This window comes from Kribbella monticola (assembly GCF_003261635.1).
GTDB lineage: Bacteria > Actinomycetota > Actinomycetes > Propionibacteriales > Kribbellaceae > Kribbella > Kribbella monticola.
The window spans coordinates 1-92,535 of record NZ_QFXK01000090.1 but is presented as its reverse complement, the minus strand read 5'-3'; the positions used below and the strand labels follow the sequence as shown (position 1 = coordinate 92,535).

The window sequence follows — 92,535 nt, the reverse complement described above, 5'->3', positions numbered from 1 at the left end:
CCTCCTGGGTACCGGGACCGAGCCTTGGCCGGTCCGCCCCACTTTCTGGGAGCGCTCACAGTCTCGGCGTGCGATATATCCCTGTCAATACTCCGAAAGCTCCGACCTGGCCGTGTCATGATGTGTGCTGTTTCTGTTCGCGCTCCCAGATTGGGCGTCCGCCGATGAGCATCGTTGTACCGGTCCACCCGGAATCGGCCGGCCGGGCCGAGCCCGTCCTGCCGCAGCTGAGCGGTATCGCCTTCGGCGGTGACTACTACCCCGAGCAGTGGCCCGAGCACAGCTGGCCCGCGGACGTCGCGCTGATGCGCGAGGCGGGCGTCAACCTCGTCAACCTCGGGATCTTCGCCTGGGCCCTGCTGGAACCGACCCCCGGGAGCTTCGACTTCGGCTGGCTGGACCGGGTGATCGACCTGCTGCACGACGCCGGCATCGCCGTCGACCTGGCCACCCCGACCGCGGCCCCGCCACCCTGGTTCTTCCACCGGAACCCGGCGGCCCGCATCGTCGACCGCGACGGCCGCGTCCTCGGCACGGGCGGCCGGCAGGCCTTCTGCCCGAACTCGCTCGCCTATCGGCAGGCCGCCACCGCCGTCACTGAACGACTCGCCACCCACTACGCGGGCCACCCGGCGGTGACGATGTGGCATATCCACAACGAGTACGGCGGAGCGAACACCCACTGCTACTGCGAGACCTCGGCGACCGCCTTCCGGGCCTGGCTACGCCGCCGCTACGGCCGGCTCGCCGATCTCAACGAGGCCTGGGGAACGATCTTCTGGGGACAGGTCTACAGCGACTGGGCCGAGATCGAACCGCCGCTCGCGGCGCCGATGGCTGTCAACCCGGCCCACCAACTGGACTTCTTCCGGTTCAGCTCCGACGCCCACCTTGACAACTTCGTTGCCGAGCGCAACATCGTGCACCGGCTCGCCCCCGGCGTACCGGTGACGACCAACTTCATGATCAACAACTGCAAGTGGATCGACTACCGCCGCTGGGCCGCTGAGGTCGATGTCGTTGCCAACGACCACTACCTGTACGCCGACCGGCCCGACGGCCACATCGAGCTCGCGATGTCGGCCGACCTGACCCGCTCGGTCGCCGGCGGCCGTGGCTGGATGCTGATGGAACACTCGACCAGTGCGGTGAACTGGCAACCGCGCAACGTCGCGAAGCGCCCCGGAGAACTGCGCCGCAACAGCCTCGGCCATCTCGCCCGCGGCGCCGAGTCCGCCCTCTTCTTCCAGTGGCGGGCCTCCCGCTTCGGCGGCGAGAAGTTCCACTCGGCGATGGTGCCTCATGGCGGCACGCGGACCCGCGTCTGGCAGGAGGTCTGTGAGCTCGGCGAGGACCTGGCCAGACTCGAAGAGCTGCGCGGCACCCGGGTCGTCGCCGACGTCGGCGTGGTCTGGGACTGGGCCTCCTGGTGGGCCCTCGAACTTGAATGGCGGCCGTCGGTCGATCTGTCCTACCTGGAGCGGGTTGGGGCGTTCTACGAAGCGACCTGGCGCAGCCACCTCACCACCGACTTCGTGGACCCCGAAGGAGACTTTTCGCAGTACGGAACGCTCCTGGTCCCGAGTCTCTACCTGACGACGGCCGAGGCGGCGGAGAATCTCGCCGCCTATGTCCGCAACGGCGGGACGCTCGTGGTCTCGTACTTTTCCGGCATCGTCGATCAGTACGACGCGGTGCATCCGGGCGGTCATCCAGGTGCCCTCCGTGACGTGCTGGGATTGACGGTCGAGGAGTTTCTGCCGCTGCGCTCAGAGGACAAGGTGACGCTCGACGACGGCGCCATCGGGGACGTCTGGGCTGAGCACGTCGTACTCGATGGCGCCGAGGCGGTCCGCGAGTACGTCGACGGCCCCGCGGCCGGCGGTCCCGCGGTGACCCGCCACCGCTATGGGAAGGGAGTGGCCTGGTATGTCTCGACCCGGCTCGCCGCGCACGACCTGAGCGCAGTACTGCGGGAGGCGGGCCTGCCTCCGGCGCCTCGATGCGGCGGGCTGCCCGACAACGTCGAGGTGGTGCGCCGCCTCGGACCGGAGTACGAGTACCTGGTCGCGATCAACCATGGCGACCACGAAGTCGCGTTGCCCGGCTACGGCGACGAACTGCTCACCGGAGCGCGGACGGTGGGGCAACTCGTCGTACCGGCGGGTGGGGTGCGGGTCCTGCGGTCACCGCGACGCAGAATGTGACCATGAGTTCCTCCACTGGGCCCCGGCGCCCGACCATGGAAGACGTCGCCGAAGTGGCCGGCGTCTCCCGCGGCACGGTGTCCCGAGTGCTCAACGGCGGCCACTACGTCTCCCCCGACGCGCTGACCGCCGTCCAGCGGGCGATCCGCAAGACCGGGTACGTCGTGAACCAGCACGCCCGGAGCCTGGTCACCCAGCGGTCCGACTCGATCGCGTTCATCCTGTCCGATCCGCAGGACCGGCTGTTCGAGGACCCCAACTTCGCGATCCTGCTCAAGGGCTGCACCCAGGCGCTGGCCGAGCGCGACATCACCCTGCTGCTCACCGTGGCGGGCACCCAGGAAGACCGCAAACGGGTCGGTCGCTGGGTCACCGCCGGCCACGTCGACGGCGTGTTGCTGGTGTCCGAACACGCCGGCAGTCCGCTGATCAACGAACTGCGGACCCGTGGCCTGCCGATCGTGGCAGCCGGCCGGCCCATCGGGCACGAACGCGAGATCTCGTATGTCGCCGCCGACGACCGCGACGGGGCGCGGCAACTCGTGGAGCACCTACGCTCGCGCGGTCGTCGCCGGATCGCCATCATCACCGGCCCGATCGACACACCGGGCGGCGTCGACCGGCTGGCCGGCTACCAGGACGTGCTGGGCGAACCGGACCCACGACTGGTCGCCAACGGGGATTACACGCAGGACTCCGGCGCCCGCGCGATGGAGGAGTTGTTGCATCGGGCACCGGATCTCGACGCGGTCTTCGTCTGCTCCGACCTGATGGCGCTGGGCGCAGTCGCCGTCCTCCAGCGGGCCGGCAAGCGGATCCCCGAGGACGTCGCGGTCGGCGGCTTCGACGACTCCAAGGCCGCGGTCAGCGCCACTCCCCAGCTGACCACGATCCGGCAGGACTTCGCCCGGGTCAGCGTCGAGATGGTCCGCCTCCTCCAGGACAGCATCACCTCCGGCGGCCGCTCCGCTGTCATCCTGCCCACCGAGCTGGTCGTCCGCGACTCGACCTGACCTTCGCCGGTCCTGGGTGTTGTGGGTTGTCAGGCGGAGTCGCGGACGACCAGCTCGGTGGGCAGGATGACGCTGGCCGGGCCGTCGCCTTCGATCTGGGCCAGCAACTGGCGCACCATCATGTCGCTGATCCGCTGCCACGGCTGCCGCATCGTCGTCAACGGCGGGTTGGTGGCCGTGGCAACCGGTGAGTCGTCGAAGCTGCCCACGGCGATGTCGCCCGGGACACTCAGCCCCGCCCGCTCGATCGCGCTCAACGCACCCTCGGCCATCAGGTCCGACGCGACGAACACCGCGTCCAGATCCGGCACCCGGGCCAGCAGCTCCCGCATGCAGGACTCGCCGCTCGCCCGGCTGTAGTCTCCGGTCGCCACCAGCGCCTTGTTGTAGCGGATACCGTGCTCGGCGAGCACCTCGCGGTACCCGTGCAGGCGCTCGGCTCCGCCAGGACCGTCGGCGGGGCCGGCGATGGTCGCGATCCGCCGGCGGCCGGAGTCGATCAGGTGGCGCATCATCGTCCGGGCGCCCTCGCGGTCGTCGGCGACCACGTAGGACACCGCACCGGTCTGGTCGTGCGGCTTGCCGCAGCACACGAACGGCAACTGGGCCCGCTGGAGCAGCTCGATCATCGGCGTACCGCGGTGCGAGGTAAACAGCAGGACGCCGTCGACCTGATGGGCGGCCAGATAAGGAGCGATTCGCCGGCGTTCCGCTTCGGTGCCTGCCGCGATCAGGACGAGCGGGATGTCGTGCGCGGCGAGGGCGGTCGTGCAGCCGCGCAGGAGGGTGGCCAGGTTGGGATCCTGGAACAACCTCTCGTGCGTCTCCGACAGCAGGAACGCGACGGACCCGGCGCGCCTGGTCACCAGGCTCCGGGCCGCGCGGTTCACCACATACCCCAGCTTGCGGATGGCGGCGTCGACCGCCTGATGGCTGGCCGGGCTGACATTGTGGCCGCCCTGCAGGACGCGCGAAACCGTCCCGCGGGAGACGCCCGCTTGGGCCGCGACGTCGTGGATGGTGGGCGGCCGTTTCTGCCGTGGCGCTGTGTCGGTCATTGATCCTCAACTGCAACAGATGGTGACCGAACTCTACCGCCCGCACGGCAGAGGGGTCCGTCAGCGCGCGCTGACGGACCCCTTTGGCACGGTCGCCGTCAGCCGGTCTTCACCAGGCTGAAGTCGTCCACGTTCACCCAGTTGCCGGCGTTGGCGTCGGACTGTACTCCGACCTGGATCGACCCGTCCGTCACGGTGATCCCGGCGATGGTGACCTTCGTCCAGCCACTGATCGACCGGTTGATCGAAGAGCTCAACTCACTCGCGCCGAAGTTCCGGGCGAACACGGTCGCCTTTCGCTGCCCGCCGCTGCTCTTGACCCAGGCCGACAAGGCGTAGGTCCCGTTCGGCACCGAGATGTTCTGGTAGCGGCTGGCGCTGTACGCCGAGGACGAACTCTGCGCGATCGCCCAGCGGCCGGTGTGGCCACCGAGCTTGTTGCTGTTGACCGCGCCACCGACGGTTGTCCACCCGGCCAGGTTGCTTTGCGCGACCCGGTCGGCCTCGGCGCTCGGGTTCAGCACGTAGTTGTTGGCGCTGCCGACCGACCAGGTTCCGGCGGCGGCGTCGACGTTCCACTGGTTCAGCGAGTGGAAGACTGGAGTCGTCCCGTTGAAGGTGACCGGCACCCAGTCGTTGTAGCCGAGGCCGTTGCCGGCGAAGTCGCTCCACCGGTCGCCGCCGAACATGACGAACGATCCCGCCGAACCGGTCACCGAGAACGCCAGGCCGGTCTGCGTCACGTGCGAGAAGTCGGCGTCGGTGCCCTGCATCACGAACTCCGAGGAATACGGGCCCATGATGTTCTTCGAGGTGATGCAGTACGTGTGCGAGGCGTTCCAGCCGTGCAGGTCGGACGAACAGAAGTAGTACGTCCCGGCGTTCTTGAACATGATGTTGCCTTCACGACCGCCCGACGAGCTGTTGTAGATGTTCTTCGCGGCTTCGACATGCAGGAAGTCGGACGTTCGGAGCGGGGACACGTACAGGTGGGACCGGCCGGACTTGTTGCTGAAGATCACGTACGCCCGGCCGTCGTCGTCTGTGAAGATCGACTGGTCGCCGGACATGCCGGTGGAGACGTTCGTGATGCTCGACTGGGTGCCGGCCTTGGCGAAGTGGCCGTTCGGCGTACTGCTGGTGGCGAACACGAGCCCACTGTCGAGTTGGGAGACCAGCACGTACTTGCCGGTGGTGGGGTTGCGCGAAACTCCCACCCGGCCGATCCAGCCGCCGTTCACGTCGGCGGTCGTCATCGCGTTGCCCTCGAACTTCCAGTTCGCCAGGTCGGTGGACGAATAGATGGTGATCGCGTTGAAGGAGGTGTTGCTGTTCTTCCCGCCGGCCGGGTTGTTGTAGTAGCTGACCGCGCCGCCGTACTTCACGCCGTACCAGTAGTAGGTACTGCCGACCTTCAGCACACCGCCGCCTTGGGAATAGATCGGGTTCCCGGCGGTGTCCTTCCAGAACACGTCATTCTGAATGGTGGCGGTTGCCTGGACGCGGGGCGCCGCGGTGGCAGCGGCGCCGCCGGCCGACGCCAAGGTCACCGCAAGGGGTAACGCCATCGCGGCGATGGCTCGTCTGGAAATTCTTCTCAGCATTGCAGATCCTCCGTTGTGGACGGTGTTCTGGGGCGGGTCGTCCGATCAGGATTCGAAAGCACCGAGGTCCGGTGCTTGTCCCTTGTAAGGCAGACCGACGCTGGTGCCCTTGTCGATCAGACTGCTGTTGGCGGCGAGACGGAGATTCGGCCGGACCGGCAAGCTGCCGTCGGCCTGGCGAGGCGCGTCCCAACCGGACGTGGAGACACTCTGGAACTGCGCGTCGGACAGTCCGACGTTCAGATTCCAGGAGTTGTACGCCGCGTTCGTGCCGGACATGTTGGACAGCAGGGTGCCCGCGTAGGCGAGGTTGTTGCGCAGGTTGCCCCTGCCTGTCGCCGCGCCGCTCGACGTGATGCCGAGCATGTTGAAGTCGGGATGGTTGCTGTAGCTGGTGTTGTCGAAGTAGTCGTTGGCCAGGGTGTGGTGGTTCGCGTAGAACCCCGCCGTACGGTTGTTGAACGCCACCGAGAAGCGGACGGTGTGCATGGCTCCGTTGCTCACGTACTTGCCGCCGTAGCCGCCCATCTTGAAGCCGTTCCCGTTGCCGGACGCCGTCGTGGTGCCCGGCAGGTAGCCGTTGCGCCAGGCCCACGAGTTCTCGATCGTGACCGAGGAGAAGGCGTTGATCAGGTCGAAGCCGTCGTCGGAGTTCCACCACGCGCGGCAGCCGCGGAAGACGTTCCCGGGATGGTCGGCCGAGATGTGCGCACCGAAGCCGTCGGCGCTTTCACCTGCTCCGTTGGAGGTCCGCGGGTCGTAGCTGTCGTGCGAGTCGGAGTTCAGGACCAGGTTGCCGCCGCCGTCCTGGATGAACAGCCCTGGTCCCATGTTGTGGTGGGCGTTGATCAGCTCGAAGACGTTGTTGCTGCCCGAGATCCAGATACCCCACGACTCGTGGTTCAGGTTGTTGTTCTGCGGCACGCCCTTGACCTCGAGGCCTTTGAGGTGGATCCAGTTGCCGGTGACATCGAATCCCTTGATCCGGCAGTTGTCGCTCACCCTGGAGAAGTCGAAGACGGGCGTCTCCCCCGGCGCTGCCCAGTAGCGGATCGGGTTACCGGAGCTACCGCTCTTGTTCAGGGTGATCGCGTCCACCCGGTCGGTCCCGCTGCTGCACCCACGGTTCGCCCGCGTGTAGGTATAGGTGCCGCCGCGGAGGTAGACGGTGTCCCCCGGCTGGGCCACGGTCTGCGCGTGAGCGATCGAGGCCCAGGGGGCGGTCTGGGTCCCGGTCGCGCTGTCGCTGCCGGTCGGGGCAACGTAGTACACCTTGCCGGCCGCGGCGCTCCCCGCGGCCGGCGCGCTGCCGAGGACGGCGACAGCCGTCACTGCGACCGCCGAAGCCACCAGAGCGCGCACCAGAATCATGGGTGTCATGTCCTCACTCCAAGTCTTCATGTGAACGTACACAGGCGGCTACTCAGCGTTCTAGCTAAGGATGGAAGCGCATGTCGAAGGCGATTGCAAGATCGCGTCGGCAGCTTTCTGGGAGCGTGCACAGGCCATTGCCTTCGGATCTGATCGACTCTGAACGTTTGCGATCGCAGCATTGACAGCGGACCGTGCCACCGGCTGCGATGGTGAGTCACACTCCACCCGGGGACGGCGTCGACACTGTGGCGCGTCCCCGCGGCGCTGTGCCCGCCCCCTTTCAGCGAGGAGACCGCCCCATGGACTCACCAGCAAAGATCCACCGTCGAACCCTGCTCGCCGCGGCCGGCGTCGCAGCCGCGAGCGGCGTACTCACTACCGGCCCAGCACAAGCGGACGCGACCGTGCGCGTCGACCCCGCCGCCGACCAGGGCAGCTGGGAAGGCTGGGGTACGTCGCTGGCCTGGTGGGCGAATGTGTTCGGCGACCGCGACGACTTCGCCGACCTGTTCTTCACCACCAAGACGGTCAGCTACAACGGGACCTCGCTGCCCGGTCTCGGCCTGAACATCGCCCGCTACAACCTCGGCGCGAGCAGCTGGAACCAGGTCGACGGTGCGAGCATGGTTGCCTCACCCAACATCCCGCGGTTCAAGCAGATCGAGGGTTTCTGGCAGGACTGGCGCAACGAGGACCCGGCGTCCTCGGCCTGGAACTGGAACGCCGACGCCAAGCAGCGCGCGATGCTGGTCAAGGCTACCCAGCGCGGCGCCATCAGCGAACTGTTCGCCAACTCGCCGATGTGGTGGATGTGCTCGAACCACAACCCGTCCGGCGCGGCGGACGGCGGCAACAACCTCCAGACCTGGAACTACCGCCAGCACGCGCTGCACCTGGCCACCACCGCCCGCCACGCCCGTGACCAGTGGGGCGTCACCTTCCGGACGGTGGACGCGTTCAACGAGCCGTCGTCGAGCTGGTGGAAGGCGGACGGCACGCAGGAAGGCTGCCACATCGACGCCACGACCCAGCGCAGCGTGATCGCCAACCTCCGCACCGAACTGGACCGGCTCGGCCTGACGGGCACAGCGATCTCGGCATCCGACGAGACGAACTACGACCTCGCCCGGACCACCTGGAACAGCTTCGACTCGACGACCAAAGGCTTGGTCGGCCGGGTCAACGTGCACGGCTACCAGGGCTTGAGCGGTCGTCGCGATCTGCTCGGTGACGATGTCCGTGCCGCAGGCAAGGGTTTGTGGAACTCCGAGCACGGCGACAACGACGGCAGCGGCATGATGACGGCCCGTTGCCTGCTGATGGACTTCCGCTGGCTGAAGCAGACGGCGTGGTGCTACTGGCAGGTGATGGACCCCAGCGCAGGCTGGGGCACCATCCGGTACGACGGTAGCTCAGGCCAGCCGGGCGCCGTGGAGACGAAGCTGTACGTCGTGGCCCAGTTCACCCGGCACATCCGGTCCGGGATGCGCATCATCAACACCGGCGTGGACTACGCGGTCGCGGCGCACGACCCGGCCGCTCGGCAACTGGTAATCGTTGCCGCCAACAACGGCGCGGCGCAGACCTTGACGTTCGACCTCTCGCCGTTCGGCACGGTTCCGAACGGCACGGCCACTCGCTGGTCCACGCTCACCTCAGGATCCGGAGATCGCTACACCCGCCGACAAGACATCACCGTGAGCGGCGAACTTCTCCGAGTGCCGTTCGCGGCAGGCGCAGTACAGACGATCCAGGTGGACGGAGTGGTCCGGTAAGCCGCTGATCAGCCGGAGCTGTTGAGGTCTTGTCAGCGGGACACGGGCCTGCTTAAGATCCGGGCCAACCCGATCGGCTCTTCCAGCACTATCCGCCCCCACTGGTCGAAGCGCTTCGACGCTTCCACCACTGCCCCAGGAAGTGAGCACTCGCATGGGTTCGAGAACAGCAAAGATCAGAGTCGCCGTCCTTGCCGCCGTCCTGGCGACCGCCGTAGCGGTGCCTGCGTTGACGGACAAGGCAGCCGCCGGCACCAGCGCACAGACGTCGAGCGCTTCGCAGATCGTCGCCGATCTGGGCGCCGGCTGGAACCTCGGCAATCAACTGGAGGCCAACTCCAACGGCTATCCCAGTGAAACGGCCTGGGGTAATCCGACCGTGACGCAGGCGTTGATCGACAAGGTGCAGGCGGCCGGTTTCAAGTCGATCCGGATCCCGGTCTCCTATCTGAAGAACATCGGTGCCGGCCCGAACTACGCGATCAACTCAGCCTGGCTGAACAGGGTCCAGCAAGTCGTCAACTACGCCTACTACCGTGGCATGCACGTCATGATCAACTTGCACGGCGACGGGTACAAGTCCGTCACCGGGTCGTGGTTGATCTGCGACGCCGCCGATCAGACGACGATCAAGGCCAAATACACGAAGGTGTGGCAACAGATCGCGTACCGGTTCCAGGGCTACGATCAGCGCTTGATCTTCGAGTCGATGAACGAGGAATTCGACGGCCAGTACGGCAACCCGACCCAGCCGTGCTACTCCAACATCAATGCCTACAACCAGCTCTTCGTCGACACCGTCCGGAAAACCGGCGGCAACAACAATGCGAGATGGCTGCTGGTCCCGGGCTGGAACACCAACATCGACTACACCGCGGGGAACTACGGCTTCAAGCTGCCGACCGATCAGTATCGGTCTTCCAGCATCCCCAGCACCGAGCAGCGCATCATGATCTCCGTGCATTACTACGCGCCCTGGGACTTCGCCGGCGAAGAAAGCGGCAACATCACCCAATGGGGCCGCAACGCCACCAACCCGGCCAAGAGGTCGACCTGGGGGCAGGAAGACTACCTCGACGCGCAATTGAAGGCGATGTACGACAAGTTCGGCAGCCACGGGTATCCGGTGGTCGTCGGCGAATACGGCGCGATCGACAAAACGTCGTACGACGGATCAAACAACCGGTACCGCGCGGACTTCGCGCGAGCCATCACCGCTACCGCGAAGAAGTACGGCGCGGCCACCGTCTACTGGGACAACGGCGCGAACGGGCAGTACGGGTTCGGCCTGTTCAACCGCACCTCGAACACAGTCACCCAGCAGGGCATCATCGACGCCATCAGAAGCGGATCGGGTAGCTAGCACCCCAGCACGAACCTGAACGAGCCCCGCCTGCTGTTGCAGGCGGGGCTCGTTGATTTCAGCCTTGCGTAAACCCTATTTCAGGTAAGCGGAGAGCGGAATCTGCTGGTCTCGCAGGGCTTTGGCGACGACACCGGCGATCTGCCGCGCACCTGCCGCCTCGAAGTGGGTGTGGTCGTTGCAGAAGAACGCACCCACCGGCCCCGACCTGTAGTCGCCGTTGTTCGGGCAGAAGTGCAGCGCGTTGTAGAGCGTGTAGCTGAGCCTGTGCAGGTCAATGACCGGCACCTGATTGGCACTGGCGGCGGAGTTCGTCTCACTGATGAATCCGCGGTTGCCCACCGCCGTACTGCCGGAGCAGGTGATCGCGGCGACCGGGGTGAGCAGGATCGGATGTGCACCGCGGGCCTTGGCAGCGGCTGCCATCACGCCGAGCAGTTCCCGGTAGCGCGCCGAACCCACATGCCGTGGGCAGTTGGGGTCCCCGTCGTTGATTCCGAACTGGATGACCAGGTAGTCGCCGGCCTTCATGCCGTTCGTCGCATCCAGCATGGACCGCCAGCGGGACGAGTAGGTGGCCGGACTGACCACACACTCCCCGGCCGAGTTCTTCCTGGTGGTGACATTCGGGTCGTACAACCAGGTCTGGATGCTGCGGCCGGCGACGGCGTTGTTCTTGATGGTGACGTTGGTGTTGAAGTACTGGGCGAACTGGCTCCCCCACCCGACCGGACAGACCGCGCCTCCCGCGGGTGCTGCCATGGTGGAGTCGCCGGCCATCCACACGGTGACCGGTGCTTGCGCTGTCGTCGCCGCGGTGGCTGTCGTCGATGGAGCGCACTGCGCCTGATCGAGTTTGAGATAGCCGGCCAGAATCGGGGTCAGCCGCTGTGAGATCTTCACGTGACCGGCTTCGGTGGGATGGACGTTGTCACTGGTGTCGGTGGCCGGATTGATCCACCCCGTGGTGTCGACGAAGTCGACCTTGGAGTCGCCGGCCGCGACACGGGTCGCGACGGCATTGCGGGTCTCGGGCACGTAGCGGTTGCGGAAGGTGCCCATGGCAAAGATCTGCGCGCTGGGATAGGCGCGCCGGACCCGTTCGAGCATGACGACGTAGCTCTGGTTGAACTTCGTCGTCGAGACGCCGTGCCCGACGTCGTTGGTGCCGAGGTTGATCACGACCGCGGACGCCTGATAGGTGGAGAAGTTCCAGTCGTCGGAGCTCACCCAGGCCGAGGACCGGCGGAACCAGTCCATCATTCCGTAGCAGTCCTGGCTGACCAGGCAGGCGCCACCTTGCGCCACCTGGGTGTGGCCCGCCTTCAGCGCCTCCCCGGTGAGCCATGGGTATGCGGTGAATGGCCGGTTGGCATTCGGCTGACCGACGGTGATCGAGTCGCCGATGAACTCGACGAGTTTCGGCGGCCTGCTGATCGGTACGGTCTGTCCGCCGCCGGCCAGCACGAGTCCACCGAAGACCGGGTCGCCGGTGTAGGAGCCGGCCCGCTCTCGATAGCCGATCCGGATCGTGTGCGAGGTTCCCGCCAGGCCGGTGGCGAGGGTGATCGTGCCGGAGACGTTGCGCCGCCACTGCAGCGGCTTGTGGTCGATGGAGTAGTACAGGTCGATCGTGTTGCGTTGCCGTACTCCGATGGAGCTGCCGGTGAAGCCAGTCTCGACATACCCGCCGGCCCAGCCCATCGAGTACCAGGACGTATTCGACTTGTTCCAGCGCCCGTAGTACTGCAGGTTCGAGTCATCCGGCCGCCCGTTGCCTGCCGCAACGGTTTCGGCCGCCGCCGGGTTCGCCGTCGACTGCGCTGCTGCGGGCGGCATGATGCCCATTCCGGTGATCAGGGTGACGGCGACGAAGGCCGTTCTGAGTTTCATCGGTGCTCTCCCTTGACGATGTCGACGACGGCGGTCACCGGTCCGTGGTCGGTCACACCGGAGACCGTCACCTGGCCCGGAGCATCGGTGGCGCCGGGTGGCAACGCCTGCCAGCGCACGGCGACGTCGGTGAGCAAGCTGTCGGCGATGGTGAGAACCCGCACGGTGGCAGGCAGCGCCGGCGGGGCGCCGACGACGGTGGTGGCGTATACGGTGTCTTCGAGAACGTGCGTGGCTCGGCTCGCGTTGTACACGTTGATCGACGCGTACGGTTCCCAGGTGTTCGGCAGGCCGGGCACCGCGCGGAACATGGCCTGGTAGCTCGCGGGCTCCCAGGTCAGGACGCCGCTCCCCCGGTTCCCGACGACGTCGTTGGCCGCCTGGAAGACCCGCTGGATCGCGTCCGCCTGGCCCTGGACGGTCTGCGGGAACGGTGAGTTCGGCTGTGGCGTGTCGCCGCCCGACGCGGGGTAGGCGGTCTCGGCGACCTCGAGCTCGTACTGCGGGTAGGTGGTCGCCATCGTATGCAGATTCACCTCGAGGTCCTCGAGCGTGCCGTGCCACTGCGGGTAGTAGGAGATCGCCAGGACGTCGGGGTGCTGGCCCTTCACCTTCACGCGAGTCAGGAACTGGTGCCAGAACTCCATCGTCTTGGCCAGCCGCCCCTTGTCGACGACGACATGGATCTCCACCTTGCTCCGCGGCGACGCGTCCCGGACGGCTTTGATCCCGGAGGCCGCCAGCGTGGTGAACCGGTCCCAGGACTCGTTGTAAAGCCGCTGCTCGGTGGGATCAGTCGACCCCCAGTACTGCCAGAGCAGACCACCGCCGGGCTTCGACTGGTAGATCGCGGCCTGGTCGACGAAGTACGGCGGACTCGTCGTACCTATGGTGGCGGCTTCGCTCCCGTACAGGAAGCCGTTGATGATCTCGTTGCCAACAGCAACCTTATCGGGGGCGGTGCCCTGCTTCACCAGCCGGCGCAGGTAGCCGGCCGTGAAGTCGTAGACGGAACGATTGAGGTCGTTGAAGTCCAGCTGGGCCCAGGCTCGTGGTTTGGGCTGCTTACTCGGGTCAGCCCAGGAGTCGGCGTAGTGGAAGTCGATACCGAGCCCCATCCCCCGCTGCTTGACCCACCGAGCTGATTCCAGCGAACGATCCGGGCCCTGGCGCGGGACCGCGGTCGGTTGGCCGGTGCTCTCGGCCCGCGGTTCGTTCCAGATCCGGAGCCGGGCGAACTGCATGCCGCGATCCTTGGCGACGTCGAGGAGTCGCGGACCGGCGCCACGGTCGGCGCCGAGCGGGTCGACCCAGTAGTCCCGGGTCTGGAAGTCGTCCACCGAGGACAGGTCGGCGCCGAGAACGAGATCGTCGCGCAGGTAGTTGAAGACCTGGAGTTCGCTGACACCGACCTTCGCGCCACCGGGCAGCGGGTCGACCGCGAGCCGGACGAAGCGGGTGCGTGGCCGGGTGAACAGCTCCACGGCTCCCCGCGACCGGACGCGGCTGTGCGACCGGTCGGCGATCCGGGTCCACCGGCGGCCGTCGGACGACGCCTCGACGACGTACCGGTGGACGCCTGGGTCAGCGAAGACGACGCGCACCTTGCGCAGGTTGTCGTAGGCGCCGCCGAGGTCGACGGTCACACGTTGCGGGCCCGGTGCGTCGGCGAACCAGGAGGTGGCTGGATCGCCGTCGACGGCCTGCCTGGCCGTGGACGAGTTGCTGGTCGCGGTGGCCGAGGCCCAGAACTTCGCCGCGACATTGCTCTCGATCGGATGGATGTCCGCGGTACCGGCGACGGCCTGCGCTGGGCAGGCAGGCATCTGCGTCGCACCCAGCACGATGGCGAATCCGGTCACGGCCGCCGCGGCCTTCTGTCTGCTACCCATGTCAGCGGCCCATCGCGAAGCTCGGGTGCGGGGGCTGGTTGTAGCCGGTGTTCTGCCAGGCGACGGCCAGGCGGTACTGACGGTCCTGCATCAGCGACGGGTGACTGATGCTCGTGCTGTCGGTGGTGGAGTAGATCCGCAGTGCGCGGTTGTCCGACGTACGCCAGATCACTTCCTCCCGCCAGTCGCCGAACAGGTCGGCCGACAGCGCGGGCGTCGACTTCGTGCCGTTGTTGGCGACGACGTCGGAGCCGGTGAGCAGCCGGGTGTCGCCACCCGTGCCGTACTTGTCGATGTGGGTGCCGTCGAGCAGTTCGCGCTGGGCGTCGCCGTCCCACCAGATGACGAAGTTGGTGGAGCCCGGCTTGCGGGCCGCGACCTGGCTTCCGTTGGTGGCACTGCGCAGGCCGCCGACCGCGGCGGACCAGGCTTCCGCGCCCGGGTTGCCCGCCCAGATGTCCTCGGCCACGGCGCGCCCGTTGTCGCAACCACACGACGGAGCACTCCACAGGATCTGGCCGGTGCGGGCGTCACCCATCCAGTGCGCCACCTCGCTGGTCGTCTCCGAAGGCTTGAAAACCTCCAGCCCCGGACGGGACGGGATGAAGTCGCCGACGTGGTACGCGTCGCCGTGATGGGTGTTGTTCTGCCACAGTCCCTTGCCGTTGTCATCGATCGCCATCGAGCCGTACAGCACTTCGTCGCGGCCGTCGGAATCCACGTCGGCGATGGACAGGTTGTGATTGCCCTTGCCGGTCCACTGACTGCCCGCGGTGTTGGAGTCGAAGATCCAGCGCTGGGTCAGCGCGCCGTTGCGGAAGTCCCAGGCGGTGATGACGGAACGGGTGTAGTAACCGCGGGCCATGATGATGCTGGGTCGCGAGCCGTCGAGGTAGGCGGTGGCTGCCAGGAAGCGGTCGACCCGGTTGCCATAGCTGTCGCCCCACGCCGACACGGTCCCACGCGGCGGCTGGTAGTTCGCGGTCGCGAGCACTGCACCGTCCGTACCGCGGAAGACCGACAAGAACTCCGGTCCGCTGAGGATGTAGCCGGACGAGTTGCGGTGGTCAGCGCTTGCATTGCCGATCACCTGCCCAGTACCGGACTTCGTGCCGTCGCCGGTCTTCACGGCGACCTCAGCGCGGCCGTCGCCGTCGTAGTCGTAGACCTGGAACTGGGTGTAGTGCGCACCGGCCCGGATGTTGCGGCCGAGGTCGATCCGCCACAGCCGCGTCCCGTTCAGCTTGTACGCGTCCAAGTAAACGTTGCCGGTGTAGCCGGCCTGCGAGTTGTCGTGGGCATTGGTCGGGTCCCACTTCACAACGATCTCGTATTCGCCGTCACCATCCAGGTCGCCGACGCTCGTGTCGTTGGCGGTGTAGGTGTAGCTCTCGCCGGACGGTGTTGTGCCGCCGGCCGGGATCTGCAACGGCACGTCCCGGCTGCTGGCAGTAGCACCGGCAACGCTGTTCAGGGTCAGCGAATCGTCACCAGCAGACTTCGCCTGCCGCTCGACGCCACCAACCACCGCCCGTACGGCGTACTTCGCGTCCGCGGCGCCGGCCGCGTCCTGGTAGCTGGTCGGACCGGTGACCGGTGTCTTGGTCAGCAAGACGCCATCGCGGTAGACGTTGAAAGCGACACCGGCCGGGTCGTCGGCGAGCAGCCGCCAGCTCACCCGGTTCCCCTTCGCCGTGTGCACGTTGATCACACCGCGATTCAGCTTCTCCAGTTGAGGTTTCGCCGGTTGAGCAGTGACCGCAGGTGCGGTCGCGAGGGCGTTCGGGCGCAGGTAGCCGACCAGCGAGAGGTTGAGTTCGCGGACGCTTTGGACGACGAGGCCGGCGATCTGCGTTGCGCCGTTCACGGAGAAGTGGGTGTTGTCGCCCGCTTCTCTGGTGAGGTACAGCTGCTGGGATGCTGTCGGGCCCAGTGATTCGACGAGCGTCTTGGTCTTCGCGGTCAGGTCGATCACCGGGACGTTCGCGGCCTTGCCGAGCGCCCGGATCACCGCGGGCAGGTCCACGCCGCGACTGTTGACGTGCAACGCGGTAGAGGTCAGCTTGGTGCCGCTGAACAACCGGCGTACCGGCGGTGTCACCAGCACCGGCGACCCGCCGCGCTCGCGGACGCCGTTGACCATCTTGGTGAGGTTGTCCCGGAAGGTGGTCGCGGTGGTGTCCTTGTCGTTGTGCCCGAACTGGATCAGGACCAGGTCCTTGCTCTTGATAAGCGGCTTCAGCTTCGGGAACAGCGCACTGTTGGCCAGGAAGCTGCCCGAGCTCTCGCCGGAGTCGGCGTAGTTCGCGACCACGGCGCCGTTGCGAATGCTGGTCGGCAGACGCTGACCCCAGCCGGTGTACGGCGCGGTCGGCTGATCACAGACGGTCGAGTCGCCGGCAAGGTACACGACCAGTGGAGAAACGGCCGGCTTCACTGTCAGCGAGCCGATCGCGGGCGCCGTGCCGTCGAAGGTGATGCTCAAGCCCGACGTGCCGGTTCCACCCTGACCGGTGGGCTGACCTTCAGGGTTTCGAACGTTGACTGTCGACGTACTGCGGACCACCTGGCCCGCATTGGTCGAGACCGCCGTCAGCACCTGCCGGCGCGCCTCCACCCACATGGCGGTGTTGGCCGCCCGGGTCGAGGAACCGAGATCGACGGTGACGTCGTAGTTGCCGGGGGCAACATCGTAGTGACAGCGGATCGGCGCTGTTCCCGAACACCCCGCCGGCAGCGCTGCCGGTGCCGTCTGAGCTGTCGGTGCGGCCACGCCCGGCAGCGGACCGAGGGCGGCCGTCGTCAGCGCCGAGGTGAGGATCATGATGCGAGTGAGTTTCATGGCTTCTCCCGGCTAGACGTTCAGGAATCCGTCGAGGGCAGCGGTCGGCCGTCTGGTGCTGGAGCTCCAGGCGGTCATGTTGTAGCCGGTGAAGGGCGAGTAGCCCTCGGGCTCCCAGTAGAAGGTGCCCAGACCGCCGAAGCCCTTGATGCCGGTGGCGAACTGATGCAGCGCGTCCCGGGTCTGGGTCGCCCTGTCCACGGGTCCACCGAACTCGACCTGCATGATCGGTTTGCCGTAGGTGGACTGGATGGTCCGCATGTTGCCCAGGATCGGCGCCACGTTGCTGCCCGCGGCGTACGACGAAAGGCCGGTGATGTCCCACTTGCCCCCGTTGCCGCGGTAGGCGTTCATGAACGTCTGGATGCTGTCCATCTTCTGTGGCTGGGCCAGATGGATCATCACCGGCGTGCTGGGGAAGATCTGCTTGGACGCGTCGTAGGCCGCGTTCAGCAGGCCGGTCATCTGGCCGGGCTTGCTGACGCTGCCGACCGGATGACAGATCCCGGTGTTCTGCTCGTTGCCGATCTTCACCCAGCCCGGCGTCACGCCGGCTGACTTGATGACGTTCAGCGAGGTGGAGACGTAGCTGCGCAGGGCAGTGAGCATCTGGCTGTAGGTCATGTTCGCCCACGCCTTGGGTGGGTTCTGTACGCCGACCGAGTTCCAGGTGTCGCCGAAGTGGAACCCGAGCAGGACCTGCAGCCCGGCATCCCGGCACCGCGCGGCCATCTTGGCGGTCTCCTGGATGCTGCAGTGCCCGTTGGCCGGATCGCTGGACGGATTCACCCACGTGCGCAGGCTGATCGCGCCGATCCCGTAGCTCTTCAGGATCGTGAACAGATCCTTTCGCTGCCCGGACTTGTCGTTCCAGTAGTAGCCGTGCGCCTCCATCTGCGGAGTCCAGCTGATGTCGGCGCCCTTGACGAAGGTGGCGTCCGTGGTCGCTTCGGCCAGGCTGCCGACTCCGAGTGCAAGGGCACCGGCGCCGGCGGCCGCACCGGCCAGCAAGGTGCGTCGCGAGATCCCTGGCGGGGCGGTGACGGGTTGGGCTGGTTCGTGCTCAGTTCTGGACATGGGGCGGTACCTCTTCCTTGGGGGCGGAGGGAAGAGCGGTAGCGAGATCGGGCTTTGCTGGTGCCTGTGAACGCGCACACGCTCCGCAATCGCATAATCACCACGATGAAAGCGCAAGTTCACCGGACTGGCAAGCCTTTACCGCAGCAAATCTGTGCACGTGCACAGGTTCTTGCGGGATGCTCTGATTCGCGCTAATTTGTTTGGCTTGCAGCCCAACTAAACCGTCTTGAGTCGCTGTTACCCGGCAGTGAAGAGGCCGGTCATGACACCCGGGACCGCGCCGTCGGCGCCGTCCCGACTCCCTGCCGGGACACTAGACTCGCCAGGGTGGAGCTCAGCGGTGGCCGCAGGCGGCCCACCATCAAGGACGTGGCGGCTGTCGCCGGGGTTTCGCGGGGCACGGTCTCGCGGGTGCTCAACGGCGGCCACTGGGTCTCACCGGAAGCGCTGACCGCGGTCCAGGCCGCGATCAAGTCAACCGGGTACGCCGCCAACCGGCATGCCAGAAGCCTCGTCACGGGCCGCGCGAACTCGGTGGCGTTCCTGCTCACCGAACCACAGCAACTCCTCTTCGAGGACCCGAACTTCTCGGTGCTGCTGCGTGGCGCGGCCGACGCCCTGGCCAAGCGGGACATACCGCTGCTGTTGATGGTCGCCGGGACACCGGCGGAACGCCGGCACGTCACCGACTACATCACGGCCGGCCACGTCGACGGCGTACTGGTGATTTCGTCCCACGCCGACGACCCGGTGATCGCTTCGCTGCTGCGCGAACACATCCCCGTGGTGGCCTGCGGTGTTCCGCTCGGGTACGAAGGCAAGGTCGGCTACGTCGCCGCCGACGATGTGACCGGCGCCCGGGAAATGGTGAGGTATCTGCGTGACTCGGGTCGCGGGCACATCGCCACCATCACCGGGCCGCTCGACACCCCCGGTGGCGTCCTGCGCCTCAAGGGCTACCGGGAAGAGCTGGGCAAGGCGTACGACAAGGGATTGGTTGCCCACGGCGACTATTCGCGACTGGGCGGTCAGCGGGCGATGGCCGACCTGCTCGCCGCCCGGCCCGAGATCGACGCGGTCTTCGTCGCGTCCGATCTAATGGCCGCGGGCGCCCTGACCACCCTGGCGGCCCACGGCAAGCGAGTCCCTGAGGACATCGCGGTCGGCGGATTCGACGACTCCTGGCTGGCGGCCACCCTGTCCCCCACCCTGACGACGATGCGGCAACCCTTCGAGCGGATCAGCAGCGAGATGGTCCGCCTCCTCACCGAGATCATCGGCGGCGAGCAACCGGCCGCCCTCATCCTGGCCACCAGTCTCGTACGCCGCGAATCCGCCTGACTCGACGGCTCGGCCCCGGCTGCCGCCGCGGCGTCCCAACACCTCCCCGATACCCGCTGAGTTAACATTGGTGGGAGCGTTCACACAGCTATCCGGGGCGCGTCCGCGTTGCTACAAAGCACATCGACCTCTTGACATCCTCTCGGGCGGCTTCAAGACTGTGCACGTTCACAGGATCCGAAAGCCGCCCCTGAAATCACTCAGGCTCTCCGCCCCGTCTCTGCCTGTTTGGAGTTCACATGACCATGCGACGTCGTACGTTCCTCAGCATGACTGCCGCCGGTGCCGGCCTGACACTGCTCGGTGCAGGCGAGGCGCTCGGCACTCTCCTTCCCCAGGCCGCCGCGCCAAGCACGCCGTTCGCGGTCGGCGTACGCAAGTACAACTGGACCCGTGGCAGCCGCCCGTGCACCACCTACGTCTACTACCCCGCCACCGGCACCCCCGGCGGCAGCCCGGTGACCGATGCCCCGGTCGCCGCCGGTGTCTTCCCGATCTACAACTTCACCCACGGCTTCGGAAGCAGCCCACAGAACTCACTGTTCATCATCCGGGCGCTGGCCGCGGCCGGCTTCGTCGTCCCCGCCCCGTACTTCAACCACAACTTCACCGACGTCAACAACGGCAACACCTCCAAGGACGTCTCGCAGATCCTCACCAACACCCTCGCGCTCAACACCAGCGGACCGCTGACCGGGCACATCAACACCGGCATCGGCGTCGGCATCTCCGGTCACTCCCTCGGCGGCATGGTCACCCACGGCCTGCTCACGCGCTGGCCCGACCACCGTGTCGTCTCCGCCAACCCACAGTCCTGCGTCGACATGGGAAACCCGTCCAGCACGGTCACGGCCAAAGTCTTGTTCGTCCACGGCGACCACGACACGACCTGCGCCTACTCCTCAGCCCGCCAGGCCTACAACGAGATCACCTGGCCGAAGGCGTTCCTCACCTTCATCGGCGGCACCCACACCAGCTTCTGGAGCGACGCCCGCTTCCCGCGAACTGTTGTCGACTGGGCCCGCTGGACCATGTACGGCGACACCGCCGCACGCGACCGCCTACCGGCCGACGCATCCGGCACCAAGATCAAATGGGAGTCCCGCCTCTGACGCGCTCAACCGCCCGGGGGTACCGCTCGGACGCCAGGCGAGCGGTACCCCGGACCTACCGACGTACGCGCTGACGCCAGACGGCTACGCCGCTGTCGGTCAAGACCTCCAAGGCCTCGTCTCGCCGATGCGGGCCCGCAGGTTCAGCAGCTCCTCGACAGCACGGGAAACGGTCAGCGTTTGGCGGGGCCGGTGCTGTCGCGGATGACGAGGGACGTTCGGAGGAGCTGGGCCGAGTTCACCGGGGCGGTGCCTTCGGAGATTGCCCGGAGCAACAGGTTGGTTGCCTGCTGAGCCATCTCCCGGCTCGGGATCGCCACCGCGGTCAGTGCCGGATGGGTCAGACCGACAGGAGCGGTGTCGTCGAATCCGATCACCGAAACGTCGCCGGGCACCGACCGGCCCGACTCCTTCACCGCCTCCAGTACGCCCAGCGCGAGCAGGTCATGGGAGGCAAAGATCGCCGTCAGCGACGGGTCCGCGGCGAGTGCTGCCTGCGCGGCGGCAAAGCCACCAGCGGGCGTCGCTTCCGGCGGCGCGAACACCATGTCGTCACGGACCTGCACCCGGTGCTGGGCGAACGCCGTCCGGAACCCGGCCAGCCGGCGCTGATGCGTGGGCAACTCGACCACTGCGGCCACTCGCCGGTGGCCCAGGCTGCGCAGATGCTTCCCGGCCAGGAATCCGGCGTGCTCGTAGTCGATGGTCACCACCGGCAGCGAGTCGGGTATCTGCGTTTCCCAAGCACACAAGGCGATCGGGAACCGCGGATCCGGTAGCAGTGCCAGCGGATCGGTCAGGTCCCGGTCACCGGCGATCAGCAGCGCGTCGACCAGCCGGCTGGACAGTCCGGCCAGTTGCCGCTTGGCGCGCTCGCCGTCGGCGCGGGTCGTACAGAGCACGAGGTGGTAGCCGTGCTCGTCCAGCACGTTCTCGACCTCTTCGACGATCTCGGAGTAGAACGGGCTCGCGACGGTCGGCACGATCAGGCCCACCGTCATCGTCGTACCGGTTGCCAGAGACCGGGCGACCAGGTTCGGCTTGTAGCCCAGGTCGGCGATCGCCGCCCGGACCCGCGCCGCTGTGTCCGGGCGGACGGCCACCCGTCCGGTCACCACGTTCGAGACGGTCTGTTTGGTGACGCCGGCCCTGGTGGCCACGTCCTGCATCGTCACCATGCGGTGGACCTCATCTGTTGGACCGGTCAACTGGTTCGTCCGAGTATCGGCCACGCCGCCGCCTCGGTCAACGGCGAGACGCCTTAGGAAGCTCATTTTTCTATTCGCTGCGATCTTGTTTACCGGTCAAATGACTCGTACCGTCCCGCTTACCCGGCAGAGACGGCGACGTCCCGACCCCCAAGGAGTTCTCGTGTCACGTTCCCGGAAGACAGCTGTGGTGGCGCTGGTAGGCCTGGGGTTGGTCGTCGGCGGCATCGGTTCGGCCGCGTCGGCGGCCCCACCGACCGCGACGTACACCATCGCCGTCGGGGCCAAGGGCAGCTGGACCACCCCCACCGATACCCCGGCCGGCACCTACATCGACAAGGACGGGACGTTCTACTTCCAGCAGTCCGCGGCCCTGTACGGCGCGACCGAGCCGCGCAAGTGGGACTTCTACACCGGCACCAACCTCGACACCGCCGCCAAGTCCAGCGCCCTCAGCAACGCGATCAATCCGGCCAACTCCAGCGACAAGAACAACGACACCACCTGGCGCTGCAACAACAGCCCGACCGGGCTCGAGGCAACGTTCGCTCCGGCCGGCTCCGGCTACTCGCAGAAGAACTTCTGCGACCTGGCCGGCGTCTGGGTCGATCCCGACACCGGCGACTGGTACGGCCTGGTGCACAACGAGTTCACGCCGCAGCCGTTCGGCGACGGGCTGCACTACGACGCGATCGACTACGCGGTCTCCACCGACCAGGGCAAGACCTGGACGATCAAGAGCCACGTGATCACTTCGCCGTACAGCACGAAGCGCAACGACAGTACGGCGTTCCCGAACCAGACCTATTCGTACGGCGACGGCGACCAGCGGTTGTTCGTCGACACCGCGTCGGGCTATTTCTACGTGTACTACGGCTCGCGGATCATCGACAAGGCGGGCGGCTGGAAGAACTTCCGCCAGCACGTCGCCCGGGCCAAGATGTCGTCCAAGATGGCGCCGAGCTCGTGGCAGAAGTGGTACGACGGGTCGTGGTCGCAGCCCGGTGTCGGCGGCCTCGAGAGCAACCTGGTCCCGGTCGACGCCGCGAACCCCAACGGCTACACGCCGTTGGCGAAGGAGTACAGCCCGGCCACGACCGGCACGGTGGACCAGCAAGTTGCCGCAGGCACCCTTTCGCCGACCTCGCCGCTCTTCGTGATGGACATCGCCTACGACGCCTACCTCGGCCTCTACATCGGCGAGCCGCAGGCAGTACGTCAGGACGGTAACGAACCGCAGCACTTCTACGTCACCGACGACCTGACCAGTCAGAAGTGGTACTCGATCGGCGACACCGGCAGCTACACGACAGCCTCGTGGTACCGCTGGTTCCTGGACAGCGCCAACAAGACGAACTCCACGATCATCGGCAAGAGCTTCCGCTCGTACTGTTCGTTCGGCTGCTCCGCTGGCTCATCCGGCGAGTACGTCAACCTGACGGTCACCTCGACCTCCCCGGCAGCCGCACCCTTCGACCTGACCAAGACCTACCGGATCGCCAACACCGGCGGCCGGATCCTCACCCAGCAATCCGGTAGCACCGCCACGTCCGTCGGCACCGCGACGGGCTCGGCCCTCGAAGCCTGGTACTTCGTTGCCGTCGGCGACGGTTCCTACCAGATCCTCAACTCGTCGACCGGCCAGGCTCTCGGTGTCGACGCCAGTACGACGACCAGTCGCGCCTGGGGCACCAAGCCGACCGTGACCGCGGCCGGGTCGTCGGTCGGCCAGCAGTGGTGGCTGATCAAGAACACGGGTGGGACCTTCCGCTTCGTCAACCGGCACAGCGGTCTGGTCCTCGGCCTCTCCGCAGACACCAGCCGCCTCGCCGAAACCACGCCGACCCGGGACTGGACCAACAGCACCGGCAACGCGGTCGGCAGCACCCGCACCGGGGCCGAGCAGACCCTGTCCGTGACCGCGGTCGCAACAGCACCCCAGAACCTCAACGGCGTGCACATCGTCGCCACCGGAGGGAAGGCGCTCGACGACCCCGACCGCAGTACTGTCGCTGGAACGCAACTGATCACCTGGACCAGCCACGGCGACACCAATCAGCAGTGGACCTTCACCCAGCAGGCCGATGGTTCCTACACGTTGAAGAACAATTCCTCCGGCCTCTGCGCCGATGTCAACGGCGGCGCGACCACAGCTGGTACCGCCATCATCCAGTGGACCTGCACCAGCAACGCCAACCAGCACTGGATCGCCACCAAACTTGCCAACGGCTCGTACACCCTCAAGTCGGTCAGCAGCGGACTCCTTCTCACCACTGCCGCCGGCACCGACGGCGCCAAGGTCACCCAGCAGCCCGACACCAGCAACTCGCTCCAGCAGTGGACGATCAGCTAAGAACGTTTCGGCCAGGTGAGTGCGGTGACGACGACGGATCCGGCGGTCAAGGCGATGCCGAACCAGAAGACGCTCCGCACTCCCGCATGGTCGGCGAACAGGCCACCGAACAGCGCGCCCAGTGCGATCGAGGTGTTGTACGCCATGGTGTTGAGCGACATCGCGGCCTCGAACGTGCTGGGCGCGGCGGCCTGGGTGAGATTGAGCTGGCACAACTGCACGATGCCGAACGACATGCCCCACAAGGTGACCGCGACGACTGCGGCAGCAAGGTGGCGACCGACCGTCAGCAGCACCAGCAAGGACGCCACGACACCCGCGCTGCCGGCGACGAAGCCGGCCCGGAAGTTGCTGGTGACCAGATGACCGGCGAGGAAGTTCCCGACCGCGCCACCGATCCCGTACAGCATCACCAGAACAGTGACGGTGGCCGGTGTCGTGGCGGATTCACCCTCGAGGAACGGCCTGATGAAGGTGTAGGCCCCGAAGTGGCCGAGGACGAACAGCACGACCATGACCATCACCAGTCGAAGCTGTGCGTTCACGCGCGGCAGTCCGAACACCGCCCGGACCGGTACGGCGTTGTTGGACGGCAGGGACGGGATCAACACAGCCACCGCGGCGAGGACGAGCAGACTCAGGCCGGCCCAGATCAGGAACGTCCTGCGCCAGCCGGTGAGGCTCTCCACGAAGATGCCCAGCGGGATGCCCACCACAGCGGCGATGGAGATGCCGGACATCACCACCGCCGCCGCCCGGCCGGCCAGCGGCGCCGGGACCAGCCGCATCGCCATGCTGACCCCGATGGCCCAGAACACCCCGCTGGCGAAACCCATCACCAGGCGGGTGGTCAGCACCAACGGGAAGTTCGGGGCGACGGCGGTGACGAGATTCCCCAGCGTCAGCACCACCAGCAGCACCGAGAGCAGGATCCGCCGATTGACGCGCCGGGTCCAAGCGACGATGAACGGAACGCCGAGGCCCGCCGATACGCCGTACAAGGTGACCATCAGTCCGGCGACTCCGACCGCGACCTTCAAGCTGGAGCTCAGCGGGGTGAGGAGGCCGACCGGCATCAGTTCGGTGGTCAGGAAGACGAAGAGACTCGCGGTGATCGCGGCTACTCCTGACCAGGCTCGCGCAGTGGCGCGCGGCAGTTGAGTCATCGATCGTTGCGTCATTCCAGCAGTCTCGGCCGAGCGCCATCGATGAGTCCAACACATGCTCTTCATCCGATCGATCGTGATTTACGATTGATCGATGGAACTTCAGCAGCTGCGCTACGTCATCGCCGTCGCGGAGACGAACAGCTTCACGCAGGCAGCCCGGCGCTGTCTGGTGGTCCAGTCCGCGCTCAGCCACCAGATCGCCCGGCTGGAACGCGAGCTGGGGGCCCGGCTGTTCGAGCGCACCAGCCGCAGAGTGCGGCTGACACCTGCTGGCACAGCCTTCCTGCCGGCCGCGCGGCAGTGCCTCGATGCGGCCGACCGGGCAGCGGCCGAAGCTGCCGCGGCCGTCGGTGAGATCCGCGGCAGGCTCGCCATCGGGCTGATCCCGACCGTGGCCGCCGTCGACATCCCCGCTGCTCTGCGCACCTTCCGCGAGCAGCACCCGACCGTCCGCATCTCGCTGCGGGTCGGCGCGAGTGAGGATCTTGTCGAGCAGGTGAAGGACGGCGACATCGAGCTGGCGTTCCTCGGGCTGCCGACCACGGCGCGGCCGACCGGGGTCGAGACGCGCGAACTCGCCCGCGACCGGCTCGTCGCCGTGGTCGCACCCGACCACCCGCTCGCGGGACGGACCACCGTCAGCCTTCGCAGGCTCTCCCGAGAAGTCTTCGTCGATCTGCCCGCCAGGACAGCCGGCCGCGCGCAAACCGACCAGGCCTTCCAGGCTGCCGGGCTGGATCGAGATGTCGCCTTCGAAGTCACCTCCGCGGATTTCATGGCCCGGCTGATCGCCGCGGGCCTTGGGGTCGGCCTGTTCGCCAGCAGCTACGCGCCGCAGCTGACGGGAGTGACCACGATCGAAGTCACCGACGCGCCCGCCCGCATCGAGTACGTCGTCTGGAGCGCCGCCGGCCGCACACCGGCGGCGACCGCCTTCCTGAGCTTGCTCGACATCCGGTGAACGCTGGTCGCCGTCGGCGGCTACGGCCGGTGGGATCATGGACCGCATGATCGGGCGTCTGCATCACGTGGTCATCGACTGTCCGGACCCGGCCGGGCTGGCGCGGCTCTACTCGGAACTGCTCGGGCTGCCGGTGACGTACGAGAGTGAGGACTGGGTGGTGATCGCTCCCAGTGACACGAATTCAGGCCTGGCGTTCCAACTGGCCCCGGATCACCAGCGACCGCGGTGGCCCGATCGGGAGCGGCCCCAGCAGTTCCACGTCGACGTGATGGTCGACGACATCGACACCGCCGAACCGCTCGTACTGGCGCTCGGCGCGAAGCGGCTGTCGGAGCATGTCTTCGAGGATCCAGCCGGTCATCCGTTCTGCATCATCCCGCGACCGGGCTGGGCAGCGCCGGTCAATCCCGCCTGAGGCTGATGTCCAGCGGCACGGAGTTTCCGGCCGGGGTACCCGGGATCGAAGGGGGAACTCATGGCCATCGAAGACGCAGAGTCGACCACGCGGGAGCCGAGCTTTCCGCTGTGGAAGTTCCGCAGCGGGACCGACTTCAACGATCAGACGGACGTGATCGGCTACCAGGTGGTCGGCACCGATGAGGAGATCGGCTCGGTGGCCGACTTCGTCGACGCGAACGATCAGCCGGCCTTCGTCGTCGACACCGGGGCCTGGGTGGTCGGGCAGCGGATCCTGTTGCCGGCCGGCGCGGTCGAGTCCATCGACCATGTCGCGCGGGAGATCAAGGTCGACCGCACCGGGACCGACATCCGGGAAGCTCCGCCGTACGAGGTCAGCACCGGCGAGAGCGAGGAGTACCGCAACCGCCTCACGCACTACTACTGCGACCTGTACGCCGACCATCACGAAGACCACCAGCCGTCACCGCCCAGCTGACCCACTGAGCACTCTCCGAAACGTTTAACCCCCTTTCCGCGGCGGATCGCGGAGCCCTACGCTGCCTGATCTGGGAGCGCTCCCAAGCGTTCCCGGACCTGACCTGCCAGGCATTCCGAACCCCGCCCTTTCGGAGGCTCTCGTGCGAAGCCGCATCCCGCGAGTGGTGACCGCCCTCGCCATCCTGCTCACAGCTCTGATCAGCCCACCACCATCGGTTGCGTCGGCAGCGGCCGCCTTCAATTACGGGGAGGCACTGCAGAAGGCCGTCTGGTTCTACGATGCCCAACGCTCCGGCACGCTGCCGGCGACGAATCGCGTCAGTTGGCGCGGCGACTCCGCATTGCAGGACGGTAGCGACGCCGGCCTCGATCTCACCGGCGGCTTCTACGACGCGGGCGACCACGTGAAGTTCGGACTGCCGTTCGCGTTCAGCATGTCGATGCTCGCCTGGGGCGTGGTGGACAACCGCGACGCCTACGTCGGCTCCGGCCAGCTCGGACCGCTGCTGGCGAACCTGCGCTGGGGCACCGACTGGATCATCAAGGCGCACCCCTCCCCCAATGTCGTCTACGGCCAGGTCGGCGCCGGCGACGCCGATCACTCCTGGTGGGGCCCGGTCGAGGTGATGCCGATGGCACGCCCGTCGTACAAGGTCGATCCTTCGTGCCCCGGCTCGGACCTCGCGGGCGAGTACGCCGCGACGATGGCCTCGGCGTCGATGGTGTTCCAGCAAAGCGATCCGGCGTACGCCGCGACGCTGCTCACGCACGCCAAGCAGCTCTACGGTTTCGCCGACACGTACCGCGGCAAGTACAGCGACTGCATCACCGACGCCGCGAAGTTCTACAACTCCTGGAGCGGCTATCAGGACGAGTTGGTCTGGGGTGCGATCTGGTTGTACAGGGCAACGGGCGACGCGGCGTACCTGGCCAAGGCCAAGACCGAGTACCTGAAGCTCTCGACCGAGCCGCAGAGCTCCGAGCGGTCCTACCGATGGACGATCGCGTGGGACGACAAGTCCTACGGCGCCTACGTTCTGATGGCCAAGCTGACCGGTGAGCAGATGTACGTCAACGACGCCGATCGGTGGCTGGACTACTGGACCACCGGCTACAACGGCAACCGGATCCGCTATTCGCCCGGTGGGCAGGCAGTGCTCGACACGTGGGGTTCGCTGCGCTACTCGGCCAACACGGCATTCGCGGCTCTGGTGTACTCCGACTGGCTGTCCACGCGGGACAGCGCGAGAGCCAGGACGTACCACGACTTCGGCGTACGGCAGATCAACTACGCGCTCGGCGACAACCCCCGAAACTCCAGCTATGTCGTGGGTTTCGGCACCAACCCGCCACGCAATCCGCATCACCGCACAGCGCACGGCTCTTGGAGCGACAACATTCAGGACCCCGTCATCAGCCGGCACATCCTGTACGGCGCGTTGGTCGGCGGCCCGCAGTCGAACAACGACGCCTATACCGACAGCCGCAGCGACTACGTGATGAACGAAGTCGCGCTGGACTACAACGCCGGCTTCACCGGGGCGCTCGCCCGGCTCTACAAGGAGTACGGCGGCACCCCGCTGACGAACTTCCCTGTTGCGGAGACCCCCGACGGCCCCGAGCTGACCGTGCAGGCCGCGGTGAACCAGGCGGGCGCCCAGTTCACCGAGATCAAGGCCTTCGTGATCAACAAGAGCGCCTGGCCCGCCAGGAAGTTCAACGGCACACTGCGCTACTACTTCACGCTCGACGGCGCCACTACACCCAGCCAACTCACCGTCACCACCAACTACAACCAGTGCGGCGCCGCGAGCGCTCCGACGCAGTACAGCGGTTCGACGTACTACGTGGAGATCCCGTGTACCGGCGTCGCCCCGGCCGGCCAATCGGCGTACCGCAAGGAAGTCCAGTTCCGCATCACCAGCTCGGGGACCTGGGATCCGGCCAATGACTGGTCCGCTGCGGGTCTGGGGGCCGCGGTCGCCCAGACCGACCGCATGGTGCTTCGCCAGAACGGCAATGTGGTCTGGGGCGTCGAGCCGAACGGCACGGTCGACCACGAGCCGCCCAGCACACCGACGTCCCTTGCAGCCACCGCGGTGAGCGGCAGCAGCGCCACCCTGAACTGGGCCGCATCCACCGACAACGTGGGCGTGACCGGCTATGAGGTGCTCTCCGGTACGACGGTCGTGGGTGCTACCGCTGCGACCAGCCTGCAGCTCACCGGGCTGACACCGAACACCTCCTACACGTTTTCGGTCCGCGCAAAAGATGCCTCTAGCAACGTTTCGCCACCAAGTGCGTCCGTCGCGGTACGTACCTCCTCGGCGCCGGCGAGCACACTGACGGTGCAGCAGAAGGGCACGTCGGCGGCGGTCACGAACCAGCTCGGCTTCACCCTCCAGGTGACCAACCGCGGTACGGCGAGCATCGCACTGACCGGCGTGAAGCTGCGGTACTGGTTCACCGGCGACGCTCCTTCGCCCAGCTATCAGGTGTGGTGCGACTGGGCTCAGGCCGGCTGCACCACTGTCGGCGCCCAGGTCGTCAAGCTGAGCACCGCTCGCACCGGCGCGGACGCCTACCTGGAGGTCTCCTTCGCCGGCGGCAGCCTCGCACCCGGTGCCAGTACCGGCGACATCCAACTGCGCGTGGCGAAGACGGACTGGTCCGCCTTCAACCAGGCCGACGACCACAGCTACCGGGTGAGCAGTTCGCTCACCGATTTCGATCGGGTCACCGCCTACTCCGGCGGTGCCCTCACCTGGGGTATCGAACCCTGACCGAGGAGGATGTATGAAAGACCGGACGAGAGCGAGACGGTGGCGCATCAAGCCGCTCGCCTTGGTAGCAGCGGCCGCGACAGCGGTAGGGATCATGCCGATCGTCGCGCCACCGGCTCACGCCGCGGTGGCCTGCTCGGTGAACTACAACGTCACGAGTGACTGGGGCGCCGGCTTCGTCGCCGACGTCACCATCAAGAACGAAGGCGACCCGATCAACGGCTGGACCCTCACCTGGACCTTCCCGGACGGGCAGCAGGTGACGAACCTGTGGAACGGCGGCTACACGCAGTCCGGCGCCAAGGTCACCGTCACGCCGGTGGACTTCAACCGGACCATCGGCACCGGCGGCACCGCGACCGTCGGCTTCCAGGGCACTAGAGGAGCAACGAACGGCAAACCTACGGACTTCGCGGTCAACGGCGTCTCCTGCACGGGTGGCAACAAAGCGCCGACGGTGGCCCTGACCGCACCGACCTCGGGTCAGTCCTTCCAGACAGGCCAGGCGATCCCGCTCGAGGCCACCGCGTCCGACAGCGACGGCACCGTGTCGAAGGTCGAGTTCCTGGCCGACGGAGTCGTGGTCGCCGCAGATGCGACCGCGCCGTACCAGGGCTCGTGGTCCGGCGCGTCCGTCGGCGATCACGCCGTCACGGCTCGCGCGACCGACGACCGCGGGCTCGCCACCACGACGGCGCCGGTCCCGATCAAGGTGCTGGCCGGGCCAGCCGTCGTGGCCACGCCCGGGACGATCAACGTCAAGCAGGGCGGCACGGCCACGTTCGGCGTGACGCTGGCGAGTCAGCCGTCCTCCTCGGTGACCGTGGCAGTGGCCCGTTCCTCGGGGAGCACGGACCTCACCGCGGCACCGACATCCCTCACCTTCACCACGGCGAACTGGAACACCCCGCAGACCGTGAAGGTCACCTCAGCGGCGAACGGCGGCGACCTGGTGACTGCCGTCTTCTCCGCCACCGCCACCGGGTATGCCGCGGCGTCGGTGACCGCGAAGGAGGTCTCGGCAACCATTCCTCCTTTCCAGGAGGCGTTCCTGACGCAGTACAACAAGATCAAGGACCCGGCCAGCGGCTACTTCCGCAAGTTCGGCGACCTCCTCGTGCCGTACCACGCGGTGGAGACGCTGATGGTCGAGGCGCCGGACCATGGGCACCAGACGACGTCGGAGGCGTTCAGCTACTACCTGTGGCTGGAGGCGAGCTACGGCAAGATCACCGGCGACTGGGCACCGTTCAAGGCGGCGTGGGCGTCGATGGAGAAGTTCATCATCCCGGCGAAGGCGGACCAGCCGACCAACGACAAGTACAACCCGGCCAAGCCGGCGACCTACGCACCCGAGCACAACACGATGACCGGGTACCCGTCGCAACTGGACTCGGGCATCGCGGTCGGCTCCGACCCGATCGCCGGCGAGCTGAAGTCGGCGTACGGCAGTGACGACATCTACGCCATGCACTGGCTCCTCGATGTCGACAACACCCTTGGTTTCGGTCGATGCGGCGACGGCACGACGGCGCCGTCGTACATCAACACCTACCAGCGCGGGTCATCGGAGTCGGTGTGGGAGACCATCCCGCAACCCTCCTGCGACACCTTCAAGTTCGGTGGACCGAACGGCTACCTGGACCTGTTCACCAAGGACAGCTCTTACGCCAAGCAGTGGAAATACACCGACGCGCCGGACGCCGATGGCCGCGCTGTCCAGGTGGCGTTGCTGGCCAACCAGTGGGCGACCGCGCAGGGCAAGCAGGCGGAAATCGCGCCCGAGCTGGCGAAGGCAGCGAAGATGGGCGACTACCTGCGGTACGCGATGTTCGACAAGTACTTCAAGAAGATCGGCAACTGCGTCGGGGCGGCCACCTGCCCGGCGGGCACCGGCAAGGACAGCGAGCACTACCTGATGTCCTGGTACTACGCGTGGGGCGGCGCGACCGACACGTCGGCGGGCTGGGCCTGGCGCATCGGTGACGGCGCCTCGCACCAGGGCTACCAGAACCCGCTGACGGCGTACGCACTGGCGAACGTGCCCGCGCTGAAGCCGAAGTCGGCCACCGGCCAGCAGGACTGGGCCAAGAGCCTCGACCGCCAACTCGAAGTACTGCAATGGCTGCAATCGGCCGACGGCGGTATCGCCGGTGGCGTCACGAACAGCTGGGAAGGCAACTACGGTACGCCGCCCGCCGGCACCCCGACCTTCTACGGGATGTTCTTCGACCCGCACCCGGTGTGGCGCGACCCGCCCTCGAACAGGTGGTTCGGCTTCCAGGTGTGGCAGATGGAACGCACCGCGTCGCTGTACCGGCTGACGGGCGACCCGAGGGCGAAGAAGATCCTCGACAAATGGGTGCCTTGGGCAATCAGCAACAGCACGGTCGGCGCGAACGGCGCCTTCCAGATCCCGTCCGACCTGAGCTGGACCGGCGCTCCCGACACCTGGAACCCGGCCGCACCGGGCTCGAACGCAAACCTGCGGGTGTCCGTTCTCAACCGCAGCCAGGACGTCGGGGTAGCGGCGTCGTTCGCCAAGACCCTGCTGAACTACGCGGCCAAGTCGGGCAACACCACGGCGCGGACCACGGGCGAGGGGCTGCTGACGGCGTTGCTCTCGCACCAGGACGCCAAGGGCATTGCCGTTCCGGAGACGCGGACCGACTACAACCGGTTCGACGACAAGTACGACGCGACCACGGGCGAAGGCCCGTACGTCCCGCCGGGCTGGACCGGCAAGATGCCCAACGGTGACGTGATCGACCAGAACTCCACGTTCCTGTCGATGCGGTCCTACTTCAAGAACGACCCGGAATGGCCGAAGGTGCAGCAGTACCTCGACGGCGGCCCGGCACCGACCTTCACCTACCACCGCTTCTGGGCCCAGGCCGAAATCGCCACCGCCTTCGCCCTCCAGGCCGAACTCTTCGGCTGACCCCCACCCACCGCGTGCCCCCGACCCATGGCCCCGGGCCGGGGGCACGCTCCGGCCGACCCTCAGCCGCCGAACGCCCAGGCCACCATCAACGGGAACTCGGCCTGCCAGAACGGATCGCCGTGGTCGCCGGCGCGCTCGGTCAGCACGACCTCCGCGTCGGCTGCTCGCAGCGCATCGGCCCACCGGGTCGCGTTCTCGAGAAACCACGGCTCCTGCGTGCCGGCGACAAGATAGGTCCGCGGCAGCAACCTCGGCAGCACAGCAGGCGGCCGATAACCACCGCCGGGCGAGGCACAGAAGACCGCGCCGTACACGTCCGGATGCCGAAGCCCCATCGCGAGCGCGAGCTCTCCACTCGCCGACACCCCGCACACCGCCGTACGTTCGGGCGGGAAGGCGACGCCGAAACGCGAGCGCACCCAGGCGCGGACATCGTCGAAGAAAAAGCTCTCGTGAGCTGCGAACCGGTCCTCGTCGAACAACGGCGAGTACTCACGGATCCGCGCCATCTCGTCCGGATCATCCGTGTGATGGGCACCGACGATCATCGTGGGCGGTCCGTCGGCGGCCTCGAGAAACCCACCCCACTGCGAGATCAGCTGCCCGTCACCGGCGAAGACGACCGCCTCCGGCGGTTCCGGCGGCACGTACGCCGTGACGCGGCGACCGCCGTCGTACTCGAACACCTCGCTGACGAGCTCACCCGCGATGGGCTCAACCCGAGCCGGCCCGGACCCTCGATCATCCATCGACCGAACCTACCGTCCACGGACCGGCTCCGGGAGATTGCCACGACCGGCGGGCCGACCGGTTCGTCGCGCCGCTGCTGGCGGACGCCGGGTACCGGGTCGTCTCGGTCAGCTCGGCAACGTGCGCCGTCCGGTGCTGGTCGTCGAAGGCTCCCTCGACCCCGACTGGGTGGACCCGCGCCAGGAAGGTCTCGCACCGGCCGCAGTCGTCGCGGCCGGCGCTGAGCTCGTCGACGAGGTCGGCTTCGCCGGACTGACGATGGGGTTGCTGGCCGACCGCCTCGGCGTACGGACTCGGCCTCCCCCGCAACATCGACCGCAGCTACCGCTTCCTCGTCGACACCCTCATCACCGGCCTGCAAACTCCCCGGCCCTGACGATCGTTTCGGCCTTGGCCAGCAGGGAATCGGGTAGGAATGCCGAGCCTGCGACACAGCGAACTGATCCGGTACCTTGTGGTGGCCGTTGCGATGCGGGTGGCCAATGACGGTGCCGTGGTCGGGCTCTCCTTGCTCGCCCTCGAAGTGTTGCCCAGGGAGGCTGAGCCGACGACGATCGCCGGTCTGCTGGTCGCCGCCTTGATCGCACCCCACCTGGCCGGGCCGTGGATCGCCCGGATGCTGGCGAGATGGCGCGACACCAGGCCGCTGCTGGCTGGTGCCTTCGCCGGTTACGGCATCGCGGTCGCCGCGGCCACCGTGATGCTCGGATCGACCGCGGCGGTGTTCCCGATTCTGGCCGCGCTGATCGCGGGATGCGCCGGCCCCTTCCTCGGCGGCGGGCTGACCAGCCGGCTCCCGAAGGATGCGACCCGGGCGCTCGCCCTGGACAGCGCCACCTGGGGAATCGCGACCGCCGCGGGACCGGCCACAGCAGCAGCACTGGCGCTGACCGTCGGCACCCGGACCGCGATGCTGATCTTCGCCGGTACTGCGATGCTGGCCGGTGTTCTCGTCCTCGCCCTCCCCGCGGTCTCCGCGTCACCGGCCGACGCGCCAGTACTCCGAACAGCCGACGTGGTGCGCCTGGTCAGCCGGAACCGGTTGCTCATCCGTGCGATCGCCGCCATCGGTGTGGCCGGACTGGGGATGGGGACCCTTCGCGTCGCGGCTCCGCTGCTCGGTCTGGAACTCGGTCGCGGCTCGGCGCAAGGCGGTGTACTCATAGCCTTGTACGGTCTCGGCAGCCTCGTGGGGAGTCTGCTGATCGCCGCCCGGCCCTTCAAGGCCGGCCCTGATCGTGCGGCCGGCTTCTGTCTGGCCGTGATGGCTCTGGCTCTCGCCGGAGCCGCTGCCGCACCGACGTACCTACTGGCCCAGGCGTCCTTTGTGCTCCTCGGCCTCGCGAACGGACCTTTCCTGGCTGCCACGCTCACCGCGTGCGTCGAGGCCGCCCCTACCGAGGCACGTGCCCAGGTCCTGATCCTGAGCTCCACCCTGCGGATCCCGGCAGCCGCCGCGGCGGGGGTTCTCGCCGGGTTCGCCGGGGATGCGGGTGCGTCCCCGATCCTGCTCGCGTCGGCCGTGGCCCTGGTTCTCGCCGCGGCAGCAGCGGGTTTCCTGCGACCGCTCGCCCCGGCTCGACCCAAGACGCCCGACGCCGCAGCTGCCGATGGGCCGACCCGCTGCGCCCGCTAGCTCGCGGTTGGTCTGTTGATGCTGACATACTGACAAGCGGAGATGGTGGGCGGGCTTGTCAGGAGGAATCGATGCAGAGTCTCGATCGGCTGGTGGAGATCGACAGGTCGAGTCCGGTGCCGTTGTACTTCCAGGTGGCGCAGCGGCTGCAGGAGTTGATCGAGTCGGGCCAGCTTCCTCCGGGCACCCGGCTGGACAACGAGATGATGGTGGCCGAGCAGCTCGGGTTGTCGCGGCCGACGGTCCGGCAGGCCCTGCAGTACCTGGTGGAGAAGGGGATGCTGAGCCGCAAACGCGGCGTTGGTACCTCCGTCGTTCACAACCGGGTACGCCGCAAGGTCGAACGGACCAGCCTGTTCGAGGACCTCCAGCGCGCCGGCCGCCGGCCCCGCACCGAGGTGCTGTCGTGTGAGGTCGTGCCGGCGCCGGACAAGGTCGCGGCGGCGCTCGGCCTCGCCGCCGGCGCCGAGGTGCTCGCGATCGAGAGGCTTCGCTTCGCCGACGACGAGCCGCTCGCGATCCTGCGCAACCATGTCCTGCCAGATCTCGGGGTGACCGCCGAAGGGCTGGCCGGTCGCGGGCTGTACCAACTGCTGCGCGCCGCGAAGACCGAGGTGAAGGCGGCCGAGCAGACCGTCGGGGCCCGCAAGGCGACACCGGAGGAGGCGGCCCTGCTGCACGAGCCGGCCGACGCCACCCTGCTCAAGGTGCACCGGACCGCCTTCGACGGCAGCGGACGGCCGATCGAGTTCGGCCGCGACCTGTACCGCGCCTCGCTCTACTCGATCGACATCTCCTTCGGCTTCGACTGAGCTCGAGGGTGAGCCGAGGGTGAGCTCGAGGCTGAGCTCGAGATTCAGTGGCTGCGTTTCAGCATCGCGTCGGACAGTGCGTCGGCGCACTCGCCGAGCCGCAGCCCCACCACGTCGAGCCGGCGCAACAGCTCCCGTCGCTTCAGCAGATCGGTCGACACCTCCTGCTCGAAGAGGTCCGCCACCGAGGACTGGTAGAGCTGACGCACCCGGCCGGCGCATTTGCGGACGGCGAGCGTCGTCATGGTCACCTCGGCCGGCCGTCGCGGGAGGCTCCCGATCGCCTTCTGCAGCAGGGCCAACCCGTCCGCCACCACGGTGAGGATGTCCAGATCCCCGGCCTCGGGCACCGCGCGGTACAGATCCGTCTCGCGGACGAGATCGCGCAGATTGTCCAGGACGTCGTCCACCGACCTCGACAACCGATAAAGGTCTTCCCGGTCGATCGGTGTCGTCAGCGCTGTGGACAACTCGCCGACCAGTACTGCGCGCAGCGAGTCGCCGGCGTGCTCGACGTCGACCATCTCTGCTCGCGCGTCGGCCGGGCTCAGCTCTCCCCTGGTCATCCGCGAGGTGAGGCTGACACCGTCGATGGCCGTCCCGAGCTGGCCGTGCAGGGCGTTCAACGCCCGATGATGCGTCCGGCCGGTCAGATCGTCGTACAGCTTGCGGATTCTCATCGTGCGACTCCTTGGACAATCAACCCGATCACGAGGCCGCCGACCAGACCGGCCGGCAGCGTCACCGCCCACGCAACGACCAGCGGCGTGGTGTACTGCCACCGGATCGAGCGCGGCCCGTGGTTCAGTGCGGCGCCGATCAAGCCGCCCGTGGTGGCCTGGGTCATGCTCACCGGTACGCCGAGGCTCGCAGTACCGAAGACGGCGACCGACGCGGACACTTCGGCCGAGATGACATGCCCAGGGCGCATCCGCACCAGGGTGGCCGTCGCTCCACGTCCGACTCGCCGCAGACTGACTGTCGCTCCCGCTGCGAAGATCCCCGCGATCACGACGACCGGAAGAAGATCGGCGCCGAGGGCAACGGGATGCCCTGCGGCCACCGCGGTGGTGGCAACCACGGCGTACATCTTCTGGCCGTCGTTGGCGGCATAAGCCAAGCTCTGACCGAGAAAGGCCAGCAGTTGTACTGCGCTCGTCCAGCGAGCCACCCGGGTGAAGGGCAGCCGCCGTATTGCTCGGCCCAGCAGGAACGCCAAGGTCAGGCCCACCATTGGTGCCGCCGCGCCGAGAGCCAGGACGAATCCCAATCTGCCCCACGCGGGCGTCGAACCGAGGCCGACCGCAGCACCGGCGATCGCGCCGAGGAGGGCCAGCGTGATGCTGGTCGGGATACCCCGCCACGTCAGCGCGAGCACCAGCCCGATCGCCACCGACGTACCGACGAGAAAGGTCAGTTGCCCGTCGGCGCCGCCGGTCAGCTTGGTGGTGAATGTCTGGGCGACAGCGAGCCCGAAGACCGCCGGTCCCGCCGCGACTGCCAACGCGAGCACCGTCAGGACGAGGACGCCCGAGGCACCGCGATGGCGAATCGCCAACGACAGCAGGGCTCCGCCGTCGTTGGCACCGCAGATGAACACGAAGGACACCGTGACGGCCACGAGCAGGACCGTCACGGTGTCACCAGGCATCGTGATCAGTCGTCCAGTCCGGTCTCGTCGGCCACGTCGTCCCAGCTGACGAACTTGAAGTTGGTGTTGGCCCGCGGCTCGCCGTCGTCGCCGATCACCTCCGGCGCGTTGAAGCCGTCCTGGACGACGAGCAGCCCGTCCGGATAGGCGCTGCCGAAGGACGCGCTGGACACCATCGCCCCGTCGCACTCCTCGGAACCGTCGATCGAAACGCCGGGCGCGATCCTGAAGTTGGTCAGGAACGGGTTGGAGCCCTCGCGGTCGTAAGCCACGAAGGTGTTGTCGCCCTGACTGGACGCCAGCAGGTAGCCCTCACCGTCCCCGTCGTCGAAGATGGTCAGGCCCTCGACATCGGCGGTGACATGCTTCCCGCCGTACCCCGGGTCTGCGCCGGCCGTGCACTCGTCGGTCTCCGGGTCGTAGCTCCCCGGGATGCCGAACTCGCGCACCTTGTCCACCAGGGTGGGGCTGCCGATCAGGTTGGCGTCGAGCTTCCAGATCCCGACGTCCTCCTGGCCGGCGTACAGCTTGCCGGTGTGGGTGTCGACCACCATCCCCTCGATCTGCGGTGTCGATCCGGGTTCGTCACAAGGCGTCCAACTGGTGCCGTTGGGCAACGTGAAGCTCGCCGGCAGGTCGTAGCTGCGCACGGTCGTGTAGTTGATCGTGGCACCGACCACCTTCAGCTCGACGAGCTTGAGAGTGGTGTTGTTGCGGCGGCTCGCGATCGCGTAGTGCTTGCCGGTCGCCTTGTCCGTGTAGGCCGCCAGACCGTACGCCGTGTTCTGGTCCTCCACGTCGGCCTCGGTCGCCGAGAAGACCCGCGGCACGGACGCGGCGGTCACGTCGGTCAGCGGTGTGGTGGTGCTGTTCGGGTTGATCCGGTAGGTGCGGATCCGGTCGCGGCCGCGGTCGGAGACGACGGCGACGTCCGCCTTCCCGTCCGCGAACTGCACGCCGGGAAGGAGGTCCACGTTGTTGAACCGGCCGCTTTCCAGGCCCGGTCCGGGCGGCGGAGGCACCGGGAGGACCTGTAGCTGGACGCCGGACAGGTTGTACACCTTCAGGCCGGCTTCTTTGGCTGTCGTGATGACCAGGCTCTTGGACGGGTGGGCGTTGTTGCGCCAGATCGCCGGGTCGTCCGCGTCGGCGTTGCCGCCCGCGTCGTCGTCGAACTGGGCCGGCGTCTCGGTCGTGGCGTGGACCGAGGCGATGGTCGTCCGGGCGCCGGCGGGCAGACCGATCGCGGTACTGGCGACCAGGCCGAGCCCGGCGGCGATGGCGGCCGGTAGGCGGAAGGAATGTCGTCGAACAGTGAGCACCGATACCTCCAGAAAACAGTGGAGCAGGTGAATGTTCGCTGGACCATACATCAGTATGTCCTTACTAACAATCGCTCACGACCCGCCTCCAGCTGCCGCAGTCGACGCCGTCGATCCGACCTACTACCGATTACATCCTTATGTCTTGACATATTGACGTCCTGGGGTGAGCCTTTCTGCACGCGACCGGCCCGGCCGGTCAGATCCAGGAGGTATCGCTCATGACCAGCCGTACCAGGACAAGCCACCGCCACCGCTATCTGTTGGCGATGGGCGTCGTCGCCGCGCTGGCAGCCGTCGGTTGCGCGCCCTCGACCGCGACGAACAGCACAGACGGCACCGATGCGGCTGACGCCGCGGTGGCCGGCCCGGTGATCGACAGCGACTTCGACCTGGCGGCCCTGACCGCCGCCGCGAAGAAGGAGGGCGCCGTCACGGTGTACGACAGCACCGGCGACATCAAGAAGGTGGCCGACGCGTTCCAGACGAAGTACGGGATCAAGACCACCGGGGTGAAGTCGGACGTCGGCGACACGCTGGAGAAGATGACCCGCGAGGCGCAGGCCAAGAACGTGACGATCGACCTCACGCTGTACGAGAACGGCCCGACCCTGGTCGGCCAGTTGCTGCCGCAGAAGACCGTCTACACGTGGATCCCGGCCGATCTGGCCGATCAGATCGACGAGGCGAACCGCAACCCGTTGATGGTGCTGTCCAAGGCGAACGTCTGGATCTACAACCCGAAGGTGTTCCCGAACGGCTGTCCGGTCGACAACCTCTGGGACCTCACCTCGGCGGAGTGGAGGGGCAAGGTGGCCCTGCAGGATCCGCTCGGCAAGCCGAACATCATCGAGTGGTTCAACCAGTTGGGTTCGACGTACGACGCTGAGCTGCGGACGGCGTACAAGGCCAACAGCGGCAAGGACCTGGCTACCTCCGAAGCGTCGGCGGGCAAGGAGTGGGTGAAGCAGCTCGCGAAGAACGACCCGATCCTGACCGCGGCCGACGACGACGTGTCAGCCGCGGTCGCCGCACCCAACCAGACGGAACCCCGCATCGGCCTGGTGTCGATCGCGAAGTTCCGCGATGTCGCCGGCAAGGGCTACAAGATGAAGGTCTGCGACTCACTCAAGCCGTACGTCGGGTACCAGTACCCCAAGTTCGGTGCGATCGCGACCGGCACCAAGCACCCGAACGCCGCGAAGCTCTTCATGCACTTCGTGCTGACCGCGGAAGGCATCACCCCCGAGATGGGTTCGGGCGGAATCTCCGGCAGCAAGGCCGTGCCGCCGAGCAGCAACAACCCGCCGGGGCTGACCGACTGGAGCCGGCAGCTGATGAAGTTCGATCCCGCGAAGCTGCTCTCGGACTTCCGGGACGCCCAGACGATGCAGGACCACTGGCGTCTCAACCATCGCTGATCGACGAGTTCCCGGAGGACTTCATTCATGGCCATCACCGATGCCCGTCCGTCGACGGCTCCACCTCCTGATCCGCTCCCCCGCCGGACCCGCCGCTGGCGCTACCGGCTCAGTGTCGCCCTGCACGAACCGACTCTGCTGATCGGCATCGTGCTGACGGTGATCCTGCTCTACCTGGTGATCGCTCCACTGGTCGCGGTGCTGTCCGACGCGGCCCGGGTCCAGTTCGGCGACCAGCCGAAGACCGGCCAGCAGGCCGGCGAACTCACCAGCTACTACCTCTGGCGGGTGTTCCGTTCGCAGGTGAGCTCGATCGTGTTCTGGCACCCGTTGCTCAACACTTTGATCGTCGCGGTCGGCGTGACGGCACTGGCACTCCTGCTGGGTGGGCTGAGTGCCTTCCTGCTCACCCGGACCGATATCGCCGGCCGCAAATGGTTGTCCACGGCATTGGTCGTTCCTTACATGCTGCCGTCCTGGACCTTTGCGTTGGCCTGGCTCGCATTGTTCAAGAACGAGCGATCCGGAGGTCAGGTCGGCATTCTCGAAGCCCGTGGGATCAGTACGCCGAACTGGCTGGCCTACGGCGCGGTACCGATCATCATCTGCCTCGGCATGCATTACTTCCCGTTCGTCCTGCTCCTGTTCGGCAATGCCTTGCGGCGCTTGGATTCCCAGCTCGAAGACTCGGCCCGCATCCTGGGCGCCCGTCGCAGTACCGTGCTCGGCCGCATCACGCTCCCGCTCATGCTGCCGTCGCTGTCGTCGTCCACTCTGCTGGTCTTCGGGCGAATCCTCGGCACCTTCGGTACGCCGTACATCCTCGGCCTGCCCGTCGATTTCAACCTGCTGTCGACGTCGTTGTTCGCCTCCGTGCGTAACCACGAGCCGGGGATCACGGCGGTCATCGCGACGGTGATCGTCGTGATCGGGGTCGCCGTCGTCGTTGCCGACGCGCGACTGCTCCGCGAACAGCGCCGCTTCGTCACCGTGGGCGGCAAAGGGGCGATGAACCGGATCATCGAGCTCGGACGCTGGCGATGGGTAGCCGGCGGTGTCGCGCTGAGCATCTTCGTCTTCAGCGTCGCGGTTCCTGTGCTCACTCTGGCGCTGTCCACGGTGACCACGACACCCGGTGTGTTCAGCGCCGACAACTTCACCTTGAAGTACTGGCTGGCGAAGAGTCTTCCCGATGCGCCAGGCTTCCCGCACGGCCTGCTCCGCGGTACGGAATTGCTCGACGCGGCCTGGAACAGCTTGCGCATCGTCGGTCTGGCCGCGTTGATCTGCGGACTCGTCGGACTGCTGATCGGCTACGTCGTGGTCCGTTCCGACGGCTCACGGGTGGCGACGACCCTGCGGCAGGTGAGCTTTCTGCCCTACCTGGTGCCCGGCATCGCGTTCGCCGCCGCGTTCCTGTCGCTCTTCGCCGTACGCCGGGGGCCGGTGCCCGCGTTGTACGGATCGATCACGCTGCTGGTGATCGTGCTGGCCGTGACGCATCTGCCCTATGCGTCGAGATCCGGGATCAGCGCGATGACCCAGCTGGGCAGGGAACCGGAGGAGGCCGCCCAGATCACCGGCGCCGGCTGGCTCACCCGGGTCCGCACCGTGGTCATCCCGATCCAGCGTGGCTCGCTCGTCACCGGCATCGTGCTGCCGTTCATCTCCGGCATCAAGGAACTCAGCATCGTGATCATGCTGACCACCACCGGCACCCAGTTGCTGACCACGCTGTCCATCAACCTGATCGACTTCGCCTACGACCAGATGGCCAACGCGGTCGTCCTGGTCATCGCGCTCGTCGCGTTCCTGGCGACCTACCTCACCCAACGACTGACCAGGACCAGCCTGGCGTCCGGACTCGGAGGCTAGCCCCGTGCCCACCATCGCGCTGCAATCCGTCAGCAAGTCGTACGGCGTCGGGCCACTCGCCGTCGACGACCTCGATCTCACCATCCCGGACGGTTCGTTCACCTGCCTGCTCGGGCCGTCCGGCTGCGGCAAGACCACCACCCTGCGGATGATCGCGGGACTCGAGCACCCGACCGAGGGGTCCATCACCGTCGGCGACCGGGTTCTCGATTCCGTTGCCCAGGGCACCTTCGTGCCGACCGAGCGGCGCGGGATGGGACTGGTGTTCCAGAACTACGCGCTCTGGCCGCATCTCACCGTCCGGCGCAACGTCGAGTTCGGGCTCCGGGTGCAGAAGGTGCCCGCGGCCGAGCGCAAGGCCCGGGTCGACGCCGCGCTGGAGATGATGCAGATCGACCGAGCCGCGGACCGCTATCCCTCCCAACTGTCCGGCGGCCAGCAGCAGCGGGTCTCACTGGCTCGCATGCTCGCGGTCAACCCGTCCGTCCTGCTGCTCGACGAACCGCTGTCCAACCTGGACGCCACCCTCCGGCTCGAGATGCGCGCGGAGCTCAAGCGGCTGCACGAGGAGACCGGGCACACGATCGTCTTCGTCACCCACGATCAGCTCGAGGCGATGACGATGGCCACCCAGGTGGCGGTGATGAAAGACGGCGTACTGCAACAACTCGCGCCGCCGATGGACGTCTACCACCGGCCCGCGAACACCTTCGTCGCCGCCTTCGTCGGAAGTCCTCCGATGAACCTCGCGGCCTGCGACTCCTCACTCGGCGAGCTCGCCCAGCGCTACCTGGCGCTCACCCAGACCAGCGCACTCGACGCTGTCGCCACGATCGGCGTACGGCCGGAAGCCGTCCGCCTGGTGGAACCAGGCCACCTGGGCAGCGAGAAGGAGTGGGTGTTCGAGGCGCGCGTCCGCGCGGTACTGCCGACCGGGGCCGCGTGGACCGTGTCGGTCACCGTCGGCTCGACCGATCTCTACCTGGTCACCACCGACGAGGTGGGCGCGACCAGCGGCGACGTACTCCGCTGCGCGGTGAAACGCAAGGCCCTGCACCTGTTCGATGCCGAAGGCAACCGTCTCGACCTGGGCACGGACCGGGAACTGGAACGGAACGAGGCGGTCCAGTGGATCAGCTGATCAAACCCGCGGCCCTGTTGCTCGACTTCGGCGGCGTGCTGGTCGCGACCAAGAAGCGGCCCGGGTGGTCCGCCGAACTCGCGACCGAACTCCACGAACAGTTCGCCCGGATCGGCCCCGTCGAGCTGAGCGTCGACGACATCCGCAGCGACATCGAGGCGGGTGCGGCGGCCGACTCCGCCTGGAAGGACGCGATGTCCCGGCCGTCGGCTCCGCGCGAGCTGACCCATCGGGAGTTCTGGGCCGATTTCGTGGCCGCGGACTGGCCGGCCGGACCGCAGGCGTGGGTGACCGCGCACGCGACCGCGTTGTGCAAGCGAATGGGCGAGATGCGCCAGGACCGCGCCCATCGGGACGGGATCCCCGAGTTGCTCGATGCCGCCGAGGACGCCGGCATCCCGGTCGCGGTGGTGAGCAACGCGCTCAGTGGCGCGGTGCACCGCGACTATCTGGATCGCACCGGTCTGGTGAAGCACCTGGCCGTGCAGATCTACAGCGACGAGGTCGGCCTCCGCAAGCCGAACCCCGAGTTGATCCTGCTCGCCGCCCGCGCGCTCGGCGTACCGGTCGAGCGAACGTGGTACGTCGGCGACAACTTCGACCGCGACATCGTCTGCGGACGGCGAGCCGGGGTCGGCGCCGCGATCCTGATGGAAGCACCGGGCACCTACCACCGCCCGTACGTCGTCCGCGCCGTGCCCGACGTCGTCGTACCAGGTGCCGACGAACTCCGGTCCCTGCTGCTCGCATCCCTCTGACCGCAGCCTTTCACCCGCGAAGGGGAACCATATGACCGCCACTCCAGACACTGACGCACGTCCGAACCCGGATCAGGCCGCCTCGGTCAGGCTGCGGGAGATCGCCGTCGAAGCCGTCCAGGTCGTCGCGCCGGATCTCCGGCGGGCGTTTCGTACCGGCATGACCGTCGACTTCAAACGCGACCAGCACGACCCCGTCACCGAGTACGACCGGCAGGCCGAGAAGGCCATCGCCGACCTGCTCACGAGCCGGGGCCCGGGCAGCAGCATCGTCGGCGAAGAGGGCGGCGTCCGCGCGGGCAGCGGCGCAGTCTCCTGGTACGTCGACCCGATCGACGGTACTGCGAACTTCGCGCACGGGCTCGCGTTCTTCTGCAGCTCGATCGGGGCCGTCGTCGACGACGAGGTCGTGGCCGGGGCGATCCTCAATCCGATCGCCGGACACCTGTTCAGCGCCGACCTCACCGGCGCCTGGCTGAACGGCGAGCCACTGCACTCCCGCGGCGTCTCCGCCGAGTCCCGCGGCCTTCTCATCACGAGCTACCCGAATGCCCGTGCGCTCACCGAGGACGGCCCGTCAGGACTGGCGCTGTACGGCGAACTGGTCGCGGGCTACGGCACCGTCCGACGACCCGGTAGTGCCGCACTCAGCCTCTGCCATGTCGCCGCGGGCTGGGCGGACGCCGCACTCGGGACGTCGGTCAGCGCCTGGGACATCTGCGCCGCCCAGTTGATCGTCCGCCAGGCCGGCGGCCGCTATCTCGGTTTCGGCGGCGACGGCTGGAACCAGCCCCGGTACGCCGCGCACACGGCGGATCTCGAACCGACGGTGCTCCAGCGGTTCGTCACCGCCTATCGCGCCGGTCAGGCGGACGGGTGAGCGCCGGCCTGAGGTACCGCTGGCTGGTGACGGACCTCGACGGCACTCTGGTCGATCGCGATCTGGAGATCCCCGCGCGCAACGTCGAGGCGATCGACCGGTACCGCGCGGCCGGTGGAACCGTGGTCTTCGCCACCGGCCGCAATGAACATTCGGCCGCGCGATTCCATGCCCAACTCGGGCTGGAAACCCCGCTCATCCTCTACAACGGCGCCCGGATCACGAACCTTGCCACCGGCAACCGTCTGCTCGACCTGACGCTCGGCGACGCCTGGTCTGCCATTCGTGACCAGGCCGTCCCACTGCTGCCCGCGACCGTGGGTGCCGTGGCCTTCCAAGAGCTGGACGCGTACGTCGTCAAGCCGGCACCTGCGCTGACGCAGTACGCCGCCCGCGACCAGATCGAGCTGCAGACCTCCAGCCCGCCCGGCTCCCCCACCAAACTCATGCTGATCGCAGAGTCCCCTGGCGACCTGACCGAGGTCGCCGAGCTGGTCACGCGGTCGAGCACCGCGGTTCGGCTGGTCAGCTCCGAGAAGACCTACCTGGAAGTCCTCCCCGCAGAGGCGGACAAGGGCTCCGCGCTCGCCGCCCTTGCCGCGTCGCTGGGCGTCCCACTCGACCGCGTCGCCGCCATCGGCGACAACCCCAACGATCTCGAACTCGTCCAGACCGCCGGCCTCGGCGCAGCAGCAGCCGACGGCCACCCCGACCTCCTCCGCATCGCCGACCTGGTCGTCACCACCTGCACCCAAGGCGCCGTTGCCGACCTCATCGACAACCACCTACTCCGCCCGACCTGAACCACAAACCACCGGACGCTAGAACGCCTGCGGCTTCCCCGCAGTCGGAGGCTCCCCCGCAGTCGGGGGCTTCCCCGCAGTCGGGGGCTCTCCCGCGGTCTGCGGCTTCCCGGTGGCCGGCGGCAACGCGCCGAGGAGGGCGGCGAGGCCCTTCGGGTCGCGGCGGGCGATGTTGTGGCCGACGGGGATCTCGTGCACCTGCCAGGCAGGGTCGTCGCGCAGCCGGTCGGTGAGTTCCAGGAAGGGGCTGCCTTGCCACGCGCCGCCGCTGACGTAGGTGCGACGGAGCGCGGGACTCGGGTTGCCCTCGAGCCTGATCGTCTGGACGAAGCTCGCCAGCGGATGGGCTCGCGCGCGGGGATCGAGCCCGTCCGGCACGGCGACCCACCGGCCGTCGGAGGCGGCACCGGCGATGAACAGCTCCCGGAAGGTGTCACTGGTCAACGACCAGCACGAATCTCCGTCGGCCGGGACGTAGGCGTCGATGAAGACGAGCTGATCAAGGCGATCCCCGAGCCGGTCCGCGACACCGGCGATCACCATCCCGGCGTAACTGTGCCCACACAGGGCGATCGGCTGCCCGTTGCTTCGTGCAACGACCTCGACGACCTGCGCGATGTGGTCGTCGAGATTCGGCGGCCGGTCCCGCTCGACCGGGCCGTCGGCCTCCAGTCCGGCCAGTGTCACCGCCTCGACCTGGTGACCGTCCCGGCGCAACTCGGCCGCCACCGAGTCGAACACCCAACCGCCCTGCCACCCACCCGGCACCATCACGAACTTCACCGCCTCATCCTAGGCCACTGGACCGATCGGCGCGGCTGATATATGAATGAGTCATGCATGAGAGCAATCTGTGGGCTGCCTGGACGCTGCGTAGTCATGATGCGTTGACTGCGGGGTTGCCGAGTGGGCTCGGGTTGCGGGACGCGTCGGCGTTGACGTTGATCGGAAGTCATCCGGGGTGTTCGGCGGATTGGTTGTGGGCGCGGATCGGCCTCACCCAGTCGGGGACCGTCCGGCTGGTGGATCGGCTGGAAGGACTTGGCTATGTCGCGCGGGAACGGACCGGCAGAAGCCTTCGGTTGAGCCTGCTTCCGGCCGGTGAAGAAGCCTTGCAGGCGTGGAATCAGGCGCGCGAGAACGCGAGCGCCGCAGTACTGCGTGGGCTGACGCGAGCACAACGTAGTCAGCTCGCCAAGCTGCTGGAGGTGGGACTGCGCGGTACGGAGCGGGTTCGCGTGGAGGCCGATTCGACCTGTCGGCTTTGCGATTGGCAAGCGTGTAAGCGTTGCCCTGTCGACAAGTCGGTCGTCGAGCCATGAAGCTCGCGACTCGCAGCCCTTCGCGCAGGCTGACTGTCGCGACCTGGTGGCTCGCGGCCGCCTGGACTCTTGCCTCGACTGCCGACAGCTTCCTGCTGTTCGTCCTGCTCTGGATCGCTGAGCCACAAGGCTGGAGCGGGACGGAGACCGCAGTACTGGTGATCGCGATGCGGCTGCCGACGCTGGCCGGCGGCATCCTGGGCGGTCGGGCCGTCGACCGGTTCGGCCCGGTCCGCATGATGCTGCTCGACGGCGTGACCCGGACCGTCCTGATGGGCGGCCTGATCATCGCCGGCATCGGCGGGACATTCGACCTCCGGATCGTGCTGGCGCTCGGAGCGGCCGCCGGTACGACCGCACCGCTCAGTTATGCGGCCGCGCGGACTCTCGTACCACGGTTCGCCCCACCCGAGTCGCTCAGCAAGGCGAATGCGCTGCTCAGCGTCGGGGACCAACTGCCGATGCTCCTCGGCGCGATCCTCACCGGACCGGCCCTTGCTCTGCTCGGCACGGGACCGGCCTTCGTCCTTCCGCTCCTGATGATGCTCGGCGTGACAGCCCTCGCGATCCGGCTGCGCAACACACCGCAGTACGAGCAAACCCCTGTTTCACAAGGCGTCCGGCCACTCGGCAAGCGCCGCTCGACCCGCGTGATCGGGTTGATCGCTTTGTCGGTCGCCTACTACTTCACCTACGGACCGTACGAAACCGTCCTGCCGTACTACGTACGCGAGCAACTCACGTCGGGCCTAGGCGGCTACACGTTGCTCTGGGCCCTCTTCGGGACCGCGGCCCTTCTCACGTTGCCAGCCGCAACCGTGCTCTCCCGTCATCGCCCAGGGCTGGTCAACGCGGCAGGTGCGATCGTCTGGGGTGTCGTCATGCTTCCGCTCGCGTTCACCGACCACCTGGTCGTTGCCGCCGCCGGATTCGCAGTGGCCGGCGCGATCTGGGGGCCGTACTCCGCCGTCGAAACCACCGCGCTGCATCACTGGACCGACCCCGCGGACCACGGCCGCATCTTCGGAACTCAGCGCGCCCTCCTCGCTCTCGCAGCGCCGTTGGGTGCAGCAGTCGGCGCGGTGGCCGCCGATCACTTTCCACCTGGACCGATCCTCGCCGCCTCCGCCATCGGCTGCACCTTGGCAGGCCTCGGCGCGTGCGCAATTCCGGACCTGCGCCGACGGTGACCGAAGTACTAGCGCTTCGACACCTCGCGGTAGCCGTAGAACGCAAGGAACATGTCGACGCCCGAGTCGATCAGGCGCTCGGTCGTCTGCTGGTCGAGAGCCATGCCGTACGTGCTGTGCACCAGATGGGGATACAGGACCAGCGCATAGAGCTGGAGGATCGCCGTGTCCACGTCGGGCAGCGTCAGCCGGCCCGCGTCGATGAGGCGTTCGAAGGCTGCCACCAGCGCCGGACGCGCACGATCGGGACCATGCTGTCGCCAGGCATTGCCGAGCTCCGGGAATCTACGCACCTCACTGGCGACGAGTTGCCGCAGGGCCACCATGTCGGGCTGGGTCATGCTCGCCACCCACGCATTGGCCGTCCATTTGAGCGCGACGCGCAGGTCGTCGGAGTCCTGCAGGCGCTGCGCCGTCCCGGCGATGGCACCGGCGAGGCTCTCCTCCAGAGCATCCCCGATCACGGCCATGAAGAGGGTCTCCTTGGTGCCGTAATGGTTGTAGACGGTCACCTTGGAGACACCGGCGTCGGCGGCGATGGCATCCATCGCCGCGTCGAAGCCCTCCCGGACGAACGCGGACCGGGCCGCCTCGATGATCGCCTGACGCTTGCGCGCCGCCCGGTCGCCGCTGAGAACCCGCGGCGACTCGGTGCGCGCTGCCGACGCTGACCGGGGTGCTGAAGTCTCTGTCATCTCGCCACCGAGTCTAGCACCTATCTGAACTGTACGGTTGAGTTCATCTGAACTGTTCCGTACAGTTCAAGAAAAACCCGGAGAAGGGACAAGGATCATGGGACACCTGAGCCGCACGCGGCGGGACGGCCCGCGCAGCAAGACCGCCGCACTGGCATTGCTCTCGTTCGCGATGCTGATCGTTTCGCTGGACCAATACATCGTGGTCGTCGCGCTGCCGGACATCGGCCGCGAACTCCACTACTCGGCCCGGACGCTGCAGGCGGTGATCAGTGCCTACGCGGTCGCCTCGAGCGGCTTCCTGTTGTTCGGCGGCCGCGCCGCCGACCTGCTCGGCCGGCGCCGGATGCTGATGACCGGCCTCACCCTGTACGCCGTTGCCTCCCTGGCCGGCGGGTTCGCCACCGGCCCGGGGTCGCAGCTGACCGCCCGGGCCCTGCAGGGTCTCGGCGGAGCGCTCGTCTTCCCCAGCACGCTCGCGATCATCAACACGACCTTCGCGGAGGGCCGCGACCGCAATCGCGCGCTCGGCATCTGGGGTGGCTCGGGCGCTGCCGGTCTGGTGATCGGCGTACTGCTCGGCGGTGTACTGACCCGCCTCTTCGGCTGGGAAGCCGTGTTCTTCGTCAATGTCCCACTCGCCGGTGCAGCGCTGTTGCTCGCCACTCCGCTCCTCCAGCCGGACCCATCGCGAGACACCGGGCGAGTGTTCGATCTGCCCGGCGCACTGACCGCCACCGGAGCTGTCACGCTGCTCGTCTTCACCCTCGTCCAAGGCCCGGCCCTTGGCTGGATGTCACCGTGGATCATCGGCACCGCCGGCACGGGTCTCCTGCTGCTGGTCGCGTTCGCCGTCAGCGAGCGGCGCAGCCCGGATCCGCTGATGCCGCCCAAGCTGCTCGCCAACCGTGTTCTGGGGCCGGCTCTGCTGATCGCGTTCCTCTTCATGGCGACCTTCGGATCCCTGCTGTACTTCCTGTCCATCTACTTCCAGGACGTCCGCGGCTACGACCCGCTCCAGACCGGCATCGGCTTCTTGCTTCCCACCGCGGTCGTCGTGGCAGGTTCCACTCTCGCAGGACAAGCCGTCACCCGTTTCGGCCTCAAGCGCACCCTGATCGCGGCCCTCGCGATCGGCGCAACCGGTGCCGTCGCGCTCGGCCTGGCGATGTCGGCCGACGGCTCGTACGCCGCCCTCGTGCCAGGTCTCGTCGCTGTCAGCATCGGCGACGGCGTCGTCTTCACGCTGATGTTCATCGCCGCGGGCACCGGCGTCGCCGACCGCGACCAGGGCGTCGCCTCCGGCATGGTCTCCACCAGCTCCGGGATCGGCGCCGTCGTCGGCCTCGCCGTCCTCGTCCTGGTCGCCAACGCCAGCACCGACGGCCTCCTGGGCGAAGACCTACGCATCGCCACCGCCGAAGGAATCCGAACAGCCGTCTTCGTCATCGCGGCAGGCATCGCCCTCACCCTCCTCGTCGCACTGAACCTCCGCTCCCCAGAAGTTGCCGAAGACAACGATGCCGCCGGCAACCTCCTCGACACCAGGAGTTGTCAACCGGGCCGCACCGGGAAGTACACCGTGTACGGCTCGTCCCGGATCTCCGCGAGAGGCACGAAACGCAGGCCGGTGGTCTGCCCGAAGGTCCGGTAGGTCCCGGTCCGCCACCAGCTGTGATGCCGGTCCTGATCGGGTGTCAGGAATGACGTGGGCTCGGTGGGATCGCCGGACAGCATCGTCTCCTGCTCGGTCAGGCCGGCCAGCACGACCGGGCCGTCGAGCATCGCCACCAGCTCCGGCCGGTCGGGCAGCGGCACAGTGCTCAAACCCGACGGCACCGTCAACCGGATGCGGTGTCCGCTCCACTCCCGGGACATCACGATCCAGCCGTCGTGGACCTCGGCCGGAGCTGCCTGCCCGTCGACCTCGACGACCGGCGGGCCGGCCGCCCATCGTGGGATCCGGAGCCGAACCTCGAAGGCGGACGGTTGCTCGCACCGCACCTCCACCACGTACACCCGTTGATCCGGCCGCCGCCGAGGCAATCGCCGTGACAGCTCCTGGATCCCGGCCGCGCCCTGAAAGGTCTGCCGTTGCCCCAATACGACGCCCTGCTCGGCGTCCGTCGTGATCGCGACCTCGACTCGGCCACCGAACAGGTCCGCCCACGAGGTGGTCGTTTCGAGGTACTGGCAGATCGAGATCCCGGCGTCGTCGACGTACAGCGCAGTCTCGTCCACACCGGCTTGCGCCTGCAGCAAGGTGCCGTGACAGCACCAGAAGTCCTCGGTCGGACGGCCCCACTGCTTGCGGCTTCCGGCCGCCAGCGGCAGGAAGTACGCCGGCATGCCGGTGTCCGGATGCTGCTGAGCCCAGATCCCGTTGACCAGGTTCCGTTCCCAGTAGTCCGCGTAGCGATCGTCGCCCGTCCACCGGAACAGGAAATCGGCGAGCCGCATCAGGTTGTAGACCAGGCAGTGCTCTTGAACCGCGTGCAGTCGCGCCGACTGTTCGCCGGGCGGCTGCCAGACCTCGCCGCAGCTGCTTCCTCCGGTGCAGTAGGTTCCGCGTGTCTCGACTGCCGAATCCCAGAAAGCTTCGACGACCTCGCGCCACCGCCGTTCGCCGGTGACCTCCCAGGCCCGAGCGGCGCCCAGGATCTCCGCGATCTGGGTGTTGGCGTGCTTGTTGGTCAGTACGTCGTCACCGGCGAGCAGAGGGTCGAAGAATCGCCGCCGGTCGTACCGGTCGATCAGGTCGCCGGCGACCTGATCTCCGGTGAACTCCAGCAGGTCCGCCCAGACCTCGAGCATGCCGCCCGTCTCGCGATCGAGCACGTCGTCCAACTGGTCGCGGGACAGCTTGCCGCTCCATTCGTGGAACCATCCGGCGAAGGCCGACGCGACGTCCAGCGCCTGTTGGTTCCCGGCGATCCGGTACTGGTCCAGCAGGCCCAGGAAGGTCTTGTGTACGACGTACTGCGGCGCCCACACCTCACCACCTTCGGCCAGCCGGTCCAGATACGCCGGTGGAATCGAGCCGGCCCACTGTCCACCATTCGCCCGCTGGCAGGCGGCCAACTCGCCGACGATCACTGCGGCTCGCGCCGCGACCTCGCCGTCGTACTGGCCGACCCGCGCGGCGGCCGACAGCCAGTGACCGAGGATGTGACCGCGCAGGTCGCTGGTGATCGATTCCCATCCCCAATGCCACGTCTGCGGACCGTCGGGCGCCACGGTCCCTACCGTCGTACCCCAGGAACCTGAGTGGCTCCAGAGACCCGCTTCTGCGCGATACGGCCGCAGGAGGTTGTCGGCGTCGAGGCTGCGGAGGTATCGAGCATTCAGCGTCCACCGGTCGCGGGTGGGCCCGTCCGAGAGCGTCGTCTGGCCACCCGAGGCCCGGACCGTGCGCAATCGGGTCATCGGCTGTCAGCCGGCGCGGAGTTCGATGGCGAGACAGTTGGCGACGTCGAGGGGACGGGCGTCGGGGAGGCGGACGACCAGTACGCCGTGTGTTTGGTCGAAGGCGACCGGGCCGTGGCCGAGTAGGCGTACGTTCGCGACCGTCTCGTGGTCCGCCAAGCTGCGGATCACGGCGCGGCCGTCGTCCGGCCAGGCGAGCTGGAACGCGTAGAGAGTGTTCTCCTTGCGGGTGAAGCGGAAGTCGGCGCTGGTCCAAGGCACCCGGTCTTCGGTGAAACCCTTGACGACCACGCTCGACGGTCCCTCGCCGAACACGCGGAACGGTCTCGTGCCGTAGATCCCTTCCCCGCACACCGCCGTCCAGGCGCCGAGGTCGTCGAGGATCTGCGTGCACTCGGCATCGATCGTGCCGTCCGGCAACTGCGGCACGTTGAGCAGCAGGTTGCCGTTCTTCGACACGATGTCGACGAGCATCTCGATCACGTGGCCGCCGGTCTTGTAGACGTCGCGGACGTTGTAGAACCAGTCGCCGACCGACGTGTCCGTCTGCCACGGCTCCGGATGGATGTGGGGCGTCTGGCTGCGTTCGATGTCCATCACCCCGACCGCGCTCACCTCCGGTCGCCGGTCCTTCTGCTGGTAGACCGCACGATTCGTCTGGTGAAGGCGCTCGCTGGTGTTGTACAGATGGGCAACCGCCTGCAGTCCCGGCGTGTAGTCGGTCTCACCGAACGGCAATGGCCCGTCGGAGTACAGCAGGTCCGGTTGGTAGCGGTCGATCATCTCGGTCACCGCCTCGAGCCAATGGCGGCGCCACGCGGGATCGTCGGCGTACCACGGGTCCTGTACTTCGACGTCCTGCTCGGGCAGGTAGCGGCTGTTGTCGAGGTACAGGTCGCGGTTCGCCGGATCGACTCCGTCGTACGGGATACCCGCGAAAGGTCCTTGTTTGTCGCTGTTCTTGTTCACTGCCAGCCAGCCGAGTGCGGCACCGAGGTGCTCGGTGATCCCGAACGGCAGTCCGCGTTCGGCCGCGGCGGCCTTCCACAGCGCGAGAATGTCCTTGCCGGGCCCCATCTTCACCGAGTTCCAGCGGTGGATGGCGGAGTCGTAGTTGAAGAAGTTGTCGTGGTGGACCGCCTGCGCCACGAAGTACCGGGCACCCGCCGCCACGAAACGGTCCATCAACTCTTCCGGATCGAAGCGCTCCGCCTTCCACAGCTGGACGATGTCCTTGTAGCCGAACCGCGACGGGTGCCCGTAGGTCCGCAGGTGGTAGCGGTACTGGTCGCTGCCCTCGCGGTACATGTTCCGCGCGTACCAGTCGCCGTACCGGGGCACGGACTGCGGACCCCAGTGCGACCAAATGCCGAGCTTCGCGTCCCGGAACCAGTCCGGACACTGGAAGGTGGCCAAGGATTCGAAGGTTGCGTCGAACGGCACTGGTCGCTCCTCGTCAGCTGGATGGATCTACTTGTTGGGGGCTTTGTCGTACGCCGTCTGCTGGATCTCCAGGTAGCGCTTGAGACCGAGGCCGTCGAGGCCCTTGACGTAGCTGTCCCAGTCCGAGTCGAGGTTCTTCGAGCCGGTGATGAACTGGAGTGCGTTCTGCTGGATGTAGTTCTCGAGGTTGGTTTGCAGTGTCGCGACCTCGCTCGCCAGGGACGGATCGATCCACACCTTCCAGAACGGGTAGATCTGAGCCTTGTCCTCGTGGCCGGCGTACAACTTCGTCGCGTCGAACAGTTTGCGTTCGTACCCAGCCTGCGAGGTGATGTCGGTGTCGATGGCCTCGGAGTTGCGGTACTTCGCGGTGTTGTTGTACTGCGCCAGCGCACCCCAGCCGCTGTTGCGCGGTTTCGACCCGGGCTTCAGGGGAATCTGCTTGAAGCTCGGCTTCAGCGACTTGTCGAGCGCCACATCGCCCGGACCCGGCTTGGTCCAGGCCTTGCCCTCCATGCCGAACTGTCCGTTGTTCTCGCCCTCATCGGTGAAGATGTAGTCGAGCATCTTGATCGCCTGGATCTGCTTCTCCGGTGTCGCCTTCGACGTCAGGACGAACGTGGCGCCGGGAATGCTCGGGAAGACGTAGCTGGCGAAGTTCGCGCCACTCGGACCGGTCAGCGGCGGTACCGCGTCGTACTGCTTGTCCCGCCCGTCCGCCGAACCGATGGTGACGAAGATGCCCGAGTGCATGACGGTGCCCGCGCCGAGGATGACCGAGCCGCCGTGGTTGCCCTGCTGCTGCATCGCATCCGGGTTCTGCGTGAAGGCGCCTTTGTCGATCAGGCCTTCCTTGTAGAGCGAGTTGATGTACCGCAGGCCTTCGCGCCAGCCGTCCTTGTTCGCCTGGACGTCGACCTTGCCGTTGTTGAGCACCAGCGTGGTGTTGTTGCCGCCGCTGTTGTTCTGCCCTTGCGGGTCGTAGATGAAGGCATTCATCAAGTACGGGATGAGGCTGTCGCGGACGTTCGCGCTGAGCGGGATCTCGTCGGCCTTGCCGTTGCCGTTCGGGTCCTGGGTCTTGAACGCCTGGAGCACCTTGCGCAGGTCCTCGGTGGTCTTCGGCTGCTCGAGGCCCAGCTTCTTCAGCCACGCCGAGTTCATCCACAGCTTGTCCGGGTACGAACAATGGAAGCAGTCGACCCACTGCGGCATCCCGTAGATCTTGCCGTCCGGCGCGGTCGCCATCGCCTTCCACTCGGGCGTGGAGTCCAGCGCCTTCTTGATGTTCGGCGCGTACTGGTCGATCAGCTGGTTCAGCGGTACGACGACACCCTGGCCACCGAGCTTGAGCAGCTCCGCCGGGGTGAACTGGTCGACCCACGGGATCAGCAGGTACAGGTCGGGGTAGTCGCCGCTGGCCAGCGAGATCTGCCGCTTCTCCTTCGACGGACCGCCGTCGAACGTCGTGGTCTGCCACTTGATCGAGAGGTTGAACTTCTGCTTCATCAGCTTGGTGAAGTCGTTCGTGGCGAGGTTCGTGTCGGCCGACTGCGGCGCGAAGACGTTCAGCGTGACGTCGGGATTTCCGGTGATCGTCGGCAGCGGCTTACCCTGCTCGTCGTTCGAGCCGCCACCGGAACAGGCCGCGAGCGCGAATGCCCCGAGACTGATGCCGGCGATCGCGGCACGCCTGGTCTTTGTGAACTGTACAGACATAAGGTCCCTCACAGGGGTCGAGGTGATGCGGAAGATCAGCCCTTCACGGCGCCGATCAGGATTCCCTTGGTGAAGTAGCGGGCGACGAACGGATAGATCAGCAGGACCGGCACGCTCGCCACCACGATCAGCGAGTACTTGAGCAGATCGGCCAGTTGCTGGCGCTGGATGACCACGGAGGCATCGACGGCCCCACCGCCGGTCGTGTTCAGGATCAAGATGTTGCGCAGGACCAGTTGCAGCGGGAACAGGTCCGGGTTCTTCAGGTAGATCAGCGCGTCGAAGTACGAGTTCCACTGCATGATCGCGTACATCAAAGCGACCACCGCGATCATCGGTTTGGCCAGTGGGATCACCACGGACCAGAGGAACCGCAGGTCGCCGCAGCCGTCCAGTTGGGAGGCTTCGACGAGTTCTTCGGGGATCGCGGTACGGAAGTAGCTGCGGGCGATGATGACCTGCCAGACCCCGATCGCCTGCGGGATGATCAGCGCCCAGCGGGTGTCCAGCAGACCGACCGACTGGACCACCAGGTACGTCGGGATGAGGCCACCGGTGAACAGCATCGTGAACAGGATCAGCGTCATCACGACGTTGCGGCCGACCAGCGTCCGGCGGGACATCGGATAGGCGATCGCGACCGTCATCGTGACGCTCACGATCGTCCCGGCCACGGTGTAGAACAACGAATTCAGGTAGCCCTGGATGATCTGCGGGTTGGCGAACACCGCGTGGTACCCGCGCAGCGAGAAGTCCACCGGCCACAGCAGCACCCGGCCCGCCGAGACTGCCTGCGGACTGCTGAACGAGCTGGCCAGGATGTAGAGCAGCGGCAGCAGCACGACCGCGAGGAACACCGTCAGCAGCAGGTAGACGCACACCATGAACAGCCGGTCGGTGCGTGGTTCGCGGATCCGTTGGGTCCGGGCGGCCCGGCGTTCGGCCCTCTTCCCCGGCAGTGTCGGTGTTTCGGCTTGGGCGGTCATGACCACAGTCCGTTCCCGGTGATCCGTTTGGCGAGCGCGTTCACGACCAGCAGCAGGGCCAGGTTGATCACCGAGTTGAACAGCCCGATCGCGGTCGCCATGCTGAAGTCCGCGTTCAGCAGACCGGTCTTGTACACGTAGGTGGAGATGATCTCGGACTGGCTGAGGTTGAGCGGGTTCTGCAACAGGAACGCCTTCTCGAACCCGATCGCCATGATGTTGCCGACGGCAAGGACCAGGATGACCACCGCGGTCGGCATGATGCCGGGCAGGTCGACATGCCGGATCCGCTGCAGCCGGCTGGCCCCGTCGACCTTGGCGGACTCGTGCAGCGCCGGATCGATCCCGGACAACGCGGCCAGGTAGATCACCGCGGAGTATCCGGTGGTCTGCCAGACGTCCGACCAGACGTAGATGTGCCGGAAGTAGTCCGGGTTGCCGAGGAAGTCGATCGCCGGTACGCCGAAGAAGCCGAGCCCTTCGTTGACGATGCCCAGTCGCGGCGACAGCACCAGGATGGTCATCGAGACGACCACCACGGTTGAGATGAAGTACGGCGCATAGGTGACCATCTGCACGGTCCGCTTGAACAACCCGGTCCGGGCCTCGTTCAGCGCCAGCGCGAGGATGATCGCGAGCGGGAAACTCGCCGCCACGGTGTAGACCGACAACAGGAACGTGTTCTTCACCAGCGTCCAGAACACCGGGTTGTGGAAGAACAGCTCGAAGTTCTGCCAGCCCACCCACGGGCTGCCCCAGATGCCCTTGATCACGTTGTAGTTCTTGAACGCCAGCACGGCATTCGACATCGGGATGTACTTGAACACCGCGAACCACACCAACGGCACGACCATCAGCAGGTACAGCGTCCAGTGTCTCTGCAAGCTCCGCCCGAGGCCCTTGAGACCGGGCCGCTCCCGGCGCCGCCGACGGCGCCGGGCCGAAATCTCGCCGGCCGGTGGGCGAACTGTTGTCAGGGTTGCCATGGTGCCTCCTCGTCCGGGCCGGCGATCAGTTCGAGCTCACGCGGTGGCCGATTCCGGCCGTCAATCGGATCGCCACCCGCTCGTCGCCGAGGCGGACGCTCCGGTCCTGGTCCCGGTCAGCGGTCAGGACCGCCTCGACACCCTGCGGCGTCCAGGTGAGATCGACCGTGACGCCGCCGCGCGCTCTGAGCCCCGTCACTCGCCCGCTGGTCCAGGTGGCGGGCAGCGCAGGCAGCAGTTCGATGTCGTCGGTGTGGCTCTGCAGCAGCATCTCCGCGATACCTGCCGTCGCGCCGAAGTTGCCGTCGATCTGGAACGGCGGGTGAGCACAGAACAGGTTCGGGTAGACGCCGGCGCCACTGCCGATGTGCCCGGTGGCGTCGTCGTCGGCCGGCCGCAAGAAGGCCCGGACCAGGCCGTGCGTCGCCGCCGAGTCGCGCAGGCGTGCCCGCAGGCAGATCTTCCACGCCAGCGACCAGCCGGTCGCCTCGTCACCGCGCAGATCGAGCGTCCGCCCGGCGGCTGCGGCGAGTTCCGGCGTACCGTCGGGGGTGATCGCGCTGCCTGGATGCAGACCGACCAGGTGGGACATGTGGCGGTGGTGCGGGTCCTCTTCCGCGAAGTCGGCCGCCCACTCCTGTAGTTGCCCTCGGCTACCAATCGGCGGGTCGGGCAATCGCTTCCGCGCCGCTGCAAGGTCGTCGACGAACGGGTCGACCAGATCGAGGAGCTCGGCCGACTGCTCCACCCGGTGGAACAGATCCGAGGTCAGGGCCAGGTCCATCGTCGACGACTCCGTGACCGAGGCGGTGTGCCCGTCTGCGGTGAGGTAGAGGTTCTCGGGAGATGTCGACGGCGCAGTACCGAGGCTGCCGTCCGGCAGCTCGACGAGCCAGTCGAGGCAGAACTCCGCGGCCCCACGCAACACCGGCCAGGCTTCCGCGAGGAACTCGAGGTCGCCGGTGAACTCGTAGTGGTCCCACAAGTGACTAGCCAGCCAGGCACCAGCCATCGGCCAGTTCGACCAGCGTGGGTCGCCTTCGACCGGGATCGTCCAGCACCAGGCGTCGGCGTTGTGGTGCGCGGTCCACCCGCCGCAGCCGTAGCGTTCTTGAGCTGTCACCCGTCCCGCCTCGGCGAGCTGCCCGATGTAGCGGAGAAGCGGTTCGTGGCATTCCGAGAGATTGGTCGTCTCAGCCGGCCAGTAGTTCATCTCGGTGTTGATGTTCACCGTGTAGTTGGAGCTCCACGGCGGTCGCAGGATGTCGTTCCAGATGCCTTGCAGCGTGATCGGCAGCCCGCCCGGCCGCGAGCTCGCGATCATCAGATAGCGGCCGTAGTTGAACAGCAGCGCCGCGAGCGCGGGATCGTCGACACCTTGCGCAATCCGTACGTCGGTGGGCAGTCGGGACTCCTCGGCCGAACCCGCCAGCTCCAACGCCGAGCGACGGAACAGCCGCCGATGATCTTGCTGATGCGCCGACCGCAGTACTCCGTAGTCACGACCGAGAGCGGCTTGCACGACCTGGTCGGCGGCAGCCCAGCACTCCTCGCCTGTTCGAGTCGGCGGAACCGAAGGGCCGTCGTACCCCGTGGCGGTCGAGAGCACGAGGGTCAGTTCGGCCGCGCCCTCGACGATCAACTCGTTCCCGGCGGTGCGGATTTCGCCGTCGCTGCCGGCACGCAACGCGATCGCAGCCTCCATGCCGCGATCCGGACCGTCGGAGTACCGGATGGGCTCTGGCACGTCGCGATGGGGCGGCGCGACATCGGCCGGCGCCTGGAGCAGCAGTCCGAGCCCGCCGTCGACCGGATGCGGGCGCGACTGCAATTGCGAGGTCAGCCGGCAGGTCAGCGCGAGCACCGGCTCGGATGCGGTCAGCCGCTGAACCAGTACGCCGTCCGGCGCGCTGACGAAGACCTCCTGCCGAACCGTGACTCCGTCGAGCTCGAACTGCACCGTGGCGATCGCCGCGTCGAGATCGAGTTCCCGCCGGTACTGCGTGACGTCGCCGGCGGCAGGGACGGCGCCATCGACGCGTACTTCGAGCAGGAGATCGCCCAACGGCAAGAACGCCTGCGAATAACCCGAGTGGAAACCGCGAGCCAGTTCGTGCGCCCGCCGGACGTCGCCGTCCCGCAGCGCGTCACGCACCGCCTGCACGGCATCGGCGCCGGTCGCGCCGAGCGGGGTCGACAACCCTCGAGCGGTCTGCGGACTGCCCGACCACAAGGTCTCGTCGTTCAGTCCGATCCGGTCCGTGCCGACGCCGCCGAAGCACATCGCGCCGATCCGCCCGTTGCCGAGCGGTAACGCCTCCAGCCAGGTGGCCGCAGGCCGGTCGTAGAAAAGCCGCTGGGTGGCGGCGTGGTTCGAGCTCACCAGGTTGCTCATACCGTGCCCTCCGTCGAGACGACGAGGTATTGATCCTATGAATTTCCGGGATCGTAGCGCCGACTCCCGTCTTGGTCCATACTGAACGGCAGCTGAACCGAAGAAAGATCCCATCTATTGCTGATCGTGAGGGCCCTCATGCCACGCATCACCTCGGTGGAGGTTGTCGACGTCCGCTTCCCGACCTCGCTGACCAGCGACGGGTCGGACGCGATGAACAAGGACGGCGACCACTCGGCGGCGTACGTCGTCCTGCACACCGACGACCCGGGTCTGGCCGGTCACGGCTTCACCTTCACCATCGGGCGCGGGAACGACCTGTGCGCCGCGGCGGCGGCGCAACGTGGCGAGCCGCTGGTCGGCCGCGATGTCGACGCGCTGTGCGCCGATCTCGGCGGGATCTATCGCGAACTCCAGTCGGACAGCCAGTTGCGCTGGCTCGGACCGGACAAGGGCGTCATCCATCTCGCCCTCGCCGCGGTGATGAACGCGGTCTGGGATCTGGCCGCGCGCCGGGCCGGCGTACCGCTGTGGCGACTGCTGGCCGAGATGACACCCGAACAACTCGTCGACGCGGCCGATCTGCGCTATCTCGCCGACGTCCTGACCCCCGAGCAGGCGGTCGCCCTGCTGGCCGGGCAAGAAGGGGGCCGCAAGCAACGAATCGAGCAGCTGGAGGCCTCCGGCTACCCGTGCTACACGACATCGGCCGGGTGGCTCGGGTACTCCGATGCCAAGCTGCGCAGGCTCTGCGAAGAAGCCGTTGCCTCGGGCTACAAACATGTGAAGCTCAAGGTCGGTGCGAATCTGGCCGACGACATCCGGCGCTGCGGGATCGCCCGTGAGGTGATCGGGGCGGACGGCAACCTGATGATCGACGCGAACCAGGTCTGGGAGGTCCCGCAGGCGATCGAATGGGTGCGGGCGCTGGCCCGCTTCGAACCGCTGTGGATCGAGGAGCCCACGAGCCCCGACGACATCCTCGGCCATGCGGCGATCCGCAAGGCCGTCGCGCCTGTCGGGGTCGCCACCGGCGAGCACGGGATGAACCGCGTGCTGTTCAAGCAGCTGTTCCAGGCCGGTGCGATCGACTACTGCCAGCTCGACGCCGCTCGCCTGGGCAGTGTCAACGAGGTGCTCGCGGTCTACCTGCTCGCCGCGAAGTTCGGCGTACCGGTTTGTCCGCATGCGGGCGGGGTGGGTCTGTGCGAACTCGTTCAGCATCTCGCGGTCTTCGACTACGTCGCGGTGTCTGGCTCGCTCGATCGCCGCGTCACGGAGTACGTCGACCATCTGCACGAACACTTCGTCGAGCCTTGCGTGGTACGAAACGGCGCCTACGTGCTGCCGACCGCGCCCGGTTACAGTGCCGAGATGCACAGAGAGTCACTCGAGACCTACACCTATCCGGACGGCACCTACTGGGCGTCACGAGCGCTGATGGAACCGGTCCCGTGAGCAAGGCGAAGACGGCGGCACCGGCTCGTACGCCGGGTGTCTCCCAGACCGACATCGTCGTCCAGGGCATCCGGCAGATGATCGTCGACGGGCGGCTGCGCCCGGGCGGCCGGCTACCCGTCGAGAAAGACCTCGCGGCGGCACTCGGGGTCTCCAGGAATCCACTGCGCGAAGGCGTCCGGGCCCTGTCGATGCTGGGAGTTCTCGACACCCGGCAAGGCGACGGAACCTATGTCACCAACCTGGATCCGGCGATGCTGCTGGCTCCGCTCGGCTTCGTCGTCGACCTGCAGGACGGCAGCGGGACCCACCACCAGCACGCCGTACGCCGGATCCTCGAGACCGAGGCGGCAGCCGCTGCCTCGTTGCGGATCGCCGAGGCGCAACTCGAGGCCGCCGCCGAACTGTTGCGTCACAACGAGGCCGAACTGGCCAAGGACGAGCCCGATCACGAACTGGTGATCGAGAACGACATCGCCTTCCACCGCATCATCGCCGACGCCGCCGGGAACCCGTTGCTGGCGGCCTTGATCGACGCGCTCGGCGGCCGCACGATGCGCGACCGGTTGCGCCGATCGATCTCGCAGCCGGGCGCGGACGAGACCGCCCATCGCGAGCATCTGTCCATCCTCGACGCGCTCAGCACCCATGACCCCGATCGAGCCCGCACCCGGATGGCTGCCCACCTGTTCACCGTCGAGGACTACCTGCTCGAACGAAACGGTGCGAACCCGACCGCGAAATGAGTCTGCCGGATGACCTTGCTGCGCTGGAGTACCGCTGATCTGACGTTGACCTTCGCCCTCGACGACGACGGGCCGGTGCGACTGACCGTCGTACAGTCGCAGGCTCCCACTCCTCCCCCGCCGGCGACGAGCCAGCCGCTGGTCGAGGTCTCGGCCATCGGGTACGGGCGCTCGCCCAGCAGCAACCGGCACGTCGAGACGAATCTCGGGCAGCGGTTGCGCTACGTCGGTCACGAGGAATCCGAGTCGCTGCTGCGGATCGTCCAGGAAGAACCCAGCTCAGGGCTGCGGGTGGTCAGCGTCTTCGAGGCAGGCGCCGGTGTCCGTGCCTGGTCCGAAGCCTCGATCGCCGGCACCAAGACTTTGCAGCTGACGTTCCTGTCGTCGCTCGCCGTCGGCCTCGCGTCGATCGACGCCGACCTGTACTCCGCCGAGAACACCTGGATGGCCGAGAACCGGTGGTCCGTACAGTCCTTGCGCTCAGGCGCTCTGCCGCAGATCGTCCGCGATCCTCATCACCACGTGGCCCGCAGCCGGTACGCCGTGACCAACACCGGCTCGTGGTCGACCGGTGAGCGATCGCCGATCGGCGTGCTGGTCGAGCGAAGCACGCCGTACGCGCTCGGTTGGCAGATCGAGCACAACGGGCCCTGGCACTACGAACTCGGTGAGAGTCTGCGCGGCGGATATCTGCTGCTGAGCGGACCCACCGACCAGGAACACCAGTGGAGCTTTGAGCTGAGCGCCGACAAACCGTTCACAACCGTGCCGGTGTCACTCGTCGCGGGGACCGACCGGGACAGCGTGTTCGCCGCGCTCACCCGTCAGCGTCGCGCGATCCGGCAGCGGCGACCAGCCGACGATCGGATGCCGGTCGTCTTCAACGACTACATGAACACCCTCCTCGGCGATCCGACGACCGAGAAGCTGCTCCCCCTGATCGACGCGGCGGCGAGTGTCGGCGCCGACTACTTCTGCATCGACGCCGGCTGGTACGCCGAAGGCGACTGGTGGAACACCGTCGGAGCCTGGCAGCCCTCCACCACCCGCTTCCCGAACGGTCTCGCCGAGGTGATCGACCGGATTCACTCGCACGGCATGGTGCCCGGGCTCTGGCTGGAGCCCGAGGTGATCGGTGTTCGCTCCCCGATGGCCGCCGAACTCCCCGACGACGCGTTCCTGACCCACCGGGGTATCCGGGTCGAAGAGTCCGGGCGCTACCTGCTCGATCTGCGCGACGCGGGCGCCCGTGAGCACCTCGACGAGACCGTGGACCGGCTGGTCCGGGACTTCGGCGTCGGCTTCTTCAAGTTCGACAACAACACGATGACGGGCCCCGGTACGGACAAGGGCGGTACCTCGGTCGGCCAGGGCCTGCTCGAACACCAGCGGGCGCTGCTCGACTGGTTCGACGACTTGCAGACGCGCCACCCCGAGTTGTTGATCGAGAACTGCGCCTCGGGCGCGATGCGGATGGACTACGCGATGATGTCGCGCCTGCACCTGCAGTCCACCTCGGACCAGGAGCATCCGTTGCTCTATGCAACGATCGCCGCGGCCGCGCCCGCCGCCGTACTGCCTGAGCAGGCGGGCCACTGGGCCTATCCGATCAGCGGCAGCACGCGCGAGGAGTTCACCTTCGCACTCGTCAACGGTGTGCTCGGCCGCCTCTACCTGTCCGGTCACCTCAACCGGATGACCCCCGCCGAGCTCGACCTCGTCCGGTCCGCGCTGACCGCCCACCGCGCCGTACTCGACGACCTCGACTCCCTCGTCCCGTCCTGGCCCCTCGGCCTGCCCGGCTGGAACGACGAGTGGATCGCCCTCTCGCTCAACGGCCCGGCAGTCTCGTACCTCAGCCTTTGGCACCGCACCCCAGGCCCCTCCACCATCACCTTCGCGCTGGCCAAGTCGAAGCTCGAACCGCAGTTCCCCACCGACCTCGATGGCTGGACCTACACCTGGACGGGCGACACCCTCACCGTCACGGTCGACACGCCGGAACCCTCGGCCCGCGTACTGCGACTGTCCTGACTCATCCGGCCACCGGCGGAGGGATCTCGCCGCTCCCCCGGATGACGAGTGAAGGCTCGAGTACTACGCGCCGAGGTGGGCCGCTGTCTCCGCCGAGCCGGTCCAGCAGGATCTGACCGACCTCCGTGCCGATCCGCCGGACGTCCTGCCGGATCACCGTGAGGGCGGGCTCGACCAGGTCGGCCAGCGGGAAGTCGTCGTACCCGACCAGCGCGACCTTGCCGATCATCCCGGCGGACCGCAGCGCGCGCACGGCGCCCACCGTGATGATGTTGCGGCCGGTGAGGAACGCGGTCGGCGGATCCGGCCGGCTGAGCAGGTCGGTGACGACCCGCGTCGCTTCCTCCTCGCTCCGCACGCTGTGCACGAGGAGATCCGGATCGAATTCGATCCGGGCTTCGACCAGGGCAGCGCGGTAGCCGTCGATCCGATCCTTGGCCGTCTCGATCTGCTGCAGGTCGCTCAGCATCGCGACGCGGCGATGCCCGCCGGCGATCAGGTGCGCCGTCGCCAGTTTGGCGCCGAGCAGGTTGTCGACGGTGACGGAATCGCAGTCCAGACCGTGCGGTCTGCGGTCCACGAACACCAGTGGGAGGCCTGCCCGGTGCTCGCTCAGCAGGTACTCGTGCCGGTCCGACGCCGGCATCAGCACCAGCCCGTCGGCGCGGCGGGCCACCAGGTCGGAGACGATGCCGCGCTCACGTTCCGGCTCCTCGTCGAGGCTCGCGGCCAGCACGGACAGGCCGTCCTCGCGGAGGACGTCCTCAAGCGCACGTAACAGGCCGGCCGAGAAGCTGTTGCCGATGTCCTGCAGCAAGGCACCGACGATGCCCGACCTCGCACCCTTGCGCCGGAGCGTGCTGGCCCCGAGATTGTGCCGGTAGTCGAGCCGTTCGGCGGCCTGCAGGATGCGCTCGCGCACCGCAGCGGACGCCCCCGGCTCCCCGTTGACCACCCGCGACACCGTTTTGACGCTCACACCGGCCAGCCTGGCCACGTCCTTCATGGTGGACCGGGCCGGCCGCTCGTTGCCCCCTCCGGAATACGTCAACGTTGTCGTCATGTCCGCAGTGTTTCCGATCGAGGCCTTGACCACAAGCCCCTTCTGGGTGTCTCCTCATCTACGTCAACGTTGACGTAAACACAAACTCTGCCGTTCCCCGGAGGGATCCAGCCATGCACTTCATCACCCGTACGGCGCGCCTGGGCGTCGCCGCGGTCGCCCTGACCGGCCTGTTGGCCCTCGCAGCCTGCGGCGGATCCGACGGCAAGTCGGTCGCCGGCGCGAACGACAAGATCGGCGTCTCGCTGATCACCAAGGACTCCAGCAACCCCTTCTTCGTCGCCATGCAGAAGGGCGCCAAGGAGGAGGCCGCGAAGAACAACGTCGACCTGACCGTGGCCTCCGGCAAGGCCGACGGTGACGAACAGGGCCAGGTGCAGGCGATCGAGAACGCGATCGCGCAGGGCCAGAAGGGCATCCTGATCACCCCGAACGGCCCCGGCGTGAACAGCGCGATCAAGAAGGCCCGCGACGCCGGCCTGTACGTGATCGCCCTCGACACCCCGCCGGACCCGGCCGACACCGTCGACATCACCTTCGCCACCGACAACTTCGAGGCCGGCAAGCTGATCGGGCAGTGGACCGCCAAGCAACTCGGCGGCAAGCCCGCGACCATCGCGCTGCTCGACCTGTTCAACGACAAGGTCGTCTCCGTCGACTACAACCGCGACCAGGGCTTCCTGACCGGCCTCGGCGTCGACACCAAGGACGCGAAGAAGAACGGCGACGAGGCGAAGTCGGGATCGTACAGCGGCGGCTCGTACACGATCGTCTGCAACGAGCCGACCAAGGGCGCCGAGGACGGCGGCCGGTCGGCGATGGAGAACTGCCTGACCAAGAACTCGAACATCAACGTCGTCTACACGATCAACGAGCCGGCGGCTGTCGGCGCCTACAACGCACTCAAGGCGGCCGGCAAGACGTCCGGCGTCCTGGTGGTCTCGGTCGACGGCGGCTGCGCCGGAGTGAAGTCGGTGAAGGACGGCGTGATCGGCGCGACGTCGCAGCAGTACCCGCTGAAGATGGCCTCGCTCGGCGTCGAGTCGATCGCCAAGATCGCCCGCGGCGGCGACAAGCCCAAGAACAGCGACGGGCTCGACTTCTTCAACACCGGCGTGGCTCTCGTCACCGACAAGGCCGCCCCGGGCGTGACCAGCATCGACACCGCCAAGGGCAGCACGCTGTGCTGGGGATGACCGCTCGGCCAACACATCCGGAGGTATGCAGATGACCGTCCAGAGCGCCGCCCCCGGGGCGGCCGAGAAGGAACTCGCGCGGCGCGAACACACGCCGACCCAGCGGATCCAGCACCTGCTTCACCAGCATCCCGCACTCAGTCCGGCCCTCATCCTGCTGCTCACCGTGGTGTGCTTCACCGCCGTGAACAGCCGGTTCTCCAACCCTGCGGCGCTTTCCCTGCTGGTTCAGCAGACCGCGGTCGTCGCCGCGCTGGCGGTGGGCCAGACGCTGATCATCCTGACCGCCGGAATCGATCTGTCGGTCGGCGCGATCACCATCTTGTCGACCATGGTGATGGCCACCCTGGCGGCCGAGAACGGCTGGCCGGCCGGTCTCGCCCTGGTCGCCGGAGTCTTCCTGGGCCTGCTGGCCGGTGCGCTGAACGGGATCCTGGTGACCCGGATCGGCCTGCCGCCCTTCATCGTCACGCTGGGCACCCTGAGCATCTTCACCGCGATCGCCCTGCTCTACTCCGGTGGCCAGAGCATCCAGAACAACCGTCTCCCGGCGCTGCTCAACTGGACCGGTGAGGGCTTCGAGATCGGCCGGTTCACGATCACCACCGGCGTACTGATCGTGATCGGCCTGTACCTCGTGGTCGGGTTCGCGCTCAGTCAGACCGCCTGGGGACGGCACGTGTACGCCGTCGGTGACGACCCGGAGGCCGCGCGGCTCAGCGGTGTCCGGTCGCGCCGGGTGCTGTTCAGCGTGTACGCCGTCGCGGGCCTGATCTACGGCATCGCCGGCTGGGCCCTGATCGGCCGCGCCGGCGCCGCGAGCCCGAACGCGATCGTCGACGCCAACCTGGACAGCATCACCGCGGTCGTCATCGGCGGAACGAGCCTGTTCGGTGGTCGCGGCGGTCTGCTCGGAACGTTGCTCGGCGCCCTGATCGTCCAGGCCTTCACCATCGGCCTGTCGCTGGCCGGAGTCGACGCGCAGTACAGGTTGTTCGCCGTCGGCGTCCTGGTCATCGTCGCCGTCTCCGTGGACCAGTGGATCAGGAAGGTGCGCTCGTGACCGCCACCGTGAACAGCTCCCAGGCGACGCGAGTACGGGTCCCGATCCTGTCGGCCAGAGGACTGGTCAAGACCTTCGGACGCGTGATCGGCCTCGACGGTGTCGACCTCGACCTGTACGCCGGTGAGGTGCTCGCCGTGATCGGCGACAACGGCGCGGGCAAGTCGACCTTGATCAAGTGCCTCACCGGGGCGCTCATCCCTGATGCCGGGCAGCTGACTCTCGAAGACGCACCGGTCGCGTTCCGGGGGCCGCAGGACGCCCGGGCAGCCGGCATCGAGACCGTCTACCAGACGCTGGCAGTGGCCCCGGCACTCGACATCGCCAGCAATCTGTATCTCGGCCGGGAGGAACGCCGCCCCGGCATCCTCGGCAGCGTCTTCCGGATGCTCGACCATCGCGGCATGCGCGACCGTGCCACGGAAGCGGTACACGAGCTGGGGATCCAGACGATCCAGAACATCCAGCAGACAGTGGAGACGCTGTCCGGTGGCCAGCGCCAGGCCGTCGCCGTCGCTCGCGCGGCAGCCTTCGGCAGCAAGGTGGTCGTCCTCGACGAACCGACCGCCGCCCTGGGCGTGAAGGAGTCCCAGCAGGTGCTCGAGATGATCAAGGGACTCCGCGAGCGTGGGCTCCCCGTGATCCTGATCAGCCACAACATGCCCCACGTCTGGGACGTGGCCGACCGCATCCACATCCAGCGCCTCGGCCGCTGCGCGGGTGTCATCACGCCGCAGTCCCACACCATGACCGAAGGCGTCGCCATCATGACCGGCGCCACCAACCTCCAGGACAACTGACTCGGAGCGGGGCAAGGACGAGTACCTGGTCCTTGCTCCGCTCGACGCGCGATTGTGCTCGCAGACGTTTTGACCCGGTGCTCACGGGCAACTGCTAGAGAACCGGCAGAAGAGAGCACACGATGACCGAAGCCAACCGCCAGGTGCGGGAAGACCTCGTCGAGGTGACCGACGGCCGGGTGCTCGTCAGTACGAGTTGCTGGTCGTGCGGAGCCGGGATCTGGAAGGCGGTGCTCGCAAGGCAGCGCAACCACCAGCATTTCAGCTGGTCGTGCGACGCCTGCGACGTCGCCTGGACAGGTCCGGGCTCGGACCTGCATCGATCCGCCTGACCGAGGCGATACCGCGCGCCGGCCGTGCAAGCCGCTCAGGCCGGCCGGCGGCGGCTTCGCGCGGCCTCAGACGATCCCTACTTCATGGAACGCTGCCCGGACCGTCTGCGGTGCCTGGCGAGCGATCACTTCGTCGCGCGCAAGGACACGGGCCATCTCGCTGCAGACGTAGGCCGCATCGGTGAACACCGCGGCAGGCCACAGGTTCTGCAGCGTCGCGTACCAGAGCTTGGCCGCGGGGAAGCTGCCGATGTCGGTGGCGATCAGGTAGAAGACCCGGTTGATGATGCCGCTGTTCAGGTGCGGATCCCCGTTCGGAACGTAGCCGGCCATGCTGTCCGGCTGCGGGTCCTTGCCGAGAATCGGATTGTCGTACGCCGTGCCGGGGTGTGCGAGCGACCGGATGGCTTCGCCGTACAGGTCGTCGGCCATCACGTCCTCGCCGATCAGCCAGTTGAAGGTCCCGGCGTCGAGCTTGTTGACGTACTGGTCGACACAGGCGCCCATGATGTCGGAGGTCGCCTCGTTCAGCGCCCCGGACTGGTCGGTGTAGTTCAGACCGGCGGTGTACTGCGTGACGCCGTGCGTCAGCTCGTGGCCCGGCACGTCCACGTCGTGGGTGAAGTCCTTGAAGATGACGTCGTCCCCGTTGCCGAACACCATCTCGGCGCCGTCCCAGAACGCGTTGTCGTACTGGACACCGAAGTTGACGTTGCCGACGATGGTCGCGCCCGCGTTGTCGATCGAGTCGCGCTCGAGCACCTCGCGGTAGAACTCGCGGGTCGCCTCCAGAGCGTCGTACGCCGCGTTGGCGTTCGCGCCCTTGACCGGCGGGTCGCCCGGACCACGGACGAGCTGGACGTTCAGGTTCCACTGATTCTGGTCGTCGTAGATGACGACGTCGGCCTTGCCGGGCGTCGGAGCGGTGAGCGCCTGGAGACTGGCGTACGCGGCGCTCTTGCGTTGCTGGCGAAGGGCGAGGTCTGCCTTTGCGCCGTCGCGGGCGGCGGCCGGATCGCGCCCCTGCCGACTCGCATTCCTGGCAATGTGATCAGTGATGTACGGCGGAATGAAAAAACAGACGGGTGGATCGTTCATGCGAAATCTCCTGGTGATCGGATTTCTTGCTGACGGCGGAGACTTCGCGCCCGCGGCGGCGCCCGGGCAGAGCGCACCGAACCGCGAAAACCACAGCGGTGCTGGGATCCTGGCATCGCGAGATATCCCGTCATCTGCCCCCACACCCCCTGGTCGCCGGGTCACGGACGGTGCTTGCAGTCCACACCCGCAGGAGTGTGATGTCCATAGCCGGAGGCACCGGAATTACCTTTGAAACGAGCGACTGTTTGCGCCAGATATTATTTTCCTATTCCGTCCGGACAACGGCAGAATTATCCCGGACGGATATCTGTGGATTCGATGCCGCAACCGGCCGGCGCAAGGGCCGGACAGCTTCGCGCTGCCGTCGACGGCACCAGCGAGAAGATGCTGAGCCAGCCTCTGCGTAGCCTGGCACGCGACGGCTGACCAACAGCACGCCGTACGGGCTGAACCGAACGACGCGAGGAGCATTCTTGAAGACCTATGGGCCGGACCTGCTGTCCATCGCAGACGAGCTGACCGACACGTACGTCGAGATCTTCACCGCACCGCCCTGGGACGCCCGGGACCCGGAGGAGACCCGCACCGCGTTTCGGCACCGGCTGACCGAGGACGTCCGACGCGACGGCTTCGCGGCGTTGGTGGACCACGCCGACGACGGCTCGATCAACGGGTTCGTGACCGGTTGGATCACGCCCGCCCCGTTCCGGACCGACCGCGCGTACGGCAAGGTGGCCGACCGCCTCGGCGCCGAGCGGGTCGGGGAACTGCTGGTCGGAGCGTTCGAGATCGACGAACTCGGCGTCCGCAAGCGCGCCCGCGGTACCGGCTTGGGCCGGCGCTTGCTCGAAGGGCTGGTAGCAGCGCACCCACGGGCCTGGCTGCTGACCTGGGACCAGGCGCACGACACGGTCGCGTTCTACCGTCGTCTCGGCTGGATCGAGCCCGAAACGCTGCCTGGCCAGGAGAACGACATAGTGGTCTTCCTGGCACCGAAACAGCACGCCTGAATCCGGTTGAGCGAGCGCCCCGCTCGATTCACTGCCGGGTTCTCGGGTCGTGGGTGGGGTCGGCGTACATGGGTGGGCAACCGTGCTCGATCGCCTGGGGGCGCAGCTCGTAGTGCCAAGGCTCGTTGCGGTAGATCTGGCACAGGCCGTACTTCGACCCGTGCTCGGACAGCCAGGTTTTCGCCTCCGAGTGGCCGATGTCCACCGCGTGTCCGGAGACGTGCGGCGACTTGTCCGGCGTGGCGACCCAGCGCGCGGCCTTCTCCTTCGATCCGTACTTCGCGATCGCCTCGCGTAGCAGCTGGTTCTGGTACTCCGGTGAGCGCCAACCGCTGTTGACGTAGAAGGTCACGCCGTCGTCGGCCGCGTCCTTCGCCGCGTCGCGCAGGGCCTGGAGCAGCTTGGCATCGAGGTTCGCCACCCCGGGGTACTTGTCGTCGAACACCGTCGCATCGTCGGGCAGTGACCCATCGGCCTCGGTCGCCGTACCGCCGTGATCGCCACGCAGAACCTCCGTGAACGGGTCCGTGGACGACCGGTGGACAAGGATCCCGATGACGGCGGCGGTCACCACGACCAGGCCCACGGCGTACGGTCGGAGGCTCCTGCGGGGCGTTGTCCGAGTTGATGTGGTTCGACTCATGCGACCCAGTCAAGGCAGAGCGGTGTTGTCAGCTCGTATCCGCTTTTCGATACACGGACGATAGGTGCCGTCTCGTAGCATGGCGATCATGCGTGTGCTGGTCGTCGAGGACGAACCCCTGATGGCGGCCGCCATTCGCGACGGCCTGCGGCTGGAGGCGATCGCGGCCGATCTGGCCGGTGACGGCGACACGGCGCTGGAGTTGCTCAGCCTCAACTCCTACGACATCGCCGTCCTCGACCGCGACATCCCCGGACCGTCCGGTGACGAGATCGCGAAGAGCATCGTTGCCTCCGGCACCGGAACGCCGATCCTGATGCTCACCGCCGCCGACCGGCTCGACGACAAGGCTTCCGGGTTCGAGCTCGGCGCCGACGACTACCTGACCAAGCCGTTCGAGCTGCGAGAGCTGGTACTCCGGCTCAGGGCGCTCGATCGCCGGCGCAGCCCCAACCGGCCGCCGGTGCGCGAGCTCGCGGGCCTGCGACTGGATCCCTTCCGCCGTGAGGTCTACCGGGACGGCCGGTACGTCGCGCTCACCCGCAAGCAGTTCGCCGTACTGGAGGTCCTCGTCGCGGCCGAAGGCGGAGTGGTGAGCGCGGAAGAGCTGCTCGAGCGGGCCTGGGACGAGAACGCCGACCCCTTCACCAACGCCGTACGCATCACCGTTTCGGCTCTGCGCAAGCGTCTGGGCGAGCCCTGGATCATCTCCACCGTGCTCGGCGTCGGCTACCGCATCGACACCACCTCCGGGAGCGAGGGCCGTGGATAGGCAGCCCGGCTGGAGCGTCCGGCTCAAACTGACGCTCAGCTACGCGGCGGTCATCATGCTTTCCGGCGGCATGTTGCTGGCCGTCGTCTGGGTGTTCCTGTTGCGGTACGTCCCCGCGGTGATGCGTACCGCCACACCCGGCACCGGCCCGCATTGGCCGGCCGGACCGGATCGCGCCGCGCTGGTGAGCGCGTTCGCACCGAAGGCGGCGGCGATGCTCGTCTTCTTGTTGTTCATCGGACTGGTCGGCGGGTGGATTCTCGCCGGCAGCATGCTGTCGCCGCTGACCCGGATCACCAATGCCACCCGGCTGGTCGCGAACGGTTCGCTGTCGCACCGGATCCACCTGGAAGGCCGCCGGGACGAGTTCCGCGAACTCGCCGACGCGTTCGACACCATGCTGGAGCGGCTGGAGGCCCACGACGCCGAGCAGCAGAGATTCGCGGCCAACGCCTCGCACGAACTGCGCACCCCACTGGCGATCACGCAGACACTGCTCGACGTGGCCCGCAACAACAAGGACGGCGATCCTCGCGAACTCATCGAGCGTCTCCGCTACGTCAACACCCGGGCGATCGACCTCACCGAAGCCCTGCTGCTGCTCAGCCGCGCGAACCAGCGCGCCTTCACCCGTGGCCACGTCGACCTGTCCCTGGCCGCCGAGGAGGCAGCCGAAACGCTGCTCGCCCTTGCCGAGAAGCACGGTGTCGCTCTGGAGACGTCCGGCGACCAGGCGCCCACGACGGGTTCGCACGCGCTGTTGTTGCAGATGGCAACGAACCTTGTGCACAACGCGATCGTGCACAATCTGCCCGCGAAGGGCACGGTCTGGGTGACGACCGGCGTCGAGCCCGGGTACGTCGTACTGACGGTCGAGAACACCGGCGAGAAGCTCACCCCGCAGGCGCTGTCCACGCTCACCGAACCGTTCCAGCGTGGCAGCCAGCGCATCCACACCGATCATGCCGGTGTCGGCCTGGGCCTGGCGATCGTGAAGAGCATCGCCCAGGCCCACGACGGGACTCTCACCCTCACTCCCCGCCCAGCCGGCGGCCTCACCGTCACGGTGAAACTACCCGCCGCGCCGCTCGCCCAGTGACAGGTCGCGCAGGAACCGGGACGACTTACCCGCTTGGTCCTGGTATCCGTACCGGCGGTAGAACTCGTGTGCGTCCGTGCGCTCCTGCCGACTGGTGACCTCCATCCGGACGCACCCCTGTTCCCTCGCGAATGACTCCCCTGCGGCCATCAACTGAGAAGCCACGCCACGCCGGCGAGTTCGCTCGGAGACGACCAGCGCCGTGATCCGGGCCCAGCAACCCTCCCGCTCGAAGAACGGGCAGATCTGTACCGCGATCACGCCGGCCACCACCCCGGCTTCGTCGGCGATGTAGACGGCGCCCGACGGGTCGTCACTCCACGCCTTGATCCTGCGTGCCGTGTCCCCGGGCTCACCTTGCGGGTAGCCGAGAACGGCCAGCAATTCGTTGACGGCGGCCGCGTCGGCGAGCTGGACCGGTCGGATCTCCATGGTCACTCCGGTTCAGACGATCGGGAAATCGAAATAGGTGGCCGGGTACGGCTCGTCCGTCAACGTGTAGTGCCACCATTCGCAGGCGTACGAGCGGAAGCCGCAGTCCTCCATGATCGACCGAAGATGCTGCCGGTACTCCGCTTCGACCTCGCTGATTCCGGCTGCGCCGTGGTGCGAGACCGGATCCATCAGATCGTGGTCGCCGCCCATCGGAACGAGTTCACCGGTGGTGAGGTCGTACAGCGTCAGATCGACGGTGCTGCCCCGGCTGTGGCCCGACTTGGCCGACACATACCCCTTCTCGAACATCTCGGACCGGTCGATCCTCGGATAGTGCCGAAGCTTCGTCCGGCCGTCCTCCGGTTGCTGAGACCAGCGCCGGAAACAGTCCACCGCTCGTTGCGGGCGATAGCCGTCCCACAGCAGCAACCCCAGGCCGAGAGATTCAGCCTTCTCCCGTGCGCTTTGCAACGCCGTACACAAAGCCCTGGTGCCGACGATCCGGTTGGCGAGATAGCCGTCGACCGGTTTGCCGGTGAAGTTGTCCCAGGTGGCGTACTTGGCGTCCCAGCGAATTCCCGGCACGAATTCGTCCACGAACACGAAGTCGGAGTTCATCGCAGCTTTCCCGTCAGCGCCAACGACACCGTCCGGTCGATCACCTCGCCGAGCGACAACCCCGCCGCCGCCATCATCCGCGGATAGCGGCTGTACGACGTGAGGCCGGGCAACGTGTTGACCTCGTTGAGCACGACGGTGCCGTCCTCGGTGAGGAACATGTCGACCCGGGCCAGCCCGCGGCAACCGAAGGCGCGATAGATCGCCTTGGCCGTCTCCCGCACGAGCGAGCGCTCCGCCGCGGAAATGTCGGCGGGCACGATCGGGGTCGAATTGTCCGATCCGCTCTCCGGATTGCTCTCCTGGTGGATCCGGAAGAAGCCGTGCGACAACGAGATCCGATCCACCTCACCGACGACCAGGTCCGGGTCGATGCCCAGGACGGCGCAACCGACCTCGCTGCCGACGACGGCGGCTTCGATCAGCACCTTCGAGTCGTACTGGCGCGCGGCCTCGACCGCCGCCGGCAGGTCGTCCGGGCCGGCGACCTTGTTGACACCGAAGGACGATCCCGAACGGGCCGGCTTCACGAACACCGGATAGCTGAAATGCCCCGGGTCGACCTGCTCGCCGGGCAAGACGATCCAGAACCTCGGCGTGGCGATCCCAGCGCTCCGGGCGACCAGATAGGCGAGAGCCTTGTCGATGCACAAGGCAGAACTCGGGATGTCGCAGCCCACGTAGGGGATGCCGGACAGCTCCAGCAGGCCCTGGATCGCACCGTCCTCACCGAACTTGCCGTGCAGCACGGGCAGCACGACGTCGAGTTCGATCGTCTCGTACTTGCCGTCCTCCAGCACGAGCAGGCCGCGGGTGTCCCGATCCGGTGAGAGCACAGCCGGCCGGCACCTGCCGTTCTCCCAGTCGGGCCCCGGCCGGTCACAAAGCATCCACGTGCCCGTCCTGGTGATCCCGATGTAGAACGGTTCGTAGGTGTCGGGGTCGAGGTGCTTGGCGACCTCCTGCACCGACTTGAGCGAGATGGGGTGCTCCTCGGAGCATCCCCCGAACAGAATTCCGATCTTCATATCCAGCGCTGCTTTCTCTTCTCGAATTTCCGGCAGTTCGCGACCGAGTTCTCCAGCGCGTCGCGCAGGGCATGGTCGGTGTAATAGGCGGTGTGCGGGCTGATGATCACGTTCGGCAGTTTCTGCAGCCGGACCAGATGCTCGTTCGGCACTGGCTCGTTCCGGCGGTCGGCATAGAAGATGCCTTCTTCGCCTTCGAGCACGTCCAGGGCAGCGCCACCCAGCCGGCCGCTCTCCAGGGCTGCCACCAGCGCTTCGGTGTCGATGAGCGAGCCGCGGCCGGTGTTGATCACGAATGCGCCTGGCTTCAACTGCTGGATCCGTCGGGCGTTCAGCAGGTGATGCGTGGCGGTGGTGAGCGGCGTGTGCAGCGTCAGGATGTCGCTCTGCCGGAACAATTCGTCCAGCGGCACGTAGTCGGCGTCGGTCTGCGGACGAGTGTCGAAAGCGACCACCCGGCAGCGAAAACCACGCAACCGGTCCATCACCGCCGCGCCGATACGGCCGGTACCGATGACTCCGACGGTCAGGTCGCGGAGTTCTTTCCCGCGGACGTCGTTCAACCGGTAGTCGTGAACGTCCGCCCGGCGGAGAACGGACCTGGCATCCCGCAGCGCCATCAACATCAACATGACGGTGTAATCGGCCACGCTGTCCGGCGAATAGGCGACGTTCTCCACGCAGATACCGAGGCTCTGCGCATACTCCACATCCAGGTGATTGCACCCGATGCTGCGGGTGGAGATGTACTCCACACCGGCATGGTTCAGCGCCAGCAGGGTGGAATTCGTGATCCGGGTTTTGTGGCCGACGCTGATGCACCGGTTTCCGGCCGTCAGCCCGATGTTCGCCTCGGAGACCGGCGCGGCCGTGATGGTGGGCAGCACCCCCAAACCGGCTGCCGACTCGCGCAACAAATCGGCTTCGTCCTGCTCGCAGCCGTAGAAGGTGATTCCCACTTCTGCGTCGGCAGAGGTGGCCCACGACGCCAGGAATCCGGAGCGTGCTGCTGATTCCGTGTCAGTCATGCCCCCAGTCAAGACAGCACGGTGTTGCCAGCACGTATCGCCGTTTCGATACACCGACGATATGCCGCCCGCCCCGGCATCCGGGGCGGTGTGAAGTCAGAGCTGGGCGTTCGAGGTGAGGCGGGCGAGGGCCGCCGCGCTGGGCGTGTCCGGCTCGGCGTGGTACACGATGAGCTCCTGGCCGGGAGCCGAGAGCACGTCGAAAGCGTTGATCTGCAAGGTGAGTTCGCCGGCCTCGCGGTGGTGGAACCGCTTGCTGGTCATCCTGGTGCCGCGTGCCTCGTGGCGTTCCCAGAAGGCGACGAAATCCGGGCTGGCGTGGCTGAGTTCCTCGATCACCTGACGGATGCGCGGGTCGTCGGGACTGCGCCCCTGCTGGAGCCGGAATCCGGCCACGGTGTACCGCGCGACTTCCTCCCAATCGGGGTAGAACGACCGGGCGTCAGGGTCGAGGAAGATCTTGGCCATCAGGTTCGGCCCCTGCTGGAACCCGTCGAACAACGCGTACGCCGCTGCGTTGCCGGCCAGGATGTCGAAGGCGCGCCCGAGCACGATCGCCGGGTTGGCCGGCCACATCTCCATCAGCCGCAGCAACTGCGGGTCGACCTGCTCGACGGCGGCCGGACGGGTCGGCGCCGGCAGTAACCCGGCCAGCCGGAAGAGATGCAGGTGAGCGTCGTCGTCCAGCCGTAGTACCTCGCTGAGCGCGTCGAGGACCTGGGCCGACGGGTTCCGCTCCCGGCCCTGCTCCAGGCGGATGTAGTAGTCCACGCTCATCCCGGCCGCCATCGCGACTTCCTCGCGCCGCAGTCCCGGAACCCGCCGTACGCCGTGGGTCGGCCGGCCGAGCTGTTCCGGGGCGACCTGCGCCCGTCTGGCGCTTAGGTACTCACCGAGAGCGGTTGTCGCCATCAACAAATTCTAGCCAACGCGGCCCGTGGTCACTGGGCTCCTTGCGCCGCGACGGCCACCTTCTCCCATCTCTCCCACTCGGCCAGCCGTCGCTGGTAGATGCCGCGCACGATGGGCAGGGCCTGGGCGCCGAAGAGCACCCTCAGCGGCGGTTCCGGGGCGTCGACGACCTCGAGCAGCGCCTGCGCGGCAGCGGCCGGCGTACCGGAGCTCTGGGCGCCGCGGCGGGCGGCGGCCTCGTCGCGCATGGGGTCGTAGGCCGCCAGCGGATCGCTCCGCCGCGCCGACGACCCGGCCCAGTCGGTGTCGAAGCCGCCCGGCTCGACGATCGTCACCCGGATCCCGAACCGGGCCACCTCTGCCGCGAGCGACTCACTCAACGCCTCCAGAGCCCACTTGGAGGCGTGATACGCGCCGAGATTGGCGAAGGCGCCGACGCCGCCGATCGACGAGATCTGTACGACGTGACCGCGCCCGCGTTCGCGCATCCCGGGCAGCGCCGCCTGGGTGACCCGCAACGCACCGAAGACATTGGTCTCCAGCTGGTCCCGCAGGTCGCTCTCGGTCAGCTCCTCGACCGCGCCGAAGTGCCCGTAGCCGGCATTGTTGACCACGACGTCCAGGCCGCCCAGCTGTGCTTCGGCGGTGTGGACCGTCGCGTCGACACCCGCGCTGTCGGTGACGTCGAGAGCGAGCGGCAAGAACGTGTCGGGGTACTGCGCGGTGAATTCGTCCAGGGTGCCCGTGTCGCGAGCGGTCGCGGCCACGTGGTCGCCGCGCTGGAGAGCGGCGCGGGCGAACTCCCGGCCGAGGCCGCGGGAGGCTCCGGTGATCAGCCAGTTCTTCGTGATGATTCTGTCCATGTCGTCAACTGTGGCGGCGAAGACGGTCGCCAAGAAGGACGCGCTGTGCCTGGGAGCAGCACACCCACCCAGGGCCGGTTCCGGGCAGTTTGTCGGCGGCCGCAGGTAGTGTCTGGCCGTGGACGTTGGGGAGCGGATTCAGGAACTTGCCGATCAGATCGGCGTACTGCGCGATGCCTACTACCGGGGTTCACCGGTGGTGGCCGACGCGGAGTACGACGCCATCGAGGACGAGCTGCGGTCGCTGATCGAGGCCAACCCGGAGCTGGCGCCCGATCCGAATCCGCTCGAGCAGGTCGGAGCACCGGCCGTGCTGCACGCGCCGGTCCGGCACTCGCGGCCGATGCTCTCGCTGGAGAAAGCGACCCGTCCCGAGCAGGTGGAGGCGTTCTTCAACCGCTTCCCCGGCCAGCCGGTGGTGGTGATGCCGAAGCTGGACGGCCTCTCGCTGGCCCTGGTCTACGAGAACGGCAAGCTGGCGCGGGCAATCACCCGCGGCGACGGGACGACCGGCGACGATGTGACCCCGCTGGTGCGCGCCCTCACCGACGGAGTCCCGCCGAAGCTCGCCGTACCGGACCGCATCGAGGTTCGCGGCGAGGCGGTGATGCTGCGCTCGACGTTCGCTGCCTACAACGCCGCCCACCCGGACAAGCCGCTGATCAATCCGCGCAACGCCGCGGCGGGCACCCTGCGGGCGAAGGACCCGGCCACCGTCGCCGAGCGCCGCCTGCAGTTCCTCGCCTTCGACCTGCTCAGCGACACCGACGACGCCGACGCGGATCTGGAGCGCGCGCTGCAGACGCTCGGGTTCACCGTCGCGGAGATGCGGCACTGCGACGACGCGGCCGCCGCGCAGGCAGTCATCAGCACGATCGAGCAGCAGCGCAACGACCTCGACTACGACCTCGACGGCGCCGTACTGCGGTTGGCCGATCGTGGTGCGTTCGCCGCCGCGGGCACCCGGTCCAGCTCGCCGCGGGGCGCACTGGCGTTCAAGTTCGCCGCCGAGGAGAAGACCACTGTGCTGGCCGACGTCGTGTGGGACGTGGGCAAAACCGGCAAGATCGCGCCGGTCGCCTGGCTCGAGCCGGTCTTCGTGGGCGGTACGACGGTGACTCGCGCGACGCTGGCCAACCAGGAAGTGATCCGGGCCCGCGGCATCAAGATCGGCGACACGGTGCTGGTGCGCCGCGCGGGTGACGTGATCCCGTTCGTCGCCGGCGTGCTGGACGCGTCCAAGCGCACCGGCGCGGAGCGAGACATCGTGCCGCCGACCGTGTGCCCGTCCTGCGAGCAGCCCTTGACCGAGCAGGGCAACAGCCGCGAACTGTTCTGTACGAACGTCGCCTGCCCCGCGCAGACCGTCCGGCGGCTGATCCACTGGGCGTCCCGCGCGGCGGCCGACATCGACGCGATCGGCGGGGTGTGGATCGAGCGGCTGGCCGAAGCCGGGATCCTGGAGAATCCCTCGGACTTCTACCAGCTGACCAAGGAGAAGTTGCTGGAGTTCGATCGGGTCGGCGAGATCTCGGCCACCCGGATGATCGAGTCGATCGACGCGAGCCGTCAGGTCGGCCTGCGCCGGGCGCTGATCGGCCTCGCCATCCCGATGGCGTCCGAAGGCACCGCGGCCAGGCTGTGCCGAGCGGGCTTCGGTTCCCTGGAAGAGGTGGCCGACGCGGGCGTGGACGCCCTGGTGGCCGTCGACGACATCGGGCTCAAGGTCGCCACCTCGTTGAGCGAGCACCTCACCCGGTTGCGCCCGGAGCTCGAGCGGCTCCGCGCCGCCGGTGTCTCGCTCGACGTCCGCGAGGAAGACCTCCCACCGGTCGTCGCGGCCGGCGCGCCGCTGGCCGGCAAGACGGTGGTCGTCACCGGCTCGATCAGCGACCCCCGCTCCGGTGAGAAGGTCACCCGCCCGGCGTTCCAGCGACTCTGCGAGAAGGCCGGTGCGACCATCGCCTCCTCGGTCTCGGCCAGCACCGACTTCCTCATCACCGGCGCCGATGTAGGCGCCGCCAAGCTCACCAAGGCCGAGAAGCTCGGCGTCACCGTCGTCGACCAGTCCGAGATCTGGCAACAACTCCAAGCCGCCGACCTGCTCCCCCGCTGACCGCGCGGCCACGTCGCCCGATACCGATTGGTGGCATAGTTCGCACGCTGGGGTGGCCGGGCGAGTGGGGAGATGTGCGGCATGTGGCGGGACAGGGCGCGGTACTGGTTCGACAGCACGATGTCTCGGGGTACTCCGGCCCTGATCGGCTGGCTCGGACTCGCCTCGGCGCTCCTGGTGCTGACGACGTCAGGCCTGCTGCTGGCGCTCGCGCCGTCGGATGCCAAGGGCCATGGCGGCTGGCACGGCGTGTTGTGGATGAGCCTGTTGCGGACGCTCGATCCCGGCACCATGGGCGGCGACCAGGGCGGCCTGTTCTTCCTGGCCCTGATGCTGACCGTGACGCTGGGCGGCATCTTCATCGTCAGCTCGTTCATCGGTGTCCTGACCACCGGCCTGGAGAACAAGATCACCGTGCTGCGCAAGGGCAGATCGCGGATCGTCGAGCAGGACCACACCGTCGTGCTCGGCTGGTCCGAGCAGATCTTCACCGTGGTCTCGGAACTGGCGCAGGCCAACCAGACCACTCGGCGGTCCTGCGTCGCCATCCTCGCCGACCGGGACAAGGTGGAGATGGAGGATGCCATCCGCGCCCGCGTTCCCGAACTCGGCAAGACCCAGGTGGTCTGCCGGACCGGAAACCCGTTGCGCCCCGCCGATCTGGACCTGGTGGCGCTGCGGTCGGCCCGCTCGGTGATGGTGCTGCCACCGGACACCGATGACGCCGACATCCAGGTGATCAAGGTGCTGCTCTCGCTCGGCTCCCGCGCGGCCGAGGCGGATGGCCCGCACGTCGTCGCCGCGGTCGCCGACTCGGCGAATCTCCCCGCCGCCCGGCTGGCCGGCGGCCCGCGAGCACAGTTGATCGGCGCGGACGACCTCGCCGTACGGCTGATCGTCAACGCGCACCGGCAGTCCGGGCTGTCCGCGGTGTGTGCGGATCTGCTGGCGTTCGCGGGCAACGAGTTCTACCTGAAGGCGGAGCCGACTTTGAGTGGCTCCACCTTCGGAGCCGCGGTGCACGCCTACGAACTCGGCGTACCGGTCGGTCTGCGGCACGGCGACGACAGCATCGAACTCAATCCGGCCGGCGACTTCCCGATCAACGACGGCGACGAGCTGATCGTGCTGGCCGAGGACGACACCATGATCCGCCTCACCCAGACCCCGCCGCGGGTGGTGGAGCAGGCGATCGCGCCGCGACCGGACCGGCCGCCCGCGCCGACCCGCACCTTGATGATCGGCTGGAACAAGCGGGCGCCACAGATCCTCGAACTCCTGGACGCGTTCGCCTACGCCGGTTCCGTACTCCGAATCGCCAGCCCCGAACCCATCGCGGCTCAGTTCGGCGACTACGCGAATCTGGCCGTCAGCACCACGCTCTGCGAGCCCACCAACCGGGCTCACCTGGAGGCGCTCGACGTCACCGGCTACCAGCACCTGATCGTGCTGGCCGCCGACGACCTCGGTGTCCAGGAGGCGGATGCGCGCACGCTGGTGACCTTGCTGCACCTGCGCGACCTGGCCCATGCGCTGGAGGTCCCGTACTCGATCGTCAGCGAGATCAACGACGACGCGAACCGCGAGATCGCCGAGGTGACCCGGGCCGACGACTTCGTGGTCAGCGACAAGCTGATCAGCCTGCTGCTGACCCAGCTGACCGAGAACCGTCATCTGGCGGCGGTCTTCGAGGATCTGTTCAACCCCACCGGCGCCGAGATCTACCTCAAACCCGCGACCGACTACCTGCGGCCCGGCACCGAAGCGACCTTCGCCACGATCGCCGAAGCGGCTCGCCGGCTGGGTGAGACCGCGATCGGGTACCGCGTCCACGACGAGTTCTACCGGCCACCGGCGTACGGCGTGGTTCTCAATCCACCCAAGAACACGCCGCTCACGCTGAGCGCGCACGACCGGGTGGTCGTCCTCGCCGAGGACTGATTCCGGCCGGACTCCGTTGCGGGAGTGTGGCGGAGTTGTCACAGTTCGGGGAGTCGCGTTGCTGGGATGGGCCGGCGGGTACTGGTGGAGCGTCGATCGTCAGGAGGTGGCGATGCGCGTCGCGGACCGGTACGAGCTCGAGGCTGTCATCGGCCAGGGCAGGATGGGTCAGGTGTGGCGCGCCACCGACGCGGTACTGGCCAGGCCGGTCGCCGTCAAGCTGCTCAAACAGGGCCGGACCGGTCAGGATGCCGCCGCGATGTTCCGCCGGGAGGCTCAGGCAGCCGCGGTGGTCAACAGCCCGCACGTCGTCGGCGTCCACGACTTCGGTCCGCACGACCAGAGCTACTACCTGGTGATGGAACTTGTCGTCGGCAACACTCTGGCTGCGGCTCTGCAGCAGTTCGGCCCGTTCAGTCCGCCGGCCGCCGCGGAGGTCGTCGCTCAGACCGCGGACGGGCTGTCGGCGGCCCACGACCAGGGCGTGGTCCATCGCGACATCAAGCCGAGCAACCTGCTGATGGCCGACGACGGCACGATCAAGATCGCCGACTTCGGCATCGCCTGCTTCCTGCACCACGACGTCGAAGAGCAGATCCCGCAGCACGGAGTTCTCGGCACCAGCTACTACCTGGCGCCCGAACGGGCCCGCGCCGAACCGGTCGGGCCGGCTGCCGACATCTACTCGCTCGGCTGCGTCCTCTATCAACTGCTCACCGGCGCGCCGCCCTTCCTCGCCGACACCCCGACCGGCGTACTGCGTCAGCATCTGGCCGGGATCCCGCCACAGCCGGCCCGCGTCGGCAGTGGTTTCGGCCGCTATCTGCTCCGGATGCTGGCGAAGGACCCCGCAGACCGGCCCGGCGCGGACGAGGTGGCCGCGTGGTGCCGGCGGATCTCGGCGGACCATCCGGCTCGTCCGCCGGCGGACGCTGAGCCCTTCACGGGTCCCACCACCCAACTTCAGACGGTGAGCAGCCGGTACGAAAGAACTTCGGCGTGCCATCTATCACTGAAAGAGACTGTTTGATTACACTAGGTATTCACGTGGGTACAGGGATGCTGCCTCGCTGAAGTCTGTCTTCGTGAAAGCAGGGTCTGGATGCCGAAACCCGCGCGCTGTCTGCTGTCCTTGCTGGTCCTCCTCGGCTTCGCCGGCTGCAGCGATGTGCCTCCCGAGTTGCCCGCCTCCGAGCAGCTCGCGAACCAGCCGGCCGCAGCAACACCGAAACCGACGCCGCCGGCTCCGCCACTGGCGCAGTTGCCACGCGGTGGTCGCCGGATCTTCCCCGCTCATCAGCTGGTCGCCTTCGTCGGCGCCCCGGGCTCACCCGCATTGGGCCCGCTCGACGCCGACCTCGACGAGCGGGCGCGACGGCTGGAGCGGCTGGCAGCGTCGTACCGGGGTGGTCGGTCGGCGCTTCCGGTGATGGAGCTGATCGTCGTCACCGCGCAGGGTGCGGCCGGACGCGACGGCAAGTACCGGACCCGGATCGACCCCCAACAGATCGGCCGGTACCTCGCGGTCGCGCGCAAGTACCGGATGCTCTTGATGCTGGACGTGCAGCCGGGCCGTGCCAACCCGGTCGACGAGGTACGACGGCTCGAGCCGTGGCTTCGGCTGCCGGACGTCGGCCTGGCGGTGGACCCCGAGTGGCAGGTCGGGCCGGGTCAGGTGCCGGGCCGGGTCTTCGGCCGGACGACCGGCCCCCAGCTGAACGCGATCGGCGCCTACCTGTCCACGCTCGTCACCCGGTACCGGCTTCCGGAGAAGCTTTTCGTCTTCCACCAACTGGCGAAACCGATCGTGCGCGACGAGGCGGCGGTCCGCACCTATCCGGGCGTCGCGACGGTGAAATCCGTCGACGGCATCGGTAGCCGGACACAGAAGCTGGCCACCTATCGCGGCTTGACGACGAAGCTCCCGAGGGGTGTCCGCACCGGATTCAAGCTCTTCTACCAAGAGGACACCCGGCACGGAGTGTTGATGACACCGGCGCAGGTTCTCGCCGTGCGACCGCGCCCGGAGTTGGTGATCTACGAATGAGCGGCCTGAGCAGGCGAGGCTTCCTGGCCGCGGCCGTGTCGTCGACGGTGCTGGCCGGCTGCACCGATACAGCCGCTGACACCGCCCCCGTCGTGAGCGGCTCGCGAACCGCGCAGCCGACGCCGACACCCCGTCGTACGGCGCAACGTCGGCTGCCGGTCGGTGTCCACGCCAATAAGCTCGGCCTCATCCCGGTGCTCATGCATCACCGGCTGGTCGCGTCGAATCCCGGCAGCTACGACATGACCCCTGCCTTCTTCCGGGCGGAGCTCGACCGCCTGTACCGCGAGAACTACCACCCCGTCCGCGCCATCGACCTGGTCAGCCGCAACCTGGACTCGGTTCCGCCTGGGAAGACGCCCGTGGTTCTGACCTTCGACGACGGCACGCCCGGGCAGGTCGCGTTCGACGCCAACGGGCAGGTCGCCGCGGACTGCGCGCTGGGGATCCTGCGAGCCTTCCACGCCCGGCACCCCGACTTCCCGGCCGTTGCGACCTTCTACGTGAACAAGAATCCCTTCGGGTTGACCGGTGCCGCTGCCATCCAGGCTCTCGTCCGCCTGAACGAACTGGGCTGCGAGGTCGGCAACCACACCTGGAATCACCCGAATCTGCACACCCTCACCCGAGCGCAGGCCGAAGCCGAGATCGGCAGCCTCGCCGCCATGGTGAGCCGTGCACTTCCGGCCGCGCCGCCGAGGACGCTGGCCCTTCCGTTCGGTGCCCACCCCCGAGACCCCGGCGTCCTGGCGCGCGGCGGAGCAGGCGGTACGGCGTACCGGAATCTCGGCGTGCTGCTCGTCGGAGCCGAGCCGAGCCACTCTCCCTTCCACCCCGGTTTCGACCCGATGGCGATCCCCCGGATCCGCTGCAGCTCGCGGGACGGCGAACTCGAGTTCAGCTACTGGCTCGACCGACTTGCGCGGCGGTCCGGTCTGAAATTCATTGCTGGCAGCAACTAGCAGACCCTTGCCGAAGGCACCTAGGAGTCACCGGTCTTGGAGTTGGGGGCGTGCACCGGCTTCGACTGCGTGGAGGAGCGCTGGCGAAGGTAGACGGAGCCGCCGATGATCGCCGCCACGGCGAGGAACTCGCTCTGCCAGTTCTGGAACGACTCGAACCAGAATTGCGACGTATGGACGTACTGCCAGGTCGTAACCGCCTGGCCGCCGTGCAGTTGCTGGTCCTGGCTGTAGGCACCGGCACCGGTCACCGCATGCAGCCAGATCGACAAAGCGAACACGAGGCCGAAGGCGATCGCGAGCGAGTTCTCGTACAACCTCAGCACCAGTTCGGAGCCACGCCGTACCGGCCACGGCGCCTCGGGATCGTTGCGATGGTTGCGCGGATCCTCGTCCTGCGGCGCGTCCTCGTCGATCGGACGCGATTCGGCCGAGCCCTTCTGCACCAGGAAGGTCGTCAACAGCACGTACATCCCCATCTGCAAGAACTCCGACTCCCAGTTCTCGAAAACCGTCTCACCGAACGAGGAGGAGCCGGCGTACTGCAACAGGGTCTGCGTCGGCTGCTTGTGATCGGTCAGATCCTCGTTCTCGTGCGCGTGACCGGTCAGCAGTACGCCGAGCAGGAACAACGCGAACAAGGCGAGATTGACCAGCAGCAAGCCCCGGAACCGCACCCACTGCCCTACCCCGCCGCGCCGGTCCACGGCAACCTTCGAATCGTTCATGCTCAGCCAGTACCCAGCAACGAACGAACTGGACACCGGCCGGGCCCGCGCGGTTTTCGAAGCCGCGCACCGGGCACTGGGGGTCCAAGAACCCACGAGACGGAGCTGGTCATGTCGATCCTGGACCGATTCAAGCGCTGGCGGCTGTCCCACCAGGTCAACGAGGCGGACGCCCCCGCGGACACCACGACGGCCATGACGAGAGCACAAGGCGGTGAGCCGCGCGGCGGTACGCCGGCGACCACCGGCACCGGTTCGAGCGGCGAGTTCGTCGGCCGCGTCGCCGGTGACGAGGCCGAAACCGGCCCGAGCGGCGCCGAGGCCCGCGCCGCCGCCGCGAAGGACCCGTCGTCGGAGGAAATCTGAGATCGGTTGCCTCCGCGGTCCCCGAGGGCTACCGGACCGGGGCGTTCCGCAATAGCATCGACTGAGCCCGAAGGACCTGGCCTGGTGCCTCCCCCCGCGCCGCCGGGTCCTTCGCTTCTTCGCGGAGGGTGTTCGCGGGCGGGCTACTCCGTCTCGGCTGCCTTGGTGGTGACGCGCTGGGCGGCCTTGTCGAACAGGCGATCGGGCACCAGCCGGCGAATCTTGGGCACCACCGTCGCGGCGGCACCGACCGGATACCGGGTCCGTGGCTTGTCGCTCGTCACCGCGTGTTCGATCACCGCGGCGACCTTCGCCGAACTCGCCCCGTTCTTGGACGCGTTCCGTAGTGACTCCCGGAAAGCGTCGATCCTCTCCGCGTACCGCTCGGAGGCCGGCAACCGGTCGAGCGTCTCGACCGCCTTGGCCCACAGCGGCGTCGCGATCGGCCCCGGCTCGACAATCGAGACCGAGATCCCCTCCGGTGCCAGCTCCTGACGCCAGGCGTCCCCGATCGCCTCGATCGCGTACTTCGAGGCGTGGTAGGCACCAGCGAACTGCACCGAGACCAGACCGCCGACCGAGCCAACGAACACGATCCGGCCGCCACGACCACGCCGGAGCAGCGGAAGCACGCTCTGGGTGACCGCGACGGAACCGATGACGTTCACCTCCAGTTGCTGCCGGAGGCTTTCGATCGGCAGAAGTTCGAGCGGGCCGGCGATACCTTGCCCGGCAACGTTGACGACCGCAGTCAGCGGGTCGTCGCCGAGCTGCGACGCCACCGCCTCGGCCAGGCTTTCGACCGAGGCCTTGTCGGTGACGTCCACAGCATGAATGCTCAGTGCCGGCGACGCCTGGCGGGCGAGGATCTCGCCGTCCGCGAGGTCGTGCACGGCGGCGAACACCCGGATCCCGGCGCGGTCCAGCCGGAGCGCTGTGTTCGCTCCGATCCCGCTGCCCGCGCCGGTCAGGAGTACTGAAGTCATCGTCCCGCGTCCGGCCGATCGACGTCGCCACGCCAGCCGCCGGTCTCGTGACCGCGCTTCTCGATGAACTCCTTGAAGCGTCGCAGGTCACCCTTGACCCGGTGGCTGACCAGACCGGTCTTGTCCGCGACGTTCTCCGCGATCCCCTCCGGCTCGAGATCCATCTGGGCAGTGACCCGGGTCAAGGTGTCATCCAGCCGGTGGAAGGTGATCACCCCGGCATGGCGCGGCTCCGTGTCGGAGGTCCAGGCGACCCGCTCCTCGGGGTGCTGCTCGGTGATGGTGGCGTCGAACTCGCGGGTGACGCCCGCGATACTGGTCACCCAGTGCGTGTGGGTGTCGTCGAGCTGCCTGATCTCGTCGACGCCTTCCATGAACTCCGGGAACGACTCGAACTGCGTCCACTGGTTGTAAACCGCGGTGATCGGCGCCTCGACGTCGACCGACTCAGTGGTGTTGCCCATCTGTGGTTCCTCCCTAGGCCCCAGTACCGCGGGGCGAGTTGTGCACGGGTTCGTCCCGCCCCCAGTACCCAGCGTCTGCGCGAGAAACCCGAAACCTATGCACGCCTGCGCCGCACCTTCCACCCCGCGCCCGCCGCCGCGGCGGCCACCGTCGTACCGGCGAGTGGACGTAGCCAGTGGCGCCCCCAGCGCCCGTACTCGCCGTCGCCCAGTGGGGTCGGCGCCATCACGTTGCCCGGGTGGCGGCCGACCTCGTCCCGGGACAACCCGCCCGATCGCATCAGTGGGCCGACCAGCAGGTCGAACACCGCCGGCAGGTACCGGAATCCGAACAGGGTCAGCCGATTCGCCACGCCGACCGAGGTCGTCCGCCGCGGCCGGTCGGCGACCTTCACGATCCGGCGGGCGACCTTCTCCGGCGGGTCGACCGGTGGCGGCGGCCGGCCGATCCGGCCCGCGTAGTTCGCGGCCTGCGAGTAGGCCGGCGTGTTCACCGATCCCGGCCACACCAGCGCGACCTCGACTCCAGGATCCTGCCTGACCTCGACCTGCCAGGTCCGGGTCAGGCCGTGAATGGCCCATTTGCTGGTGACGTAGGAACTCAGGTACGGCGTGACGATCGTTCCCAGCAAGGAACCGACAACGATCAGCGTGCCGCTCCCCTGGCTGCGAAAACTGCGCAGTGCCGATCGCCCCACGTTCGCCGTGCCCTGGATGTTCACGGTCAGCACGTGATCGAAGATGTCCGCCGGCACGTCCTCGAAGCGCCCGTACGCAAGGACGGCCGCGGCGTGGACGACGACATCGATCGCCCCGAACCGCCGCTCGGCAACCACCATCAGCTTCTCGACCTCACTGGCCGAAGCCACGTCGGTCGGTACGACGAGCACCTCGCCGCCGTCGGAGGCGCACAGCCTCCCGGCGGCGGCAAGACTCTCGGCCGACCGTGCTGCCAGCACGAGCCGCGCGCCCTGTCGTGCAAAGGCGCGCGCGGTCGCGAGCCCGATGCCGCTCGAGGCGCCGGTGACGACGACGACTCGCGTCACGGCGTCAGCAGCACCTTCACGGCGCCGTCCTGCTTCTTCTGGAACATCTCGTACGCCGCGGGGCCTTCGGACAGCGGCAACCGGTGCGTCGCGAAGCCATCGACCCCGAGCGGATCCTCGTCGGTCAGCAGCGGCAGGATGTCGTCCACCCAGCGGCGCACGTTGCCCTGCCCCATCCGGAGCTGGATCTGCTTGTCGAACATGGTCAGCATCGGCAGCGGGTCGGCCGCCCCGCCGTACACGCCGCTCAGCGAGATCGTGCCGCCGCGGCGGACCAGGTCGATGGCCAGATAGAACGCAGCGAGCCGGTCGACGCCGACCGTCTCCATCATCTTCTCGGCCAGCCCGCTCGGCAGCAGCCCGACGAGTTTGTGCGCTGCCTGCGCCTTCGGCGACCCGTGAGCCTCCATCCCGACCGCGTCGATCACCGAGTCGGGACCACGCCCGTCGGTCAGCTGACGCACCTGCTCGGCCACGTCGTCGGAGTACTCCAGGATCTCGACGCCACGGGCCTGCGCCCGGCCGAGCCGTTCGGGCACCAGGTCGATGCCGATCACGCGGTAGCCACGATGGATGCCGATCCGGGCCGCCATGTCACCGATCGGGCCGAGGCCGATCACCGCGAGCGTGCCGCCGTCGGGCACACCGGCGTACTCGACCGCCTGCCAGGCAGTCGGCAGCACGTCCGACAAGAACACGAACCGGTCGTCAGCCGGCCCCTCCGGTACGACGATCGGTCCGTACTGCGCCTGGGGCACTCGCAGGTACTCCGCCTGCCCGCCCGGCACCTGGCCGTACAGCCTGGTGTAGCCGAAGAGCGCGGCGCCCATGCCCTCCTTGCGGACCTGGGTCGTCTCGCACTGCGACTGCAGACCCTGGTCACACATGAAGCAGTGCCCGCACGCGATCCCGAACGGGATCACCACCCGGTCGCCGGCTTTCAGGTTCGTCACCTCGGAGCCGGTCTCCACGACGACGCCCATCGGCTCATGCCCGAGGACGTCACCCGGTGACAGGTACGGCGCCATCACCTCGTACAGGTGCAGGTCCGAGCCGCAGATCCCGGTCGACGTGACCTGGATGATGGCGTCGGTCGGCTCCTGGATCACCGGATCCGGGACGTCGGAGTACTCGATCTTTCGTTTTCCCTGCCAAGTCAATGCCTTCATACCGGCGGCCGGTACCCGGATCCCCGGCGGCGAACCGAAAGTTGTGCAACCGGCTCAGCGTCGCGCCCGCCGCCACGCCGAGGCGGCTACGGCAGCGACACCGGCGGTCGCCAGGGCCACCGGTCCGCGATGCTGCGAGGCCCACAACTGGTAGCTGCGGCTGGTCGCCTTCTTGTCGAAGACACCGTGTGTGCCGAAGTCCTCCTCGCCCCTGCCGTCGGCCGGTTCCCAGAGGTTGGCCGGTGCGTCCGCCGCGTGCGGCTGGTCGGTCTGCTGCGACTTGTACCCCGTCCGGGCCAGGTAGTGGTCGAGCAGACCCGCCGCGAACTTGTTGGCGATCAGCGTCGCCGCGGTCGGACCGCCCACCCAGTACTCGCGGCGCTGCGGGTGATCGGCGGCGTACAGGACGGCCTTCGCCGCCACCTCGGGCTGGAAGATCGGCGGCACCGGTTGCGGGTGCCTGGGCAACCGGGACAGCACCCAGGAGAACTGAGGTGTGTTCACCGCCGGCATCTGGACCATCGTCACATGCACGTTCGACTTGTCGTGCAGCAGCTCGCAGCGCAGCGAGTCGTGGAAGCCCTGGATGGCGTGCTTGGCACCGCAGTACGCCGATTGCAACGGGATCCCGCGATACGCGAGCGCGGACCCGACCTGGACGATCGCGCCCCGGTCGCGCGGCTTCATCCGGTCCAGCGCGGCCCGGGTGCCGTAGACGTAGCCGAGATAGGTCACCTCGGTCGCCCGTTTGAACTCGGCCGGCTCGATCTCGGTGAACGGCGCGAAGACCGAGGTGAACGCGACATTGACCCAGACGTCGATCGGACCGAGTTCGGCCTCGACCCGGGCGGCCGCGCTCTCCACCTGGTCGTAGTCGGCGACGTCGACCGCGATCGGCAGCGCAGTACCGCCGGCTGCTTCGACCTCCTCGACCGCACCTTTCAGGCCTTCCTCACCGCGTGCGAGCAGCGCCACCTTCGCCCCGCGCGCCGCGTAGGCGATGGCAGTCGCCCTGCCGATCCCGCCACTGGCCCCGGTCACCACCACGGTCTGGACCTGTCCGTTCACGCTCACAGCCACTGACTCCTTCGTCGTCGGTCCCGGTGCTTCCGGTTCCCACCGCGTGCCGGTTCAACCGGTGACTGAGGGCGGTTGCCCGGGGTACCGGCATCGTCACCGGAACCCCGACGGACGGAGCGTTGTGTGACAGAGCAGATTCCTCTCTCCGGTGTGGTCCTGGACGCCCCGGACCCACGCGAGCTGGCGAGGTTCTACCACCAGCTCCACCTGGACTTCCAGGTCACCGACCTCGAACAGGCCCAGCAACGCGCTGTCGAGGCAGGAGCCACCTTGATGGACTGGCAGCCGCAGAAAGAGGGCGTCCGGATCTTCGCCGACCCGGTCGGACACGTCTTCTGCCTCTTCCTGCCCGGCTGGTAGCTCGCCGAGCGCGACGACTGGGTGTACGGGCGGGATCAGCGGTGCATTATTGGGGCATGGATCAGTCCGGAGGCACGGATGCCCTACCAGCCAGGGATACGGAGCCGCAGTTCGAAACCTTCACCCCCGAGGCGATGTCGACGGCGAACGCCTTCGCCCGGCTCGCGGTGGAACTGCACGACTCCGACGGTGTCGAGGAAACCATCGAGGCGGTCGTCGCCTTCGCGATCCAGGCGCTGGACTGTTCACACGCGGGTGTCGCCACCGCGGGGCGCGGGCGCAAACCCGAGATCCCCGCGGTCACCGATCCGGTCGTCGCCGAGATCTACCGCTCGCAGCTGACCAAGGGCAACGGGCCGATGACGGTCTGCATGACCGAGCGGATTCCGATCCTGGTGACCGACACGGCGACCGACGACCGATGGCCCGCCTGGGCGGCGCAGGTGCGCGGTCTCGGCGTACGGAGTGTCTTCGACGTGCCGTTGAACACCTCGGCCGGGACCGTGGGCGTGATGGGGTTGTACAGCAACCGGCCGGACGCCTTCAGCGCCGACGACCAGGCGATCGCGCACATCCTCGCCCGGCACGCGACGGTCGCCATCGCGAACGCGCGCCATGACGCCACGATGATCCAGGCGATCGACGCCCGGAAGCTGGTCGGCCAGGCGATGGGCATCCTGATGGAGCGCTTCGACCTGGACGGCGACCGCGCCTTCGAAGTACTGCGGCGCTACTCCCAGGACAACAACGTGAAACTGCGCGACGTGGCCGAGTACCTCGTCCAGACCCGCCAGCTCCCCACCGCCCGCCACCGCCTCAACGGCAGCCACCCGACGTCCGCGACGCCGTAACCGTGCCCAGCGGCGGTAGCCGAGCGCCGCTTTGCGGCGCGACCGGCTCGACGGCCGCGCGCGCCGGTGTCTTCCGGCGCGCGCGGCAGGTCGGTCAGGCTGCCGACGGTAGGGGTTCGAGGCGGTCGCGGAGGG

General features: G+C 67.6%; 78 protein-coding genes. 41 read left to right on the top strand and 37 right to left on the bottom strand.

Going from position 1 to position 92,535, the window contains the following annotated elements; genetic code table 11:
* The first annotated feature begins 164 nt into the window (after positions 1–164).
* Entirely contained in the window at positions 165–2,207 is a 2,043-nt protein-coding gene (locus DIZ26_RS35535) for a beta-galactosidase (RefSeq protein ID WP_112248955.1), read from the top strand.
* A 2-nt stretch (positions 2,208–2,209) separates the two neighbouring features.
* Positions 2,210–3,220, top strand: a complete 1,011-nt coding sequence (locus DIZ26_RS35530) for a LacI family DNA-binding transcriptional regulator (protein WP_198676463.1) — start codon at positions 2,210–2,212, stop codon at positions 3,218–3,220.
* Between the two features lie 29 nt (positions 3,221–3,249).
* Here DIZ26_RS35530 and DIZ26_RS35525 read toward each other — a convergent pair whose 3' ends face one another.
* The 3 genes from DIZ26_RS35525 to DIZ26_RS35515 all read right to left on the bottom strand — a co-directional run bounded on the left by DIZ26_RS35525 (position 3,250) and on the right by DIZ26_RS35515 (position 7,262).
* The gene (locus DIZ26_RS35525; protein ID WP_112248953.1) at positions 3,250–4,278 is read right to left on the bottom strand and encodes a LacI family DNA-binding transcriptional regulator; all 1,029 of its coding nucleotides are present in this window, start codon (positions 4,276–4,278) and stop codon (positions 3,250–3,252) included.
* A 98-nt stretch (positions 4,279–4,376) separates the two neighbouring features.
* Positions 4,377–5,882, bottom strand: a complete 1,506-nt coding sequence (locus DIZ26_RS35520; protein ID WP_198676462.1) for a family 43 glycosylhydrolase — start codon at positions 5,880–5,882, stop codon at positions 4,377–4,379.
* 45 nt (positions 5,883–5,927) lie between these two features.
* A complete protein-coding gene (locus DIZ26_RS35515) occupies positions 5,928–7,262 on the bottom strand; it encodes a right-handed parallel beta-helix repeat-containing protein (RefSeq protein ID WP_198676461.1) in 1,335 nt (444 codons plus the stop codon).
* Positions 7,263–7,555: 293 nt separating this feature from the next.
* On the opposite strand from DIZ26_RS35515, the gene DIZ26_RS35510 reads away from it, so the two are divergent.
* Positions 7,556–9,031 (top strand): glycoside hydrolase, encoded by a 1,476-nt coding sequence (locus tag DIZ26_RS35510; RefSeq protein WP_112248950.1) that lies wholly within the window; start codon positions 7,556–7,558, stop codon positions 9,029–9,031.
* Positions 9,032–9,185: 154 nt separating this feature from the next.
* Positions 9,186–10,394, top strand: a complete 1,209-nt coding sequence (locus tag DIZ26_RS35505; RefSeq protein WP_112248949.1) for a glycoside hydrolase family 5 protein — start codon at positions 9,186–9,188, stop codon at positions 10,392–10,394.
* A gap of 75 nt (positions 10,395–10,469) precedes the next feature.
* On the opposite strand, the gene DIZ26_RS38065 is transcribed toward DIZ26_RS35505, so the two are convergent.
* Genes DIZ26_RS38065 through DIZ26_RS35480 form a run of 4 tightly spaced genes read right to left on the bottom strand, consistent with a single transcriptional unit; the run spans position 10,470 to position 18,098 of the window.
* Positions 10,470–12,287 (bottom strand): GDSL-type esterase/lipase family protein, encoded by a 1,818-nt coding sequence (locus DIZ26_RS38065; protein WP_198676460.1) that lies wholly within the window; start codon positions 12,285–12,287, stop codon positions 10,470–10,472.
* Positions 12,284–14,179, bottom strand: coding sequence for a glycosyl hydrolase 53 family protein (locus tag DIZ26_RS35490; RefSeq protein ID WP_112248948.1), 1,896 nt, complete (start codon positions 14,177–14,179; stop codon positions 12,284–12,286). Before DIZ26_RS35490 ends, DIZ26_RS38065 begins: the two co-directional genes overlap by 4 nt.
* Position 14,180: 1 nt before the next feature.
* Complete coding sequence (locus tag DIZ26_RS35485; RefSeq protein WP_232828895.1) at positions 14,181–17,021, bottom strand: rhamnogalacturonan lyase family protein; 2,841 nt, start codon at positions 17,019–17,021, stop codon at positions 14,181–14,183.
* Positions 17,022–17,033: 12 nt separating this feature from the next.
* Complete coding sequence (locus DIZ26_RS35480; protein ID WP_112248947.1) at positions 17,034–18,098, bottom strand: glycosyl hydrolase 53 family protein; 1,065 nt, start codon at positions 18,096–18,098, stop codon at positions 17,034–17,036.
* A gap of 330 nt (positions 18,099–18,428) precedes the next feature.
* Between DIZ26_RS35480 and DIZ26_RS35475 the strand changes: the two genes are divergently transcribed.
* Together DIZ26_RS35475 and DIZ26_RS35470 are read left to right on the top strand one after the other, a co-directional pair.
* The gene (locus tag DIZ26_RS35475) at positions 18,429–19,442 is read left to right on the top strand and encodes a LacI family DNA-binding transcriptional regulator (RefSeq protein WP_112248946.1); all 1,014 of its coding nucleotides are present in this window, start codon (positions 18,429–18,431) and stop codon (positions 19,440–19,442) included.
* Positions 19,443–19,711: 269 nt separating this feature from the next.
* The gene (locus DIZ26_RS35470; RefSeq protein WP_198676459.1) at positions 19,712–20,554 is read left to right on the top strand and encodes an alpha/beta hydrolase family protein; all 843 of its coding nucleotides are present in this window, start codon (positions 19,712–19,714) and stop codon (positions 20,552–20,554) included.
* Positions 20,555–20,727: 173 nt separating this feature from the next.
* On the opposite strand, the gene DIZ26_RS35465 is transcribed toward DIZ26_RS35470, so the two are convergent.
* Entirely contained in the window at positions 20,728–21,732 is a 1,005-nt protein-coding gene (locus tag DIZ26_RS35465; RefSeq protein WP_112248944.1) for a LacI family DNA-binding transcriptional regulator, read from the bottom strand.
* A 193-nt stretch (positions 21,733–21,925) separates the two neighbouring features.
* Between DIZ26_RS35465 and DIZ26_RS35460 the strand changes: the two genes are divergently transcribed.
* Positions 21,926–24,115, top strand: a complete 2,190-nt coding sequence (locus tag DIZ26_RS35460) for an RICIN domain-containing protein (RefSeq protein ID WP_198676458.1) — start codon at positions 21,926–21,928, stop codon at positions 24,113–24,115.
* Here the strand turns inward: DIZ26_RS35460 and DIZ26_RS35455 are convergent.
* Positions 24,112–25,296 carry an MFS transporter gene (locus DIZ26_RS35455; RefSeq protein ID WP_232828893.1) on the bottom strand — a complete coding sequence of 395 codons (1,185 nt, stop codon included), beginning with the start codon at positions 25,294–25,296 and terminating at the stop codon, positions 24,112–24,114. The genes DIZ26_RS35460 and DIZ26_RS35455 overlap by 4 nt on opposite strands.
* A gap of 79 nt (positions 25,297–25,375) precedes the next feature.
* Here DIZ26_RS35455 and DIZ26_RS35450 point away from each other — a divergent pair, with 79 nt between their 5' ends.
* The 5 genes from DIZ26_RS35450 to DIZ26_RS35430 all read left to right on the top strand — a co-directional run bounded on the left by DIZ26_RS35450 (position 25,376) and on the right by DIZ26_RS35430 (position 32,869).
* Entirely contained in the window at positions 25,376–26,245 is an 870-nt protein-coding gene (locus DIZ26_RS35450) for a LysR family transcriptional regulator (RefSeq protein WP_112248941.1), read from the top strand.
* A gap of 46 nt (positions 26,246–26,291) precedes the next feature.
* On the top strand, positions 26,292–26,663 hold the full coding sequence (locus DIZ26_RS35445) for a VOC family protein (RefSeq protein WP_198676457.1): 372 nt from the start codon (positions 26,292–26,294) through the stop codon (positions 26,661–26,663).
* Positions 26,664–26,723: 60 nt separating this feature from the next.
* Positions 26,724–27,143: a PRC-barrel domain-containing protein gene (locus DIZ26_RS35440; RefSeq protein ID WP_112248939.1), complete on the top strand. Its 420-nt coding sequence runs from the start codon at positions 26,724–26,726 to the stop codon at positions 27,141–27,143.
* A 142-nt stretch (positions 27,144–27,285) separates the two neighbouring features.
* A complete protein-coding gene (locus DIZ26_RS35435; RefSeq protein ID WP_198676456.1) occupies positions 27,286–29,928 on the top strand; it encodes a glycoside hydrolase family 9 protein in 2,643 nt (880 codons plus the stop codon).
* Positions 29,929–29,941: 13 nt separating this feature from the next.
* Positions 29,942–32,869 (top strand): glycoside hydrolase family 48 protein, encoded by a 2,928-nt coding sequence (locus DIZ26_RS35430; RefSeq protein WP_112248938.1) that lies wholly within the window; start codon positions 29,942–29,944, stop codon positions 32,867–32,869.
* A 62-nt stretch (positions 32,870–32,931) separates the two neighbouring features.
* Here the strand turns inward: DIZ26_RS35430 and DIZ26_RS35425 are convergent, their stop codons facing one another.
* Together DIZ26_RS35425 and DIZ26_RS38060 are read right to left on the bottom strand one after the other, a co-directional pair.
* Positions 32,932–33,621, bottom strand: a complete 690-nt coding sequence (locus DIZ26_RS35425) for an alpha/beta hydrolase (RefSeq protein ID WP_112248937.1) — start codon at positions 33,619–33,621, stop codon at positions 32,932–32,934.
* On the bottom strand, positions 33,614–33,934 hold the full coding sequence (locus DIZ26_RS38060) for a hypothetical protein (protein WP_198676455.1): 321 nt from the start codon (positions 33,932–33,934) through the stop codon (positions 33,614–33,616). The genes DIZ26_RS35425 and DIZ26_RS38060 overlap by 8 nt, the downstream gene beginning before the upstream one ends.
* Before the next feature lie 103 nt (positions 33,935–34,037).
* Here DIZ26_RS38060 and DIZ26_RS35415 point away from each other — a divergent pair, with 103 nt between their 5' ends.
* Positions 34,038–35,258, top strand: a complete 1,221-nt coding sequence (locus DIZ26_RS35415) for an MFS transporter (protein WP_198676454.1) — start codon at positions 34,038–34,040, stop codon at positions 35,256–35,258.
* A 71-nt stretch (positions 35,259–35,329) separates the two neighbouring features.
* Positions 35,330–36,070, top strand: coding sequence for a GntR family transcriptional regulator (locus DIZ26_RS35410; protein WP_112248934.1), 741 nt, complete (start codon positions 35,330–35,332; stop codon positions 36,068–36,070).
* Between the two features lie 44 nt (positions 36,071–36,114).
* Here DIZ26_RS35410 and DIZ26_RS35405 read toward each other — a convergent pair whose 3' ends face one another.
* Genes DIZ26_RS35405 through DIZ26_RS35395 form a run of 3 tightly spaced genes read right to left on the bottom strand, consistent with a single transcriptional unit; the run spans position 36,115 to position 39,094 of the window.
* Positions 36,115–36,750, bottom strand: a complete 636-nt coding sequence (locus tag DIZ26_RS35405; protein WP_112248933.1) for a DUF47 domain-containing protein — start codon at positions 36,748–36,750, stop codon at positions 36,115–36,117.
* Positions 36,747–37,721, bottom strand: a complete 975-nt coding sequence (locus tag DIZ26_RS35400) for an inorganic phosphate transporter (protein WP_232828891.1) — start codon at positions 37,719–37,721, stop codon at positions 36,747–36,749. The genes DIZ26_RS35405 and DIZ26_RS35400 overlap by 4 nt, the downstream gene beginning before the upstream one ends.
* Positions 37,722–37,726: 5 nt before the next feature.
* Positions 37,727–39,094, bottom strand: a complete 1,368-nt coding sequence (locus tag DIZ26_RS35395; protein ID WP_112248932.1) for a phytase — start codon at positions 39,092–39,094, stop codon at positions 37,727–37,729.
* 170 nt (positions 39,095–39,264) lie between these two features.
* Here DIZ26_RS35395 and DIZ26_RS35390 point away from each other — a divergent pair, with 170 nt between their 5' ends.
* From DIZ26_RS35390 to DIZ26_RS35365, 6 genes are read left to right on the top strand one after another with little or no spacing between them, the layout of a single operon-like run.
* Positions 39,265–40,464 carry an ABC transporter substrate-binding protein gene (locus tag DIZ26_RS35390; protein WP_112248931.1) on the top strand — a complete coding sequence of 400 codons (1,200 nt, stop codon included), beginning with the start codon at positions 39,265–39,267 and terminating at the stop codon, positions 40,462–40,464.
* Between the two features lie 27 nt (positions 40,465–40,491).
* Positions 40,492–42,339, top strand: coding sequence for an ABC transporter permease (locus DIZ26_RS35385; protein ID WP_112248930.1), 1,848 nt, complete (start codon positions 40,492–40,494; stop codon positions 42,337–42,339).
* Between the two features lie 4 nt (positions 42,340–42,343).
* Positions 42,344–43,480 carry an ABC transporter ATP-binding protein gene (locus DIZ26_RS35380; RefSeq protein ID WP_112248929.1) on the top strand — a complete coding sequence of 379 codons (1,137 nt, stop codon included), beginning with the start codon at positions 42,344–42,346 and terminating at the stop codon, positions 43,478–43,480.
* The gene (locus tag DIZ26_RS35375) at positions 43,468–44,238 is read left to right on the top strand and encodes an HAD family hydrolase (protein WP_112248928.1); all 771 of its coding nucleotides are present in this window, start codon (positions 43,468–43,470) and stop codon (positions 44,236–44,238) included. Before DIZ26_RS35380 ends, DIZ26_RS35375 begins: the two co-directional genes overlap by 13 nt.
* 31 nt (positions 44,239–44,269) lie before the next feature.
* Entirely contained in the window at positions 44,270–45,118 is an 849-nt protein-coding gene (locus tag DIZ26_RS35370; protein WP_112248927.1) for an inositol monophosphatase family protein, read from the top strand.
* On the top strand, positions 45,115–45,921 hold the full coding sequence (locus DIZ26_RS35365; protein WP_112248926.1) for an HAD-IIB family hydrolase: 807 nt from the start codon (positions 45,115–45,117) through the stop codon (positions 45,919–45,921). Before DIZ26_RS35370 ends, DIZ26_RS35365 begins: the two co-directional genes overlap by 4 nt.
* Positions 45,922–45,939: 18 nt before the next feature.
* Here DIZ26_RS35365 and DIZ26_RS35360 read toward each other — a convergent pair whose 3' ends face one another.
* Positions 45,940–46,704 carry an alpha/beta fold hydrolase gene (locus DIZ26_RS35360; RefSeq protein ID WP_198676453.1) on the bottom strand — a complete coding sequence of 255 codons (765 nt, stop codon included), beginning with the start codon at positions 46,702–46,704 and terminating at the stop codon, positions 45,940–45,942.
* A 53-nt stretch (positions 46,705–46,757) separates the two neighbouring features.
* Between DIZ26_RS35360 and DIZ26_RS35355 the strand changes: the two genes are divergently transcribed.
* Together DIZ26_RS35355 and DIZ26_RS35350 are read left to right on the top strand one after the other, a co-directional pair.
* Positions 46,758–47,243, top strand: coding sequence for a MarR family winged helix-turn-helix transcriptional regulator (locus DIZ26_RS35355; RefSeq protein ID WP_112248925.1), 486 nt, complete (start codon positions 46,758–46,760; stop codon positions 47,241–47,243).
* Positions 47,240–48,433 carry an MFS transporter gene (locus DIZ26_RS35350; protein ID WP_112248924.1) on the top strand — a complete coding sequence of 398 codons (1,194 nt, stop codon included), beginning with the start codon at positions 47,240–47,242 and terminating at the stop codon, positions 48,431–48,433. Before DIZ26_RS35355 ends, DIZ26_RS35350 begins: the two co-directional genes overlap by 4 nt.
* Before the next feature lie 8 nt (positions 48,434–48,441).
* Here the strand turns inward: DIZ26_RS35350 and DIZ26_RS35345 are convergent, their stop codons facing one another.
* Entirely contained in the window at positions 48,442–49,128 is a 687-nt protein-coding gene (locus tag DIZ26_RS35345; protein WP_112248923.1) for a TetR/AcrR family transcriptional regulator, read from the bottom strand.
* A gap of 97 nt (positions 49,129–49,225) precedes the next feature.
* Here DIZ26_RS35345 and DIZ26_RS35340 point away from each other — a divergent pair, with 97 nt between their 5' ends.
* On the top strand, positions 49,226–50,782 hold the full coding sequence (locus DIZ26_RS35340) for an MFS transporter (protein ID WP_112248922.1): 1,557 nt from the start codon (positions 49,226–49,228) through the stop codon (positions 50,780–50,782).
* Here the strand turns inward: DIZ26_RS35340 and DIZ26_RS35335 are convergent.
* From DIZ26_RS35335 to DIZ26_RS35310, 6 genes are read right to left on the bottom strand one after another with little or no spacing between them, the layout of a single operon-like run.
* On the bottom strand, positions 50,683–52,554 hold the full coding sequence (locus DIZ26_RS35335; RefSeq protein WP_112248921.1) for a beta-L-arabinofuranosidase domain-containing protein: 1,872 nt from the start codon (positions 52,552–52,554) through the stop codon (positions 50,683–50,685). The genes DIZ26_RS35340 and DIZ26_RS35335 overlap by 100 nt on opposite strands.
* 6 nt (positions 52,555–52,560) lie before the next feature.
* Positions 52,561–53,997 (bottom strand): alpha-L-fucosidase, encoded by a 1,437-nt coding sequence (locus tag DIZ26_RS35330; protein WP_198676452.1) that lies wholly within the window; start codon positions 53,995–53,997, stop codon positions 52,561–52,563.
* 27 nt (positions 53,998–54,024) lie between these two features.
* Complete coding sequence (locus DIZ26_RS35325) at positions 54,025–55,716, bottom strand: type 2 periplasmic-binding domain-containing protein (RefSeq protein ID WP_112248919.1); 1,692 nt, start codon at positions 55,714–55,716, stop codon at positions 54,025–54,027.
* A gap of 35 nt (positions 55,717–55,751) precedes the next feature.
* A complete protein-coding gene (locus tag DIZ26_RS35320) occupies positions 55,752–56,702 on the bottom strand; it encodes a carbohydrate ABC transporter permease (RefSeq protein ID WP_112248918.1) in 951 nt (316 codons plus the stop codon).
* Positions 56,699–57,688, bottom strand: coding sequence for an ABC transporter permease (locus DIZ26_RS35315; protein WP_112248917.1), 990 nt, complete (start codon positions 57,686–57,688; stop codon positions 56,699–56,701). Before DIZ26_RS35315 ends, DIZ26_RS35320 begins: the two co-directional genes overlap by 4 nt.
* Positions 57,689–57,713: 25 nt before the next feature.
* Positions 57,714–60,083, bottom strand: a complete 2,370-nt coding sequence (locus tag DIZ26_RS35310) for a glycoside hydrolase family 95 protein (protein WP_157979922.1) — start codon at positions 60,081–60,083, stop codon at positions 57,714–57,716.
* Between the two features lie 126 nt (positions 60,084–60,209).
* Here DIZ26_RS35310 and DIZ26_RS35305 point away from each other — a divergent pair, with 126 nt between their 5' ends.
* Genes DIZ26_RS35305 through DIZ26_RS35295 form a run of 3 tightly spaced genes read left to right on the top strand, consistent with a single transcriptional unit; the run spans position 60,210 to position 64,321 of the window.
* Positions 60,210–61,541: an L-fuconate dehydratase gene (locus tag DIZ26_RS35305; protein ID WP_232828889.1), complete on the top strand. Its 1,332-nt coding sequence runs from the start codon at positions 60,210–60,212 to the stop codon at positions 61,539–61,541.
* Positions 61,538–62,287, top strand: a complete 750-nt coding sequence (locus DIZ26_RS35300; RefSeq protein ID WP_198676451.1) for a FadR/GntR family transcriptional regulator — start codon at positions 61,538–61,540, stop codon at positions 62,285–62,287. Before DIZ26_RS35305 ends, DIZ26_RS35300 begins: the two co-directional genes overlap by 4 nt.
* Before the next feature lie 9 nt (positions 62,288–62,296).
* A complete protein-coding gene (locus DIZ26_RS35295) occupies positions 62,297–64,321 on the top strand; it encodes a glycoside hydrolase family 36 protein (protein ID WP_112248914.1) in 2,025 nt (674 codons plus the stop codon).
* Between the two features lies 1 nt (position 64,322).
* On the opposite strand, the gene DIZ26_RS35290 is transcribed toward DIZ26_RS35295, so the two are convergent.
* Positions 64,323–65,384: a LacI family DNA-binding transcriptional regulator gene (locus DIZ26_RS35290; protein ID WP_198676450.1), complete on the bottom strand. Its 1,062-nt coding sequence runs from the start codon at positions 65,382–65,384 to the stop codon at positions 64,323–64,325.
* Between the two features lie 113 nt (positions 65,385–65,497).
* On the opposite strand from DIZ26_RS35290, the gene DIZ26_RS35285 reads away from it, so the two are divergent.
* The 4 genes from DIZ26_RS35285 to DIZ26_RS35270 all read left to right on the top strand — a co-directional run bounded on the left by DIZ26_RS35285 (position 65,498) and on the right by DIZ26_RS35270 (position 68,775).
* On the top strand, positions 65,498–66,580 hold the full coding sequence (locus tag DIZ26_RS35285) for a substrate-binding domain-containing protein (protein WP_112248913.1): 1,083 nt from the start codon (positions 65,498–65,500) through the stop codon (positions 66,578–66,580).
* Between the two features lie 31 nt (positions 66,581–66,611).
* Positions 66,612–67,643, top strand: a complete 1,032-nt coding sequence (locus tag DIZ26_RS35280; protein ID WP_198676449.1) for an ABC transporter permease — start codon at positions 66,612–66,614, stop codon at positions 67,641–67,643.
* Complete coding sequence (locus DIZ26_RS35275) at positions 67,640–68,443, top strand: ATP-binding cassette domain-containing protein (RefSeq protein ID WP_112248960.1); 804 nt, start codon at positions 67,640–67,642, stop codon at positions 68,441–68,443. Before DIZ26_RS35280 ends, DIZ26_RS35275 begins: the two co-directional genes overlap by 4 nt.
* Before the next feature lie 122 nt (positions 68,444–68,565).
* Positions 68,566–68,775 carry a hypothetical protein gene (locus tag DIZ26_RS35270; protein ID WP_112248911.1) on the top strand — a complete coding sequence of 70 codons (210 nt, stop codon included), beginning with the start codon at positions 68,566–68,568 and terminating at the stop codon, positions 68,773–68,775.
* A 66-nt stretch (positions 68,776–68,841) separates the two neighbouring features.
* On the opposite strand, the gene DIZ26_RS35265 is transcribed toward DIZ26_RS35270, so the two are convergent.
* A complete protein-coding gene (locus DIZ26_RS35265; RefSeq protein WP_112248910.1) occupies positions 68,842–69,873 on the bottom strand; it encodes a M4 family metallopeptidase in 1,032 nt (343 codons plus the stop codon).
* 476 nt (positions 69,874–70,349) lie between these two features.
* On the opposite strand from DIZ26_RS35265, the gene DIZ26_RS35260 reads away from it, so the two are divergent.
* Positions 70,350–70,886, top strand: a complete 537-nt coding sequence (locus DIZ26_RS35260) for a GNAT family N-acetyltransferase (protein ID WP_112248909.1) — start codon at positions 70,350–70,352, stop codon at positions 70,884–70,886.
* 28 nt (positions 70,887–70,914) lie between these two features.
* Here the strand turns inward: DIZ26_RS35260 and DIZ26_RS35255 are convergent, their stop codons facing one another.
* On the bottom strand, positions 70,915–71,472 hold the full coding sequence (locus DIZ26_RS35255) for a M15 family metallopeptidase (protein WP_232828887.1): 558 nt from the start codon (positions 71,470–71,472) through the stop codon (positions 70,915–70,917).
* A 145-nt stretch (positions 71,473–71,617) separates the two neighbouring features.
* On the opposite strand from DIZ26_RS35255, the gene DIZ26_RS35250 reads away from it, so the two are divergent.
* The gene (locus tag DIZ26_RS35250; RefSeq protein ID WP_112248959.1) at positions 71,618–72,301 is read left to right on the top strand and encodes a response regulator transcription factor; all 684 of its coding nucleotides are present in this window, start codon (positions 71,618–71,620) and stop codon (positions 72,299–72,301) included.
* A complete protein-coding gene (locus DIZ26_RS35245) occupies positions 72,294–73,400 on the top strand; it encodes a sensor histidine kinase (protein ID WP_112248907.1) in 1,107 nt (368 codons plus the stop codon). The genes DIZ26_RS35250 and DIZ26_RS35245 overlap by 8 nt, the downstream gene beginning before the upstream one ends.
* On the opposite strand, the gene DIZ26_RS35240 is transcribed toward DIZ26_RS35245, so the two are convergent.
* The 6 genes from DIZ26_RS35240 to DIZ26_RS35215 form a co-directional block, all read right to left on the bottom strand.
* Positions 73,374–73,832, bottom strand: coding sequence for a GNAT family N-acetyltransferase (locus DIZ26_RS35240; protein WP_112248906.1), 459 nt, complete (start codon positions 73,830–73,832; stop codon positions 73,374–73,376). The genes DIZ26_RS35245 and DIZ26_RS35240 overlap by 27 nt on opposite strands.
* 12 nt (positions 73,833–73,844) lie before the next feature.
* Entirely contained in the window at positions 73,845–74,453 is a 609-nt protein-coding gene (gene vanX / locus DIZ26_RS35235) for a D-Ala-D-Ala dipeptidase VanX (protein ID WP_112248905.1), read from the bottom strand.
* Positions 74,450–75,481 (bottom strand): D-alanine--(R)-lactate ligase, encoded by a 1,032-nt coding sequence (gene vanA / locus DIZ26_RS35230; protein ID WP_112248904.1) that lies wholly within the window; start codon positions 75,479–75,481, stop codon positions 74,450–74,452. The genes vanX and vanA overlap by 4 nt, the downstream gene beginning before the upstream one ends.
* Positions 75,478–76,509, bottom strand: a complete 1,032-nt coding sequence (locus tag DIZ26_RS35225; RefSeq protein WP_112248903.1) for a D-isomer specific 2-hydroxyacid dehydrogenase family protein — start codon at positions 76,507–76,509, stop codon at positions 75,478–75,480. Before DIZ26_RS35225 ends, vanA begins: the two co-directional genes overlap by 4 nt.
* Positions 76,510–76,605: 96 nt before the next feature.
* Positions 76,606–77,421: a helix-turn-helix domain-containing protein gene (locus DIZ26_RS35220; RefSeq protein WP_112248958.1), complete on the bottom strand. Its 816-nt coding sequence runs from the start codon at positions 77,419–77,421 to the stop codon at positions 76,606–76,608.
* 29 nt (positions 77,422–77,450) lie between these two features.
* Positions 77,451–78,284, bottom strand: coding sequence for an oxidoreductase (locus tag DIZ26_RS35215; RefSeq protein ID WP_112248902.1), 834 nt, complete (start codon positions 78,282–78,284; stop codon positions 77,451–77,453).
* A gap of 118 nt (positions 78,285–78,402) precedes the next feature.
* Between DIZ26_RS35215 and ligA the strand changes: the two genes are divergently transcribed.
* The 5 genes from ligA (at position 78,403) to DIZ26_RS35190 (ending at position 85,350) form a co-directional block, all read left to right on the top strand.
* Positions 78,403–80,400 (top strand): NAD-dependent DNA ligase LigA, encoded by a 1,998-nt coding sequence (ligA, locus tag DIZ26_RS35210; RefSeq protein ID WP_112248901.1) that lies wholly within the window; start codon positions 78,403–78,405, stop codon positions 80,398–80,400.
* 81 nt (positions 80,401–80,481) lie between these two features.
* Positions 80,482–82,341, top strand: coding sequence for a CASTOR/POLLUX-related putative ion channel (locus DIZ26_RS35205; RefSeq protein ID WP_198676448.1), 1,860 nt, complete (start codon positions 80,482–80,484; stop codon positions 82,339–82,341).
* 112 nt (positions 82,342–82,453) lie between these two features.
* A complete protein-coding gene (locus tag DIZ26_RS35200) occupies positions 82,454–83,371 on the top strand; it encodes a serine/threonine-protein kinase (RefSeq protein WP_112248899.1) in 918 nt (305 codons plus the stop codon).
* Between the two features lie 72 nt (positions 83,372–83,443).
* The gene (locus tag DIZ26_RS35195) at positions 83,444–84,388 is read left to right on the top strand and encodes a hypothetical protein (RefSeq protein WP_112248898.1); all 945 of its coding nucleotides are present in this window, start codon (positions 83,444–83,446) and stop codon (positions 84,386–84,388) included.
* Positions 84,385–85,350 (top strand): polysaccharide deacetylase family protein, encoded by a 966-nt coding sequence (locus DIZ26_RS35190; RefSeq protein ID WP_112248897.1) that lies wholly within the window; start codon positions 84,385–84,387, stop codon positions 85,348–85,350. The genes DIZ26_RS35195 and DIZ26_RS35190 overlap by 4 nt, the downstream gene beginning before the upstream one ends.
* Before the next feature lie 20 nt (positions 85,351–85,370).
* On the opposite strand, the gene DIZ26_RS35185 is transcribed toward DIZ26_RS35190, so the two are convergent.
* Complete coding sequence (locus DIZ26_RS35185) at positions 85,371–86,078, bottom strand: DUF6766 family protein (RefSeq protein ID WP_112248896.1); 708 nt, start codon at positions 86,076–86,078, stop codon at positions 85,371–85,373.
* A gap of 111 nt (positions 86,079–86,189) precedes the next feature.
* Between DIZ26_RS35185 and DIZ26_RS35180 the strand changes: the two genes are divergently transcribed.
* Complete coding sequence (locus DIZ26_RS35180; protein WP_112248895.1) at positions 86,190–86,444, top strand: hypothetical protein; 255 nt, start codon at positions 86,190–86,192, stop codon at positions 86,442–86,444.
* 143 nt (positions 86,445–86,587) lie between these two features.
* On the opposite strand, the gene DIZ26_RS35175 is transcribed toward DIZ26_RS35180, so the two are convergent.
* The 5 genes from DIZ26_RS35175 to DIZ26_RS35155 form a co-directional block, all read right to left on the bottom strand.
* Positions 86,588–87,430, bottom strand: a complete 843-nt coding sequence (locus tag DIZ26_RS35175; RefSeq protein ID WP_112248894.1) for an SDR family oxidoreductase — start codon at positions 87,428–87,430, stop codon at positions 86,588–86,590.
* Positions 87,427–87,894, bottom strand: a complete 468-nt coding sequence (locus tag DIZ26_RS35170; RefSeq protein WP_112248893.1) for an SRPBCC family protein — start codon at positions 87,892–87,894, stop codon at positions 87,427–87,429. Before DIZ26_RS35170 ends, DIZ26_RS35175 begins: the two co-directional genes overlap by 4 nt.
* 95 nt (positions 87,895–87,989) lie before the next feature.
* A complete protein-coding gene (locus tag DIZ26_RS35165) occupies positions 87,990–88,940 on the bottom strand; it encodes an SDR family NAD(P)-dependent oxidoreductase (RefSeq protein ID WP_112248892.1) in 951 nt (316 codons plus the stop codon).
* Positions 88,937–90,109: a zinc-dependent alcohol dehydrogenase gene (locus DIZ26_RS35160; RefSeq protein ID WP_112248891.1), complete on the bottom strand. Its 1,173-nt coding sequence runs from the start codon at positions 90,107–90,109 to the stop codon at positions 88,937–88,939. Before DIZ26_RS35160 ends, DIZ26_RS35165 begins: the two co-directional genes overlap by 4 nt.
* Positions 90,110–90,163: 54 nt before the next feature.
* Positions 90,164–91,183, bottom strand: a complete 1,020-nt coding sequence (locus DIZ26_RS35155; RefSeq protein ID WP_232828885.1) for an SDR family oxidoreductase — start codon at positions 91,181–91,183, stop codon at positions 90,164–90,166.
* 129 nt (positions 91,184–91,312) lie between these two features.
* Between DIZ26_RS35155 and DIZ26_RS35150 the strand changes: the two genes are divergently transcribed.
* Positions 91,313–91,549 carry a VOC family protein gene (locus DIZ26_RS35150; RefSeq protein ID WP_112248890.1) on the top strand — a complete coding sequence of 79 codons (237 nt, stop codon included), beginning with the start codon at positions 91,313–91,315 and terminating at the stop codon, positions 91,547–91,549.
* 56 nt (positions 91,550–91,605) lie between these two features.
* On the top strand, positions 91,606–92,400 hold the full coding sequence (locus tag DIZ26_RS35145) for a GAF and ANTAR domain-containing protein (RefSeq protein WP_408610303.1): 795 nt from the start codon (positions 91,606–91,608) through the stop codon (positions 92,398–92,400).
* The last annotated feature ends 135 nt before the right edge of the window (positions 92,401–92,535 follow it).

What these genes read in the sequence shown, in the direction of transcription:
- DIZ26_RS35430 (WP_112248938.1), top strand. Translation starts at nt 29,942, where the DNA reads ATGAAAGACCGGACGAGAGCGAGACGGTGGCGCATCAAGCCGCTCGCC.
- DIZ26_RS35175 (WP_112248894.1), bottom strand. Translation starts at nt 87,430, where the DNA reads ATGACTTCAGTACTCCTGACCGGCGCGGGCAGCGGGATCGGAGCGAAC.
- DIZ26_RS35290 (WP_198676450.1), bottom strand. Translation starts at nt 65,384, where the DNA reads ATGACGACAACGTTGACGTATTCCGGAGGGGGCAACGAGCGGCCGGCC.
- vanA (WP_112248904.1), bottom strand. Translation starts at nt 75,481, where the DNA reads ATGAAGATCGGAATTCTGTTCGGGGGATGCTCCGAGGAGCACCCCATC.
- DIZ26_RS35295 (WP_112248914.1), top strand. Translation starts at nt 62,297, where the DNA reads ATGACCTTGCTGCGCTGGAGTACCGCTGATCTGACGTTGACCTTCGCC.
- DIZ26_RS35335 (WP_112248921.1), bottom strand. Translation starts at nt 52,554, where the DNA reads ATGACCCGATTGCGCACGGTCCGGGCCTCGGGTGGCCAGACGACGCTC.
- DIZ26_RS35370 (WP_112248927.1), top strand. Translation starts at nt 44,270, where the DNA reads ATGACCGCCACTCCAGACACTGACGCACGTCCGAACCCGGATCAGGCC.
- DIZ26_RS35410 (WP_112248934.1), top strand. Translation starts at nt 35,330, where the DNA reads ATGCAGAGTCTCGATCGGCTGGTGGAGATCGACAGGTCGAGTCCGGTG.
- DIZ26_RS35480 (WP_112248947.1), bottom strand. Translation starts at nt 18,098, where the DNA reads ATGTCCAGAACTGAGCACGAACCAGCCCAACCCGTCACCGCCCCGCCA.
- DIZ26_RS35205 (WP_198676448.1), top strand. Translation starts at nt 80,482, where the DNA reads ATGTGGCGGGACAGGGCGCGGTACTGGTTCGACAGCACGATGTCTCGG.
- DIZ26_RS35200 (WP_112248899.1), top strand. Translation starts at nt 82,454, where the DNA reads ATGCGCGTCGCGGACCGGTACGAGCTCGAGGCTGTCATCGGCCAGGGC.
- DIZ26_RS35485 (WP_232828895.1), bottom strand. Translation starts at nt 17,021, where the DNA reads ATGAAACTCACTCGCATCATGATCCTCACCTCGGCGCTGACGACGGCC.
- DIZ26_RS35345 (WP_112248923.1), bottom strand. Translation starts at nt 49,128, where the DNA reads ATGACAGAGACTTCAGCACCCCGGTCAGCGTCGGCAGCGCGCACCGAG.
- DIZ26_RS35525 (WP_112248953.1), bottom strand. Translation starts at nt 4,278, where the DNA reads ATGACCGACACAGCGCCACGGCAGAAACGGCCGCCCACCATCCACGAC.
- DIZ26_RS35515 (WP_198676461.1), bottom strand. Translation starts at nt 7,262, where the DNA reads ATGACACCCATGATTCTGGTGCGCGCTCTGGTGGCTTCGGCGGTCGCA.
- DIZ26_RS35390 (WP_112248931.1), top strand. Translation starts at nt 39,265, where the DNA reads ATGACCAGCCGTACCAGGACAAGCCACCGCCACCGCTATCTGTTGGCG.
- DIZ26_RS35265 (WP_112248910.1), bottom strand. Translation starts at nt 69,873, where the DNA reads ATGAACGATCCACCCGTCTGTTTTTTCATTCCGCCGTACATCACTGAT.
- DIZ26_RS35445 (WP_198676457.1), top strand. Translation starts at nt 26,292, where the DNA reads ATGATCGGGCGTCTGCATCACGTGGTCATCGACTGTCCGGACCCGGCC.
- DIZ26_RS35240 (WP_112248906.1), bottom strand. Translation starts at nt 73,832, where the DNA reads ATGGAGATCCGACCGGTCCAGCTCGCCGACGCGGCCGCCGTCAACGAA.
- DIZ26_RS35355 (WP_112248925.1), top strand. Translation starts at nt 46,758, where the DNA reads ATGCATGAGAGCAATCTGTGGGCTGCCTGGACGCTGCGTAGTCATGAT.
- DIZ26_RS35190 (WP_112248897.1), top strand. Translation starts at nt 84,385, where the DNA reads ATGAGCGGCCTGAGCAGGCGAGGCTTCCTGGCCGCGGCCGTGTCGTCG.
- DIZ26_RS35185 (WP_112248896.1), bottom strand. Translation starts at nt 86,078, where the DNA reads ATGAACGATTCGAAGGTTGCCGTGGACCGGCGCGGCGGGGTAGGGCAG.
- DIZ26_RS35160 (WP_112248891.1), bottom strand. Translation starts at nt 90,109, where the DNA reads ATGAAGGCATTGACTTGGCAGGGAAAACGAAAGATCGAGTACTCCGAC.
- DIZ26_RS35490 (WP_112248948.1), bottom strand. Translation starts at nt 14,179, where the DNA reads ATGGGTAGCAGACAGAAGGCCGCGGCGGCCGTGACCGGATTCGCCATC.
- DIZ26_RS35405 (WP_112248933.1), bottom strand. Translation starts at nt 36,750, where the DNA reads ATGAGAATCCGCAAGCTGTACGACGATCTGACCGGCCGGACGCATCAT.
- DIZ26_RS35385 (WP_112248930.1), top strand. Translation starts at nt 40,492, where the DNA reads ATGGCCATCACCGATGCCCGTCCGTCGACGGCTCCACCTCCTGATCCG.
- DIZ26_RS35520 (WP_198676462.1), bottom strand. Translation starts at nt 5,882, where the DNA reads ATGCTGAGAAGAATTTCCAGACGAGCCATCGCCGCGATGGCGTTACCC.
- DIZ26_RS35425 (WP_112248937.1), bottom strand. Translation starts at nt 33,621, where the DNA reads ATGGATGATCGAGGGTCCGGGCCGGCTCGGGTTGAGCCCATCGCGGGT.
- DIZ26_RS35220 (WP_112248958.1), bottom strand. Translation starts at nt 77,421, where the DNA reads ATGGCGACAACCGCTCTCGGTGAGTACCTAAGCGCCAGACGGGCGCAG.
- DIZ26_RS35505 (WP_112248949.1), top strand. Translation starts at nt 9,186, where the DNA reads ATGGGTTCGAGAACAGCAAAGATCAGAGTCGCCGTCCTTGCCGCCGTC.
- DIZ26_RS35350 (WP_112248924.1), top strand. Translation starts at nt 47,240, where the DNA reads ATGAAGCTCGCGACTCGCAGCCCTTCGCGCAGGCTGACTGTCGCGACC.
- DIZ26_RS35470 (WP_198676459.1), top strand. Translation starts at nt 19,712, where the DNA reads ATGACTGCCGCCGGTGCCGGCCTGACACTGCTCGGTGCAGGCGAGGCG.
- DIZ26_RS35145 (WP_408610303.1), top strand. Translation starts at nt 91,606, where the DNA reads ATGGATCAGTCCGGAGGCACGGATGCCCTACCAGCCAGGGATACGGAG.
- DIZ26_RS35510 (WP_112248950.1), top strand. Translation starts at nt 7,556, where the DNA reads ATGGACTCACCAGCAAAGATCCACCGTCGAACCCTGCTCGCCGCGGCC.
- DIZ26_RS35530 (WP_198676463.1), top strand. Translation starts at nt 2,210, where the DNA reads ATGAGTTCCTCCACTGGGCCCCGGCGCCCGACCATGGAAGACGTCGCC.
- DIZ26_RS35315 (WP_112248917.1), bottom strand. Translation starts at nt 57,688, where the DNA reads ATGGCAACCCTGACAACAGTTCGCCCACCGGCCGGCGAGATTTCGGCC.
- DIZ26_RS35535 (WP_112248955.1), top strand. Translation starts at nt 165, where the DNA reads ATGAGCATCGTTGTACCGGTCCACCCGGAATCGGCCGGCCGGGCCGAG.
- DIZ26_RS35440 (WP_112248939.1), top strand. Translation starts at nt 26,724, where the DNA reads ATGGCCATCGAAGACGCAGAGTCGACCACGCGGGAGCCGAGCTTTCCG.
- DIZ26_RS35170 (WP_112248893.1), bottom strand. Translation starts at nt 87,894, where the DNA reads ATGGGCAACACCACTGAGTCGGTCGACGTCGAGGCGCCGATCACCGCG.
- DIZ26_RS35225 (WP_112248903.1), bottom strand. Translation starts at nt 76,509, where the DNA reads ATGACTGACACGGAATCAGCAGCACGCTCCGGATTCCTGGCGTCGTGG.
- DIZ26_RS35395 (WP_112248932.1), bottom strand. Translation starts at nt 39,094, where the DNA reads ATGTATGGTCCAGCGAACATTCACCTGCTCCACTGTTTTCTGGAGGTA.
- DIZ26_RS35270 (WP_112248911.1), top strand. Translation starts at nt 68,566, where the DNA reads ATGACCGAAGCCAACCGCCAGGTGCGGGAAGACCTCGTCGAGGTGACC.
- DIZ26_RS35180 (WP_112248895.1), top strand. Translation starts at nt 86,190, where the DNA reads ATGTCGATCCTGGACCGATTCAAGCGCTGGCGGCTGTCCCACCAGGTC.
- DIZ26_RS38065 (WP_198676460.1), bottom strand. Translation starts at nt 12,287, where the DNA reads ATGAAACTCAGAACGGCCTTCGTCGCCGTCACCCTGATCACCGGAATG.
- DIZ26_RS35285 (WP_112248913.1), top strand. Translation starts at nt 65,498, where the DNA reads ATGCACTTCATCACCCGTACGGCGCGCCTGGGCGTCGCCGCGGTCGCC.
- DIZ26_RS35455 (WP_232828893.1), bottom strand. Translation starts at nt 25,296, where the DNA reads ATGACGCAACGATCGATGACTCAACTGCCGCGCGCCACTGCGCGAGCC.
- DIZ26_RS35250 (WP_112248959.1), top strand. Translation starts at nt 71,618, where the DNA reads ATGCGTGTGCTGGTCGTCGAGGACGAACCCCTGATGGCGGCCGCCATT.
- DIZ26_RS35215 (WP_112248902.1), bottom strand. Translation starts at nt 78,284, where the DNA reads ATGGACAGAATCATCACGAAGAACTGGCTGATCACCGGAGCCTCCCGC.
- DIZ26_RS35195 (WP_112248898.1), top strand. Translation starts at nt 83,444, where the DNA reads ATGCCGAAACCCGCGCGCTGTCTGCTGTCCTTGCTGGTCCTCCTCGGC.
- DIZ26_RS35320 (WP_112248918.1), bottom strand. Translation starts at nt 56,702, where the DNA reads ATGACCGCCCAAGCCGAAACACCGACACTGCCGGGGAAGAGGGCCGAA.
- vanX (WP_112248905.1), bottom strand. Translation starts at nt 74,453, where the DNA reads ATGAACTCCGACTTCGTGTTCGTGGACGAATTCGTGCCGGGAATTCGC.
- DIZ26_RS35465 (WP_112248944.1), bottom strand. Translation starts at nt 21,732, where the DNA reads ATGGTGACGATGCAGGACGTGGCCACCAGGGCCGGCGTCACCAAACAG.
- DIZ26_RS35310 (WP_157979922.1), bottom strand. Translation starts at nt 60,083, where the DNA reads ATGAGCAACCTGGTGAGCTCGAACCACGCCGCCACCCAGCGGCTTTTC.
- DIZ26_RS38060 (WP_198676455.1), bottom strand. Translation starts at nt 33,934, where the DNA reads ATGTTGCGGGGGAGGCCGAGTCCGTACGCCGAGGCGGTCGGCCAGCAA.
- DIZ26_RS35450 (WP_112248941.1), top strand. Translation starts at nt 25,376, where the DNA reads ATGGAACTTCAGCAGCTGCGCTACGTCATCGCCGTCGCGGAGACGAAC.
- DIZ26_RS35325 (WP_112248919.1), bottom strand. Translation starts at nt 55,716, where the DNA reads ATGTCTGTACAGTTCACAAAGACCAGGCGTGCCGCGATCGCCGGCATC.
- DIZ26_RS35280 (WP_198676449.1), top strand. Translation starts at nt 66,612, where the DNA reads ATGACCGTCCAGAGCGCCGCCCCCGGGGCGGCCGAGAAGGAACTCGCG.
- DIZ26_RS35400 (WP_232828891.1), bottom strand. Translation starts at nt 37,721, where the DNA reads ATGCCTGGTGACACCGTGACGGTCCTGCTCGTGGCCGTCACGGTGTCC.
- DIZ26_RS35415 (WP_198676454.1), top strand. Translation starts at nt 34,038, where the DNA reads ATGCCGAGCCTGCGACACAGCGAACTGATCCGGTACCTTGTGGTGGCC.
- DIZ26_RS35340 (WP_112248922.1), top strand. Translation starts at nt 49,226, where the DNA reads ATGGGACACCTGAGCCGCACGCGGCGGGACGGCCCGCGCAGCAAGACC.